Here is a 97,008-nt window from a genome sequence, read left to right on the forward strand (position 1 = left end):
CCCATGAAGAACATTGTGGCCGGACACATCGCGGCCAGCACCACCGAGTTCATCGAACTGGCCCTCGGTACCCCGCTGGATCTTTGGCTGGGTGTCGAGGGCGAGAGCGAGATGGAGCGGGCAGCCCGCATGGACGCGGCCCGCGACATCCTCGCGGACAACCCCGACTTCCCCGACCGCGTCAGCCGCGTCGCCGCCGAGGCGATCGAGGCCCACGCGCCGGAACTGTTCAACGTCACCGCGCTGCCCGCCCGTCGGGCGGCTGGCCGTCGGCAGTTCCGGGGCGGGGTTGCGGCATGAGCGACCGGGTACTGCGGACGCAGTTGAGCTTGCGTTGCTGCGGGACGACGGTGCCGGAACGGACCGCCGGGCCCTGCTGGCAGTTGTACGTGGTCATCACGGGGCTGGTGAGCGAGTGGCCCGTGTTCACCTGGCCCACGTCGCACCAGGTGCCGAGCCGCGAGGAACGTGGGGCGGCGCTCGCCTCGCTCGGGTTCACGCTCGCGCACGGTGCCGAGTGGGAGTGGAGCGAGGACACCGGTCCCGGCTACCACCCGCACCCGGCGCGCGTCGTTCTCATGGCCGCCGCCAAGGTGCAGCGCGCGCCGGGAGGTGCGGCATGACGACCACGGCGCAGAACATGGATCGGCCGGCGGTTCCGCCGCTGACCCGCCCGGAACTCGGGCTCGCTGGACTCGGTGCGCTCGCCGCGGCCGGGGTCGGCGCGCTGGGCCTGATCTCCTCGTTCGACGCGGTGTCCGATGCTGCCGCACGGTGGGGGTTCGGTGAGCCGTGGATGGTCCCGGTCGGCATGGACGTGTCGATCCCGGTGTTCTCGGTGGCGAACCTGCTGCTGATCCGGATGGACATGGCTTTGGCGTGGGTGCGGTTCGTCCCCTGGGTTCTCACGTTGGTGACCTGCGGGTTGAATGTCTCGGCCGGTCACGATCTGTGGGCGAAGGTCGCGCACGGGACGATGCCGCTGCTGTGGGTGGTGTTTTCCGAGATCGGCGCCCACATCTACGCGTCCCGGATCGGTGCGGTCACCGGCCGTCGCATGGACAAGATCCGTGCCTCACGGTGGCTGTTGGCTTTTCCCTCCACGTTCGCGCTCTGGCGTCGGATGACGCTGTGGGAGATCACCTCCTACGCCGACGCACTGACCCGTGAGCGGGAACGCCTGCTGGCCCGTGCCGAGTTGCGCGAGCGGCACGGGCGCCGCTGGCGCTCGAAGACACCACGCGCCCAACGCGTTCTGCTCAGGCTCGGGGAGGCCAACCCCGCAGGCGAGCAGAACCCGCCCACCGAACCGCCCAGCGAGCCGCCCGTGAAGCCGGACCCCCAGCCCGGACCGGAGCAGGCCGCCAAGCCGAAGCCGCCCGCGAAGCCGTCCGCCCGCCGTAGCGCGAAGCCGAAGACGAAGCGGACCCCAGAAGAGATTCTGGCCGAGGCGCGGGACATCACCACGGCATGGCCGGACGCGGCACTGACCGCCGACGGCATCCGCACCGCGGTTCACGTCTCGCAGGCCACCGCCCGCGCTCTGCGCGACACGCTCAAGGCCGAACGCCAGGCCGCTGCATCCCCTGTCCTGCACAGCGTCGACCCCGGCGCCGAGCAGGACGACACCGAGACGGACGCGGAGCACGCTGGGGCGGTGGCGGCATGAGCGCGCTCTTAGCCGCACTGGCCACGGCCGGGCCGTTGACGGCCGGTTGGGCCGCCCATACATGGTGGCTGCGTGGTCGTCTGCACCGCGCCCGGCGTGACCCGCTTACCGGGCTGTGGACGCGCGACGGGTTCACCCGCCGCGCGTCCAAGCTCCTGAGCGATCCTCGGGCGGTGGTGGTCCTCGCGGACGTCGACCACTTCAAGCAGATCAACGACAACTACGGCCACGCAGCGGGGGATGCCCTGCTGCGGGCGACCGCGGACCGCCTTGCCCACTACGTCGGCCGGGCCGGTGTCGCCGGACGACTCGGGGGCGATGAGTTCGCCGCCGTCATCATCGACGACCACGGCACCGTCTCAGACCTGCTCGCCGTCCTCCACGGCGTACTCGCCCGCCCCGCAGACGGTTTGGATCCGACGGTGCACACCACGGTGTCGCTCGGCTGGGTCCGCACCGCCGACCACCCAGGCGAGGACCTCTCCGGTCTGCTGCGACGGGCGGATGAGGCGATGTACGCGGCCAAGCAAGCCAGGGCCGGGGTACGTCGGGCAGGACTCGGCAAGCTCCTCGCCACGTGGTCCGGCCGACGTGCCGGCCGACGGGGCACCGCACTCGCCGGACCACGGGACGCAGCCTGATGTCCCCCGCGTTCGGCAAGTGCTACGACCCAACCGGGGCGATGTACGGGATACCGACGTTCCCGTGGAAGTACGCCCCGGACGGCTACGCCACCCGCCGCCAACTCCGCGCCCGCGGACTGCGCCCCGGTGGCCAGCAGGTCGCCGCGCAGGTGATGCGCCGCTCCCGCAGCCGTAAAGCCGGTGTGTTGGTCGCCTACCTCTACCGCCTCGACCTGGCCAAGCCCGTACGTCCCATGACACCAAGCCGTGCGGCAGCACTCGCGAAAGCGATGCTCGCTCGCCGCACCTGCCCGCAGTGCCAGGTGGATGCCGGGTACTGCATCCCGACCTCGCTCGGCATGTGCCCCGCCTGCGCCTACCCCGAAGAACAGCGTGCCGCCTGAACTGGGTCTTGCTGGATTACGAGAGGAGGCCGGCGGCCCAGTCCCACACACCCCAATGGTTCAGGACGCGTACAAGCAATGCCAAGCCAAAAGCGGTCTGCAGTACTGACTTCGCCAGATGCGACCACGAGCAGAAGAGCCGCGGGAAGCGGCGTTGGCTTCGTGGAATCGGCTCCTCACATCTGAGACACGTGCGGTCTTTGGCCTTCGCAGCGTCTAGCGCCGTCAACTCCCCACCCATGGCGCGACCTTAGCCGAGCAAGGCCGGTCGCACACTGCCAGCCCATCGCGGCACGCGTGACTCGCACCGTGCAAGTTCGCTCAAGCGGAGTCCGGACGGTCAGCCGTCCAAAGCGCCATACGGGCCCCTTCCAACCCCAGTTGTCCGGGAAGGACAGTCAGTGAATCACGACGACGAAAGCGAACTCTTCAACCGACTCGAAGCCGACATGGCCACCACCCCCGCACCCGACTCGGTCGGGGAAGTGGTCGACCTCGACAAGGCACGGTCGGCCCGTGCCGAGTCGGCCGACCCCACCGCCGACCGGTCGGCCGACCCGGTTCACTCCCGGTCGGGTGCCGAGTCTGATGATCGGTCGGGCGACCCGACTGAGCCCGTGATGGTCGATGGTCCGGCGGAAGTCGGGCCCGGGTTCCTGGGCCGACTCATGGGCGCCAAGCGCCGGGCCATCGTCCCGTTGTGGCTGCGCTCCGGTAAGGAGTTCAAGACCGCCGCCCGCTGGGCCACGGGCCACTACGGGCACCTGGCCGGGTACCACGGGCTGCGGTCCCCGTACTACGCGGCACGGCTCGCGTTCCAGGCGCCGCGGGGTGCGGCGAAGTTCGTGGGCGGGACGATGCGGTGGGTGGCCGACCGGGAGGGCGAGCCGGTCCGACTCGCCTCTGTCCGCCGGGAGGATGCGGCCGAGTACCTGAAGCTCTCCCGCCAGCGCGATGGGCGGGTCCGACTGCGGACCCTGGTCACCGTGCTCGGCATGTTCGTCGGGCTCGGTGCCGCGCTCGCCATTTACGTCCTCGCCCCCGGCTGGCTCCAGGCCCTCTCGGTCGGGGCGGTGCTGCTCGCCCTGGGATCGGCCGGCACTCAGGCCGACGCCCCGGTCATCACTCGCGCAGTCGAGATGACGAAGGCGCCCAAGCTCACGTCCGACATCGTTCTCCGTGCCCTGGGCGCGCTCGGCATCACGGCGATCAACCAGGTGCAGAGCAAGGGGAGGGACGGGTTCACGTTCACTGCCCCGATCACCCGCGACGGCCCCGGCTGGCGTGCGGAGGGCGACCTCCCCTACGGCGTCACCGTCACCGACGTGATCGAGCGCCGCGACAAGCTCGCATCCGGTCTGCGGCGCCCGCTCGGCTGCGTCTGGCCCGAGGCCGTCCCCGACGAGCACACCGGCCGCCTGGTGCTGTGGGTCGGGGATCAGGACATGTCGACCGCCATGAAGCCCGCGTGGCCGCTGATCAAGGGCGGGTCCGTGGACCTGTTCAAGCCGGTCTCGTTCGGCACTGACCAGCGCGGGCGCTGGGTCGACATCACCCTGATGTACATCGCAGGCGTCATCGGCGCCATCCCGCGGATGGGCAAGACGTTCCTGCTCCGTCTGCTCCTGCTCATCGCCGCACTCGACACCCGTGCGGAGGTCCACACCTACGACCTCAAGGGAACCGGTGACCTCGACCCCGTCGGGGAACGGGTCTCGCACCGGCACCGGGCCGGGGACGATGACGAAGACATCGAGTACGCGCTCGCTGACCTGCGGGAACTGCGCACCGAGCTGCGGCGCCGGGCCAAGATGATCCGGTCCCTGCCGCGGGACATCTGCCCCGAGTCCAAGGTCACGTCCGAGCTGGCGAACAAGCCCAAGCTCGGACTGCACCCGATCGTCATCGGGGTGGACGAGTGCCAGGTCTGGTTCGAGCACCCCAAGCACGGCGGGGAGTTCGAAGAGATCTGCACCGACCTGGTCAAGCGCGGCCCCGCCACCGGCATCGTCCTCCTGCTGGCCACCCAGCGCCCGGACGCGAAGGCCCTGCCCACCGGCATCTCGGCGAACGCGTCGGCCCGGTGGTGCCTGAAGGTCATGGGCCAGCTGGAGAACGACATGGTCCTCGGAACGTCCAGCTACAAGCGAGGTATCCGGGCCACGATGTTCTCGTGGAAGGACAAGGGCATCCACTACTTCGTCGGTGAAGGCGCCGACGCAAGGATCGTCTCGTCCGTCTACGTCGATGCCCCCACCGCCGAGGTGATCGGACTGCGCGCCCGCCGCCTGCGGGAAGCCGCCGGAACCCTCACCGGACACGCCGCCGGGGAGTCGTTCGAGGACCGGGAATCGAGCGGCTTCGACCTGCTCGCCGACATCCTCGCGGTCGTGCCGGCCGAAGAGCCCAAGCTGTGGTCCGAGGTCGTCGTGGCCCGTCTCGCCGAGCTGCGGCCGGACGTCTACGGCGGCTGGGAGCCCGAGCAACTGGCCGCCGCGCTGAAGCCGCACGGCGTCAACACCGGACAGGTATGGGGCAAGACCGAGTCCGGGAAGGGCGCCAACCGGCGCGGTATCGAGCGCTCCCGCATCCTCGCCGCGATTGCGGAGCGTGACGGAAACCGGGACGCGGGCTGACGGATTCCGCCGCTAGACCTAGCGTCACACCCCGCTAGGTCTAGCGGCACCGCTAGCGGCCAAAACCCGCATCGATCAGGCGGCTAGTCACTAGCGCCCCACCTGCGAAAACCCTTGAAACAGGCCCAGGAGGCCCTTCATGACCCCTGCCCTGCTCGCTAGCGCACTCCTCCTACTCATCACTCTAAGTTACGCATCTCTATGTGCGGCTTCGCCATTCGGGAACTGCCGCAAGTGCCGCGGCTTCGGCCACGCCATCACGACCGACCGCAAGGGCCGGGCCAAGCGCGGCAAGGACTGCCGCCGCTGCAAGGCCACCGGCAAGCGCATCCGGATCGGCCGCCACCTCTACAACGTCGCCGCCCGCCTCCACCGCGACGGCACCCGCTAACCCACCCGAAGGGAAACCGCTGTGGTTGTCACCGTCTCGCTGGTCCTGCTGTTCGGACTGGTCCTGTTCTTCCTGCTCCGCTCCAACACCCTCGGCTGGGGCTCCGCGTTCATCGCCGTGATGTTCGGGTTCTTCCTCGCCTCCACCGGAGCCTCCGGACCCATCAACGAACTCACCACCGCCGTCATCGACGCCATCCCGGACCTGTAGGAGGCACCGCCATGAACGAACCCCTCGTCGCCCGTCACTGGGTCGCGCTCGCGGCCCCGAAGATTGCACCGGCTGTTGCCACGTCCACCGTGCTCATCCTGGGCCGGATCTGGAACGCCAACGGCGCCGAACACAGTGTCGGCAACGCCGCTCTGATGGTCGTCCTTGCCGCCGGTGCAGCAACGGCCGGCGCTTTCGCCGCGGCCGGTCGCGGTGGCGGTGACGGGGTGATCGCCGGGACCGCATTCGCCACCTCCGGCGGCCTCGCGCTCGCCGGGGTCGCCGGATACACCGACGGCCTCCCGCTCCCGCTGCTGCTGTGGGTCGTTGCCACCACGGTCGCGTACGGGATCGCCGCCCGCTACTGGCGCACCGACCGCCGCGACACCGTGGCGTACGAGCGGCAGACCACCGTCCGGCGCGAGGACCACGCCCACGTCGAGCGGGTGGAGTTGCTGCGCAGCCACACACAGATCGAGGTGGCCCGAGAATCCATGGCCTACGCCGACGCACTCGCTCAGGCACTCACCGTCCGTGCCGCCCTGCCCGGCTTCGACCCCGCCGCCCTCACCCGCGCCGGACTCCCCGAGCTCCCGACCACCAACCCATAGCTACGCCAAGGGCGGCCCCCTCTCACGCCAATGAACCGGGGCCGCCCTTGTCCAGCCAGTCACAACAGAACTGGAGACACCCAGCATGACCCAACCCACCCCTATCCGGCGAGCCGCCGACCACCAGCCGCGAGGAATGAGCACCCACCTTCGAACTGCGTTGGTACTGGCCACTGCGGGCGTGCCCGTCCTGCCCCTGAGTGCGGGGAAGAAGCCGTTCGGGAACTGCCGCACCTGCTCCGGCAACGCCTGCGGCGACCGTCCCCACATGAAGAACGCGGGCCCCTGCCAGTGCCCCGGTGTGTGCCACGGCTGGGCCGCCGCCACCACCGACCCTGCTGTACTCCACTCCCCCGCGTGGACCGGGCCGTGGCGTGAGGCTCAGGCGGTCGCCTATCACCCGGGAGGGGCGGGGCTGACCGTCGTGGATCTCGATAACGCCGACGCCGTTGCCTGGGCCCGTGCCACCCTGCCCGCCACCCGGACCGTCCCCACGACGCGCGGCGAGCACTGGATCTACCTGGGGGCGATGCGGTCGGCCAACTCCGTCCGCCCCGGCGTGGACATCAAGTCGCTCATGTCCTACGCCCGTTGGCTTGGTCCCGGTACCGGTTCAATGGTGGTTCTACCGTCTGCCGGGCGGGCCCTGGTCGTGAAGGAAGAAACCACCGCCGCGCGAGCGAGGGTGGTCTCTTCGTCTCCCCGCCAAGCCGAGTGGGACCGCAGCGTCGCCACCGGATGCCGACACACCGAACGCTACGTACGCACGGGCCTGGAACGCGGCCTCGCCCTCGTGCGATCCCGCACCGAGTCCGGCGCCGGATCGCAGGCGTACGGGGTGGCCCAGTTCCTGGCCACGCAGCACGCGTCATGCCCTGGACCCTGCGGCCTGGACACCATCGGTCAGCAGATCATCGACGCAGCCGTCTCCGTAGGCGTCCCCGAGCCGTACGCCGCGCGGGCCGTCGCGAACGGCCTGTACGGACCCCAGACCATGAGGCGAGCCTCATGACCGCGCTGGAAGAGCTGCCCGCGCCTTCCAACCCGATGGCCGTTGCCCGACGGGTCATCCCGGACTGGCAGTCCCCAAACGGGCGGCTGCTGTGCCGACGGTGGCGCGGTTCGTGGATGCGGTGGACCGGAACCTGCTGGCGTGAGCTGGACGAACAGCAGATGCGGGCCTCGCTCTACAAGCGCCTGGAGTACGCCGCCTACAGCGTTCCGGGCAAGGACGGCCAGCCCGAGATCCGTGACTGGGCCCCCACGAAGCAGAAGATCAGCAACCTGCTCGATGCTTTGGGGGCGATCACGCTCCTGCCTTCCGCCGCGGATGCCCCGTCGTGGATCGAGCAGGACACGGCGGGCAAGGACAGCAGCCCGATCGTGGCCTGTGAGAACGGCCTGCTTCGCATCCGGGACCGGACGCTGCTGCCGCACACGCCCGGCTTCTTCAACCTCGTCTCCGTCCCGTTCCATTACGACCCGTCCGCGACCGCCCCGACATGGGAACGCTTCCTGCGGCAGATCTGGCCCAACGACGGACCGGCTCTTGACGCGCTGCAGGAATGGTTCGGATACGTCCTCTCCGGCCGCACCGACCAACAGAAGATCCTGCTCATCAAGGGGCCGTCCCGCTCGGGCAAGGGCACTATCGCCCGAGTTCTCAAGGAACTGGTCGGACGCGAGAATCTCGCCGGTCCCACCCTCGCCGGTCTCGGCAGCAACTTCGGACTGTCCACACTGCTCGGCAAGCCGCTCGCCGTCATTTCCGACGCGCGCCTGTCCGGCAAGGACGGCGGGCAGGTCGTCGAACGGCTGCTGACCATCTCCGGTGAGGACACCATCGACATTGACCGCAAGTTCCGCGATCCGTGGACCGGCAAGCTCCCCACTCGGTTGATGATCCTCACCAACGAGCTACCGAACTTCGGAGACTCTTCCGGGGTCATTGCCCGCCGATTCATCGTGCTCAACATGACGGTGTCGTGGCTCGGTAAGGAAGACACCGCCCTCACTGACAAGTTGGCTGCCGAGATGCCCGGCATCCTCAACTGGGCCCTGGAGGGACTGGCCCGTCTCCAGCGCGCCGGGCGGATCACGGACCCGCCCTCATCGCAGGAAGCGGTCATCACCATGCAGGACACCGCATCGCCCACGAGTGCGTTCATTCGCGAGCGCTGCACCGTCGGCGCCGACTGCGACGTGCCCGTGGACACCCTCTGGGCGGTCTGGCGCGAGTGGGCCGAGGACAACGGCGTACGAGCGGTAGGGACGAAGCAGATGTTCGGGCGAAACCTGCTCTCAGTCGTCCCTCAACTGCACCGGGCTCGCCCCCGCGACGCGTACGGCCGGCAGGTGCCCACGTACACCGGCATCACCCTCACGCCGTCCGATCCGCGATAGCCCGTGTCGCGACTCAAGCGACTCAAGCCGTCCCGGAACGGCCCCTGAGTCGCTTGAGCCGCGACACACAGCAATGCGGACTCAACACACACCAGCGCGCATGACCGCACCGAGGAGTGCCATGGCCCGCCCCACCATGCTCAAGCTTCCCGAAGTCCTGAACGAGATCAGCATGAGCCGCGCCGCCTTCTACCGGATGCGCGCCCGCGGCCTCGCCCCGAAGCTCATCAAGCTCCCCAACGGCCAGCTCCGCGTTCGTCGAGCGGACCTGGACGACTGGCTGAGCGACTGCGAAAAGGCCGCAGCCTAACCCACCCCGTACACCGAGGGGCCCACCGTTCGCGGTGGGCCCCTCTCCTCATGGAGACCCATGCTCACGTACGACGTAGACATCTGGTCCATCCGCACCCGCAAGAATCGCCCCAAACCCTTCGAGCTGCGGTGGCGTGTCGGCGCCCGCCCTCATTCCAGAAGCTTCAAGCTCAAGGCGCAGGCAGACGGGCGCCGTTCGCAGCTCATGACAGCGCTCCGGGAACGCGAGCAGTTCGACGAGGAAACCGGCCTGCCCGCGAGCGAGCTGGCGGCGCTCAACTCCCCCACCTGGTACGAGCACGCCAAGGCGTACGTGCTCATGAAGTGGCCCAAGGCTGCCGCCAAGCACCGGGCCAGCATCGCGGAAGCGCTCGCCACGCTCACCCCCGCGTTCGTCTCCACCTCGCGCGGCGCCCCGGACGCCAAGGTGATGCGGCACGCCCTCTACGCCTACGCATTCCGTGCGGTCCGCCGCAACGACGGAACTTTCGTCAGCCGGGATGAGGTGGAGAATCCGCCGACCGATGTGGCGGCGGCTCTGGAATGGATCTCCAAGCACTCGTTGAAGGTGACGGAAGCTGCGAAGCCGGAACGGCTGCGGGTCGCCTTGGACGTCCTGGCTGTGAAGCTTGACGGCAAGCCTGCCGCGGACAACACCGCGCATCGCAAGCGGATGGTGCTCAGCAACGCCATGCGCTACGCCGTGGAGCGCGACGTGCTGACGTCGAATCCGCTCGGACGGGTCGACTGGACAGCGCCGGACAAGGAGGACGAGATCGAATTCCGCTACGTCCCCAATCCGAAGCAGGCGGCGGCGCTCATCACTGCAGTCCGTGAGCAGGGAGCCCGGGGCGAGCACCTGGCAGCATTCTTCGGCTGCCTGTACTACGCGGCCATGCGTCCTTCCGAAATTGCCGATCTACGGGCCACTGACTGCCGACTGCCCCGGGCCGGGTGGGGCGAACTCACGCTGGGAGGCAGCCGCCCGGAAGTGGGGTCCGGGTGGACCGACGACGGCTCTTCCTTCGAGCAGCGCGGACTCAAGCGCAGAGCACGCCGCGCTACTCGCCCAGTGCCGATCCCACCTGTGCTCGTGGCGATGCTGCGCGAGCACATCGAGCAGTACGGAGCGGGGCCGGACGGCCACATCTTCCGTGCGGCGCGCGGTGGTCGGGTCCGTTCCACCGAGTACTGCGAACTTTGGGAGGCTGCGCGGATCGCGGCTCTGTCCCCGTCCGAAGCAGCGTCACCGCTCGCGGCCGTTCCGTACTCGCTCCGACATGCCGGCGTATCGCTCTGGATCAATGCCGGGGTCGACCCGGTGGAAGTCGCACGACGGGCCGGACACAGCATCGCGGTGCTCTTCCGGTTCTACGCAAAGATCCTGCGGGGCCAGCAGGACCGGGCCAACCAGCTCATCGACAAGGGACTGAGCAGCGACGCCGAGGGGTGATTGGCTCTGTTCATAGGACCGGTTCCGGCTCGGCTTCGGCGATGAGTTGGGCCAGTCCGTCGTCACTCACGCACAGCACCGATCTCACGAACCGCCACCAGCAGCCGGTAACTCACCTTTACATCCGGCGAGTCTGGCTCACCGTGAAAGCAGAGACGACGGCCGACCCACGTATCAAGGACTGGGATCGGCTCGTTGCTCGCCTGGCGCATCCATGCACCCTCGTACCAGGCGATCGCACGACGGTTACAGGGCACGCATAGCACGCCACGGACACAGGCCCTGCAGTAGTTCGCTGGCCGGTGTCCCGCGGTGCAGTCGTGAGCATGGTCAAGTTCCCAGCCTTCCGGCCCCGGATCGACTGTCCCACACAAGCAGCGACCGCCCTGCAGCGCGAGGATCGCGTCCCGGGCGAACTGCGATATGCCCCGGCCATAATGCACATGGCACAGGCCGCGCGAGTAGGTGGTGCCCACGCAGGCTCCGTACCGGCATACCGGCCCCCACTCCGCCTGAGACTTCCAGCCCCGAATGGGGGTGAGCTCTTTACCGTCGTTCTTCTGCTGATAGTGGGTGGAGCAGTACCCATCCGAGGAATGCGGCCGGTCACACTGCGGATCGTCGAACCGGCACCCGGTGTACTGGCCTGCCTTCGCCTTCGCCTTGATCGGTTTCAACGCGCGCCCAGTGCGCGCCTGCTCATAGTGGGTCTTGCAAAGCAGCACGCCATCCCTCCGTGCGCTACCTGGCCGCCCGCACTCTGGAAACCAGCACCCCGCTACGACCTTGCCTGCCATCAGCACCCCTCCAGGTTCGCAGTCTGGCTTGCCCGGGAACCTACTCCCCACCTCTGACAGCGATGGCCCACTTAGAAAGCACAGAAGTGAAGCCAGAGCCCGTCCTCGTGAACAAGGCCAGGGTGATCCTGGCCCACACATGGCCCATACGGGCTGATCAATCGTGGGATTCAGGCGCTCGGGATGAGACAGGGTGAAACGCAGAAGGGGTGTCTCTCACTGAGAGACACCCCTTCTGACCAGCACCTACGCTGACCTGGGCGGTGGGTGTGGGATTTGAACCCACGGTGACATCGCTGCCACGACGGTTTTCAAGACCGTTCCCTTAGGCCGCTCGGGCAACCCACCCCGCGCCCCCGGCCCATGGACCGAGGTTGACGCGAGGACAGCCTAGCCGGTCAGCTGTCGCCCTTGCGCTCCCCCAGGGTGACTTCGGCCGTTGCCGTCTTGCCGTCGCGCTTGTAGGTCAGTGTCACCCGGTCGCCGGGCTTGTGGGTCCAGATCTCTCCGATCAGGGTCGGGCCGCTGTCGATCACGGTGTCGTCGAACTTCGTGATGACATCGCCCGCCTTGAGGCCGGCCCGGTCGGCGGGGCCGTCCTTCGCCACGGCTGCCGTACCGCCCGTGCCCTGGTCGGGAATGGCGGCACCGCCGGTCCTCTCGTCCATCGTGACCGTGGCGCCGATCACCGGGTAGACCGGCTGACCGGTCTTGATCAGCTGCTGGGCGACGTTCGCCGCCTGGTTGATCGGGATTGCGAAGCCGAGGCCGATGGAGCCCGCCTGCGTCTGACCGACACTGCTGCCGGTCGACTGGATGGCCGAGTTGATGCCGATGACCGCGCCGCGCGCATCGAGCAGCGGGCCGCCGGAGTTGCCCGGGTTGATCGAGGCGTCGGTCTGCAGGGCGCTCATGTACGAGTTGCTGCCACCGGAACCGTCGCCGGAGGCGACCGGGCGGTTCTTGGCGCTGATGATGCCCGTGGTCACCGTGTTGGACAGACCGAACGGGGCGCCGATCGCGATCGTCGAATCACCGACCGCGACCTGGTCCGAGTTGCCGAGGGCCAGCGGGGCGAGCCCCGACGGCGGGTTCTTCAGCTTCAGCACGGCGACGTCGTAGCCCTGCGCCCGGCCGACCACCTCGGCGTCGTACTTCTTGCCGTTGGAGAACGTCGCCGTGAGCTGGCCGCTGTTCGCAGCGGAGGCCACCACGTGGTTGTTCGTGAGGATGTGGCCTTCCTTGTCGTACACGAAGCCGGTGCCCGTGCCGCCCTCGCCGTCACCGCCCTGCGCATCGATGGTGACCACGCTCGGCAGCGCCTTGGCGGCCACGCCCGCGACCGTGCCGGATTCGCGCTTGAGGTCCCGCGGGTTGGCCGACGCCGCGACCGTGGTCGAGCCGTTGGAGCTGTCGTTCCGGTCGGCCGCCCAGTAGCCGAGGGCGCCGCCGATACCGCCCGCGATCAGCGCCGCCGCCGCCACCGCGGCCACCAGGCCGCCCATGCCCCGCTTGAGCGGGCCTTCGGGGGAGGCGAGCTGGGCCGGGGCACCCCAGACCGGACCGGCACCGCCGCCGTCCGCGCCGTGGTGCGCGTACGCGGGGACGGCGGGAGGGGGCGGGGGCCAGTTGGCTTCGGCGGCCGACTGGAGCCCCGGGGGAGGCGTACCCGGCACGGAAGCCATGGGGGCGGTCGCGGTGGCCGGTTCCACCGTCGGAGGGTACGGCTGCTGCGCCTGGGGCGACTGCTGCGCGGCTGCCGCGTCCGGCGTCTGCGGGTACGCCGGGGCGTCGGGCGTGCTCTCAGGTGACCCCTGAGGAGCATCGGCCGGCACTGGAGGTGCGGACGGAACGGACGGAACGGCCTCGGCCGCAGTGCCCTCGTTGCCCTCGTTCTCTGTGCTCACAGCTCTTTAACTCCTCGGTTTCACATCATTTTCGGCAAGAGATCCGCTGTGTACGTGTCCCGGGACAGCTTTTCCCAAGGCACGTCAGGCCACTGTAAGCAGGACCTGTGCATCCGCACACCAATCTTTACATCCGGCAAAACGGTCTCCCGCTACGAGGTACCCACAGCCGCGTCGCAAGGTGCGGACACCCGTGGCGCGAGCTGTACGCAGCAGTCGCTTCTCGGTGACACGATGACGCAGTGACCCACGCACGGCAGCAATCCACGCACCATTCCATCCAGGTCATTGCCCACCGAGGCGCGTCCGACGACGCCCCCGAGCACACCCTGGCCGCATACCGGAAGGCGATCGAGGACGGCGCCGACGCGCTGGAGTGCGATGTACGGCTCACCGCCGACGGCCACCTCGTCTGCGTACACGACCGCCGGGTGAATCGCACCTCCAACGGCCGGGGCGCCGTCTCCGCGCTGGAGCTCTCCGAGCTCGCCGCCCTCGACTTCGGCTCCTGGAAGGACCGCGAGGAGTCGGAGTCCCCGGACTGGGATCCGGTACCGGGGGAGCTCACCTCCGTTCTGACTCTGGAGCGACTGCTCGAACTGGTCGCCGAGACACGGGCAGCCGGGCGCCCGCTCCAGCTGGCCATCGAGACCAAGCACCCCACCCGCTGGGCCGGCCAGGTCGAGGAGCGGCTGCTGCATCTGCTGAAGCGCTTCGAGCTCGACGTCCCGCCGGCCGAAGGCCCTTCGCCGGTACGGATCATGAGCTTCTCGGCACGCTCCCTGCACCGCATCCAGGCCGCGTCCCCCACCCTGCCCACCGTCTATCTGATGCAGTTCGTCTCGCCGCGCCTGCGTGACGGGCGACTGCCGGCCGGGGCGCGGATCGCCGGCCCGGGGATGCGGATCGTACGCAGTCACCCCGGCTACATCGAGCGGCTGCACCGTGCGGGCCATCGCGCGCACGTCTGGACGGTCAACGAACCCGAGGACATCGAGCTCTGCATCGATCTCGGCGTCGAGGCAATCATCACGAACCGCCCGAAACAGGTTCTGTCACAACTGGGACGCTCTTAACATCAGTTACACGGAGTACACCGGCGCATTCGAACCGTATTCGATCGTTACGAGTGCGTCACTGGCAGGCGATTGGCCGGTTTCCGGTCCAGCCCAGGAGGGCATCCACTCCGTGGCGTGGGGCAAAGGAGGTCTCGGGGGTGGCGTTGGTGGTGGCACAGGAAGTGCCCACGTCGTCGAGCATGGCCGTACCCCATGGCCCTGCGGGCGTGGGTCGGGCACGGCACCGGATGCGCGAGCAATTGCGCAGCTACGGGATGCCGGATTCGGTCGTCGACGATGCTGTATTGATCCTTTCCGAACTACTCAGCAATGCCTGTCGGCACGGCAGGCCGCTGGGGCGACACACAGATGTGGGTGACGGCGACATCCGTGCCGCATGGCGCGTGGACAGAACAGGCGGCCTGACCGTCGAAGTCACGGACGGAGGCGGTCCGACCCGACCGATTCCGGCCACACCGTCGGTGACGGCGCGCGGCGGCCGCGGGCTCAACATCATCAGCGCGCTCGCCGAGGAGTGGGGCGTACGCGACAGTTCGTCCGGCGAGGTCACCGTCTGGGTCCTCGTCAGCGAGGGGCACGGACGGGTGTCCGGAGTACGGGGTGTGTCGGGGCTCGACGGGCCGGGCTTCGCGGACGCCTTCGACGACATGAGCTGACGTTCCCGCACGGGTACGGATGTCTGCGGTGACGGCGGCGATACGAGCGCCCCTACCGGCACACGTGTCGATGGACAGGCGTACGCGCGGGCATTCCGCAATCCCGTCTCGCCGGGCGCGCAGGCGGATGTGTCCCGGACGCGACACGGGCAGCTAGGCTCGCGGCCCAGACCGCACTGTCGCAATCGGGAGAAAGCCCACCATGGCCAAGAAGCGCCCTCAGACCAAGGCCGGGAAGCAGCAACTCAAGGACGGCGAGATCCCTGTGGTCGGGGCTCGCGAGCCCTGCCCGTGCGGTTCGGGCCGCCGCTACAAGGCGTGTCACGGCCGCGCCGCCGCCCAGGCGGTGACCGAACTCGTCCACCGCCCCTTCGAGGGCCTGGCCGGCGAGTGCGACTGGGTCGCCCTGCGAGAGCTGGTACCCGCGGCAACGGTCGAGCTGACGCTGAAGGGCGGGCTGCCCGAAGGTGTGCCCTCCGTGACTCTCGCGACGGTCCTGCCCATGGCGTGGCCGGCGCTCCGCCGCGACGACGGCTCGGTGCTGCTCGCCCTGCAGAACGACACCCCGTCCGGTGACCTCAGCCGTGACCTCGCGGACACGCTGCAGCGGGCGCTGGCCGCCGAGCCCGGTTCGCCCGTGGCCGCCCGGCGCGCACCGGCCGACGGTCCGCGGCTGCAGGACGTACTCGACCCCGATGCGGCGTTCGAGCCCGTTGTCCACTCCGGCTTCGAGTTCTGGGTTCCGGACGCGGAGAACGCCACGCCCGAGGTGTCCGCGTCCCTGGAGCGCGCGAACGAGGCGGCGATCCCGACGGCCCTGCTCTCCGGAGTGGACGCCGCGTACTGGTGCGAGACCCCGGAGAAGAACCACCTGCGCTGGGTCATGCCGCACCCCGAGGAGCAGCTCCTCGACGCGCTCGCCCGGCTGCACGCCGCAGGCACCTCCTCGCTGGGCGAGGGGACGCGGCTGGTCGGCTCCTTCCGGGCGCACGGGCTGATGGTCCCGGTCTGGGATCTGCCGAGCGCGATGGGGGCCGCGGAGTGCGAGAAGCCCGCGGCCGAGCTCGCGGAGCGGCTGACGGCGGCGCTCGCCTCGGACGCACCGCTCACCGCCGAGGAGCGGCGGGCCCGTGGCGGGCTCACCAACCGCCAAGTGACGCTCAGCTGACAGTGACAACCCCCGGGTCCGTTCGGTGATGCATGTCACAACTCGCCGTACTCACAGGTAAATCGCTGTCCTAATACGCGAGATCGAATTTGCGAACGGCAGATCTCTTGTTACCGTTCTAGAAGCCCGGTCGCTGGTGCATCCCCCGTCGCCAGCGACCGGGCATCCTCATTTCCGGGCACGGCGCACAGCGCGCGACGCGGCGCACGAGCCCGCGCACGATCCCCTCACCGATGCAACCCGGCCCTCGCCTTCACGTCGGACCCCGGCAGCCCAGCACCTGTGCACCGGCGGCAACCCGGCGCGACAGAGCCCGGATTGACGACGGGCCGCCATCGACAGCGGAGCCTCCTCCACCGACGCGCCATCGGCCCCGCCGGAGCGACCGGCCTCGAACAGAAGCCGGAACTCCCTTATGAATACCCCTTCACAGAACCATTCGAATAAATCTTCGAAGAATGCTTCGAGAAGGCCCCGGAAGATCCATCAGAAATCCCTGCACCGAAGTGCTTTGCAGCGGCAGACTTTGCATTGACCGGCATGAGATCGGGGCTGATGGAGTAGCCGGGAGAAGACGGGAGACGGCGGGCGCGGAACCGGAGCCGTGAACGCTGTCACACCCGCGATACCGATCACGCGACCTCACCTGTCGGCATCCGTCGATGCCTGTCGGCTTCGCCCGAATTCCTGACGGTCCGTCGGAGATATCAGCGGAATATGAACATCCCGGTACAGAACGCCCATTTACACCGGGAACTCAGGTCGACTCACGTCCGAACGAGTGAGCCGACCACGGATTCCGCCCCCACAGGGGCGCGGCGCACCCGCCAACCGCCCGCCGACCACTCGTCAGTAGGCGAGCCGGCTTCCGCCGTCCGGTGCGCTGTTGCTCGCCTCGACCAGTGCATCGAGCACCGCCCCCACATCCGGCAGCCACGGCGCGGCGGATCCGGGGACAGGCTCCCCCCTGTCCGGGCGCGGCCGGGAGATCGGGGAAGGAGCCCGTTCCCAGCGCACCTGCCCTGCCCCCACCTCGGACGGCGGAAGGACGAGATAGCCGCCCTCGCCGTGGAAACGCAGCGAGCTGGGCACCCGGTCCTTGGCGTGCAGCAGCTCGCCGAGCCGTTCGAGGGTGTACGGAGCGACCAGCAGCGACCACCGGGTCGGCGTCGCCACCACGGGGCCGAGCCGCGCACCCATCCGGTCCAGCTCGGCCAGCGCCCGGGCGGCCGCCACGGCCGGCAGGCTCAGCGCGCACGGAGCGCGTCCGCCGGTGGCCAGCACGATCGGGGCGGTGGGCCGGTTGGCCCACCACCAGCGCACCATGCGCTCGTCGGTGGTCGCTGCGAGGAGACCGGGATCGAAGGGGTGTGCGCCGGGTACGGCGCACTCGGGATCGGGACAGGCACAGCCACGACCACGGTCACCGCGACCACCGGCCGCCTCGAGTCCCACTCCGGGGAGCACGGGCCACTGCCATGCGGTGGCACAGGTCAGGACCGCGTCCAGTTGGGCGGGCCTCACCCTGCGCCGGAGCCGGAGCCTGCGTCGCCTTCCGAGGATCTCGCGCATGAGCGCTCGTTCCTTTCCGTTGAACGCCGAGGGTCCACATCACACCACGCGCACATCACAGCACGCGTTCATCACTTCACTGTGCGTACATGCTCTTCAAATCTGCGGTACGGGTGGGTCGTCGGTACCGAGCATGCGCTGAGCCGGGTCGAGCAGGGCGAGACGGGTCCGGACACAAGCCATGGCGAGGAGCAGCGCACGTATCGCGCCTGCCGTCCCAAGGTGCAAACCCCGCCACTCGGGGGTGGGGGGCGTGGCCGTCACAGATGAGGACGTCCGGGCCCGCTGCCAGGTTCCGGGGCGATCAGAACTGCCCCTGGTCGTCATCGATTACGTACCCAGCATGCCCGAAATGACGCTCCCTCTGGGACTTCACCCCGAGAACACCCCCTGTCGAGCACACCCAGTCGACCGCAAATAGCCGCCATAGGGTGCATTTTTTGGCCAACTTATGAGTCACTTGGACACCATAAATCCCGCAGGGACAATGCTGGACATGGCCTTACTTGTGCGTGTACATGTGGATGCAACGTGTACACGTGGATGCACTGATAGCGGCGCAGAATGACATGGGGGTTTGCGATGCTATTCGACGAAACGCACCGGTTGGAAAGCCGACTGCCATGAGCGCCCCGCACCTGCCGAAAGTGGCTGGAATCGATCCCATGGTTCCTGTTTCAGCGCACACTGCCGGTTCTCTGTCCGAAGTACCGGCCGCCCCCGGAGCGTTCATCCAGGACCGGCTGGCCGGCTGGGTCTCCGACCTCACCACGCTGCACGAACTCACCGAGCGACTGGCCAGAACCAGCACGCTCGACGACGCGCTGCACGAACTGCTGGACGCCGGAGCCGCCCTGGTCGGTGCCCGCCGCGGTCTGGTCGTCTTCGAACCGTCCGACCACCGCGGCCCCGTAAGCACCATCGGCCTCGGACTCGCCCATGCCGAGCTCGGGCACATCGAGACAGTGCCACGCAGCGCCACCTCCTACGGCCGGATCCTGGAAGGGCTCCCGGACGCCGAAGGAGCACAGACCACCCCCGATCTGCTCGGCGACACCAGCCTGGATCCCCGCCGCCGCGAGGTCGCCGCCCGGCTCGGATACGCCGCCAGCTACGCCCTGCCGCTCACCGCCGAGGCGACCGGCAGACTCGGCGCCGCCGTCTGGCTGTACGACGAACCCGCCGAACCACTGGAACGCCAGCGCCATCTCATCGGCCTCTACGCCGGATACGCCGGCGAGCATCTGGCCAGGCTGCTGGAGCTGGAGCGGGCCAGGGCAGATGTCGCCACCGTCACGGAGGAGCTGCTGCCCAGCCGACTGCCCCGGGTCACCGGCGTACAGCTGGCCGCACGCCATCGCACGGCACCGCAGGGCGGCGGCGACTGGTACGACGCGCTGGCCCTGCCGGAAGGTGCGCTCGGTCTCGCCGTGGGCTCGGTGAGCGGCTCCGGCCCGAGCGCCCTGGCCGCCATGGGCAGGCTGCGTGCCGGTCTGCGGGCGTACGCGGTGATGGAGGGCGAGGATCCGGTCGCCGTGCTCTCGGATCTGGAACTGCTGCTGCGGCTGACCGAACCCGCCCGTTCCGCAACCGCCCTGTTCGCCTACTGCGAACCCGCCCGCCGCAAGATCCTGCTGGCCGGCGCAGGCCACACCCCGCCGCTCGTGATCGGCGACCGGCGCACCGAGTTCATCGAGACCTCGGTCTCCGCACCGCTGGGCATGCTCGCCTGCTGGGAGGCGCCCAGCGTGGAGATCACTCCCGCGCCCGGCGAGACCGTGCTCCTCTACACCGACGGGCTGCTGCGCCGCACCGGCGACTCGATGGACCGGGCGTTCGCACGGCTCCACACGGCGGCGGCGTGCGTACCGAAGGCGCTGCGTGACGACGCCGGGTCCGTTGCCGACCATGTGCTGCGGACCGTGCTGCCGAACGGGCTCGACCAGGGCAACAGCACGGAGGACGTGGTCATTCTGGCCGCGCGCTTCGACTGAGCCGGCCGGCCCGCCCCGACTGCGCTGTGCAACCCGCCGCGGCCAGGCCGCGTAACAGGTCTTCCGGCCCTGTGCCCCCTTCCGTACGCCCGTACGATGGACGGGGTCCAGTGTCGTATCAAGGAGAGACAAATCGTGGCTGAGGAGCTCACCCCGGAGAACCCGGAGACCGAAGAAGAAGAGACGGTCAAGCAGCGGAAGAACGGCCTGTACCCGGGCGTCTCCGATGAACTCGCCGCGAACATGAAGTCCGGTTGGGCCGATACCGAGCTGCACGGCCTCGAACCCATCGCTCAGGCCGAGCACACCGCCGCCCGCCGCGCCGCGCTCTCCGCGCGCTTCCCCGGTGAGCGTCTGGTCATCCCCGCGGGCAAGCTGAAGACCCGCTCCAATGACACCGAGTACGCCTTCCGCGCCTCCACCGAGTACGCGTACCTCACCGGCGACCAGACCCAGGACGGCGTCCTCGTGCTGGAGCCGACCCAGGACGGGCACGAGGCGACCATCCACCTGCTGCCGCGCTCCAACCGCGAGAACGGCGAGTTCTGGCTCGACGGCCAGGGCGAACTGTGGGTCGGCCGCCGCCACTCCCTCGCCGAGGCCGAGCAGCTGCTGGGCATCCCGGCGAAGGATGTGCGCGAGCTCCCGGCCACGCTGGTCGAGGCCACCGGCCCGGTCCGTAACGTCCGCGGCCACGACGCCGGCATCGAGGCCGCGCTGACCGACAAGGTCACCGCGGAGCGCGACGAGGAACTGCGCGTCTTCCTCTCCGAGGCCCGACTGGTCAAGGACGCCTTCGAGGTCGCGGAACTGCAGAAGGCCTGCGACGCCACCGCACGCGGCTTCGAGGACGTCGTCAAGGTTCTCGACAAGGCCGAGGCGACGAGCGAGCGCTACATCGAGGGCACCTTCTTCCTGCGCGCCCGCATCGAGGGCAACGACATCGGCTACGGCTCGATCTGCGCGGCCGGCCCGCACGCCACCACCCTGCACTGGGTGCGCAACGACGGCGCGGTGCGCTCCGGCGAGCTGCTGCTGCTCGACGCCGGTGTGGAGACCGATGACCTCTACACCGCCGACGTGACGCGCACCCTTCCGATCAATGGCACGTTCACGCCGTTGCAGCGGAAGATCTATGACGCCGTGTACGAAGCCCAGGAAGCGGGCATCGCAGCCGTCAAGCCCGGTGCCGACTACCGCGACTTCCACGACGCCGCGCAGCGCGTGCTCGCCGAGAAGCTCGTCGAGTGGGGCCTGCTGGGCGACCTGTCCGTGGACAAGGTCCTGGAGCTGGGCCTCCAGCGCCGCTGGACGCTGCACGGCACCGGCCACATGCTCGGCATGGACGTCCACGACTGCGCCGCCGCGCGCACCGAGACGTACGTCAACGGAACGCTTGAGCCCGGCGTATGTCTCACGGTCGAGCCCGGTCTGTACTTCCAGACCGACGACCTGACCGTCCCCGAGGAGTACCGGGGCATCGGCGTCCGGATCGAGGACGACATCCTCGTCACCGAGGACGGCAACCGGAACCTCTCCGACAAGCTGCCGCGCCGGGCCGACGAGGTCGAGGCGTGGATGGCTCAGCTCAAGGGCTGATCCGGAACGTCCGGCAGGTCCGGCGACGGACCTCCGCGCTTCGAAGGGCGCCCCGCTCAGGACACCATGAGCAGGGCGCCCTTCCGCCATTTCAGGACCTTGTCGAAAGTCACCACGGCGCCACGGCCGGGACGGTTGCCGAAGTGGACGTGATCGGCAAGCTGCTCGATCAGACAGAGACCCCGGCCGTCCTCCGCACTGAGCGACGGGTACAGCTGGGGATCGTGCTGCTGCGCGGAAGTGCGCAGCGCGCGCCGGGCGGGGAAACCGGGCCCCGAATCGGTGACTTCGATACGGCACTTCTCGCCGTCCAGATAGGCGGTGACCCGGTACTGCCCACAGGCCGTCCCTGCGGGCTCGTCCCATACGTCCCACAGATCCCGGCCGACGCTCTGTTCTCCCTGGACCCTGTGGTCACCGCCGTGCTCAACAGCGTTGGCACAGGCCTCGCTGAGCGCGACCGAAAGGTCGAAGGAGATCTCCGGATCCACGCCCGCGGTCTCCATCGCGCCCAGCAGGAAACGACGGGCGAGCGGAACGCTCGCAGCCTCGCGCCGCAAATGGAGGGACCACCAGATGCTCATGCTCCAGCCTCCTGGCTGCGGCTCGACATACCGATACGTATTGCCGCGCAGGACCGTTCGTAAGCACAGACCGGATGTGAGACCGCTCATTCGGCGGATACCAGCACTCCGTACACCCGTGTATGCCAGACCCGGCCGATGGCCCCGACCGGTGTCCAAACCGGTCGCAGCGGCCACGGCCCGCATCCAGTCGGACGGAAGGTGACCTTCCGGACCTGCCGTACGGAGGCCCGAAGCACGGTGCGATGATGACCCCGCCATGTCTATGCCTGTCGCGCGCGCCGGAGCCGGTCTGCGGCTCCTGAGGGCCGCGGTGTTCACCGCGGTCTGTGTCGCGCTGTCCGCGGCAGGTCACTCCCTGGCTTCCTGCGCAGCCGTCCCCTGGTGGACCCTGCTCGCCGGATTCCTGGGGATCTTCGCGGTGACGGCACCGCTCGCCGGACGCGAGCGCTCACTGCCGTCCATCGCCGCCGTGCTGGCCGGCGGACAGATCGCCCTTCACACCCTCTTCGGCGTCGGTGCGCACACCACCTCGACGAACACCGCGGCGGGCGACGACTCACTGATCCGGTTCGCGGCAAGTCTCGTGTGCGGCATGGGACCCGCGCAGTTGAACGCCGCCGAAGCGCACCGCATCGTCACCGCCGCGGGCATCGACCCGGCGTCGGTGACGGCCGGCGGACACCAGCAGATGCCCTCCGCAACCGGCTCGGACCCGACCGCCCTTGCCGGCATGCTGCCCAGCCTGCCCATGCTGCTCGGCCACCTGCTGGCCGCCGTTGCCACCGGCTGGCTGCTGCGACGCGGCGAGATCGCCCTGTTCCGGCTGGCCCGGCTCTCCGCGCACAGCGCCCAGCAGATCGCGGCCGGAGCCCGGTTGCGTGCTCTGCGCGCCGCGCTCGCGCTCGTGAACGCCCTGCGCGCCGGACTTCCCGGAGGCCCGGCAACCGGGCCGCGCACCCCCCGTACCGCAGTCGACGCCCCGGCCCCGGCCACCGGGGGCCCCTTGCAGCACATGGTGATCAGGCGCGGGCCGCCACCCGTATACGCACTCGCAGCCTGACGCGACACCCTCCACTCGATGCACACACGACTCGACTCACGCACCCACCCGGTGCCATGCGAGTAGGCGTACGCACGCCGCACGTGAGGTAGAGGTGTCGCGATGCCGTCGCGCACCCGCGCGCCGGACCGCCTTTCCTTCGTGCTTCTGTGGAGAGATACCTGTCATGAACGTTTCCCGCATCGCCCTCGCCGGCGGCATCGCCGCGTCCACCGTGCTGATCCTCGCCGGTACGGCCTCCGCGCACGTCAGCGTGCAACCCCAGGGCGAGGCCGCCAAGGGCGGTTACGCCACCGTCAACTTCAAGGTCCCCAACGAGCGCGACGACGCCTCGACGACCAAGGTCGAGGTCAACTTCCCGACCGACCACCCGCTGGCCTCCGTCATGCCGCAGGCCGTGCCCGGCTGGGACATCGAGGTCACCAAGAGCAAGCTGGCCAAGCCGCTCGAGATGCACGGCCAGAAGATCAACGAGGCCGTCTCCAAGGTCACCTGGACGGCCAAGGGCGACAAGGACGAGCGCGGCATCCGCCCGGGCGACTTCCAGCAGTTCCCGCTCTCCATCGGCCAGCTTCCCGAGGACGCCGACCAGCTGGTGTTCAAGGCCATCCAGACGTACGACAACAAGGAAGTCGTCCGCTGGATCGAGGAGCAGAAGGACGGCGCCGCCGAGCCCGAGAGCCCGGCACCGGTCCTCAAGCTGACCGCGGCGACCGCCGATGAGCACAGCGCGGCCGCCGGCGCCACCGCGAAGGCAGCGGACAAGCAGACGACGGCCGCGTCGGACGAGTCCTCCAGTGACACCACGGCCCGCGTCCTCGGCATCGTCGGCATCGTCATCGGCGCCGCGGGGGTGACCTTCGGCATCCTCGCCGGCCGCCGCCGCACCGCCTGACCCACAGCCCCATCAGTCCCACCGACCCACCAGGAATCAGTGCTCCATGCGTAAGAAAACGGTGCTGGCCGCGGCGTTCGTCGCCGCGGCCGCACTCACCGTGTCCGCCTGCGGCAGCAGCGACGACGGCGCGAAGAAGCCCGTCGCCGATGTGTCCGTCCAGGCCAAGACCAAGGCCGCGACGGTACTCGACCAGCCGTTCACCAAGCCCGACCTCGTCCTCACCGACACCCACGGCAAGAAGTACGACCTCCGTGAGCAGACCAAGGGCAAGCCGACGCTGATCTACTTCGGCTACACCAACTGCCCCGACGTCTGCCCGCTCATCATGAGCAACATCGCCATCGCCAAGAAGTCCCTCCCCAAGGCCGACCAGGACAAGCTCCAGGTCGTCTTCGTGACCACCGACCCCGAGCGGGACACCCCGGCCTCACTGGGCAGCTGGCTCAAGGCCCAGGACGCCTCCTTCATCGGCCTCACCGGCGACTTCCCGACCATCCAGGCGGGCGCGCGCCAGACCGGCATCGGGATCGACGCCCCGAAGAAGGAGAAGGACGGCACGATCACCTCGATGCACGGCTCCCAGGTCATCGCGTTCTCCCCGAAGACCGACAAGGGGTACCTCATATACAGCGAGGACACCTCGCCCGACGACTACACCAAGGACCTCCCCAAGATCATCAAGGGGGAGACTCCGTGAACCGCCGCACCACTTTCGCCGGCGTCATCGCCCTCACCGCCGGGCTGACACTGGCGGGGTGCTCGTCCTCGGACAGCAAGCCCGAGCTGAAGGTGACCGGCGCGTTCATGCCTCAGCCCGTCAGCGACATGGCGGCCGGTTTCCTCGTCGTCAAGAACAGCGGCAGCACGTCCGACCGGCTCACCTCGGTCACCAGCCCGCTCTCGGACGACGTCACGATCCACGAGACGAAGAACCAGACGATGCGCATGGTGACGTCCTTCGAGGTGCCCGCGGGCGGCGAGCTGGATCTGGAACGCGGCGGGAACCACATCATGTTCATGAAGCTCAAGCAGCAGCCCAAGCAGGGCGAGAAGGTGTCCGTGGAGCTGCACTTCGAGAAGGCCGACCCGATAAAGGTCGACCTTCCCGTGAAGGAGACCACCCACAACCCGAAGAAGTAGTGAGGGACTGACTCGCCATGACAGCCACCGCCCCGCACTTCGGACCGTCCCCGTCCACTCACGCGCCACGCCGCCCACTCGCCGCGGCCGCACTCCTCGCCGCCCTTGTCGGCATGGTGTTCGGCCTGCTGCTGGGCGGCGCGGGCCCCGCGTCCGCGCATGCCGCGCTCACCGGGAGCGATCCGCAGGACGGGGCGGTGGTCGACACCGCTCCCAAGGAAGTCACTCTCACCTTCTCCGAGCAGGTCGCCATGGGCGACGACTCCATCAGGGTCCTGGACCCGGGCGGCAAGCGCGCCGACACCGGCATCGCACCGCGTGATCTGCAGAGCGGCTCCACCGTGAAGTACGGCGTCTCACTGCACACCGGGCTGCCCGACGGTACGTACACCGTCGCCTGGCAAGCCGTCTCCGCGGACAGCCACCCCGTCTCGGGCGCCTTCACCTTCTCCGTCGGAGCCCCCTCCAAGACCATCGTCGCCCTCCCGACGGACGAGGCCGGGGGCGGCCTCGTCGGCACCCTCTACGGCATCGCGCGCTACGCCGCATACGCCGGTTTCATCCTGCTGGCCGGCGGCGCCGCCTTCGTATTGGCCTGCTGGCAGCGCGGGGCGGGTGCGCGCCCCCTGCAACGCCTGGTCGTACGCGGCTGGATGACCCTCACCGCGGCCACCCTGGCCATGTTGCTCCTGCGCAACCCGTACACCGGCTCCGGGAAGCTCGCGGACGCCTTCGACCTCGACGGTCTGAAGGCCGTGCTCGACACCAAGCCCGGGGCGGCACTCGTATCCCGGCTGCTGCTGCTCGGCGCCTCCGCACTCTTCGTCGCCGTGCTGTTCGGGGCGTATGCGAAGCGCGAGGACGAACGCGAGAAGAAGGACCTCACCTTCGGTCTGGCCATCGGCGGCACCGTGATCGCCGCCGGGATCTCCGGGACCTGGGCACTCGCCGAACACGCCTCGACCGGGATCCAGCCGGGCATCGCCATGCCGGTCGACGTGCTGCATCTGCTGGCCGTCGCGGCCTGGCTGGGCGGGCTGGCGGCCCTGCTGGTCGCCCTGTACCGGACACCGGACATCGAAGCCGCGGCCGTGCGGCGCTTCTCCCGCATCGCGTTCGGCAGCGTGCTCGTACTCACCGCAACCGGGATCTACCAGTCCTGGCGCCAGGTCGGCACCTGGTCCGCGCTCACCGGCACCGGGTACGGGCAGCTGCTGCTCGTGAAGGTGGGGCTCGTTGGCGTCCTGGTCGGGATCGCCTGGATCTCGCGTCGCTGGACCGCACGGCTGATCACGAGCGGAACCGGCGGGGAGGGAGCGGAGCTCCGGGCCGACGCCAGGGACAAAGTCGAATTCGAGGAGTCCCCGGCCCCGGGTGCATCGGACGCCGTGGCCGAGGACCCCGCGCGGGCGGCCCAGCTCGCCCGGCAGAGGGCCGCCGTGGCCACCGCCGAGAAGAAGCGGATCCGCGATGCCGACCCCGACCGGTCCGGCCTCCGCCGTTCGGTGCTGGCGGAAGTAGGGGTCGCCGTGGCGCTGTTGGCCGTGACGACCGTACTGACCTCGACCGAGCCGGGACGTACCGAGGAAGAGGCGGCCCGCGCCTCGACGGCGGCAGCCGCCCCCGCGACCGAAGGCCCGGTCAATCTGACGCTGCCCTTCGACACAGGCGGCAAGAACGGCAAGGGAACGGTGCGGATGGATATCGACCCCGCCCGTACCGGTGCCAATGAACTCCACATCTGGATCAACAGCATCGACGGCAAGGCCATGGACGTCCCCGAGCTGAAGCTCGCCTTCACTCTGGGGTCCAAGGACATCGGCCCGCTCCCCGTCGTCCCTGTCCGGCTCACCGAGGGCCACTGGACCGCGAGCAACGTCCAGATCCCGATGGCGGGCGACTGGAAGGTCGCGGTGACCGTGCGTACGTCGGACATCGATCAGACGACCATCGACAAGAACGTGAAGATCGGCTGAGCAGGATCGTGAGCGGAAACAGCAACAGGAAGACCTCCGCAGGCAGCGGGGACGACAAAGCCCGTGGCCGCGGCGCCATCTCTCGGAGGCGGCTGCTCGGCAGTGCGGGCGCGGCCGGCGCGACCGGGCTGGTACTGGGTGCGGCGGGCGGCGCGACCGGCTATGCAGCGACCCGGACCGACGAGCCGACCGCTCTGACCGCGGTCGGCTCCACCCAGGTGATGTTTCACGGGAAACATCAACCGGGGATCACCACTCCGCTTCAGGCCCGCGGCCATCTCGTCGCCTTCGATCTGGCGCCCGGTGCGGGACGGAAGGAAGCGGCTGCCCTGATGCGTCGATGGTCGGCCGTGGCCCGGCGCCTGATGGCCGGCGAAGCCGCCGACAGCGGCGCGGCGGACGGCGCCGCCCATGACACCGGGATCGCGCTGGACGCCGGACCGTCCTCGCTGACCGTCACCTTCGGCTTCGGCCGCACCTTCTTCGAGCGCACCGGCCTGGTCAGCCACCGCCCACCGGGACTCGACCCGCTGCCGCCGTTCTCCTCCGACCACATCGACGCCAAGCGCTCCAACGGTGACCTCTGGGTACAGATCGGCGCCGACGACGCTCTCGTCGCCTTCCACGCGCTGCGTGCCGTGCAGAAGGAGGCCGCCCCGGCCGCCAGGGTCCGCTGGCAGATGAACGGCTTCAACCGATCCCCCGGCGCCACCGCGCAGCCGATGACCGCCCGCAATCTGATGGGCCAGATAGACGGCACCGGTAACCCGAAGCCCGCCGAGAGCGACTTCGACCGGCGCATCTTCGTACCGGCCGGGACCGATACGAAGTTCGACTGGCTGGCAGGCGGCTCGTATGCGGTCGTTCGGCGGATCAGGATGCTGCTCGACGACTGGGAGAAGCTCCCGGTGGAACGGCAGGAGCAGGTCATAGGGCGCCGCAAGAGGGACGGCGCTCCGCTGAGCGGTGGCGCCGAGACCACCGCGATGGACCTCGACAAGGCTGGCCCCGACGGCAAACTCCTGATCCCGGACAACGCCCACGCCCGGATTTCCTCCCCCGAGAAGAACAGCGGCGCGGCCATGCTGCGGCGCCCCTTCTCGTACCACGACGGCATCTCGGCGGACGGCACTCCGGACGCCGGGCTGCTGTTCATCTGCTGGCAGGCGGATCCGCTGCGGGGGTTCGTTCCGGTGCAGCGCAAGCTGGACCGCGGCGATGCCCTGTCGCCGTTCATCCGGCACGAGGCCAGCGGCCTGTTCGCGGTGCCGGGCGGTGCGGCGAACGGCGAATACGTGGGTCAGCGGCTACTGGAGTCCTGAGAGACCGGAGCACATTAGGGTGACGGTATGTCCGCCACGCGCTACGCATATCTCGGCCCTGAAGGCACCTTCACCGAGGTCGCCCTCCGTACGCTCCCGGAAGCCGCCACCCGCGAACTCGTCCCGATGGTCTCCGTACCGGTGGCTCTGGACGCGGTACGCAGTGGGACCGCCGCGGCAGCGCTCGTACCGATCGAGAACTCCGTCGAGGGCGGCATCACCGCGACGCTCGACGAGCTGACCACCGGCGAACCGCTGATGATCTACCGCGAGGTACTGCTCTCCATCACCTTCGCGCTGCTGGTGCGGCCGGGCACCAAGCTGTCCGACATCAAATCGGTCACCGCGCACCCGGCCGCGCAGCCGCAGGTGCGCAACTGGATGGCCGCCCATCTCCCGGACGCCGTATGGGAGTCGGCGGCCTCCAACGCCGACGGTGCCCGGCTGGTGCAGGAGGGACGGTACGACGCCGCCTTCGCCGGTGAGTTCGCGGCGGCGACCTACGGTCTCGAACCGCTGGTGACCGATATTCATGACGCGGTGAACGCGCAGACCCGCTTCGTCCTGGTGGGCCGCCCGGCACGGCCGGCGGCGCCGACGGGTGCGGACAAGACATCGGTGGTCATCTGGCTGGGCGAGGACCACCCCGGTGCGCTGCTCGAACTGCTCCAGGAGTTCGCGGTGCGCGGGGTGAACCTGATGCTGATCCAGTCGCGGCCGACCGGAGCCGGCATCGGGAACTACTGCTTCGCGGTGGACGCCGAGGGGCACATCGCGGACCGCCGGGTCGGCGAGGCCTTGATGGGGCTGAAGCGGATCTGCCCGAAGGTACGGTTCCTCGGCTCGTACCCGCGGGCCGGGGTGGCGTTGCAGGATGTACGACCACTGCGGGCGGGGACGTCGGACGCCGAGTTCACGGAGGCCTCCGACTGGCTGGCCCGCAATCTGGACGGCCGGGGCTGACGGCGGTCCGGGACTGTCGGCTGGTGCGCCCCGGGGCTGGTGCGCCCCGAGCCGCCGGTGCTATCTACCGCTTTTCATCATCCACAGAGTTATCCACAGGGGTGGTTCTCGACCTGGGGACAAGTCGACACTCCAATGCGACATGGTCGACATATCGCTCCAGTCGACCCAGACGCATCCACAAGTCGGTAGGTCGCCCAGGTTGCCCCGTGTCACCCGAATTCCATTGATCAACTCTTTTGGGCGGCGAATTCCCACCCGAACGAGCGTCTGAAGTGGGTTTGAACGGGGAATCCGTGAGCCCCCAAGCGGCTTTCGGAATGATCTTTTCCGATGTCCACAGATCTTCCTCACAGCCTGTGGATAACTTTGGGGAGCGTCAACACCTGTGGACAAGTGATGCCCAACTCCCCTTCCAGGCAAGGCGGATGCGTCAAGATGGCCGATACCTTCTGCCCCATTTAGGCGAATAAACTCTTTTCATTGACGATCGAGATCAACTCGGCCACGTAATACCCTCCAGCATTACCAATTCAGGCAATTCGGGCAAAGTGACACGCTTGGCAATATCGGTTCGAGCTGGAGAAGCGCACACCGGTAGCCTGGAGGGGTGATTGACCTTCGCCTGCTCCGTGAGGACCCCGACCGTGTTCGCGCCTCCCAGCGCGCCCGTGGAGAGGACGTCGCGCTCGTCGACGCCCTTCTCTCCGCCGACGAGCGGCGCAGGTCGTCCGGCGTCCGCTTCGACGAACTCCGCTCCGAGCAGAAATCGCTCGGCAAACTCATCCCCAAGGCTTCGCCCGAGGAGCGTGCCGAGCTCCTCAAGAAGGCCGAGCAGCTGAAGGCCGACGTCAAGGCGGCCGACGCGGCACAGGACGAGGCCGACGCCCAGGCCAAGAGCCTGATGCTTCGGCTCGGCAACATCGTCCACGAGGACGTGCCGGTCGGTGGCGAGGAGGACTTCGTCGTCCTGGAGACACACGGCACGATCCGTGACTTCGGGGCCGAGGGCTTCGAGCCCAAGGACCACCTGGAGCTCGGCGAGAAGCTCGGCGCCATCGACATGGAGCGTGGCGCCAAGGTCTCCGGTTCGCGCTTCTACTACCTGACGGGTGTCGGCGCGCTGCTGGAGCTCGCCCTCGTCAACGCGGCAATCGCGCAGGCCACCGAGGCCGGCTTCGTCCCGATGCTGACGCCCGCGCTGGTCCGCCCGCGCGCCATGGAGGGCACCGGCTTCCTCGGCCAGGCCGCGGAGAACGTGTACCACCTGGAGAAGGACGACTTCTACCTGGTCGGCACCTCCGAGGTCCCGCTCGCCGCATACCACATGGACGAGATCATCGAGGCCGACAAGCTGCCGCTGCGGTACGCGGGCTTCTCACCGTGCTTCCGCCGCGAGGCCGGTACATACGGCAAGGACACCCGGGGCATCTTCCGTGTCCACCAGTTCGACAAGGTCGAGATGTTCTCGTACGTCGACCCGGCGGACGCCGAGGCCGAGCACCGCAGGCTCCTGGACTGGGAGAAGCAGTGGCTCACCGCTCTCGAGCTGCCGTTCCAGGTGATCGATGTCGCCACCGGCGATCTGGGGGCCTCGGCCTCCCGCAAGTTCGACTGCGAGGCGTGGATCCCGACGCAGGGCAAGTACCGCGAGCTGACGTCCGCTTCGAACTGCGACGGTTTCCAGGCGCGCCGTCTGTCCGTCCGGATGCGCGACGGTAAGAAGGTCCAGCCGCTGGCGACGCTGAACGGCACGCTGTGCGCCGTACCGCGCACGATCGTGGCGATCCTGGAGAACCACCAGCTGGCCGACGGCTCCGTACGGGTGCCCGAGGTGCTCCGGCCGTACCTGGGCGGGCGCGAGGTTCTGGAGCCGGTCGCCAAGTGACCTTTCCGTACAAGCTCGTCGCGACCGATCTCGACGGCACTCTGCTGCGTAACGACGACACGGTCTCCGAGCGCACCCGTGAGGCATTGGCCGCGGTCACCGCGGCCGGTGCCGCGCACATCATCGTCACCGGTCGCGCTGTCCCGTGGACCCGGCACATCCTGGACGACCTGGGTTACGAGGGGCTCGCGGTCTGCGGCCAGGGCGCGCAGGTCTACCACGCGGGTGAGCGCAAGCTGCTGACCTCGCTGACGCTGGACCGGCAGCTCGCCGGTCTCGCGCTGTCCAAGGTCGAGGCCGAGGTCGGCCCGCTGGCGCTGGCGGCGAGCCGCGACGGGCTCGACGGCGAAGTGCTGGTCGGCCCCGGCTACCGCGTACAGGAAGGGCCGCTTCCGGCTGTCTTCGCGGAGGACCCGGCCGAGTTGTGGTCGGCGCCTCTGAACAAGGTCTACATCCAGCATCCCGATCTCGACGACGACGCACTGGCGAAGGCCGCGCGATCGGCCGTCGGCAACCTGGTCGACGTGGTCATGGCCGGTCCTGGTGTCGTGGAGATCCTGCCGCTGGGGCTGAGCAAGGCGACCGGACTCTCGCTGGCCGCGCGCCGGCTGGGTCTGAAGGCCGCTGACACTCTGGCCTTCGGTGACATGCCGAACGACATCCCGATGTTCGCCTGGGCACAGCGGGGTGTGGCGATGGCCAATGCGCATGAGGATCTGAAGGCCGTGGCCCAGGAGATCACCGCGTCCAACGAGGACGACGGCATCGCTGTGGTGCTGGAGCGGCTGCTCTAGTCGTACGGGCGGAGGTACGGGCGCGGGCAGTTGGAACGGCTGCTCCACTCGTACTGGTACCCCACACTGCTGTTGCGGAGGATGCGCGGATCGAACGCGCGCGGGGTTCACGGCCCCGACGACGGCTTAGCAAGCCGCTGCCTTTCCACTCGGCCAATCCTCCGGGAGGGCGGCCGCACGATGCGCAGAAACCGCCCCGGGCATCCTCTGCTCCGATCGGCACGGCGGAGTCGTGGGTGACTACTCCGGTGCCGGCTCGGGCCCGCCCTGCTGGGAACTCGACGGACTCGGACTCTCGGTCATCGTCGCGCTCCTCTCCCGGCCTGTGGCGTGCATGTCGGCGTGCGGCTGTTGCTGTCGGGGCGTGCTGCGCCGGTTCCGGCGTGTGCTGCACCAACTACTGTGACCGGAACGACCTTTCGGTGCCACCCGTTTTCCGGGCAGTACCGAAAGGCCGTGAACGGCCTTCGGATCAGCGCTGCTTGTTGCGGCGGCCCAGATCCTTCAGGTGGCGGGCGAGATCATCCATCCTTCCGTCGATACGGACGATGTCCTCGGACAGGTGGCCCAGCCGCACGCTCATGGCACCGACTACCTGATGTGTGATGTCCACCCTCCGGTCGAGGCTGTCGAGCCGGTGCGACATCCGGTTGAGGACGGGCCCGAGCTCCTGAAGCGCGCTGCCCACTCCTGCGAGGCAGCTCTCGACCCGGGTGACGCGGTGTTCGAGCGCGGCGTAGCCCGCGCGCAGGTCCTGCTCGGCGTCGAGCAGATACGTACGGACGCATCGGGCGATGTCGCTGTCGCGAAGAAGCATCGCGACGTTGAGCACGGTCCTGCGGGTGTAGAGGGTGAGCTGAGTGACGGCCTGTGGATAACTTTCGACCTCCTCACTGCTCCATAGGGACAACATGTCCCTATGGAATTCCCGCAGCTCAGAGCCGCGAAGCAGCCTGAGTCCGTTCTCTGTGACCTCGGCTCGATGCCGCTGGGTGACCTTCTTGATGACTTCTGTGGATACTTCGAAGTAACGAGCCACATCCTCTGTGCGAAGGTGAATTCCGTCCGGCAGCATGACAAGGCTCTTGACCTTGTCGAGGACGTCGACGCGCCCCATCTGCTCGACGCGCAGCGCACGCGATTCGAGCAGGGCGACTTCCATGGGCATGGACATGCCTTCCGATCGTGAAACCGACGATGGACAGCCCCGTCCGGGCTTGAAAGGCGGAGGACGCTCACGGTTGCCACTCACTCGGTGACCGACCCGGCGGGTACTCCCTCACCGGCATCGGCAATCCCTGATTTCACGAAAGCTACGACGCCACAGATTCCAGTCGCCTCCACGCACCCTGCACAACGAACCGATAACCGTACAGTTACGCGTACTACTGTCCGAAATGCGTCAACCCCCGCCCAGGAGGCGAGGGTTGACGACGATCGAAGTGATCAGAAACGGAGCACGGCAGAAGTATCCGGGGGAACCCCCGATCACTCCTCGCCGGCCAGCTTCAGTGTGCGCAGCTTCTGACCTGCGTACCAGGTCGCCACCACCGTGACCACCACCAGCAGGACCGTCGCGACCGGCAGTCCGACATCGGAGGTGATCGCGCCGGCCCCGCCGACCTTCTCGGCAACCGCGAGGGACCACTGCTGAACGCTGAGCGTGCGTGCCCCCGGCACCAGAGTGCCGAACAGGGCCTCCCACACCAGCGCATAGACGAGGCCGAAGACGACCGCGTGCCGGCTGACGGTGCCCAGCAGCAGGAACAGCGAGCTGTACGCGATCGAGGCGACCAGCGCCGCGATGGTGTAAGCCACCGCGATCTGCTGGCCGTTTCCGTTGAGGATCAGCCCCGCGATCAGCGTGGGCAGTGCGGAGAAGACCATCGTGACGGCGATGGCCACGATCAGCTTGGTGAAGATGATCGTCGGCCGCTTCACCGGCTTGGCCAGCAGATAGACGATCGATCCGTCGTCGATCTCCGGACCGATGGCGCCGGTTCCGGCGATCACGCCGATCAGCGGCACCATCGTGGCGATGGCGAAGCCGCCCAGCACATCCGAGGCGACCTGGTCATCGGCTCCGGCGAACGCCCGTACCGCCACGGCGATGATCACCAGCAGCGCCGGCAGGACGAAGAGGATGGCGGCCCGGCGCCGGCCGAGCAGGGCCCGGTAGGTGAGCCGGGCGACTGTGGGGTCGTACATGACGCTTCACAGCTCCTTTCAGGCCACTACTCAGGCCGCTACGAGATAGGAAAAGACCGATTCGAGGGACTCATCGGACGGCGAAACGGTCAGAAGGCGGATTCCGTGGTCACGTGCGACCTTCGGCAGCAACTCGGTGAAGCGTCCGAAGTCGACCGCCTGGATACGCAGGGCCTGTTCGCCCAGGTCCACCTCGATACCGGCCGTCGACGGGTCGGCGATGAGCGCGGCTGCAAGGGCGCGGTCGTCGCTGGAACGTACGAGATAGCGGTGCGGTCGGTCCGTCATCAGCCGGCGGATCTTCCGGAAGTCACCGGATGCCGCGTGCCGTCCCGCCACGATCACCTCGATGTGCGAGGCGAGTTGTTCGACCTCTTCCAGGATGTGGGAGGAGAAGAGCACGGTACGGCCCTCCGCCCCCATCCGCCGCAGCAGCGCCATCAGCTGCATCCGCTGGCGCGGGTCCATCCCGTTGAACGGCTCGTCGAGCAGCAGCACCGGCGGTTCGTGGACCAGGGCGGACGCCATCTTCACGCGCTGGCGCATGCCCTTGCTGTACGTCGAGATCTTGCGGTCCTGCGCGTACTCCATCTCGACCGTGGCCAGCGCCTTCTGCGCCGCCGCATCGCCGAGTCCCTGCAGTTCCGCATTGGCGACGACGAATTCGCGGCCGGTCAGGAAGTCGTACATCCCTTCCCGTTCCGGCACGATCCCGATCTCCTTGTACACCGCTTCATTGCGCCAGATCGGCCGGCCGTCGAGCGTGACCGTGCCGGTCGACGGGGCGAGGAAACCGGCCATCATATTGATCAGCGTGGACTTTCCCGCGCCGTTGGGGCCGAGCAGCCCGGTGACGCCCGGGCCCACCGTCACGCTCACGTCGTTGACGGCGACCACATTGCCGAACCAGCGCGAGGTGTGGTCGATCTCGATGGTGGTCACAGCCCGACCCTCCGGTAGCGGCGCATCAGTACGGCGTACGAGCCGGCGACGAGCGCGAGAACAACGAACAGATAGACCACGCCGGCCCCAGCCCCCGGGCCTTCCGCTCCGGGGAAGGCCGAATTGGCCCCGAGGAACGCGGTCTGTACACCACCGATCAGCGTGATGGGGGAGAAGAGCCCCAGCCACTCGATGGCCCCCGCTGAACCCGTCTGCCAGGCAATGGCCTGGACTGTGGAGACCGCGCCGTAGGAGATGGTCAGTACGGCGATCACCGCGGCGACACCGAAACCGCGGCGCGGTGTCAGCGCGGCCATCACCAGGCCCAGTCCGGCGAAGAGCACAGACAGCAGCGCCACCGAAACCAGCCCCTGTGCGAAGCCCTTGGTCTGCTCGGCGAAGTCGAACTTCCCCAGCAGTGCGCCCACATAGAGGATGACGAGCGGCGCCCCGGTGAGAATGAAGAGCGCGGACGCCATGGCCGTCAGCTTCGCGACGACATAGTCGACCCGCTCGATCGGCCGCGAGAAGTACAGCGGCACGCTCTTGAAGCGAAGGTCACGGGAGACGGACTGCGGGGCCTGCGCGGCGAGGAAGAGTCCGATGACGGCCTGCAGATAGATCGCGAACGCCGTGTACTTGATCGGCAGAGCCGTGGCCCCCGGGACGGCGATGGCGACCGCGACGATGATCGCCGCGACCATGCACATCACACCGAACAGCAGCATCGGCAGCACCTTGGACTTCGCGGAACGCCCCAGTCCGAAGGAACCCCGCAGGGACTGCGAGTAGAGCGAGCGCCGCGCATAGCTGCGGCCCAGCCGCGTGCCGTCGTAGGAGCGGTACCCGATGTTGTGGATCCGGGAGGTCTCGCTCCCGCTCACGGCTCCGGTCTCAGTGCTCATCACGACCGCTCCCCTTCTGCTGTACGGCCCCGACAACCGCGGACACGGTCTGCGTGACGGCTGCGGCGTGCGGTGCCTCTTCGGTACGGAAGACCTCGGCGATGTGGTGGCGCCGCTGCTCCATCCGTACGAGACCGAGCCCGAGCCCGGCGACACTGTCGCGCACGATGTCGTACGTCTCCTCGCCGGTCGCCTCGACCAGCAGGATGTGGCCCGCACCGGGCAGCCCCTGCCCATCGAGACCGTCGTGGCCCATGAGCTTGACGCCGGCCCGGGTGAGGACCTGACGCAGCGCATCGGTGCCGTCCGGGTGGGTGTCGCTGTCGGTGACCTCGACCGCGAGGGTCGTGGTGGTCTGCGTGAAGTCGCTGGTGGAGCTGGAGCGCAGAAGTGTGCCGCCATCGATGACGACGACATGGTCGCAGGTGCGTTCCAGCTCGCCCAGGAGGTGCGAGGTGACCAGGACCGAGATGCCGAAGTCCGTGTGTACGCGGCGGATCAGCCCGAGCATCTCGTCGCGGCCGACCGGGTCGAGGCCGTTCGTCGGCTCGTCGAGCAGGACCAGCTGCGGGTCGTGGACCAGTGCCTGGGCCAGTTTCACGCGCTGCTTCATGCCGGTCGAGTAGCCGCCGATGGGGCGGTAGCGCTCCTCGTACAGACCGACGTGGCGCAGTGTGTCGGCGGTGCGCTCGCGCGCTGCCGTCGGCGGCAGTCCGGACATCCGCGCCATGTGGACGACGAACTCGGTGGCCGAGACGTCCGGCGGCAGACAGTCGTGCTCCGGCATGTAGCCGACCCGTTCCCGGATGGCGGCGCCACTGGTGGCGACATCGAGTCCGAGCACCGCGGCCCGGCCTTCAGTGGCAGGAGACAGACCCAGCAGGATCTTGATCAATGTGGACTTGCCGGCTCCATTGGAACCCACCAGGCCGGTCACACCGGGTCCGATGTCCAGGGAGAGCCGGTCAAGCGCGGTCACCCGGGGGAACCGCTTGCTCAGGCTTTCGGTCGCGATCACAGTCACGCCTTCGAAGATAGTGGCGCGGACCACACCGGTCGTCAGCCCTGGCGGCTGGATCCGCATCAGACTCCAGGCGTACGGCCCCGTAGGGGGCCACCACGGGGGGGAGCCCGGAGGGCGGAGAAAGGGCCGACCCGGATTGTCCACAGGTCTCCGCACATCTCTTGACGTAGTCGCCGGACATTGTCACATTCATCGGTGTCACGTTACGGGCACGTACCGCACACGGCAGGGAACGGACGGTGGCATGGCCTCGGCAGTGAAGGACGAACCGGCCCCGGAGCTGCAGGGGTTCAGAGAAGTACAACGTCTCGCCTACGACTGCGCCGAGGCGGTCGCCGCACGGCTCACGCCGGGGGTGACCGAGCGCGAGGCCGCCCGCATGCAGCGCGACTGGCTGCGCGAGCGCGGGGTGCGGGACTGGTTCCACCTCCCCTTCGCCTGGTTCGGGGACCGCACGGCGTTCGCCGGCTTCAAAATACCCCTGCAGTTCTTCCCGACCAACCGGAAGCTGGAGCCGGGGATGCCGTTCATCCTCGACATGGCCCCGGTGTACAAGGGCTTCACAGCGGACATCGGCTACTCCGGCTGTCTCGGGCTCAGTCCCCTGCACGACAAGCTCCTGGCCGATCTGGAAGTCCACCGTGAGCTGATTCTGCGCGAGGTGCGCAAGCGGCGTTCGCTGCGCGAGATCTACGAGGACGTCGAACGCCTGATGATCAAGCAGGGCTACGTCAACAGACATCGCGCCTACCCCTTCGGCGTCATCGCCCACAAGATCGACCGCGTCGCCGAGCACCGCTGGTCCCCCAGTGTGTTCGGCTTCGGCACCCAGTCGCTCAAGGGTCTGATGAGCGACGCACTGCACAGACACCGGGACGGCTGGTCGCCGCTGTGGAGTCCATACCGCTTCTCCGACCATCCGCCGCAGCCCGGGCTGTGGGCGGTCGAACCCCACCTCGGATTCCGGGGTACGGGCGCCAAGTTCGAGGAGATCCTGGTGGTCACCGACTCCAAGGACCCCGAACAGAGCGCCTTCTGGCTGGACGACGATCTGCCGCATGTGCGGCGCTGGGCCGAGGAGAGGGTGGCGGCATGAGCCTGCCGGGAGCGCGCGAGCGCCGGGTGCGTACGGGCGGAATCGAGCTGTGTGTCGCCGAGTTGGGCGACGCGGGACGGCCGACGATCGTCCTCGTGCACGGCTACCCGGACAGCAAGGAAGTCTGGACGGATGTCGCCAGGCAACTGGCCGACCAGTGGCACGTCGTGCTGTACGACGTGCGCGGGCACGGCCGTTCCTCAGCGCCGGCACCCCTGCGCGGCGGCTTCACCCTGGAGAAGCTCACCGATGACTTCCTGGCCGTCGCCGACGCTGTGAGCCCGGACCGGCCGGTACATCTGGTCGGGCACGACTGGGGGTCCGTCCAGTCCTGGGAGTTCGTCACGGTCAAGCGGACCGAGGGCCGGATCGCCTCGTTCACCTCGATGTCCGGGCCTTCCCTGGACCATTTCGGGCACTGGATCAAGCAGCGGATGAACCGGCCCACCCCTCGCCGGGTCGGCCAGCTGCTCGGCCAAGGCGCCAAGTCCTGGTACGTCTACATGCTGCATACGCCGATCCTGCCCGAGCTCGCCTGGCGCGGCCCGCTCGGCAAGCAGTGGCCGTGGATTCTCCAGCGACTGGAGAAGGTGCCCGCGGGTGACTATCCGACACCCTCCCTGCCCGACGATGCGGCGCACGGCGCCTGGCTCTACCGCGACAACGTCCGGGCCCGGCTGCGCAGGCCCCGTACCGACGCCTATGCACATGTACCGGTCCAGCTGATCACGCCGACCGGCGACATCTTCCTTTCGGAGAAGCTGTACGACCAACTGGACCTTTGGGCCCCCCAGTTGGTACGCCGTTCCCTGCCGGGCAAGCACTGGGTGCCGCGCACCAGGCCGGACCGGCTCGCCTCCTGGATCAGTGAGTTCGTGGCAGCCAACGAGGCGGCGCGGGAGGACGGCCGGCCGGTGCAGAACACCGCGCCGACCGGGGAGTACGCGGACCGGTTCGGCGGACAGCTGGTCCTTGTGACGGGCGCGGCGGGCGGCATCGGGCGGGCCACCGCTTTCGCCTTCGCCGAGGCGGGCGCACGGGTGGTGGCCGTGGACCGGGACGCGGAGGGAGCGGCCAGGACGGCGGAGATGGCCCGGCTGATCGGCTCCCCGGCAGCCTGGGGCGAAGCGGTCGACGTCAGTGACGAACAGGCGATGGAGAAACTCGCCGAGAAGGTCGCCACCGAGTACGGCATCGTCGACGTCCTGGTCAACAACGCAGGGATCGGCCTGTCCGGCTCCTTCCTGGAGACCACGAGCGAGGACTGGAAGAATGTCCTCGACGTCAATCTGTGGGGTGTCATCCATGGCTGCCGGATCTTCGGCAAGCAGATGGCCGAACGCGGCCAGGGCGGCCATATCGTCAACACGGCTTCCGCCGCCGCCTATCAGCCTTCCCGGGCGCTGCCCGCTTACAGCACTTCCAAGGCGGCCGTGCTGATGCTCAGCGAGTGTCTGCGGGCCGAGCTCGCCGACCGGTCGATCGGGGTCAGCGCGATCTGTCCCGGCATCGTCAACACGAACATCACCGCTACGACGCACTTTGCGGGTGCCGACGCCGCGGAGGAGAAGCGTCTGCAGAAGCGGACCAGCCGGCTGTACGGACTGCGCAACTATCCGCCGGAGAAAGTCGCCGACGCGATCCTCAAGGCAGTGATGCGCAACCAGGCCGTCGTGCCGGTGACACCGGAGGCCCGCGGCGCCCGGTTCCTGTCCCGGTTCAGTCCCGGTGCGCTGCGCGGGATCGCCCGGCTGAAGCCGCCGCTGTGAGTGGCCCCGGGCAGTCGTCGGCGGTGGCCGGCCGGTCCGTCACCGAGTACCGGATCGAGGACCTGGCGCATGCGAGCGGTGCCACGGTCCGTACGATCCGTGCCTACCAGGACCGCGGCCTGCTGCCGACGCCCGAACGGCGCGGCCGGGCCAATGTGTACCGGGACACCCACCTCGCCCGCCTCCGGCAGATCGCCGATCTGCTGGATCGCGGGTACACCCTGGCCAGTATCAAGGAACTCCTGGAGGCGTGGGACACGGGCCGTGGCCTGGGCGGGGTGCTCGGGCTCGTCGCCGAGGTGCACGGCCCCTGGACGGACGAGCAGGCCGACCGGATCACCCGGTCCGAGCTGAACACCAGGTTCGGCGGCAGCCCGGACGACGAGGCGGTCGCCGAGGCGGTGGAGCTCGGCGTACTCGAACGCATCCCGGGACGGGACGACGAGTTCCTGGTTCCGAGCCCTCAAGAGCTGGCAGTGGCAGTCGAGTTGTATGCAGCCGGTGTACCGCTCAGCGCAATCTCGGGCCATCTCAGGACACTTCGCGGCCAGGTCGAGCACATCGCCTCGCGCTTCCTGGAGTTCACCACGGAGCACGTCTTCGCGCGCTATCTCGGTCATCGCCCGCCGACGGACTCGGACGCGGCAGAAGCGGCCGCCATGGTGCGCAGGCTGCGTCCACTCGCTCAGCAGACGGTGGATGCCGAACTGGCGCGTGCAATGAGGACGTTCGCCACCCGGCATCTGCGGCACCACCTCGGCTCCGACACCCCGCTCGCCTCGGAGGCCTCGACCCCCACGACGCGCCAGGTGGATCTGTCATCGGAGACGATCCGCTCCGTAGAACGACTGGTTGGTCCGGAGAACGTGTCCGCCTTCGTCGCGGCAGCGGCAGAACGCGAGGTGCAATCAAGGACATTGGATGCACTTGTCTCACCCACTGATGAAGTAACGCATATTACCCAAAGTGGTTGATTCTTCAGTGACTTGTCCACAGAATCGCCAATTGACCTGTGGATAAGCCACGTTGGTTGTGGATCAAACCTGTGGACGAAAATTGCTACAGCGAATAAAATTGCTGTAGTGAAGCGGGGTGAAATCCGGATGCGAGTGAACGACCGCCGCGGGCACTCTGACGGGATGGACGACAGACGCACCATCAAGGTGTCCAAATACCTTTCGAAACACCTGCGACACCAGCCGGAGCGGATCGGAATCACGCTCGACGCCAACGGATGGGTGACGATCGACGAACTGCTGCGCGCCACGGCCCGCAACAACTTCCCCATCAGCCGGGCCGAACTCGACCTTGTCGTCGCCACCAACGACAAGCAGCGCTTCGCCGTCGAGGACGGCCGCATTCGTGCGAGCCAGGGCCACACCGTCCCGGTCGATCTCGCTCTCCCGCCGGCCGAGCCGCCCGTGTACCTCTACCACGGCACGGTGGGCCGCGTGCTGGACGCGATCCGCAGCGAGGGTCTGCGCCCCATGGCCCGCACACACGTGCATCTCTCGCTCGACCGTGAGACGGCGACCAGGGTCGGCGCCCGGCGCGGCCGCCCCGTCGTCCTGTCGGTGGACGCGGCCGCGATGCACCGCGCGGGCCACACCTTCTATGTCAGCGCCAACGGAGTCTGGCTCACCGCTGCCGTACCGCCCGCATTCCTGCGTTTCCGCGACTGATCCCGGCGGCTGATCCCACGACCGGTCCCACCGAGGGGCGGTGTGCTTCCACGAAGACGCCCACCGGTTTTCGGACCCGTAAGGTCGTAGTCATGCGTCTGAGCACTGTGATTCTGCCCATCCACCGCTGGAGCGAGGGCCAAAAGGCCTGGCAGCACGCCGAAGAGCTGGGGTTCCACGCCGCCTACACCTACGATCATCTGGCCTGGCGGACCTTCCGCGACGGGCCGTGGTTCGGCGCGGTACCGACCCTCACCGCCGCGGCCGCCGCCACCCAGCGGCTGCGCCTGGGCACCCTCGTCACCTCTCCCAACTTCCGGCACCCCGTCACGCTCGCCAAGGACCTCATCACGCTGGACGACGTCTCCGACGGACGCGTCACCCTCGGCATCGGCGCGGGCGGCAACGGCTTCGATGCCACGACGCTGCGCCGGAGCGACGAGGAGCCGTGGACCCCGCGCGAACGGGCCGACCACTTCGATGAGTTCGTACCACTGCTCGACCAGCTGCTGCGCGAGCCCTCGGTGACATACGAAGGCCGGTTCTACGCGGCGAACGAGGCCCGGAACATCCCCGGCTGTGTGCAGCGGCCCCGGCTGCCGTTCGCAGTGGCCGCCACCGGGCCGCGCGGGATGAAGCTCGCCGCGCAGTACGGCCAGGCCTGGGTCACCACGGGCGACCCGAAGCTGTACGAAGCGGGGACCCCGGAGCAGTCCGTCGAGGCCATTCGCGGGCAGCTCACCAAGCTGGGCACGGCCTGCGAGTCCATCGGCCGGGATGTCGGCGAGCTGGACAAGATCCTTCTCACCGGTTTCACGCCGGACCGCCCGCTGCAGTCCTTCGACGCCTTCGTGGATTTCGCGGGCACCCACTTCGCACTGGGCTTCACGGAGATCGTCATTCACTCGCCGATCCCGGACTCCGACTTCGCGGCGGACGAGAAGGTCTTCGAGCGCATCGCCACCGAGGGCCTGGCCCAACTCGGCCGCTGACAGACCCCGCTCGGCTACTGACGGACCCGGCTCGACCGCCGACCTGACGGCCACGAGCGCCGGTCGGCCCGACAGTGTCGCTCGGGAACCACTGGCATATGCACAAGGCATGTTCTGCTGGCCAGGGGCGTGCATCCTCATATGTGCGCCCCTCTGCACGCCCGTGCGCCTTCGTACGCGAGAATGGGCGCGTGACCTCAGCTACCGACTCGCCTTCTCCTGCCGCTCCCCGGCTGATCGCCACCGACCTGGACGGCACTCTGCTGCGCGACGACAAGACCGTCTCGGACCGTACGCTCGCCGCGCTCGCCGCCGCCGAGGAGGCCGGTATCGAGGTCTTCTTCGTCACCGGACGCCCGGCCCGCTGGATGGATGTCGTCAGCGATCACGTCCACGGACACGGCCTGGCGATCTGCGCGAACGGCGCCGCGGTCGCGGATCTGCATGCGGACGGCAAGCTGGTCAAGGTCCGCCCGCTGGAGCGCGGCATCGCCCTCGACGTCGTGCACACACTGCGCGCCGCCGCCCCCGGCGCCTCCTTCGCCGTCGAACTGACCACCGGCATCCACTACGAACCGGCCTACCCGCCCTTCCACCTGGACCCGGGTGCCACCGTCGCCATCGCCGAAAAGCTGCTCCACGAGGAGACGCCCGGTACCGGCGCCCCCGTGCTGAAGCTCCTCGCCCACCACGCCGAACTGGCCCCGGACGACTTCCTCGCCCTGGCCCGTACGGCAGCCGGCCACCGGGCCTCCTTCACCCGGTCCAGCCCCACGGCCCTGCTGGAAGTCAGCGGCCCCGGAGTCTCCAAAGCCAGCACCCTGGCGCTCTGCTGCGCCGAGCGCGGCATCTCGCCCGCCGAGGTCGTCGCCTTCGGCGACATGCCCAACGACGTGGAGATGCTGAGCTGGGCAGGCACGTCGTACGCGATGGGCAACGCCCACCCCATGGCAATCGCCGCCGCCTCCGGCCGGACCGCCACCAACGGCGACGACGGCGTCGCGGTAGTCATCGAGCGGATCCTCGCCGAGCGCCGGACGCCCGGCGCGGCACGCTGAGGCCCGCGCCCGGCAGCGTCCCTGCCGGCCGGGCCTCTGAGTGCCCGACCGCCCTCAGATCGGCGCCTCCCACACCACCGTCGTGCCGCCCCCGTCCTCCCCGATGCCGGGCCCGAACCAGCTCGCACCGCCGAGGGATTCCGCCCGGCGCGCCAGATTCCGCAGCCCGCTGCGCCGACCGCCCTCCGGGATGCCCACCCCGTCGTCGGCGACCGACAGCCGCACCGCGTCCCTCCCGTCGGGCAGCGTGGCGGTCGCATCGACGACCACATCGATCAACGACGCCTCGGCATGCCGGAAGGCATTGGACAGCGCCTCCCGCAGCGCAGCGATCAGGTTCTTGCCGGTCAGCTCGCCGACCAGCGAGTCGACCGGGCCGAGGAAGCGGTGCGAGGGCTTGAAGCCCAGCGGGACCGCCGCCATGTTGATCTCGCGCAGGACGCGGGTGCGCAGCCCGGACGGCGCCTCGGCCGGCTCCTGCTGCAGTGCGAAGATCGCGGTACGGATCTCCTGGATGGTCACGTCCAGTTCGTCGACCGCCCGGCCGACACCCGACTGCACCTCGGGCACGACCGACCGGCGCTGGGCGCTCTCCAGCATCATCCCGGTGGCGAACAGCCGCTGGATGACCAAGTCGTGCAGATCGCGGGCGATCCGGTCGCGGTCCTCGTACACCGCGAGCCGCTCCCGGTCCCGCTGCGCCTCGGCCATCATCAGCGCGAGTGCGGCCTGCGAGGCGAACTGGGTGGCAAGGGTCCGTTCCGTCTCCGTGAACGGCCTCTCGCCGCGGGCTCGAGGGGTGGCGAGCGCGCCCAGCACCCGGCCACCGCTGTGCAGGGGCAGCAGCATGCTGGGGCCGAACTGGTGGGCCAGCGTGGTGACCATGCGGGGATCGGTGGCCGAGTCGTCCACGAAGACCGCCTCGCCGTCCAGCAGCTTCGTGACCACCGGGCTCTCCGGCCCGATGATCACCCCCAGCTGGCCAGAGGGGTCGTCCGCGGAGACGGCGACGATCTCCAGACCGCCCTCCTCGGCCGGCAGCAGCACGATCCCGGCGGCGGACGCGGCAAGATGGCGGGCCTGTTCGGCGACGACGGAGAGCGCGTCATCGGCGTCACCGCCGGACAGCAGGGCGGTGGTCACGGCCACCGAGCCGTCGATCCACCGTTCGCGCTGGCGTGCCGCCTCGTACAGCCGGGCGTTGCCGATGGCGATCCCGGCCTCCGTGGCGAGCACCCGCACCATGTGCAGGTCGTAGTCGTTGAACTCGCCCCCGTCGTCCTTCTCGGCCAGATAGAGATTTCCGAAGATCTCTCCCTGTACCCGGATCGGGACGCCGAGGAAGCTCCGCATCGGGGGATGGCCGGGCGGGAATCCGGCGAACCTCGGATCGGCCGTCAGATCGGCGAGCTTCACCGGTACCGGGTCGTGGATCAGTGCACCGAGCAGCCCCCGGTGCCCGTCGGGGCGGCGGCCGATCTCGTGCGCCACCTCGTCCGAAACTCCATACGTGACGAAATCTGAGAGCCCCGCACCCTCCTCGTCGACGACGCCGATGGCGGCGTAGCGGGATTGGGCGAGTTCCGCCGCCGTCTCACAGATCCGGTCGAGGGTGGAGTGCAGTTCGAGGCCCGTGCCGACCGAACGCATGGCTTCCAGCAGCTGCGGTACGCGGGCGGTGAGTTCGGTGGACAGGCCCTGCAGGCTGCGTGTCGCCTGTGTCGCGGCTTCGAGTGAGTCCTTCGGGTCCTGCTCTGGCATACCCCGAGACTAGTTAGTCCCTATTGGGGAGGAAAGTCGGCTATCGTGCCGCCCGGCTGATGCCCGTACGCCCACGGGGCCCTCGGGCACCCGCACGGTCTCCCGCTCGCGCTCCAACATCCGGCGCAGCGGCCCCTCCTCAGCGGCCAGACCGGCGTACGGTCCCCGCTGCACGACCCGGCCGGCGTCCAGCACCACCACCTCGTCGACTGCTTCGAGCCCTTGGAGGCGGTGGGTGATCAGCACCGTCGTACGCCCCCGGGTGGCGGCCAGCAGGTCCGTGGTCAGGGCGTCTGCGGTCGCCAGGTCGAGATGTTCCGCGGGCTCGTCCAGAACGAGTACGGGAAAGTCCGCGAGGATCGCCCGGGCCAGGGCGAGGCGCTGACGCTGGCCGCCGGAGAGGCGTGCGCCGTGTTCGCCGACAAGGGTGTCGAGCCCGTCGGGCAGCGCTTCGGCCCAGTCGAGCAGCCGTGCCCGGTCCAGAGCGGCCCGCAGTTCCTCGTCCGTCGCACCGGTACGGGCCAGCCGCAGGTTCTCCCGGATGGAACTGTCGAAGATATGGGCGTCCTGGGCGCACAGCCCGACGAACTGCCGGACCGTGTCCCCCTCCAGTGCGGAGGCATCGACACCGCCGATCCGGTACGTCCCTGCCCGTGCGTCCAGAAAGCGGAGCAGGACCTGCGCGAGGGTCGTCTTCCCGGAGCCGGAGGGACCGACGACGGCGATGCGCCGGCCGGCCGTCAGCCTCAGGTCGACGGAGTCCAGTGCGTCCCGCTCCGCCTGCGCGTACCGGGCCGACAGCCCCCGTACCTCCAGCGGGAAGGGCGATCCGGGTGTCTCGGCCGGGCTGCCGGGTTCGTGCACGGGCAGCGGGGCGTCCAGCACCTCGTACACCCGCTCCGCACTCCGCTTGACCCGCTGCCGGTACTGCACGGCGAGCGGCAGACCGGTCACGGCCTCGAAGGCGGCCAGCGGCGTGAGTACCACCACCGCGAGCTCCACGCCCGCGAGCCGCCCGTCGTGCACGGCAGGGAGGGCGACGAGTGCGGTGGCGACGACGGTGAGGCCGCCGATCAGAGCGATGAGGCCGCCGCCGAGCGCGGTGGCGGTGGCCGCGCGGGCGGCGATGCGGGTCAGGACGCTGTCGGCCTCCCGGGTCCGCTCCGAGCGGGCGGGCAGGGCGCCCGCAACGGTCAGTTCGGCGGTCCCGTCGAGCAGATCCGTGATCCGGGTGGCCAGATCGGCACGTGCGGGGGCCAGTTGGCGCTCTGCGTGGCGGGAGCAGGCGCCGCTGACCAGCGGCACTCCCGCTCCGGCCAGCAACAGCCCGGCGGCCAGCACGACGCCTGCCGCAGGCAGCAGCCAGCCGATGAATCCGGCGGTCGCCGCCCCCACGACGACGGCGGTCCCGACGGGCAGCAGCCAGCGCAGCCAGTAGTCCTGCAAGGCGTCGACGTCGGCGACGAGCCGGGAGAGCAGGTCCCCGCGCCGGGTGCGGCGCAGACCGGCCGGCGCGATGCGCTCCAGCCCTCGGTAGACCGCGACGCGCAGCTCGGCGAGCATCTTGAGCACGGCGTCGTGCGACACCAGACGCTCGGCGTAGCGGAAGACGGCCCGTCCGATGCCGAAGGCTCGGGTCGCGGTCACGGCGACCATCAGATAGAGCACCGGGGGCTGCTCGGAGGCGCGGGAGATCAGCCAGCCGGAGACGGCCATGAGCCCGACGGCCGAGCCCAGGGCGAGGCTTCCCAGCAGCAGCGCGAGTGCCAGCTGTCCGCGCTGTGCCCCTGCGGCCTCTCTGACCCGGGCCAGGACCTGACCCGAGCGCGCCGCGGTGTCCCGCAGCACCCCGGGCTCCGGCACGGCCTCACTCTCGCCGACGGGTGCGCTCGTCGGCCGTGGCACCGAGGCGAACGCCTCGGGCTTCTCCGGCCGAAGTGTCACGCCCGGTTCCAGCGTCACCACCCGGTCGGCCACCGAGAGCAGCGCCGGGCGGTGCACGACCAGCAGCACGGTCCGCCCCGCCGCCAGCCTCCGTACCGCCTCGACGATGCCCGCTTCCGTCTCGCCGTCCAGGCTCGCGGTCGGCTCGTCGAGCAGCAGTAGCGGCCGGTCGGCGAGGAAGGCCCGCGCGAGCGCGAGGCGCTGGCGCTGGCCTGCGGAGAGGCCCGCACCGTCCTCGCCGAGGAGCGTCTGCGCGCCGTCCGGCAGTTCCGCCACGAAGTCGTACGCCCCCGCGTCCCGCAGCGCCGCCCTCACGGCGCCGTCGTCCGCGTCCGGCCGGGCCAGCCGTACGTTCTCCGCGATCGTGCCTGCGAAGAGATACGGGCGCTGCGGCACCCAGGCGATCCGTTCCCGCCACTGCTCGGGTGCCAGCGTCGCCAGATCGACGCCGCCGATCCGTACCCGCCCCTCGTCGGGTGCCGTGAATCCCAGCACCACATCGAGCAAGGTGGACTTCCCGACGCCGCTCGGGCCGACCAGGGCAACGGTCTCCCCCTCGTCCACCACCAACGAGGCCCCGTCCAGCGAAGCTTCGGTACGGCCCTCATGCCGTACGGTCACCCCCTCAAGTTCCAGCCGCAGCGACTTCGGAGTGTCCTCCGTACCGCCCGGCCGGGGCTCGGTCTCCAGGACCGAGAAGATCTCCTCCGCGGCCGAGAGCCCCTCAGCGGCCGCGTGGTACTGCGCGCCGACCTGGCGGATCGGCAGATAGGCCTCGGGCGCCAGGATCAGCACCACCAGGCCGGTGTAGAGGTCGAGTTCGCCGTGCACGAGCCTCATGCCGATGGTGACGGCGACGAGGGCCACCGACAGGGTCGCCAACAGCTCCAGGGCGAAGGACGACAGGAACGCGATCCGCAGCGTCCTCAGCGTGGCCCGCCGGTACTGCGAGGTGATGGTGCGGATGGATTCGGCCTGGGCCTTGGCCCGGCCGAAGATCTTCAGCGTCGGCAGTCCGGCGACCACGTCGAGGAAGTGCCCGGAGAGCCGGGACAACAGCCGCCACTGGCGGTCCATCCGCGACTGGGTGGCCCAGCCGATCAGGATCATGAAGAGCGGGATGAGCGGCAGCGTGACCACGATGATCGCTGCCGAGACCCAGTCCTCGGTGACGATCCTGGCAAGGACCGCCACCGGGACAACCACCGCGAGTCCGAGCTGCGGCAGATAACGCGCGAAGTAGTCGTCGAGGGCGTCGACCCCACGGGTGGCGAGCGCCACCAGGGAGCCGGTGCGTTGCCCGCTCAGCCAGCCGGGCCCGAGCGCCGCGGCCCGCTCCAGCAGCCGGCCGCGGAGTTCGGACTTGACCGCCGCGCTGGCCCGGTACGCGGCCAGTTCGGTCAGCCACGAGACCAGCCCCCGGCCGAGCGCGACGACCGCGAGCATGATCAGCGGAGTCCCCAGCCCGGAGACGGCCAGTCCGTCCTCGAACCCGCCCACCACCACTTCGGCGATGAGCATGGCCTGGGCGATGACCAGCGCCGCCCCGACAACTCCGAGTGCCACCACGGCTGCCAGGAAGAGGCGGGTGGCGCGGGCGTAGCGGAGCAGGCGCGGGTCGATCGGTTTCACGTGAAACAGCCCCTAATGAGCTCGGTCGGCGGACCGGGGCCTGTCCGGCGGATCAGGGTCGGGCAGGCCCCAGGTGCGTTCAGTGCGCTTCGGCGATGTGCTGCGTACCGATGCGCTTACGGAACACCCAGTACGTCCAGCCCTGGTAGAGCAGGACGACCGGGGTGGCGATCCCCGCGCACCAGGTCATGATCTTCAGCGTGTACGGGGTGGACGAGGCGTTGGTGACCGTGAGGCTCCAGGCGTCGTTCAGCGAGGACGGCATGACGTTCGGGAAGAGCGTCAGGAAGAGCATCGCGACCGCGGCCACGATGGTCACGCCGGAGAGCGCGAACGACCAGCCCTCACGTCCCGCCGCGATCGCGCCGATCGCACCGGCCAGTGCCACCACGGTGATGATCATCGCCAGCAGGCTCCAGCCGTCGCCGTTGTCGATCTGGGTCCAGATCAGGAAGCCGAGTGCGAGCACCGCGGTGACCGGCCCGAGCTTCAGCGCCAGCTTGCGCGCCCTCTTCCGGATGTCCCCGACGGTCTTGAGCCCCGCGAACACGGCACCGTGGAAGGTGAAGAGGGTGAGCGTGACCAGTCCGCCGAGGATGGCGTACGGATTGAGCAGGTCCCAGAAGGTGCCCACGTACTCCATGTCGGCGTCGATCTTCACGCCGCGCACGATGTTCCCGAAGGCCACGCCCCAGAGCAGGGCCGGGATCAGTGAGGTCCAGAAGATCGCGTGTTCCCAGTTGGTCTGCCACTTCTCTTCGGGGCGCTTCGACCGGTACTCGAAGGCGACACCTCGCACGATCAGGCAGACCAGGATGATCAGCAGCGGCAGGTAGAAGCCGGAGAACAGGGTGGCGTACCACTCGGGGAAGGCGGCGAAGGTCGCACCGCCCGCGGTGAGCAGCCACACTTCGTTGCCGTCCCAGACGGGCCCGATCGTATTGATCAGAACCCGCCGCTCCTTGCGGTCGCGGGCCAGCAGCTTGGTGAGGACACCGATCCCGAAGTCGAATCCCTCCAGGAAGAAGTAGCCGGTCCAGAGGACGGCGATGAGTACGAACCAGACGTCGTGGAGTTCCATCTCTCAGCTCCTCTGCTCTCAGTAGGAGAAGGCCATCGGCCGGTCGGCGTCGTCATGGTCGTCGCCGCCGATCTTGGTGGGCGGGTTGAGGTCGGCCTCCGTGAGTTCCGGCGGTCCGGCCTTGATGTACTTCACGAGCAGCTTGACCTCGATCACCGCGAGCGCGGCGTAGAGCAGGGTGAAGCCGATCATCGAAGTGAGTACCTCGCCCTGCGAGGTGCCGGGGGAGACCGCGTCGCGGGTCTGGAGCACGCCGTAGACGACCCAGGGCTGGCGACCCATCTCGGTGAAGATCCAGCCCCAGGAGTTGGCGATCAGCGGGAAGAGCAACGTCCAGAGCGCGACGATCCAGTAGCACTTGGCGAGCTTCGGGCTGAGGGCCTTGTTCTTGAAGAGGACCAGATGGGGCACTTCGTCCTCACCGGTCCTCATCCCCGGCGGCAGCATGAACTTCCTTCGCGTCAGCCACAGTCCGAGGATGCCGAGGGCGAAGGACGCCATTCCGAAGCCGATCATCCAGCGGAAGCTCCAGAACGCGACCGGGATGTTGGGCCGGTAGTCGCCGGGTCCGAACTTCTCCTGCTCGGCCTTGTTGATGTCATTGATGCCGGGGACGTACGAAGTGAAGCTGTCGTCCGCGAGGAAGGACAGTACCCCCGGGATGGAGATCTCCACGGTGTTGTGGCCCTTGGCCACATCGCCGACCGCGAAGATCGAGAAGGGTGCCGAGTCCTGCCCCTCCCAGAGCGCCTCGGCGGCGGCCATCTTCATCGGCTGCTGCTTGAACATGACCTTGCCGAGCTGGTCACCGCTGATGGCGGTGAGAAGTCCGGCGATCACCACGGTGACCAGTCCGAGCCGCAGCGAGGTCCGCATCACCGGGATGTGCTTCTTGCGCGCCAGATGGAACGCGGCGATGCCGACCATGAACGCGCCCCCGACCAGGAAGGCGGCGGTGATGGTGTGGAAGAACTGGGCGAGCGCGGTGTTCTGGGTGAGCACATGCCAGAAGTCGGTGAGCTCGGCCCGGCCACGCTCCTTGTTGATCCGGTAACCGACCGGGTGCTGCATCCAGGAGTTGGCCGCCAGGATGAAGTACGCGGACAGGATGGTCCCGATGGAGACCATCCAGATGCAGGCGAGATGGATCTTCTTCGGCAGCTTGTCCCAGCCGAAGATCCACAGCCCGATGAACGTGGACTCGAAGAAGAAGGCGATCAGCGCCTCGAACGCGAGCGGGGCACCGAAGATGTCGCCGACGAACCGGGAGTAGTCGGACCAGTTCATACCGAACTGGAACTCCTGGACGATGCCGGTGACGACACCCATGGCGATGTTGATCAGGAAGAGTTTGCCCCAGAATTTCGTCGCTCTGAGGTACTTCTCGTTGTTCGTCCGCACCCAGGCGGTCTGCAGGCCGGCGGTGAGCGCGGCGAGAGAGATCGTCAGTGGGACGAACAGGAAGTGGTAGACGGTGGTGATACCGAACTGCCATCGCGCCAGGGTTTCCGGCGCCAGAGCTAGCTCCACGTCGTCTTCTCCTTAAGTCGCCGTAGTGACACCGGCAGTTTGCCCTTTTAATCCGACTAATCATGGGAGGAAACAGGACACGCTTGTGAACGCGTTCACATTCACAAGCAATTATGACGCACAGACTTTCGGGACGTTCGGGCGGGGTACCCCTCTTGGGACGTTCCGATCAATCCCCCCGAAGCAGACACACGGAAGCTCCGCGTTCCGGGCACCCCTCAGGCCTCGAACGCAAAGGCCCCGCACCTCGGCGAACGAGGTACGGGGCCCTGGGCCTTCCGGTGTGCGCAGGCGGCCTGCGCCGCTCTACAGCTCCTTGCGGTACGACTCCGTCACCTTCAGGAACAGATCGTTCGCCTCGTCCTCCCCGATCGAGACCCGCACACCCTCGCCCGCGAACGGCCTGACCACCACGCCGGCCCGCTCACACACCGCAGCGAAGTCGACGGTACGGTCCCCGAGCCGCAGCCAGACGAAGTTCGCCTGGGACTCCGGCACGGTCCACCCCTGATCCACCAGCGTCCGCTGCACCCGCTCGCGCTCGCACACCAAGGAGCCGACCCTCCCCAGAAGTTCGTCCTCGGCGCGCAGCGAGGCCACCGCCGCATCCTGCGCGAGTTGGCTGACCCCGAAGGGCACCGCCGTCTTGCGCAGCGCGGCCGCCACCGGCTCGTGAGCCACGGCGAAACCGACCCGCAGACCGGCCAGGCCGTAGGCCTTGGAGAACGTCCGCAGCACCGCCACATTGGGCCGGTCCCGGTAGATCTCGATGCCGTCCGGCACCTCGACGTCGCGGATGAACTCCCTGTACGCCTCGTCGAGCACCACCAGGACATCGCCCGGCACCCGGTCCAGGAACCGCTCCAGCTCAGCCCGGCGCACAACCGTGCCGGTCGGGTTGTTCGGGTTGCAGACGAAGATCATCCGGGTGCGGTCCGTGATCGCGTCCGCCATGGCGTCGAGGTCGTGCACCTCACCGCTGGTCAGCGGAACCTTCACCGAGGTCGCACCGCTGACCTGCGTGATGATCGGGTACGCCTCGAAGGAGCGCCAGGCGTAGATGACCTCGTCACCCGGGCCCGAGGTGGCCTGGAGCAGCTGCTGCGCCACACCGACCGAGCCGGTTCCGGTGGCGAGGTGCGAGACGGGTACACCGAAACGGTCGGCCAGCTCGTTCATCAGACCGGTGCAGGCCATGTCCGGATAGCGGTTGAAGTTCGCAGCCGCGGCCAGGGCGGACTCCATCACCCCGGGCAGCGGCGGATACGGGTTCTCGTTGGAGGACAGCTTGAACGCAACCGGTCCGCCGGCGGCAGCCGGCTTGCCCGGTACATAGGCGGGAACGCCGTCCAGCTCGGCGCGCAGCTTGGGGCTCGTCTCGCTCACCGCAGGTCCTCCTCGACCGTCTGTACACATCAATACTGCTCACCATATGAGGATTGGGCGCTGCTGCGAATGGCCGGAACATCCAATAGTCCGGAGCGACCGGGAATGGGGGGAGCGTTTCCCTCCCTGACGTGCGCCGGTGGCTCACTCCGTGGCGCGCGTCCCTCGAAGAGGTGAGATGAGACCTCTTCGAGACATCGACCTTTTAGTAGGCCCACCGGGTTCGATGCATGACATATTGCGGCTGTTCTCGCCAACGCCCTTGATTTACCAGGCATTTGGCGCTCACTGATCATGCAGAAACGTGCCTGCCAACAAGTGAATATGCGACCGGGCCAACCTCCCGTCCGCGCCCTACTATCGGCTCGCCATGACAGCAGCAGGGAAGCACCAGGTGAGCCGGGCGGAGACACCCCGGCGCGGCGGCCGGCAAGGACGAGCGGGAATCCGTGATGTGGCCGCCGCCGCCGGGGTCTCCATCACGACCGTCTCCGACGCGCTCAACGGCAAGGGCAGGCTCCCGGACGCCACCCGCCGCCATGTCCGCGAAGTCGCAGAGCGCCTGGGCTACCGCCCTTCCGCCGCGGCCCGAACCCTCCGTACCGGCAAGTCCGGCCTCATCGGCCTGACCGTGACGACCTACGGGGACGAACCTTTCACCTTCACCGAATTCGCCTACTTCGCCGAGATGGCCAGAGCTGCCACCTCCGCCGCGCTCGCCCGCGGCTACGCCCTCGTCATCCTGCCCGCCACCTCACGCCACGACGTCTGGTCGAACGTCGCTCTCGACGGCACCGTCGTGATCGACCCCTCCGACCAGGACCCGGTCGTCACGGAGCTCGTACGCCAGGGGCTGCCCGTCGTCTCGGACGGCCGGCCGGCCGGAACCCTCCCGGTCACCGCCTGGGTCGACAACGACCACCGGGCCGCCGTGCTCGACCTCCTCGACCATCTCGCCGCCGCCGGTGCCCGCCGCATCGGCCTGCTCACCGGCACCACCACCGACACGTACACCCGTCTCTCCACCACCGCGTACCTCCATTGGTGCGAGCGCGTGGGACAGGCCCCGGTGTATGAGTCCTACCCCGCCCACGACCCGTGCGCGGGTGCGGTCGCCGCCGACCGGCTGCTCGCCCGCCCGGACCGGCCCGACGCCGTCTACGGGCTCTTCGACCCCAATGGAACCGATCTGCTGGCGGCCGCCCGCCGGTACGGTCTGCGCGTCCCCGAGGACCTTCTGCTGGTCTGCTGCAGCGAGTCCACCGTGTACGCGACGACCGAGCCCCCCATCACCACGCTCTCGCTCAAGCCGCGCAGAATCGGCACGGCGGTCGTCCAGCTCCTGATCGACGCCATCGAAGGTGTGAAGCACGACGGACCGGTGGAGCAGGTCATACCGACGGAGCTCATCGTCCGGACGTCCTCGCAACGCCGTCCGCCCCGCACCACGGTCAGCGCACCGCGCTCTCCCGCCGGGGATTGATCAGGCGATTTCGGACCAAACGGTCGGTGAACCTGATGTGCGCCCGGATTCACCGCCCCTGGTGCGTCACACAGCACGATCCGCATTCCTATGATGGGCGCACGACACCGCGGACCGCCCCGACCAGCAGGGCCCGTCAGGTGTACGGCGGCGCGACGGTGGTGGAGGGGTCGATGACACAGGGGGCCGGTCAGGAACCCGTGGTGCGGACTGCGACGTTGCGTGACTTCCGCGTACCGCCCTATGCGCAGACTCCGGTGCCACCTTCACCGCCGCACCCGGGCAATGCCGTTCCGGGAGACGAGCTGCCGGAGGGGTACACACCCACCGCGCGCGACCTTCCCGTGATCAACCGCGGCGACACGGTCCAGGTGCGGGCCGTCCCCGACCCGCGGCCCGTACCGGAGCCAGGCCTCGGGCCGCTGTACGTCGTCGGCGATGTCCACGGCTATCTGGACGAACTCCACGCCGCCCTAGCCGAACAGGGCCTCATCGACGCCGAGGGCAACTGGTCCGCGGGTAATACCCGGCTCTGGTTCCTCGGCGACTTCACCGACCGGGGCCCCGACGGCATCGGCGTCATCGACCTCGTGATGCGCCTCTCCGCCGAGGCCGCGGCCGCGGGCGGCTACTGCAAGGCCCTGATGGGCAATCACGAACTGCTGCTCATCGGCGCCAAGCGGTTCGGCGACACCCCGGTGAACTCCGGCGCGGGTACAGCCACCTTCCAGGCCGCCTGGCTGCTCAACGGCGGCCAGAAGAACGACATGGAGCGTCTTCAGGACGTCCACCTCCAGTGGATGTCACGGCTCGACGCGATCGTCGAGGAGGACGGGCATCTGCTGATGCACTCCGACACGACGGCGTACCTCGACTACGGCGCCACCATCGAGGACGTCAACGACACCGTGCACGCCATTCTCACGCGTAACGACGCCAATGAGTGCTGGGACCTCTTCCGGAAGCTCACCAAGCGGTTCGCCTTCCGCGACGAGGCAGGGTCGCAGGCCGTCCGGGAGCTGATGTCGGCCTACGGCGGTCAGCGCATCGTCCATGGTCACAGCCCCATTCCGTACCTTCTCGGCGAGGTCGGCTCGGAGGACGGCGAGGACGGCTCCGGCCCCGTGGTCGAAGGCCCGCACGTGTACGCGGACGGGCTCGCCATCGCCATGGACGGTGGAGTGACCATGGCCGGAAAGCTACTGGTCGTCCAACTGCCCCTGCATGACTGACGTTCTTCTGGGAAGACGCATCCACGACCTGACCACGAAGACCGCTGGGCCGATTTCCGGAAACCCCCTGTCACCCCGTGCCGTGGGCGCTCTACCATCGGCGTATCAGTAGCAGGCTCTCCTCCGTTTCCGCCCAACTGCCCGGTCCAAGCGGGTACTCAGGCCCTACGGAGCATCGGGGGATGCACATGAACAGCGCTCCGCACCTGCTGACCGAGGACCGCCCGGAGTACGAGCGAATCCTCGACGACGCACTGCGTCACGCCCATGAACGACCGGATCTGGCCGCGGTCGGCGAGCGGCTCAACGCCGTGCAGTTGCGCACCATGGCGCTGGACGCCACGGAGCTGATCACCGCGACGGCCGCCACCGAGTACGAGCACTATGTGAAGGCCCGCGAAGAGCTGCGCGGACCGGCCGAAGGAGCAGGCCAGGATTCGGCCCCCGGGTCCGGCACTGACGGCCCGAACCAGTCGGGCGCCGGCATAGGAGCCGTCGTCACGGTCCTGGCGCCCGTGCTGGCCGGCACGGCCGCGTTCATATTCCTGCTGTCCGGCTATCTGCTGAGGCTGCTCAAACCGCCGCCGTCCTTCGCCTCCACCATGGTCGCCGCAGGCTGGTTCTTCGCGGCGGTCACGGCCGCCGCCATCCTGGCCGCCGCCGTCGGACTGCTCATCACCGCGCTGCGCAACGGGTCGACGTCGCAGCCCGCCGAGGACGCCGAGAACGAGTTGCCGGAGGATGTGGCACGCGCCAGGGAGGCATGGCGCCACGCACTGCTGGAGCGCGGCATACTGCCGTTCCTGCGGGACGCGCTCGCCGACCCCGACGCCGGCCCCGCGTCGCGCACACCGCATCGTTCGGCGAACCGCATCCCGAAGATCGGCTACAGCCGGCCGGACTTCACCAGCCCGGACGACGGCCCGGCAGCGGGCCCCCGCCCGACATTCACCAGCCCGGACTTCACCAGCCCCGACTTCGGCGGCCCCGAGCACGAGCTGGACTGAGCGGGTCCGGGCACCGGGCCCGTACCGACGACGGGACGCCGTCCCAAGAAGCCCTGGCCTCTCGAGACGGTGTCCCCTTGTGCGCGTCCCGCTCAGTCCGCGATCGGCAGATAGACCCGGTTGCCGGCCGCCGCGAACTCCTTGGACTTCTCCGCCATGCCCGCGTCGATCTCCGCCTGGGAACCGCCGTGTTCACGACGGATGTCCTGGGAGATCTTCATCGAACAGAAGGGCGGATAGCACTGGCCCGCCTCCTCCAGTGGAGAGCCGTACGCGCGTGGCGGCGTTGAGCGCGCAACGTGACCAGCTTCTCGTGGTCCTGCGGCTCGGCCAGACTCCCGCTCAGGGCCGGAAGCGACAGCAACCGCACCGGGCCCTCCACCCGCCGCCTCCCCCTCCGGTGTGACGTCCTACGATGCGTCAGTCCTCCGGCGGATCCGGATCATCGTGCGGCAAGGGAAGTCCATGCGCCTGTCCAGCTACGTCAAGAAGGCCGCCATGGGCGCGACGGCGATACCCCTCCTCGCCGGGTGCACGGGGGAACAGGGTGCGGGCGGGGCCGTGGAGCGAGCCGCGGAGAGGCCTGCCTCCTGGACGGACCTGCCGGTGCGGACGGGCGCACGGGACGTCGTCCACACGGACACCGACCACCGGTCGTACGAGGTCAGGATCACGGTCAAGAGCCTGGTCCGGGGCTCGGAGGAGGACATGCGGGGGGCGCGCGCGGACAAAGAGCTGAAGGGCATGGTCCCCCACTACCTCAGCTTCGAGGTCACCAACACCGGTCGGGAGAGGATCCCCGCTGCCTACATGGTGGACAGCAACTTCGCCCTGAACGGCACCGACTGGGCGCGCGGGGAGGAAGTCTCCGTCAGCGGCGGCAGGCCAGGCGGGGTCGACCTGCCCTGCGCGGACACCGCGCCGAAGACGCTGGCGCCCGGCAACTCGTACAACACCTGCGTGACCTACGCGCTGCCCGAGGGCGTCGGCGTGCTGTCGCTGACGCACAACGCCGACGGCTACCTCGACGAGGGCGGCGCGGTCGCCACCTGGCCCGTCGAGGGCGGCCTCGAGGCGGCGTCCGCCGGGCTGGCGGAGCCGGGCGACATCGTCCGCGTCCGGTGGGACGCCCGCGAGGACGGCGTCCTCGAACTGCCCGCCACGCTGGTGTCCGTACGCCGGGGCAGTGCGGCCGACCTCGCGGGCCTGGACCTCGACCTCAACGAGAACGAGCGGCGCGGCGTCCCGTACTACGTGTCGGTCACCTACACCAACACCGGCCCGAAAGACCTCTACGCCGACCAGGCCGACCGCGTCCGCCTGCTCACCGAGGGCGGTCGGCAGATACGGGGGAAGACCCCCTTCGTCCTCGACACGAAGATCCCCGGCTGTCCGTCCGACTGGGTCGCCCGGACGATCCCGCCGGGCGACAGTGTGACGGAGTGCAGCATCCACCTGGTGACGGACGACGGCGACAAGCCGTTCGCGGTGGGTTTCGCGGAGGCGGGCCGGCCGGGACTGGTGGCCTGGCGGGCCCCCCTCCGCTGAGGCAGCCGGGTCAGTCGGCCGACCTGCCGCCCGTCTCCGCGAGCGGCAGGTACACACGGTTGCCTGCTGCCGCGAACTCCTTCGACTTCTCCAGCATCCCGGCCTCGATCTCTTCAGGCGTCGAGCTGGCTTCACCGCCGAACTGCTCTGTGATGCTTCTACTAATCTTCATCGAGCAGAACTTCGGACCGCACATCGAGCAGAAGTGCGCCGTCTTCGCTGGCTCGGCCGGCAGCGTCTCGTCGTGGAACTCCCGAGCCGTGACCGGGTCGAGGGCCAGATTGAACTGGTCCTCCCAGCGGAATTCGAAACGGGCGTCGGAGAGCGCGTCGTCCCAGTCCTGCGCACCTGGGTGCCCCTTGGCGAGGTCCGCCGCATGGGCCGCGATCTTGTACGTGATGACGCCGGTCTTCACATCGTCCCGGTTGGGCAGGCCGAGGTGCTCCTTGGGCGTGACGTAGCAGAGCATCGCCGTGCCCCACCAGGCGATCATCGCCGCACCGATGCCCGAGGTGATGTGGTCGTACGCCGGGGCGACATCGGTGGTCAACGGGCCGAGTGTGTAGAACGGCGCCTCGTCGCAGATCTCCTGCTGCAGGTCGATGTTCTCCTTGATCTTGTGCATCGGGACATGGCCCGGGCCCTCGATCATGGTCTGGACGCCGAACCGCTTGGCGATCGTGTTCAGCTCACCGAGCGTGCGCAGTTCGGCGAACTGGGCCTCGTCGTTGGCGTCGGCGATCGAGCCGGGACGCAGCCCGTCGCCCAGCGAGTACGTCACGTCGTACATGGCGAGGATCTCGCAGAGCTCCTCGAACTGCTCGTACAGGAAAGACTCCTTGTGGTGCGCGAGGCACCAAGCCGCCATGATCGAGCCGCCGCGGGAGACGATGCCGGTCTTGCGGCGGGCGGTCAGCGGGACGTACGGCAGGCGCACGCCGGCGTGGACCGTCATGTAGTCGACGCCCTGCTCGGCCTGCTCGATGACGGTGTCCTTGTAGATCTCCCAGGTCAGCTCCTCGGCCCGCCCGTCGACCTTTTCGAGGGCCTGGTAGAGGGGAACGGTGCCGATCGGCACGGGGGAGTTGCGCAGAACCCACTCACGGGTGGTGTGAATGTTGCGGCCGGTGGAAAGGTCCATGACCGTGTCGGCGCCCCAGCGCGTCGCCCATGTCATCTTCTCCACCTCCTCCTCGATGGAGGACGTCACCGCGGAGTTGCCGATGTTGGCATTGACCTTCACCAGGAACCGCTTGCCGATGATCATCGGCTCGATCTCGGGGTGGTTGACGTTGGCCGGCAGCACGGCCCGGCCCGCGGCGATCTCCTCGCGCACCACCTCGGGTTCGACGTTCTCCCGGATTGCCACGTACTCCATCTCGGAGGTGATTTCGCCCCGTCGGGCGTACGCGAGCTGGGTCACCGGCTGCCCGTCCCGGCTCCGGCGGGGCAGGCGCGGGCGGCCGGGGAAGACCGCGTCGAGGTTGCGCAGCCCTTCCCCAAACTGTCGGCTTCGCTCGAGCAGGGGAGACCCCATTCGCGGCGAGGTGTGCTTGAGCCCGTCGTCCTCGGGGCGGGCGGGGCGGCCCGGGTACTCCTCGGTGTCGCCGCGCGCGATGATCCAGCTCTCCCGCAACGGTGCGAGCCCTCGACGGACATCGGTCTCGGTGGTGGGATCGGTGTACGGGCCCGACGTGTCGTAAAGCGTCACGTCCTTGCCGTTGGTGAGATGCACCTGACGGACCGGCACCCGGAGGTCCGGGCGTGAGCCCTGGACGTATCCCTTGTGCCAGCCGATGGACTTCCCGGCCTCGTCGCTCTGGTTCGAGGCAGGCGTGCGTGCGTCCGATGTGGTCATGAGACCTACTCCCTACGCCGGCATTACCCGGTAACAGGTTCGGCGGTCGGCGCAGCCTCTCCCGTACGGATGTACGGATATCAGCGCCCTCTCAGCCCGGTGCTCCGAGCTCCCGCGTGTGCAAAGGTTCCTCCACGCTAGCGCCCTGTCCGGCGTAATGAACAGAGGGCCCTTCTCTTCTTGCGATGATCGGCCGGTGACGTCCCCCCATACCGACCCCGAACCGCAGGGCCATCAGCACGGCCACTCACACAGCCATGGCCCTGCCGAGCCCGTCTCCAAACACCTGCGCAAGGTCATCGCGGCCGTGCTGATCCCGTTCGCCACCGCGGTCGTCGTCGGCCTGGCGGTGCTCTGGCCGGGCGGCGCGCCCCCGCACGAGCGGACCGGTGTCGGCTTCGACCGGCAGACCCAGCAGGGGAAGGTGGTGAATATCGACAAGGTGGACTGCAAGGACGTGAACGCCGCCCAGACACCCATCAGCGGCGAGACCACCCTGCCGTCGGGTAGCGGGCCCGGGCTGTGCGAGAAGGCCACCGTCGAGGTGACGACCGGTCACGACAAAGGCCGGACCTTCGTCGAGATCGTCCAGCCGGACGCACCCCGTCAGTTGCACGAAGGGCAGGGCGTGGTCGTGGCGTACGCCCCCGACGCACCCCATGATCTGCAGTACTCGGTGACGGATGTGAACCGGAAGTTCCCGATGACGCTGCTGGCCGGGATCTTCGCCCTGGTTGTGATCGCGGTGGGCAGGATGCGTGGGGTGATGGCACTGGTCGCGCTCGCCGTGTCGTTCGCCGTGCTGACCCTGTTCATCCTCCCGGCCATCCTCCAAGGCTCGAATCCACTGCTCGTCGCGGTGGTCGGGGCCAGTGCGATCATGCTGATCGCGCTCTACATGTGCCACGGCCTGACTGCCCGCACATCGGTCGCGGTGATCGGCACACTGATCTCATTGCTGCTGATCGGGCTGCTCGGATCGCTCTTCATCGGCTGGGCGAGCCTGACCGGCAACACCGACGACAGCACCGGCCTCATCCACGGCCTGTACCCGCACATCGACATGAGCGGTCTGCTGCTGGCCGGTGTCATCATCGGCTCGCTCGGGGTGCTCGACGATGTGACGGTCACCCAGACATCGGCGGTCTGGGAGCTGCACCAGGCGAACCCGACGATGGGTACTCGGGGCCTCTACCGGGCAGGGATCAGGATCGGGCGTGATCACATCGCCTCGGTCGTCAACACGCTGGTGCTCGCCTACGCGGGCGCCGCACTGCCGCTGCTGCTGCTGTTCTCGATCGCCCAGAGCAGCGTGGGTACGGTGGCCAACAGCGAGTTGGTGGCGGAGGAGATCGTACGAACGCTGGTCGGTTCGATCGGGCTGGTCGCCTCGGTGCCGGTGACGACGGTGCTCGCGGCGCTGGTCGTCTCCGCGGACCGCACAGGAGTCGGCGCGGAAGCCGGAGCTTCGGCGCCCGTACGGACCGGGAAAGGCCATCGTCGTAGGACGAAGCCTTGAACGCCTCCTTACTGAGAGCGATTCACCCATTCGGCAGGTGCTGCGTTCGACCGGCGGGCCGGTCGGCGGCGCCGTCCTCCTCAGCCGGCGTTCTGTTCCTCGGCGAGGATCCGGCCCAGGGCCTCTTCCAGGTTGCCCTCGAAGTCACCCAGCGTGCACTCCTGCCCGAGCGGCACGAGTTTGTCCGTCCGGTCGAGAAAGGCCACAAGCGGTGCCGTACCGGCCCTGAAAAGGGCGCGATCCGTGCCCACCTGAAGTCGGATATGTACATCGGACAGCCCCTCGGGCTCCGTGGGCCCGATATGCACATCACCGTCGCCACTGGGACTGTTGAGGCCGTCGAGCAGCAGCTCACGGCCGAATGCCCAGGTGACGGGGGCGTCGCCGGGCAGATGGAAGGTCATCCGGATCGCATACGGATCGCACACTTCGTACCGGAGCTCCACCGGGATCCGGAAAGAGAGTTCCTCGGAGACGAGGAAGCTCATCATGACCTCAGCTTGAACCGACTCGCGCATCGTCCAACCCCGCAGTAGATGAATCTGGCCAGGAATGATCCCCCATGGCCCTATTGACGCCATCGTGGTGCACGCGATAGCAGATCACAAGGAGTGATTTTTCAGATACTGATAGAGAACACGAACGAGCGCAAGAGGATGGCCACTTCGCCACGTAGTTGTTCGACTGCGGGGAGCAACCGATCTTCCTGCTCCAGGGGTACCGAAATCGCCATCGCGGCGGCAGTGAATCCGGCTGTGATCGGGATGGCTGCGCAGACCGTCCCCAAGGCGTACTCCTGTCGCTCGATGACAGGTTCCATTCGTTCCAACGACCGCAATCGTTCAAGAAACGCCGGGCGATCCCTCACCGAGTAGCGGGTCAGCGGCCGCACAGGGTGACGGTCCAGATGGTCCTCGCGGGCCTTCTCGTCGAGCTGGCTCAGCAGACACTGACCGATCGCATGGGCGTGACCGGTCTCCCGGAAGGACACCCACTCGTCCACTGCGGGTGTGGCGGGGTTGTCGGCGACCGCGATGAGTTCGATCTCACCCTCGCGGTAGACGGCGCAGTACACCGGTGCGCCGATGGTGTCGCGCCAGCGGCTCAGCGACTCGGTCATTCTGCTGCGACGATTCTGCAGCGAACCCTCGTCGACCAGACGCTCGGCGGCGGTCCCGAAGAGGAACACGCCGTTCTCCCGGCGCAGATAGCCCTCATGGGTCAGGGTGCGCAGCAGATGGTAGGCAGTGGGAAGGGGAAGGCCCGCTTCCCTGGCCAACTGTTTCGCGGGTGCCCCGTCTCGATGGGCGCCCACAGCTTCCAGCAGCCTCAGCGCTCGCTGGACCGAACCGATCAGCGTCGGGACAGCAGTGCTCGATGCCGTGGTCAACGGTCACCCCCAGGCATGGTGACGGGCGGTCAGCCCACCTGTGGGGGCCGCCCCCACAGACCGCCGCATGACTGGGGCCCGGAGGCCGAACGCCGTACAAACCACTGGTCAGGGTGGTAACGGACAGTAAATTCCCAGGTGGTGGCAGCGGACTGCCACCATATCGGCCGCATCCGCAAGGGGTGTCGTTTCGTCTTGCACTTAGCTCAGCTGGGCTAATCCCCCGGCCGGCTTCCGATCGTCCTACCAGTCGCTGCGCGAGGAAGAGGACGACATGAACTTGCGTACGACGAAAACGAGTCCGCCGACCAGGATCACGAAGACCAGAACCTTGAAGAGCAGACCGATCACGAACCCGACCACGCTGGCGATCAGACCGCCGAACACGACGATCGCGATGACCGGCACCGCGATCCACTTCACCCACCAGGGCATCCCCGCGAATATCTCCCGCACGGCCATCGTCCTCGCCTCGTCTCTGTGAGTTCCTGTTTCGATACCTCGATGCTAGAGGCGCAAAGGGGGCCGGCGTGGGTTCCGCAGCCCTTGAAGTCCCCTGATCGACCCCTTAGGGATCCCTGAGACAGGAGCCCCGGTCCTCCGTAAGAGCGGCTCAGCTTTCCGGCGGGGAGAAGACCACCATGACCCGCAGGTCCTCGGTGATGTGGTGGAACTTGTGGGCAACACCGGCGGGTACATACACCACGCTTCCTCTGCCCACCTGCGTGGTTTCCATGCCGACCGTGATCGAGGCGCGGCCACTGACGATGAAGTAGACCTCGTCCTCCTTGTGCGGCTGCTGCGGGTCGAGTTCGCCGGCATCCAGTGCGTACAGGCCGACGGACATGTTCCGTTCCTTCACGAACTGCAGATATGCACCGTCGTTGGCAGCCCGTTCCGCTTCCAGTTCGTCCAGTCTGAATGCCTTCATGGCCCGTCCACCCCTTGCCTCTGTCCTGCCGGTGTCCGCCACCGATCATGTCTGCCACGATCAGACACATGAAGAATTTCGTAGTCAAGACGATCGCCAACGCAGGTGCGCTGGCCGTGGCCATCTGGCTGCTCCAGGACATCACGCTGAACGGCGGCAGCACCGGGCGCAAGGCGCTCACGCTGATCGTGGTCGCCCTGCTCTTCGGTCTGGTGAACTTTGTGGTCAAGCCGATCGTGAAGCTGCTCACCCTGCCGCTCTTCATCCTCACGCTGGGGCTTATCACCCTGGTCGTCAACGCGCTCATGCTGATGCTGACCTCGTGGCTGGCCGGTCAGTTCAATCTGAGCTTCCATGTCCACGGCTTCTGGACCGCCGTGCTCGGCGGCCTGATCATCTCGATCGTGTCGTGGGCGCTGAACGTAGTCCTGCCCGACGAGGACTGACCCGGCATCTACTGAAACAGTGCAGGTCGGACCGGTGGCACACCGGGAGAGAAGCAAGGAAACGGTATGAGCACCATGGGTGACGGAACCCGGGCGGTACGGGCCGGGCTGCCCGAACCGGAGCAGTTCGAGCCCACCCTGCCCGGACCGGTCTTCGCCGCACACTTCCATCTCTCCGGTGAACCGACCAGTCCGTACACCTACGGCCGGGACACCAATCCGACCTGGACGCATCTGGAACGCGCCATCGGCGAGCTGGAGGCGCCGGGGGAGCCGGTCGAGACCACGGTCTTCGCCTCCGGAATGGCGGCGATCTCGGCCGTGCTGCTGTCCCAGGCACGCACCGGCGATGTGGTCGTGCTGCCCGATGACGGATATCAGGCGCTGCCGCTGGTGCGTGAACAGCTGGAGGCGTACGGCGTCGAGGTCCGGACCGCGCCGACCGGCGGCGATGCCCAGCTGGCGGTCCTCGAAGGAGCCAAGCTGCTGTGGATCGAGACCCCGTCCAACCCTGGGCTCGATGTCTGCGACGTACGCCGGCTCGTCGAGGCCGCACACGCGGCCGGCACTCTGGTCGCTGTCGACAACACCCTCGCCACACCGCTCGGCCAGCGCCCGCTGGAACTGGGGGCCGACTTCTCTGTGGCCAGTGACACCAAGGGCATGACCGGGCACGGAGACATCCTGCTCGGCCATGTGACCTGCCGCGATCCCGAGCTGGCAGCGGGTGTACGGCGCTGGCGCAAGGTCGTCGGCGCGATTCCGGGACCGATGGAGGCCTGGCTAGCGCACCGTTCGCTGGCCACGCTGGAACTGCGGATCGACCGGCAGTGCGCCACCGCCCTGACGCTGGCCGAGGCGCTGGGCAAGCGCCAGGAGGTGACCGGGCTGCGGTACCCCGGCCTGCCCACCGACCCTTCGTATCCGAACGCCGTGCGTCAGATGAGGCGCTTCGGCTCCGTGGTTTCGTTCGTACTGCCCGACCGCGAGCGGGCCGAGCGCTTCCTGACCGAGCTGCGGCTGGTCGACGACGCGACGAGTTTCGGCAGCGTGCGCTCCACCGCCGAGCGGCGGGCACGCTGGGGCGGTGACGCCGTACCGGAGGGTTTCATCCGTTTCTCGGTCGGCGCCGAGAGCTCGGACGACCTGGTGGCCGACGTGGAGCGGGCACTGGACGCGGCGCTGGGCGAGAGCTGATCCAACCGGCGGTACGGCGGTCCGAGCCTCCCCCCTCGTGGCTCGGACCGCCCCGGTTCCGGACGTGAAGAACCGCCTGAACAAGGCTAATTGACTCTCCGTCAGTGTCCAATCACGATAGCGACAGCGACCTATCGACATATTTATAGTTGTACGGGTCCGAAGCGGCGCGAGGGTGGGAGGGGCAGGACATGGACCTGGCCCTGCTGCGCACATTCGTCACGGTGCACCGGGCCGGTTCCTTCACCAGGGCTGCTGCCCTGCTCGGCCTCTCCCAGCCCGCGGTCACCTCGCAGATCCGCACCTTGGAGCGGCAGCTGGGCCGCCCGCTCTTCCTGCGCAGGCCCCGCGGCGTGACCCCGACGACCATCGGCGACGAACTCGCGCACCGGGCGGCGCCCCATCTGGACGCCCTGATCGAGATCGCCGAGACCGAGCTCGACGAGGAGTCGGGCGTACGGACACTGCATCTGGCCGGGCCACCCGAGTTCACGTCGATGCGTGCCCTGCCGGCGCTCTCCCCACTCATCGCCCAGGGCCTGGCTCTGCGCAGTTCGTTCTTCACCAGCGCCGAGGAGACACTGGAGGGACTGGCCGCCGGACATCATGATCTGGCCATTGCGACGGCTCGTCCGCGCGGTGGGCTGCTCACCGCGACTCCACTCTGCGACGAAGAACATGTGCTGATCGCCGCGCCGCGCTGGGCCGGGCGCCTGGGGCCCGGGGCCTTGCGGCACAAGGGGCCCGTGGTGCTGGACCAGCTGCCGGTCGTGGAGGTGCACGAGAGCCTGCCGCTCGTCTCCCGCTACTGGGCCGCCGTCTTCGACAGCCGGCCCGCTGCTGCGGGAGCCGTCATCGCGCCGGATCTCCGGGCGGTCCTGGAGTGCACGGCAGCGGGCGCCGGACTCGCCGTACTGCCGCGCTATCTGTGCGAGGGGGCGCTGGAGCGGGGCGAGGTGGTGGCGCTTCTCGACCCTCCCGTTCCTCCGCTACGCACCTATTTCGTGGCCGTGCGGACCGGCACGCTCGCGCTGCCGCACATCGCGCGGGCGCACGAGTGGCTGTTGCGCGCTGCCGCCGACTGGTGAACGCAGGGCGGTCCGGCGCGGGTCAGGTGTTTCAGAACCGGTTCCGTGGGCCACTCTCTTGCCATGACCGAACGTCCTGTGGTCAAGCGCACCGCACGTGCCATCCTGCTCGACGGCAACGACCTCATCCTCATCAAGCGCACCAAGCCCGGGGTGGATCCGTACTGGCTCACGCCGGGTGGCGGGGTCGAACCCGAGGACGCAACCGTCGTAGACGCCCTGCACCGTGAGGTGGACGAGGAGCTCGGCGCCAAGATCACCGATGTGGTCCCCTGCTTCGTCGACACCGTGGAGCACATCGAGGGCGGCGGAGTGAAGGGCGTCAAAGTGCAGCACTTCTTCGTCTGCCGCCTGGAGTCGATGGACCTGTCCCGGCGCCACGGCCCCGAGATCGAGGATCCTTGCGGGGAGTACGACGTCGTACGGGTGCCGTTCAGCCGGATGGGGATCGCTGCCGTTCATCTCGTACCGCTGTCGCTGCGGCACTACCTGGACGGCAATATCGAGGGCGTACGGGCGATGCACGCGCCCGACCTGGGCTGACCGGCCGCCGCTTCCGGATCAGGGCTGACGGCTTCCGCTACCGGGTTCAGCCGGGGCCGGCGGTCGCCAGTTCCTCGACGCAGTCGTGCCGGATGCGCTCGGCCGACACGCCGATGCCCCTGAGCACATCCACGCTGCTGCGGATCATGCCGGGCGGGCCCGAGAGATAGGCGTCGTACTCGTGCCACGGGCCGCACTGGCGCACAGCCTCGGGCAACAGCCCCTTCAGACCCCCCTCGGCTCCCGGGCCGGTGGCGACCACCGGCCGCACCTCAAGCCAGGGATAGGTCTTCTGGAGCCGCATCATCGTGTCGATGTCGTACAGGTCGTGACCGCTGCGTGCCCCGTAGAAGACCTCCACGGGACGCCGGTCGCCATGCTCCGCAACGTCCTCGACGAGTGCCTTGATGGGCCCGATGCCCGTGCCACCGCCCAGACAGAGCAGACCGGTGTGGGTGGAGTGGTCGACCGTCATCGAGCCCGAGGGCGGGCCGAGGCGCAGGATGTCGCCGGGCCGGGCCCGGTGCACCAGGGCGTTGGAGACCCAGCCGGCCGGTACCGCCTTGATGTGGAAGGTGAGCAGACCGTCCGGGCGGGGCGCCGAGGCGAAGGAATAGTGCCGCCAGTTCCGGGGCCACCACGGGGTCTCCATCGCCGCGTACTGGCCTGCGAGGAAGGGGTAGGCCTGGTCGGGACGGACCGTGAGGATCGCTATGTCGCGGGTTCTGAGGTCGTGGGAGACGACCTCGGCATGCCACCGGGAGGGAGCCCGCTGCTCGTCCTCGGCGGCCGCATCGATCATGATCTGCGATATCGCGGTGTAGGCACGGACCCACGCCGCTTCGGTCCCCGCGTCCCAGGTGGTGGTCGCGTAGCGGCTCAGCGCGCCGAGGAGCGCCTCACCCACAGCGGGATAGTGCGCAGGCAGTGTGCCGTACTTGCGGTGCCCCCGGCCCAGTTCGCCGAGATACTCTGCCAGCGCATCGGGGTCGTCCAGCCGGTCCGCCGCGGTGAGGATCGCGCGGAGAAGACGGTCGCGCTGGACATCCATCGCGACCGGAAAAAGGTCGCGCAGATCGGGGTGCCGGATGAAGAGCAGGGCATAGAAGTACGAGGTTGCCTGATCCGCGACGGGCGAGATCTCGGTCAGGGTGCGGTGGATCAGGGTCGCGTCGGGAAATCTGTCCGTTCCGTCTTCGGTCCACCCGGTGGCCGGAGCATCCATACTGTGCCTCGCCTCGAACGTCTTCTGGTCACCTTACGCACCCGCACACGGCCCGCGGCTCTTGTCTGCGGGCGTAGTCGGGTCCTGCTTGCGGTCGCCGGCCGGCTCCTGCCCGCAGTCCCTCACCCCAGCATGCCTTGCCATGAACACAGACCGGACAAATAGCGGGAAGTCCGGGTATCCGAACCGGTTTTCCCGTTACGCTCCTTTGCCTCATGGCCGAGCCGCGAATCCACAACAGTCGCTCATAGCCGCCTCATCGCGGAACTTTGCACCGACCTGGCCGAGACGGCCGCAGAGGGATGCGCGCCAACTCACCTCACCGGCAAGGCCGCAGAAGTGTGGGCACTGTACGCCGAGGCGAGTACGCGCGGTTACTCCCGCTGCCAGACGCCTGATTACCCCATTCCCGGCACCGTGTTTCACGTGAAACCACTCAAACGCTCCGCTCGCCGCAGCCTTCTCGTCGCGCATGTCGCGGTATCCGTGAGCTGGCTGGGACTGACCGTCGGACTGCTGACGCTCGGAATCACGGCCTTCCTCACCGGCGACCCCACCACCGCGCAGGCCGCCACCCGCGCCATGAAGATCTTCGCAGACTGGCTGGTCGTCCCGGTCGCCCTGCTCTCCCTGCTCAGCGGCCTCGTCCTGGCTCTCGGTACACCCTGGGGACTGGCCAGGCATCGGTGGGTCTGGACAAAGTTCTGGCTCACCCTGATCACTGCGGCGCTGTCGATCTTCTCGTTGCGCCCCGGCATCAACGAGGCGGCGACACGTGGTGCTGTCGATATCGACCTGGTGGTCGCTCCGTCGGTGGCGACGGCAACGTATCTGTTCATCACCGCGGTATCAGTGCTGAAGCCCTGGGGATTGACCCGGCGTGGCCGACGGCTGCGCATCCTGGCCGGAGCCGGTAAAGGAGTGGACGAGCGATCACCGCGTCGGACAGCCTGAGCTTCATGCTCACCCCTCTGCCCCATCCGCTCGTCGAATTGCCTGTCCGGCGTCTCACCCTGGGTGACCTGGTCGCCTGCGCCGATCTCTGCGAGGACCGCGGATGGCCACGCGATGAGCACAGATGGGGTCTGCTCCTCGCCGCAGGAACCGGCTATGGCATGGACGATCCCCGGGGCAAAGGCCTGATGGCCGCTTGTGTAGTGACCTCCTACGGCCCACGACTGGCTGCCATCGGCATGCTGCTCGTCGCCGAGCGATGCGCGCGGCAGGGAGTCGCCCGCCACTTGATGCGCCATGTGATCGACGAGGCCGCAGGCACCCCCCTCAGCCTGTACGCGACATCCGCGGGACAACCGCTCTACGAACAGCTCGGCTTCGCGGTCGTGGGCCGCGTCGAGCGGGTCACCGGGTTTTTCCGGCCGACCGGCGACGGAGCGTCCACTGCGACCGTCCGCCCGGCCACGGCGGAGGACCTGCAAGCCATGGTCCGGCTGGACACGGACGTCTTCGGCTCCGACCGGACGCATGTCCTCGCCCGGCTGCCCGCGTATGCCGACCACATCCGGGTCGCGGAGAACGACGGAAAGTTCGTCGGTTACGCAGCGACCTGGCCGAGCGCTCATACGCATGTGGTCGGCCCGCTCATCGCGCCCGACACCGACACCGCTCAGGCACTCGTCGCGTCGCTCGCAGAGGCGACGGATCTGCCGTTGCGCGCGGACATCGACGCACGCCATGCGGAGCTGCTCGACTGGTTCAAGGAGTGCGGTCTGCAAAGAAGCTCCAAAACCACGGTGATGACTTATGGAACCTCGGACCTGCCGGGCGACTGGACCCGTCGCTACGCTCCGCTGACCGTAGCGACGGGCTGACCCACGCGGCTTTGAACTGACATCGAGCGTGGCCGGCGCGAGAGTCAGGCAAGAGCCTTCACGGCAGCGGTCGCGAAGCCGTGGTCCTGGTCGGGAGCACCTCCGCCGACGCCGACGGCGCCGATGAGCCGTCCGTCGCGGTGGACCGGGACACCACCGGCGATGAAGAGCAGCGGCCGGTCGAGGGCGGTCGGCAGAGTGTGGAAGAGCCCGCCCGGCTGGACCGCGTCGACGAGGTCGGCGGTGGGGGCGTTGAGCTGAAGGGCCGTGTATGCCTTGCGGGTGCTGGTCTCACCCGCGATGAGAACGGCCCGGTCGTCCCGCCGGAAGGCCAGCAGATGGCCGCCCGCGTCGAGGATCGTGACGGCAACGGCGACACCGGCGGCTTCGGCGGCACCGCGGGCCGCTTCGATGAGCGCTTCGGCGTCCGGGGTGGTCAGCGGGGCGACGGCGACAGTGGTGGTGCTCACGGGGGTGTCTCCTTGGTGCGATGTGGTGCTGCGTGTGAGGGGAGTGGTGTGAGGGGGGTCAGCGCTGGGGCGCGGGGGTAGCGAGCGGTTCAGGACTGTGCTGGGCGACGAGTCGGCCCCGGGGGACCTTGCTGCGGCGTTCCAGAGCGCTGGAAACGACCGCAAGGACCAGGGCGGAGGCGGCCAGAGCGGCGCCGACCCAGTTGGGTGCGGTGTAGCCGAGGCCGGCTGCGATGACGAGGCCACCGAGCCATGCCGACAGCGCGTTGCCGAGGTTGAAGGCACCGATGTTGACGGCGGAGGCGAGGGTCGGAGCACCGGCTGCCTGGTCGAGCACCCGCTTCTGCAGCGGCGGCACTGTGGCGAAGCCCAGGCCCCCGATCAGCACGATGGTGACGGCCGCTGCGATCTTGTTGTGGGCGGTCAGGGTGAACAGGGCCAGAACCACGGCGAGGGCACCGAGCGACACGTACAGCATCGGCATCAAATGGCGGTCGGCGAACTTGCCGCCGAGCAGATTGCCGCCCACCATGCCCAGACCGAAGAGGACCAGGAGCCAGGTGACGGAGGACGCGGAGTATCCGGCGATCTCGGTCATCATCGGGGTGATGTAGGTGATCGCGGCGAAGACTCCGCCGAAACCGAGCACGGTCATCGCCATGGCGAGCAGGACCTGCACGTTGCGGAACGCTGCCAGCTCGTGGCGGAGCCGTACGCCCTCGGGGCGGGGCTGTTCGGGGACGAGCCTGGCCACACCGAGAAGGCCGATGACACCGAGCGCGGCGACGACGAAGAATGTGGTCCGCCAGCCGACGCTCTGTCCGATGTAGGTGCCCAGCGGCACGCCGACGACATTGGCCACGGTGAGGCCTGTGAACATCATGGCGATCGCGCCGGCCTTCTTCTGCGGGGCAACCAGATCGGCCGCCACGACCGATCCGATGCCGAAGAAGGCACCGTGAGCGAGCGAGGCGATCACGCGGCCGGCGACCATCACGCCGAAGACCGGGGCGACGGCGGAGACCACGTTGCCCACGACGAACAGCCCCATCAGCAGCATGAGCATGCGCTTACGGCTGACGCGGGTGCCGAGGACCGTCATCAGCGGTGCGCCCAGGACGACACCGAGGGCATATCCCGTGACGAGGAATCCTGCGGTCGGGATCGAGACCTGGAAGTCCGCAGCAACCTCGGGGAGCAACCCCATGATCACGAACTCGGTGGTTCCGATACCGAAAGCCCCAATGGCGAGGGCGAGGAGCGCGAGCGGCATGGGTTTCACCTTCCCTGACGATTGCATCTGCGCCTTACGAGCGTCCACAATAATTGCAGACGCTGATTAATTGCAAGCGCGGGCTATTGCGAGCGTCGCCTATCCTGGACGCAAGCAGCTCCGAGACGGGGGAGAGACCCATGACAGCTACAGACCCCGCACTGACCGCCCTCTCCCAGGGCTGGTGCGCCCTCTCCTTGCTTCACGGGAAGATCGAGGCCCGTATCGAGCGGGCGCTGCAGGCCGGCCACGGTCTCAGCGTGCGGGAGTACTCCCTGCTCGACGTCCTGAGCAGGCAGCACAACGGCCCCGGCGGCCATCTCCAGATGAAGCAGGTCGCGGACGCCGTCGTGCTCAGCCAGAGCGCCACCACCCGCCTGGTCACCCGCCTCGAGGACCGCGGACTGCTGACCCGGTATCTCTGCGACACCGATCGCCGCGGCATCTACACCGATGTCACCGAGGCCGGCCTCACCCTGCTCGCCAAGGCCCGGCCGACCAATGACACCGCGCTGCGCGCCGCACTCGACGAAGCCGCCAAGAATCCCGAACTGACCCCACTCGTCAGGGCGGTCGAAGAGCTTAAGGCCCCCGCACAGGTCGCGTGAGCCACCGCGCAGCCGCTGAGAGTCCCCCGAGCAGGCCGGGTGATGCCTCGCGCCGTCCACGTGATCTGCGTACTCTGCCGATCATGAGCGATCTGGAAATACGCCCCGCGGCCCTCGCCGACATCCCCGCGATCGTGGCCATGCTCGCCGACGATCCGCTGGGTGCACAGCGTGAGTCGCCGGACGACCTCACCCCTTACCGCGCCGCCTTCCGGCGGCTGGCCGGCGACCCGAACCAGCACGTGGTCGTCGCCGTGCGCGAGGGCCGCGTCGTCGGAACCCTGCAGCTGACGGTGATCCCTGGACTCTCCCGGTGCGGCTCGACCCGCTCGGTCATCGAAGGCGTCCGTATCCACGCCGCCGAGCGCGGCAGCGGCCTCGGCACCCAGCTGATCGAATGGGCCGTGGACGAATCCCGGCGCCAGGGCTGCCAGTTGGTCCAGTTGACGTCCGATGCGACCCGGACCGATGCTCATCGTTTCTACGAGCGGCTGGGTTTCACCGCCAGCCACGTGGGCTTCAAGCTCGCGCTCTGACGCAGTCCGGAGTCCGAGGGCTTGTCTGTGCACCGCATCAGTGACCAACAGCGCAGGATCAGGCCCGGGCGGCGGCATCTCCTGGCCCCGTCCGTACGGACCGCGTCCCCGGTGTCCGTGGCCGATGCCTTCGTCGCTCTGCACGCCACCGGCGCCGCCACCGTCTTCCTTTCCGCGTGCGCCCGGATGTCCGAGGCACAGCGAGCCGATGGTGAGCCGGTCTGGCGGCCGCTGTCCGACATCGGCCGGGATGCCACCGCCGTGGTCGAGACGGAAGCATCCCGGCTGTCGCCATGGGTGGGCCAAGCACGGATCACTCCACGCTTTCGTACCCCATTGGAAAGGGAGTTGACGGCCTGAGCCGGCCACCCCCGCCCGTTTCACGTGAAACGTGGTGCTCAGGCCCCGAGGCCCCGCCACCCGCCCTCGTCCACACCGCCGGGAACGGCCGCTGTGACGTCGTACGGCTCCCGTGTGAAGACGAACGAACCCAGGTCGAGATGGTTCACGCTGCCGTCGCCGTTCCGGACGATACGCAGCGTCTCCCCCGCGTAATAGCCGTTGAGACCGACCCAGGTGCCGTCGGGCCGTGCGGTGAATCGGGCACCGCGGCCATTGCCACGCAGGGGCTCAAGGTCCAGCCCACCGTCCGAAGTCAGTCGCAGGATGTTCGTGTTTGTGCCCCAGTACCAGGTACCGGTCAGAGCGAGCAGCTCCGCGTCCGCCTCGGGCAGCGGTCGCCAAGGCTCCGGAATGCGGGGCTCGGCCTCGGCGACGATCTTTACGAGGTCGGCGGCAACACCGCCGACAATCAGCCCCGACGTTGTGTTGGTGAGAACGACGGCCGCCACATCGTCCTCGACACTGACCCACAGGGCGGCCAGGAAGCCGGGCAGCGAGCCTGTGTGCCCGAAGAGTGTGCGGCCGTTCCTCCGCCCGAGCTGAAGCCCCAGACCGTAATTGGACTCCCAGTCACCGGACTCGGTCGGCGCCGACGGTTCGCGCATCTGCTCCACGGAGGTGGCACAGAGCACCCGGTCGTCCCCTCCGGCGAGAAAGGCCGCGAAGCGGAGGAGGTCGCCGGAGGTGGACCAGAGCTGGCCGGCCGGGGCCATCAGTCCGAGATCCTCGGTCGGCTCGGGCAGCATGACATCCGCCCAGGGATGCACGGCCCAGCCACCTGCGTGCGGCGCCTGCGGCTGGGGGCTCGTGCGGTGCATGCCCAGCGGTTCCAGGACCTCGCGTCGAAGCACCTCGGCCCAGCTCGCCCCGCGCACCTTCTCCACCAGCGCGCCCAGCAGTGTGTAGCCCGGGTTCGAGTAGTGGTGACGGCGGCCTGGAGTGTGCATCCGCGTCTGCTCGCCGAGTACATCGGCAAGCTCGGGCCTCAGTGTGCCCGGAGTCCTCTCCCACCAGGGCGCAGGTGACTCGGCGCCCAGTCCCGCGCTGTGGCCCAGGAGTTGATGGACAGTGACTCCACCGACGCCCGTGCCGGGCAGATGCTTCTCCAGCGGGTCGTCCAGATCCAGAAGTCCCTCGTCGCGCAGCCGCAGAACCAGCACGGCCGTAAAGGTCTTGGTGATTGAGCCGATCCTGAACTGGGTGTCTGCGTCGGGGGCATGGCCGTCCACGCAGCTGCGGGAGCCGCTCCAGACGGTCTGCCCCTGCCTCTGTACTGCGGCGACGAGCGAGGGCGCCCGGCCTTCTGACTGTGCGGTGGCGATGCGGTGCAGCAGAGCGCGCTGCGTACCGGGGAGCAACTGTTCAGATGCGGAGGTCATGCTCAACAACTACCCGCCGGACCCGAGCTGTGGCGAGCGCATTTCACGGCACCTGGACCGCATCCCGCCATCGCCACCAGCGGCCGGTCAGCGCGTCCGGCTATAGGCTCTGACCAGGGCGCCGTTGTCGAAGACACGAACCGAGTCCAGGGCGAACACGGTGGGCGCGAAATCAGATCCGAACATCGGCATGCCCGATCCGTAGACCAGCGGATACGTCTTGATCACCAGCTCGTCGATCTCGTCGATCAGCTCTCCGGCAAGCTGGGAGCCACCGCAGAGCCAGATTCCGAGCTCGCTGTTCTCCGCCTTGAGTCCCCGGACCCTTGCGACCACTTCGTCGGAGATGAGCTCGACATTCGGGTCGGGCCGAAGCCACCTTGAACCGGCTGGTGGGGACGGTGGTCATGCGCGTGATTCCGCCGTCCTGAACCCGTCCCGCACCGGTCGTCCGAGACCGGGAAACTCCGCAGTACGGCTGACCTGCGGTTCTTCAGCCTGCCTCACGTCATGCCATGGTGGGTTCGTCTCATGGAGCGTGCCATTTCCCTGGGGACCTCGATGGCGGTCAGGGCCCCCAGCCGGATGCATGGGAACGTGCTCGGCCAGCAGTCTCACGGTGATGTCGTTAAACGACATCCCTATGGCATCGGCCGTGAGATCACGACACGGTGCATAAGACCCCGCAGGACCGTGTAGGGCCTCGCCGCCCGTGTCCTACTGCGGCGCTGTGACCCGCGTCTTCTTGCGGTGTCTCACGCCGTGTCCAGCCGCTCAGTCTCACGATCGTGTCCAAATCCTCGGAACGGCCGCGAGGTGCAAGCCGCTGTCCCGCACCTTCTGAGTTGGCAGTCGGCAGGGCTCCCAACCTGTGCGGTTGCCAGGTGGTTTGGAGACGGGATCGGATGTCATTCCCGGACGAGTTGGCTCGTGCGGAACCGTTCGTGCTGAGGTCCCGTCCGGCTCTGGATTCACTGCTCGCTGGCAGCCTCACCGGATGGCTGCTGCCGGCCTTCGGCCAGTAGGTCCTTGGCTGTGCCGTTCCCCAGGCAGCTGGCCGGACACCCTGCGCCAGCCCCGCCGAAGTAGTTGCTCTGCAGGAGATCCTGACGTCCTTGAGCCTGCCGCCAGGGTGGGCCCGACCTCGCGGGCGATGCTCGCAGAGTGGTAGGTCAGGTGACTTCCCAGGCCGCCTCGATCATCTGGAAGATCTCGTCCACCGCGGCCTGCGGATCGTCCGTCTCACGGGCCAGCGAATAGGCGTCGATCACGAACCTCGCGATCGTCCGGCAGGCCGTTGTGGTCTGTGACAGGCCGGGATCGGCAGCGATCGCCGTTGCCAGCGACTCTGCATGACGCAGCCGCATCGACTCCTCGTACTCCCGCAGGGCACGCGACTCGTCGATCATGCGGTAGATCGGGACGGTGCCGTCCGCCGTGCAGTGCCGGACCATCTCCTGGATCTCGCGGCGCAGTGCGGGGATGAGCGGTTCGTGCGGTGCGCGGTTGGCGACCACCTGCGTGAGGCGTTGCTCGAAGTTGTCGTCCTGCTCGAATACCAGGGCCTCTTTCGAGGCGAAGTGGGAGAAGAGCGTGGTGACGGCCACGTCGGCCTCGGCAGCCACATCGCGGATGCCCACCGCGTCGTACCCGCGATCCAGGAAGAGCCGCAGGGCGGTGTCGGCGATCTTCTGTCGGGTCGCGGCCTTCTTGCGCTCACGGCGTCCGGGCGGCTCGGTCATGTCGCTGACACTATCAAATCCAAAGGAGTAACTGTTTCTAAACAACAACCGTTAGTGTTACGGTCGCTTGCATGAAGAGAGTGAGCTTCGCCGAATTCGGCGGTCCCGACGTTCTCCACCTCGAAGGCGCCGAGGAGCCCCACGCGGGCCCCGGCCAGATACGCATCGCCGTGCGGGCGGCGGGCGTGAACCCCGTCGACTGGAGAGTCCGTGAAGGCCAGTTCCAGAAGGTCCGCCCGGTCGTCCTGCCCGCCGGAGTCGGGCAGGACGCCTCCGGGGTGGTGGACGAGGTCGGCGAGGGCGTCGAAGGAGTCGAGGTCGGCGACCACGTGTTCGGGCGAGGCTCGAGCACCTATGCCGAGTTCGCCGTGCTGTCGGCCTGGGCCCGAATGCCCGAGGGGCTGACCTTCGAAGAGGCGGCCGGATACCCCTCCGTGGTGGAGACCGCGCTGCGCATCATCCGCCAGGCCGGTGTGCAGCCCGGCCAGACGCTGCTGGTCAGCGGAGCGTCCGGCGGAGTCGGATCGGCGGTGCTGCAGATCGCCCGCGACCGCGGCATCACAGCGATCGGCACGGCCGGGGCCGCGAACCAGGACTACCTGCGCAGCCTGGGTGCCCTCGCCACGACGTACGGCGAGGGCTGGGTCGAGCGGGTGCGGCAGCTCGGCCATGTCGACGCAGCGCTCGATCTGGCCGGCTCCGGCGTGATCCGCGAACTCGTCGAACTGACCGGGAACCCGCAGAAGGTGATCTCCATCGCCGATCTCGGCGCGCCGGAACACGGTGTCCGATACTCCGGCGTGACCGGGAACGTACCGGAAGCCCTCGCCGAGGCCGTCGGCCTCATCGCGCGGGGAAAGCTCCACATCCCGGTCGAGAAGTCGTACCCGCTCGCCGAGGCCGCGGCCGCGCACATCGACAGCCGGGCCGGTCACACGCGCGGGCGCCGGGTCATCGTCGTCTGAGCCGTTTCCTGCCCGGTTGCACAGCCCGGCAAGCTGCCTTCCTTCCAGCGATCCTGCCCAGACCCACCCGGCAGGTGTGCGACACGCAAGGAGCCCCATGCACACCCCTGTCACGATCATCGGCGCCGGACTCGGCGGCCTCGTCCTGGCCCGCGTCCTGCACCTCCACGGCATCCCCGTCACGGTCTACGAGGCGGAGTCCTCCCCGACGGCGCGTTCGCAGGGCGGGATGCTCGACATCCACGACCGCAACGGCCAACTCGCCCTCAAGGCTGCCGGTCTGACGGACGAGTTCCGCAGCATCGTCCTGGAGGGCCGCCAAGCGATACGGCTCCTCGGCCGAGACGGGACCGTCCTGTTCGACAAGGCCGACGACGGCACGGGCGAAAGCCCCGAGGTACAGCGCGGCGAACTGCGACAGGTCCTGCTCGACGCACTCCCCGCCGGCACCGTCCGATGGGGCCACAAGGCCACCGGCGTCCGCACCCTCACCAAGGGCCGCCACGAGGTGACCTTCGCAGGTGGCACCGCCGTCGCCACGAGCCTGCTGGTCGGCGCGGACGGTGCATGGTCACGAGTGCGACCGCTGCTCTGCGACACCACGCCCGCATACGTCGGCCGGTCCTTCGTCGAGACCCACCTGTACGACGCCGACACCCGACACCCGGCCACCGCGAAAGCGGTCGGCGACGGAACGCTTGTCGCGCTCGACCCGGACGGGAACGGGAAGTGGTTCGTGGCGCACCGGGAGAAGGACGGGACCCTCCACACCTACATCACGCTGACCAAGCCACAAGACTGGTTCGCGACCATCGATTTCACCGATGCCGCCGCAGCCGCCGCGCGGCTCGCGGAGGAGTACGACGGCTGGGCACCGGAACTCACCGCCCTGATCACCGCCGGCGAGTCCGCGCCGGTCCTGCGCCCCCTGCACGCCCTGCCGGTCGGGCACCGCTGGGACCGGGTGCCGGGAGTGACTTTGCTCGGCGACGCCGCCCACCTCTCGACCCCCAACGGCGAGGGCGCCAACCTGGCCATGCAAGACGGCGCCGAACTCGGCAAGGCTCTCGCCGCACACCCCGATGACATCGAAACCGCCCTCACCGAGTACGAACGAGGGCTGTTCCCCCGCAGCGCCGCGGCCGCCGCCGCAGTCGCCCACAACCCCACGTCCCAGGAGGTGATCAAGTTCTTCACCGAACGAGAACCAGCGGGAATCTGACAGTGCCGCAGAGGTGAGCGACTGCAAGCCCTCCTGCTGAACGACTCGCTACGTATACGGAGTTTGCCCATGTTTGCTGTGCAATACCACCGCTACGGCGGTTCCGAGGTCCTCTGCGTGGAGGAGGTCGAAGAGCCGCACGCCGGGCCCGGTCAGGTCCGCATCGCGGTGCGTGCCACCGGCGTCACTCCTGCTGACTGGTACCTGCGTTCAGGGTTGCTGCGGGACATCGCCACCCTGGACTTCCCCCATATCCCCGGCATGGATGCCGCCGGAATAGTCGACGAGGTGGGAGAGGGGGTGACCGGCACCGCCGTGGGAGACGAGGTCTTCGGCCTCGTCCCCTTCGTAGATCAGGGAGGCGCTGCAGCCCAGTACGCCGTGCTGGAGGCATGGGCACCCAAGCCCCGGTCGTGGTCCTTCGAGGAAGCGGGCGGCGCCGCAGGCAACATCGACACGGCCACGCGGGTACTGGAGGCCCTGGAAGCCGCAGAGGGCATGACTTTGCTGATCGAGGGTGCCGCCGGAGGTGTCGGCACCCTCACCGCACAACTCGCCCAGGCCCGCGGCCTCACCGTGATCGGCACCGCGAGCGAAGGCAACCACGGCTTCCTCGACCAGCTCGGCGTCGTACCGGTCACCTACGGGGCGGGGCTGGCCGATCGCCTTGCCCCACTGGCTCCGCGCGGCGTCGACGTGGTTCTGGACGCGGCCGGTAAGGGCTCTCTGGCCGAACTGGTGGCCATCGCCGGCGATCCGCACCGCGTGGCAACCATCGCGGACTTCGACGCCGACCGACACGGAGTGCGGTTCTCCCGCTCCGAAGCAGGGGAGTCGCCGGGCTGGGCAGGGCTGCCACTGGCCGCCGCTCTCGCCGACCAAGACCGCCTCACCGTCCCGCTGCACGCCGTGTTCCCGCTGAAGGAGGCCGCCACGGCTCACGACGTCAGCGCCACCGGCCATGCGCGCGGCAAGATCGTCATCACCGTGCCCTGACAGCCGTGGGCCTGGTCGGGCTCGCCGCCTACCGCCCCTTTCCGTCAGCACCTGGAAGAGGAGCTCAGCGCCCCGGCGGTCAAGCGGCGGCGGGCCCGGTCGTCGCACTCGGCCAGCAGCAGTTCCGCGACGAAACCCCGGTACGACATCTGCTCACGCGACGCGGCCCCGGTGAGATCGGGAAACTGCCCTCGGACGGTGGGGAGCCGCAGCATCCGGCATGCCTGGTCAATGACGATAGTCGCGGCTTCCTCGGACGGCCCGGGTAGGTCCCGGCGGGGCGGGAGCACCGACTCGAACGGAACCCAGGACACCGCCCCCAGTACGGACTTCCTCAGCCCGCCGCCCTCACCGTCGGCCCATTCGACATCGACCAGACCCGGATCCATCGCCACCCCCGGCTCCGCGTACCTGCCGCAAACGACCGTGACAGGTACAGAGAGAACCGGGCCAGGCAAATGGGATCAAACCCCAAGTACGAGGCAAACGCCGCCGCTCAGCGCGCGACGCAATGAGAATCCGACAGCGCAAACGAGAAGCGGTGAGAATCCGACAACCTCAGTACGACAGGACAGGCATGATTCTCACCTCCATGTCCTATTGGACACGCGGTGGACATCCCGGATGAGAAAAGGACACGGCATCTGAGAACCTACACACCGCCTGCTCAGGTCTGTGCCATGTCCACGAAGCGCGAGTAGTGGCCCTGGAAGGCCACGGTGATCGTCGCCGTCGGGCCGTTACGGTGCTTGGCGACGATCAGGTCGGCCTCGCCGGCGCGGGGGGACTCCTTCTCGTACGCATCCTCGCGGTGCAGCAGGATCACCATGTCGGCGTCCTGTTCGATGGATCCGGATTCACGCAGGTCGGAGACCATCGGCTTCTTGTCCGTGCGCTGTTCGGGGCCACGGTTCAGCTGGGAGAGCGCGATGACCGGGAGCTGCAGCTCCTTCGCGAGCAGCTTGAGGTTTCGGGACATGTCCGAGACCTCCTGCTGGCGGCTCTCCGCACGCTTAGAGCCGCCGGACTGCATCAGCTGCAGATAGTCGATGACCACGAGCTTGAGGTCGTTGCGCTGCTTGAGCCGACGGCACTTCGCCCGGATCTCCATCATGGAGAGGTTCGGGGAGTCGTCGATGTAGAGCGGGGCTGCCGAGACATCCGGCATCCGGCGTGCCAGCCGCGTCCAGTCCTCGTCGGTCATGGTGCCGGAACGCATGTGGTGCAGCGCGACTCGCGCCTCGGCCGAGAGCAGTCGCATCGCGATCTCGTTGCGCCCCATTTCGAGGGAGAAGATCACGCTGGGCAGGTTGCTCTTGATCGAACAGGCCCGTGCGAAATCCAGTGCCAGAGTGGACTTACCCATGGCCGGACGGGCCGCGATGACGACCATCTGGCCCGGGTGCAGGCCGTTCGTCAGGGCGTCGAGGTCGGTGAAGCCGGTCGGCACCCCGGTCATCTCACCGCTGCGCGAACCGATCGCCTCGATCTCGTCGAGAGCGCCTTCCATGATGTCGCCGAGCGGCAGGTAGTCCTCGCTGGTGCGCTGCTCGGTGACGGCATAGATCTCGGCCTGCGCGGAATTCACGATGTCGTCGACATCGCCGTCGGCCGCGTATCCCATCTGCGTGATCTTCGTCCCGGCTTCGACGAGCCGCCTGAGGACCGCCCGTTCGTGGACGATCTCCGCATAGTACGAGGCATTGGCCGCGGTCGGCACGGACTGGACGAGGGTGTGCAGATACGGAGCTCCGCCCACCTTGGTGATCTCGCCACGCTTGACCAGTTCAGCCGCCACCGTGATCGGGTCGGCCGGCTCCCCCTTGGCATAGAGGTCGAGGATCGCCTGGTAGACCGTCTCGTGGGCGGGGCGGTAGAAGTCGTGTCCCTTGATGATCTCCACGACGTCGGCGATGGCGTCCTTGGACAGGAGCATGCCGCCGAGGACCGACTGCTCGGCATCGAGGTCCTGGGGCGGCACCCGCTCGAAACCGGGGGAACCGCCCTCCCATCCGCTGCTCTCCCTGCCGCGTTCGTGCTGCTCGCCGCGGTCCCGGCCTTCACCGCGGCGCTGGCGGGAAACAGGCAGACGGTCACTGGGACCGGTGTCGGCCCAGGGGTCGTCCAAAGGCTCGGGAATGCTCACCGGGCCACCTCCTCCCGTCCGCTCCGCGGACCTCGCCGTGCCACTCTTTCTTACGGCACAGCACCGACAAACAAGACGCCCGACTCCGGTTCCGGCACGTCGAGTTCTGCGGGGTTTCAGGGCCGGAACGGGGTGCGGGCGCCGGACCACGGTAGGCCGCTCAGCACCGTCAGCCAATCTGGTTATCCACAGGGCATGTGGACGACGGACCAGATGCTGTGGAGAACTCTGCGGAACCTGTGCACGGAGCGGGGGACAGTACTGTGGACAAACTCATAGCACCCGCACCATCAAAGCTCTGACCTGGAGTTTCTCCATCCACGGGCTGTGGGGGAGAAAAACTTTCCGAGTCAGCACAAGATCACGACAAACAGCGCACGAGAGAATGCCGGGTAGCAATAAACGTAAGGACTGCACAGGCATTGCATCCATTACCTGTGGAAGATTAGATTGGCCCCCGTGATCCAGGCCCCGGCACCGCTGCCGCCCAGTCGTCGACGGCACGACCGCGAGATCATCTCGCTGGCCGTCCCTGCCTTCGGCGCGCTCGTCGCCGAGCCGCTCTTCGTGATGGTCGACAGTGCCATCGTCGGCCATCTCGGCACACCGCAACTGGCCGGCCTGGCCGTCGCCGCAGCGCTGTTGACCACCGCCGTCAGCGTCTTCGTCTTTCTCGCGTACGCCACCACCGCGGCAGTGGCAAGACGGGTCGGAGCGGGCGATCTGACCTCCGCGATCCGGCAGGGCATGGACGGCATCTGGCTGGCCCTACTGCTCGGCGTCTTCGTCATCGCCATCACGCTCCCCACAGCGCCCTGGTTCGTGGACGTCTTCGGCGCCTCCGACACCGCAGCCCCCTACGCCACCACATATCTGAGGATCTCCAGCCTCGGCATCCCGGCCATGCTCGTGGTGATGGCCGCGACCGGCGTACTCCGTGGCCTGCAGGACACCCGAACCCCGCTCTATGTCGCCATCGGAGGCTTCGCGGCCAACGGAGCCCTCAATGCAGGACTCGTCTACGGCGCCGGGCTCGGCATCGCCGGATCGGCCTGGGGCACTGTGATCGCACAGATCGCCATGGCCGCCGCATATCTCATCGTGGTGGTACGGGGAGCGCGTCGGCACGGCGCCTCGCTGCGGCCCGACGCCGAAGGCATCAAGGCCAGCGCCCAGGCAGGCGTTCCGCTGCTGGTCCGTACGCTGTCGCTGCGTGCCGTACTGATGATCGCCACAGCCGTCGCCGCCCGCCTGGGCGACACCGAGATCGCCGCGCACCAGATCATCCTCTCCCTCTGGACCCTGATGGCGTTCGCCCTCGACGCCATCGCCATTGCAGGGCAGGCCATCATCGGCCGTTACCTGGGAGCCGATGACGCCAAGGGCGCACGCGAGGCATGCCGCCGCATGGTCCAGTGGGGCATCGCTTCCGGGGTGGTGTTCGGGGCACTGATCGTCCTTGCCCGGCCGTTGTTCGTGCCCCTGTTCACCGGCGACCAGTCCGTTCAGGACACGCTGTTCCCGGTGCTACTGGTGGTGGCGCTGTCCCAGCCGATCGCCGGCGTGGTCTTCGTCCTGGACGGAGTGCTGATGGGTGCCGGAGACGGGCGGTATTTGGCCTGGGCCATGCTCGTCACTCTGACCCTCTTTGCCCCGGTCGCCCTGCTGGTGCCGACGTTCAGCGGCGGCCTGACCGCGCTGTGGTGGGCTATGGCCCTGATGATGACCGTCCGCATGGTGACGCTCTGGCTGCGCACCCGATCGGGCAAGTGGATCGTCACCGGAGCCACCCGCTGAGCCACCGGCCGACGCCCCGTTTCACGTGAAACGGCAAAGGGCCGTACCCCGCGGGGTACGGCCCTTCACCTGCTCTGGTGAGCTGTGCCCTTAGGCAGCAACGACCTCGATGCCGAGCTTCGCAGCGACCTCGGGGTGCAGACGCACGGACACCTGGTGTCCGCCGAGCGTCTTGATCGGCGAGCCGAGCTCGACGCGACGCTTGTCGACATCGGGGCCACCGGCAGCCTTGATCGCCGAGGCGATGTCGGCCGGGGTCACGGAGCCGAAGAGACGGCCGGCGTCGCCGGAGCGAACGGCCAGACGGACCTTCACGGCCTCGAGCTTGGTCTTGATCTCGTTGGCCTGCTCGATCGTGGCGATCTCGTGGATCTTGCGGGCGCGGCGGATCTGCGCCACGTCCTTCTCGCCACCCTTGGTCCAGCGGATGGCAAAGCCACGCGGAACCAGGTAGTTACGGGCGTACCCGTCCTTGACGTCGACGACGTCGCCCGCAGCACCGAGGCCGGAGACCTCGTGGGTGAGGATGATCTTCATGATTCGGTCACCCTTCCCTTATCGCGCGGTGGACGTGTAGGGCAGCAGCGCCATCTCACGGCTGTTCTTGACTGCCGTGGCGACGTCACGCTGGTGCTGCGTGCAGTTGCCGGTCACGCGGCGGGCACGGATCTTGCCGCGGTCGGAAATGAACTTCCGCAGCATGTTCGTGTCCTTGTAGTCCACGTACTGGGTCTTGTCCTTGCAGAACGCGCAGACCTTCTTCTTAGGCTTGCGCACAGGCGGCTTCGCCATGGTGTTTCTCCTGTGTGATCAAGAAGTGGGAGTACGAGCTGCCCTAGAAGGGAGGCTCGTCCGAGTAGCCGCCGCCGGAGCCGCCGGAGCCGCCGGAGCTTCCGCCCCAACCGCCTCCGCCGCCCTGCTGACCCCCGCCCTGCTGGCCGCCGGCAGGCGCGCTCGTGGCCCACGGGTCGTCGGCGGGAGCGCCGCCGCCACCCTGCTGGCCACCGCCACCGGGACCGCCGCCCCAGTTGCCGCCGCCCTGCTGGCCGCCGCCGTATCCACCCTGGCCGCCCTGACCACCGCGACCGGTGGTCTTGGTGACCTTGGCCGTGGCGTTCTTGAGGCTGGGGCCGACTTCCTCGACGTCCAGCTCGTAGACCGTGCGCTTGACGCCCTCGCGGTCTTCGTACGACCGCTGCTTCAGCCGGCCCTGCACGACTACGCGCATGCCTCGCTGAAGCGACTCGGCGACGTTCTCCGCCGCCTGCCGCCAGACCGAGCAGGTGAGGAACAGGCCTTCGCCGTCCTTCCACTCATTGGTCTGCCGGTCGAAGATGCGGGGAGTGGACGCGACACGGAACTTCGCGACCGCCGCACCGGACGGGGTGAAGCGCAGCTCGGGGTCGTCGACGAGATTGCCGACGACCGTGATGACGGTCTCGCCTGCCATGGGTGAACCTCTCGGCGGGGATTGCTTCTGGCTGCTTGCTGCTACTCGAACCCGATGACCGCTGAGCTAGATGCTCAGTGGATCTCGGGACGGAGGACCTTGGTCCGGAGGACCGACTCGTTCAGGTTCATCTGGCGGTCGAGCTCCTTGACGACCGCAGGCTCGGCCTGCAGGTCGATGACCGAGTAGATGCCCTCGGGCTTCTTCTTGATCTCGTAAGCGAGACGACGACGGCCCCAGGTGTCGACCTTCTCAACCTTTCCGTTGCCCTCACGGACGACGGAGAGGAAGTTCTCGATCAGCGGGGAGACAGCGCGCTCCTCGAGATCGGGGTCGAGGATGACCATCACTTCGTAGTGACGCATGTGGAACCCACCTCCTTTGGACTCAGCGGCCACGGTCGTTCCGTGGCAGGAGGGTCGTGATGCGTAAGCAACAGTGTCTCCGAGTAAAACAGCCGCCACTGACAGCACCCTCTGTCGAGAGGAAGCCGACGTGCTGGCCTGGGCAGACACCGGTGCAGACGTTACAGACTACCCGCACACCGGCTTCCGGTTGAAATCCGGTGCTCAGGAGACGCAATCTGTACACATCGGGTGTGAGCGGCGCCACGATGCGCCGCCTTTCGGCCAGGAGGTACTCCATGGCACAGGCAATTCGACCCCGTCCTCCCGTCTCCCTTCTCGCCACGGACGGCAAGACCCATCCACTCCAGGAAACCCTGGTCGCGGTGACTCTGGTCCTCGGTGCGCTCGCCTTCGTGACGGCGATGTTCCACAGCCTGCATCTGATCAGTTCGTGGGCCGGACTCATCGGGATCCTCACGGCTGCGTACGGGCAGTACGTCTCGGTGACCACGCGCGAGAGGTTCCCGCTGATCATCGGCCTGGGCGCATCCGCCATCGGGTTCTTCCTCGGCATGGCCCACGGCGGCCTCTTCGGCGGCGTGGTGGGCTGATTCGAGACAGATGCAACCAGACACAGCCGGACGTACGGGCCCGGCGCGAGGACCCCGTTCAGGGGCTTGGCGCCGCTCCCCGTACAAGGACGGGGCCGTCCGGGTCCCGGCGGGACGGACGGGCAAGGGCCCATAGGGCCAGACGGCGCGCTCCCCGGTCGCAGTAGGCTTCGGCGCGAGAGCCGGAGCCCCTGACCGATGGGGACACACCTGCCGAGGAGCGCCCCGCATGAGCCTGACCCTGAGGACCATCAGCCGAGAGCAGCATCTGGCGTACATCCAGAATCTGCCTGCGGCGAGTCACTGCCAGGTCCCGGCGTGGGCTGATGTGAAGACCGAATGGCGCTCTGAGAATCTGGGATGGTTCGACAAGAGCGGCGAGTTGGTCGGTGCCGGTCTGGTGCTGTACCGCCAACTGCCCAAGATCAAGCGGTACCTCGCGTACCTTCCCGAGGGCCCGGTCATCAACTGGCACGCCCCCAACCTGGACGACTGGCTGCAGCCGATGCTGGCGCATCTCAAGCAGCAGGGCGCCTTCTCCGTGAAGATGGGCCCGCCGGTCGTCATCCGCCGCTGGGACGCGGCCGCCATCAAGTCCGGTATCCAGGACCCCGATGTGAAGCGCCTGCGCGATGTCGAAGCCACCCACATCGAGCCGCGCGCCTTCGAAGTCTCGGACCGGCTGCGGAAGATGGGCTGGCAGCAGGGCGAGGACGGCGGCGCCGGATTCGGTGACGTACAGCCGCGCTATGTCTTCCAGGTCCCGCTGGCCAACCGATCGCTCGAAGACGTCCTCAAGGGCTTCAACCAGCTGTGGCGACGCAACATCAAGAAGGCCGAGAAGGCCGGCGTCGAGGTCGTCCAGGGCAGTTACGAGGACCTCGCCGAATGGCAGCGGCTGTACGAGATCACCGCGGTCCGCGACCACTTCCGGCCGCGCCCGCTCTCTTATTTCCAGCGCATGTGGACGGTGCTCAATTCCGAGGATCCCAACCGCATGCGGCTCTATTTCGCCCGGCACAACGGCGTCAACCTGTCCGCGGCGACGATGCTCGTCGTCGGTGGCCACGTCTGGTACTCGTACGGTGCGTCCGACAACATCGGACGCGAGGTCCGGCCCTCGAACGCGATGCAGTGGCGCATGCTGCGCGACTCGTACGCGATGGGCGCGACCGTCTACGACCTGCGCGGTATCAGCGACTCGCTCGACGAGACGGACCACCTCTTCGGTCTGATCCAGTTCAAGGTCGGTACCGGCGGCGAAGCCGTCGAGTACATCGGCGAGTGGGACTTCCCGCTCAACAAGCTGCTGCACAAGGCGCTCGACATCTACATGTCGCGCCGCTGATACGCGTCGTCCCGCTGACGAAACCGGCTTCATTCGTTTCAATGGGGACTTCGACTCCGCACACCTCCCACACACCGCAGCCACCAGAAGGGTTCCGGACCGGCCATGGCGCTCTCCCTCTACGTCGACACCGCGCGCTGGCGGGCGCACCAGAAATCCGTCCTCGACCAGTTCCCCGGCCTCATCCCGGTCTGCAAGGGCAACGGATACGGCTTCGGTCACGAGCGGCTCGCCGACGAGGCCATCCGCTTCGGTTCCGACATGCTCGCCGTCGGCACCACCTATGAGGCGGCCCGCATAAAGGACTGGTTCAGCGGCGATCTACTGGTCCTCACCCCGTTCCGCCGGGGCGAGGAGCCGGTGCCGCTGCCCGACCGTGTCGTCCGGTCCGTCTCCTCCGTGGACGGCGTGCACGCCCTGGTGGGCGCACGGGTCGTCATCGAGTGCATGAGCTCGATGAAACGCCACGGCGTCAAGGAGCAGGAGCTCGGGCAGTTGCACGCCGCCATCGAGGACGTACGCCTCGAAGGCTTCGCCCTGCACCTGCCGCTGGACCGCACGGACGGCTCGGACGCGGTCGAGGAAGTCATCGGCTGGATGGACCGGCTGCGCGCGGCCCGGCTGCCGCTGCACACCATGTTCGTCAGCCATCTGCGCGCCGAGGAGCTGGGCCGGCTCCAGCAGCAGTTCCCGCAGACCCGTTTCCGCGCCCGTATCGGCACCCGGCTGTGGCTCGGCGACCATGAGGCGACGGAGTACCGGGGCGCCGTCCTGGACGTCACGCGCGTCGTCAAGGGCGACCGTTTCGGCTACCGCCAGCAGAAGGCCGCCTCGGACGGCTGGCTGGTGGTCGTCGCCGGCGGTACGTCGCACGGTGTGGGCCTGGAGGCCCCGAAGGCCCTGCACGGTGTGATGCCGCGCGCCAAGGGTGTCGCCCGCGCGGGCCTGGCCACCGTCAACCGCAACCTGTCGCCGTTCGTCTGGGCCGGCAAGCAGCGCTGGTTCGCCGAACCGCCGCACATGCAGGTGTCGATCCTGTTCGTCCCCTCGGACGCGCAGGAGCCGAAGGTCGGCGACGAGCTGGTGGCCCATCTGCGCCACACGACCACCCAGTTCGACCGCCTCGTCGACCGGTAGAAGGCGCCGAGACGCTCTTCAGGGGGCCTCGACCCCCTGAAGAGACCCGTCTCAGTCGGCGGCCGGTCCGTGCCCCGCTCCCCATTCCACCCGCGGCCCTTCGACGGCGGGAACGGCATGCCGCGGCGGATGCGCCGCCCGCCTCAGCACGAATGCGTCCTCGGCCCCGTCGAGCACCCCGCCGGACGGATCGTCCGACCCGTCGCGCCGCACGACGTCCCGCTCCGGCATGAGGATGTCCCGTACGACAACGGCGCAGAGGTACAGCGTGCCCAGCAGATGCAGGATGATCGCCAGCTGATACCCCTCCGTGGGCAGCCCCTGGTGCTTGTCCCCGCTCGTCGTGTACGCGAGGTACATCCAGATGCCCAGGAAGTACATGACCTCGCACGTCTGCCAGATCAGGAAGTCGCGCCAGCGCGGCCTGGCCAGGGCGGCCAGGGGGATCAGCCACAGCACGTACTGCGGCGAATAGACCTTGTTGACGAGGATGAACGCTGCGACGACGAGAAAGGCGAGCTGCGCGAAGCGCGGCCTGCGCGGTGCCGCCAGCGTCAGCACGGCGATGGCCGCGCACAGCAGGGCCATCAACAGCTCCGAGACGTGGTTGACGGTCGGGGTCTCGATGGTCATGCCGGTGCGCTGGGTGATGATCAGCCAGAAGGAGCCGAAGTCGATGCCCCGTTCCTTGCTGAAACCGTAGAACTTGCTCCATCCCTCGGGCGCGAAGATCATCACCGGCAGATTCACCACCAGCCAGGAAACCGCCGCCCCGAGCGCCGCCAGGCCGAACTCCCGCCATTTGCCCGCCCGCCAGCACAGCACGAAGGCAGGCCCCAGCAGGAGCACGGGATAGAGCTTGGCGGCCGTGGCAAGCCCGATGAGGACGCCGAACGCCAGCATCCGCCCCCGGGACCACATGAGCATCGCCGCAGCCGTCAGCGCGACCGCCAGCAGGTCCCAGTTGATCGTCGCGGTGAGCGCGAAGGCGGGCGCGAGAGCGACCAGCAGTCCGTCCCAGGGACGGCGCCGGTGCGTACGGGCGACGCAGACGGCGATGATCACGGCGCAGATCATCAGCATGCCGGCGTTGACCATCCAGTACATCTGCTCGCGGTGCTGAATGGATCCGCCCGGTGTCAGCCAGGACGCGATCTGCATGAACACGCCCGTCAGTACGGGGTACTCCAGGTACTGCATGTCGCCGGGCAGCCGGTCGAAGTACGGCACGAGCCCGTCGGAGAAGCCACGTCCGACATAGAGATGCGGAATGTCCGAGTAGCAGGCGTGCGTGTACTGCGAACCGGCACCCCTGAACCACGCCCAGTTGTAGCAGGGCAGCTTCTGCACCATGCCCAGCGCGAACATTCCGAGGGCCACCAGCGCGATGACGCCCACGGGCGTGAGTGCCGTGCTGCCGAGCCGTGTCCAGCGCCCCGACCGGCCGCCGATCAGCTCACTGCCCGCCTCGGCGATCTCGTCCTGGTGAGTGGGCCGTGCGACGGGCCGTTCCTGGTGCACACTCGTGTCTTCTGCGCTTGGCATGCCGCTCATCCTGCCGTACGGGACTGTGGAAACGACGAGGGCCGCCGCACCATGTGGTGCGGCGGCCCTTGACCAGGTCCGGTCGGCCGGATCGCCGGTCTATCCGGCCGGAGGGACGTTAACCGGCCGGGCCCCCGAACCATCCGCCGTCCCCGCCCCCGTTGCCATTGCCGTTGCCGTTGCCGTTGCCGTTGCCTCCACCCGGTAGCGAGGAGGTCGGCGACGGGCTGGTGCCGGGACCGCCTGCGGCTCCGCCATTCGTAGCACCGGTGTTGGTCCCGCCGTTGTTGTTCTGGCAGTTCCAGTCCCATGCACTACAGGTGTCGCTGGGGTCGGGCGTCGGCGGGGACGGGCTCGTCGAGGGCGACTCGGGCGTCGACGCGGACGGCGAGGGCGACTCCACCGTGGTGGGCGACGGCTTGGGGCTCTGCGCGCCGCCGCCGTAGACCTTCTCACCGATCGGCCCCGGCTTCGGGAATGTCACGACCGGCTTGCCCTGCATCGCCTGCGCCATGTAGTCGTGCCAGATCTGGGCCGGGAACGAGGCACCGTGGATCGTCTTCTCACCACCCGTGCCGTACATCTTCTCGAACTTGCGGTTCGTGTTCTTCTCGTCGTCGTCCAGCCGGTACATGCTGATGGCCGTGGACAGCTGCGGGGTGTAGCCGACGAACCAGGCCGACTTGTTGTCGTCCGTCGTACCGGTCTTGCCCGCCACGTCACGGCCGGGAAGCTGCGCGGGGGTACCGGTTCCCTTCTCGACGACGTTCTTCAGGACGTCGGTGACGTTGTCGGCGATCGCGGGCTCGAAGGCGCGCTCGCGGACGTCCTTGTGCTGGTAGATGGTTTCGCCCTCGTGCTTCACCTCGGTGACCGAGTAGGGCTCGCGCTGCTGTCCGCTGGCGGCGAAGGTCGCGTACGCACCGGCCATACGGATCGCACTGGGCGAGGACGTACCGATGGAGAACGACGGCACATGTGAATCCGCCATGCTCTCGTCGTCCTTGAGACCAGCGGCAATGGCGACGTCCTTCACCTTGTCGGTGCCGACGTCCATGCCGAGCTGGACGTACGGGGAGTTGGCGGACCACTGCATCGCCTCACGAAGGGTGATGTTGCCCCTCGACTCATGGCCGTCGTTGGCCTGCAGCCACTCCTTGCCGTTCTCGTCGGTCCAGATCCGGCCGTTGTATTCCTTGATCTTCAGCTTGTCGTCAGCGTTGTAGATGCTCAGCGGCGAGACCTGCTTGCGCTCCGACAAACCCTGGTCCGCGCTGAGCGAGGGGTCGCGCTTGCCGTACTCCATCGCTGCCGCCAGCACGAACGGCTTGAAGGTCGAACCGACCTGTGCACCCGTGGGGTTGGCGTTGTTGGTGTAGTGCTTGGTCGCGTCCTGACCGCCGTAGATCGCCACGATGGCACCGGTCTTGGGATCCACCGACCCGCCGCCGAACTGGACGTGAGTATCCGTCTCAGGACGCTTCTCCGGATCGATCTTCTTGTCGTAGACCTTCTGGACCGCGGCTTCGAGCTCTTTGACCTTCTTCTTGTTGAACGTGGTGCGGATCTCGTAGCCGCCCTGGGCCAGCTTGTTCGCCGTCATACCCTTGACGTTGTTCAAAGCGTACGACTTGGCGAGGTCGACCAGGTAGCCGGTCTGACCGCCCAGCTGGGCGTCCTTCTTCGGCGGATGGGGCTCCGGGAACTTGGTGTACTTGGCGCGCTCCGCCTGCGAAAGGCGCTTGTCCTTCACCTCTTCGTCGAGGATCCACTTCCAGCGCTTCTCGGCACGCGCCCTGTTCTTCTTCGCGGTGGCCTCCGCCGCATCGACCTCGGGGGCGCCCGCCGGGTCGTAGTAGCTCGCACCCTTGAGCAGCGTGGCCAGGAAGGCACACTGGCTCGCGTTCAGATCCTGAGCGTCCTTGCCGTAGTACGTACGCGCCGCCGCCTGGATCCCCGAGGCACCTCGCCCGTAGTACGAGATGTTGAGGTAGTCACGGATGATCTCCTTCTTGTCCTTCTCATTCGTGACCTTGAGCGTGATGAAGAGCTCCTCGAACTTCCGGCTCAGGGTCTGCTCCTGAGACAGATAGGAGTTCTTCACGTACTGCTGGGTGATCGTCGAACCACCCTGGGTCTCGCCACCGGTGGCCATGTTGTAGAAAGCACGGGCGATACCCATGGGGTCGATGCCCCTGTCGTGCTCGAAAGACTTGTTCTCGGCCGAGATGACGGCGTTCCGCATGGCGGCGGGGATCTGGTCATAACCGATGATCTGGCGGTTGACCTCACCGCCCGTGGCGACCATCTGCGAGCCGTCGTCCCAGAGATAGACGTTGTTCTGCGCTGTCGCGGTGTCCTTCACCTTGGGCGTGGACACCATCGAGTACGCGATACCGGCAACGCCCATGAGCAGGCCGAGAAAGCCGATACAGAGACTCGAGACCAGCTTCCACGACGGCACCCAGCGCCGCACGCCGTACTTCCCGGCGCGCGGATAGTCGATGAAGCGCTTCTTGACAGGACGCTGACCACCGCGGCCACGCCCCCTGCCCGGGCCCTCGTGTCCGCTGTCGCCACCACCACCGCGACGACGACCACCGCCACCGCCACGGCTCCCGCCGCCGCGCTGGGCGGCTCGTCTCGCCTCGGCGCGTCCGCCGTACGGGCTGTCCCCGCCATGCGAACCGGAAGGTGACTCGGAAGTTACTCCGCGTGACGGAGCGGCGCGGCGTCCTGAGGACTGCTGGGCGGCTCGTCTGGCCGCTGCGCGCCCACCACCTTGCGGTTGCGGCGTTTTGCGACGGTGCTCGCTCATGGAACGACTACTCCTCGGGCAGGCGAGAACGCCTGGAAGCGGCAGTTGAGATCCGGTCCCCCCGAATTACGGACCAGCCCTGCGGCAGGCTCATCCGCAGTGCATCCGATTGGTCCGCGAAGACTGACGCGCACAGGCGTCTCACGGTTCCCGGTGGTCTGCATGCCGCACAGACTACGCACGGTCAAAACCCTCTTAGGGCCGAACTTCACCCCAAACAACGCAAGTCGGTGCCTACGAATTCACGATGTGACGCCGTTCACGATGCCCCCTCTTGTCGCAGCGCGACGACCGATCTATCGTCATGATGTATCGAGCCGATACATCGGCTCGGTACATCAGCTCGGCACAGGGCTCCGCAGGAGCATTCGGAGAAGGAGGAGGCGAAATTGAGCAGACGCTCAGGCATCCTCGAATTCGCTGTTCTCGGTCTGCTCCGCGAATCCCCGATGCACGGGTACGAGCTGCGCAAACGTCTCAACACCTCGTTGGGGATCTTCCGCGCCTTCAGCTACGGCACCCTCTACCCCTGCCTCAAGACGCTGGTCGCCAACGGCTGGTTGATCGAGGAGCCGGGAAGCTCCCCGGCCGACCTTCCGCCTGCTGGCGGCCGTGCGGTCGCCCCCGCCTCCTCGCTGGCCGGGCGCCGCGCCAAGATCGTCTACCGGCTGACGGCAGAAGGTAAGGAGCACTTCGAGGAGTTGCTCTCCCACACCGGACCCGACTCCTGGGAGGACGAACACTTCGCAGCCCGTTTCGCCTTCTTCGGGCAGACGGAGCACGAGGTGCGGATGCGGGTCCTGGAAGGCCGGCGCAGCCGGCTGGAGGAGCGCCTGGAGAAGATGCGGTCCTCTCTGGCGCGCACCCGCGAGCGCCTCGACGACTACACACTTGAGCTGCAGCGACACGGCATGGAGTCCGTGGAGCGCGAAGTGCGCTGGCTGAACGAGCTCATCGAGAGCGAGCGGTCGGGACGGGATCAGCGACGGTCCTCGCCCGGGAGCGAAGCTCCGCAGAACACAGCAGGAGAGGCGGACGGCCTGCCCCGGCACCGGGGTGACACCCCGCCGGATCCGTCCGACGACACCTCAAAGTGAGGTCCCCGCAGATCCGCGGGGCTTCATCGGGAACATCCATTACACACAGGGAGCAACCGGAATGGGTTCGGTTCGCGTAGCCATCGTCGGCGTGGGCAACTGCGCCGCCTCGCTGGTCCAGGGCGTCGAGTACTACAAGGACGCCGATCCGGCCGGCAAGGTGCCCGGTCTGATGCACGTCCAGTTCGGCGACTACCACGTGCGGGACGTCGAGTTCGTCGCCGCCTTCGACGTCGACGCGAAGAAGGTCGGCCTCGACCTCGCGGACGCCATCGGTGCCAGCGAGAACAACACCATCAAGCTCTGCGACGTGCCGAACGCCGGCGTCACCGTCCAGCGCGGCCACACCCACGACGGCCTGGGCAAGTACTACCGCCAGACCATCGAGGAGTCGGCCGAGGCCCCGGTCGACATCGTCCAGGTCCTCAAGGACCGTAAGGTCGACGTCCTCGTCTGCTACCTGCCGGTCGGTTCCGAGGTCGCTGCGAAGTTCTACGCGCAGTGCGCCATCGACGCCAAGGTCGCGTTCGTCAATGCTCTCCCGGTCTTCATCGCCGGCACCAAGGAGTGGGCGGACAAGTTCACCGAGGCCGGTGTCCCGATCGTCGGCGACGACATCAAGTCGCAGGTCGGCGCCACCATCACGCACCGCGTGATGGCGAAGCTCTTCGAGGACCGGGGCGTCATCCTGGACCGCACGATGCAGCTGAACGTCGGCGGCAACATGGACTTCAAGAACATGCTCGAGCGTGAGCGCCTGGAGTCCAAGAAGATCTCCAAGACGCAGGCCGTCACCTCTCAGATCCGCGACCGCGAACTCGGCGCGGACAACGTCCACATCGGTCCGTCGGACTACGTGGCCTGGCTGGACGACCGCAAGTGGGCGTACGTGCGCCTCGAGGGCCGCGCCTTCGGTGACGTTCCGCTGAACCTGGAGTACAAGCTCGAGGTCTGGGACTCCCCGAACTCCGCCGGTGTCATCATCGACGCCGTCCGCGCCGCGAAGATCGCCAAGGACCGCGGCATCGGTGGCCCGATCCTCTCCGCGTCCTCGTACTTCATGAAGTCCCCGCCGGTCCAGTACTTCGACGACGAGGCCCGCGAGAACGTCGAGAAGTTCATCAGGGGCGAGGTCGCCAACTGACGCGACCGGACACGGTGCGTCGGCGCGGCTCGGTGATGAGCGGCAACGCTCCTTCCCTTCCGCACCGTTGAGGGTCCCCGGGTAATCCGCCCGGGGACCCTCAACGTATGTGACCCTTGAGCACATGCCTGTCGTAGGTGATCTGCGCGTACTTCTGCGCCTTCGGAACTTCCGTCGTCTGCTCGCCGTACGACTTCTCTCCCAGTCGGCCGACGGCGTCTACCAGGTGGCGCTGGCGGCTCATGTCGTCTTCTCCCCGGAGAAACAGGCGTCGGCGGGAGCCATCGCCTCCGCAATGGCCGTGCTGCTGCTGCCGTACTCGCTCATCGGCCCCTTTGCCGGCGTCCTGCTGGACCGCTGGCCGCGTCGTCAGGTCTTTCTGTACGGCAACCTGCTGCGCGCCGCACTCGCCTGCTGCACCGCACTCCTGATCCTCGGCTCCGCACCCGACTGGCTCTTCTACGCCTCGGCGCTGTGTGTCACCGCGGTCAACCGTTTTGTGCTGGCCGGGCTCTCGGCCGCGCTGCCGCGTGTCGTCGACAGGGACCGGCTGGTGGTGGCGAACTCGCTCTCACCGACCGCGGGCACCCTCGCCGCCACGGCCGGCGGTGGCCTCGCCTTCATCGTGCGCCTGCTACTCGCCGACTCCGATGCGGCGGTGGTACTACTGGGCGCGGCTCTCTACCTCGCTTCGGCGCTGGCATCCCTGAGCCTTGCCACCGGGCTCCTCGGACCGGATCAGGACGGGGCCTGCATCCGGCTGAGGGAGGCTCTGGCCATCACCGCACGGGGGCTCGCCGACGGACTGCGCCATCTCGCGGGACGGAAACAAGCGACCCGGGCGCTGGCCGCCATGACCGTGCTCCGCTTCTGCTACGGGGCACTGACCGTGATGGTGCTGATGTTGTGCCGGTACGCCTGGTCCGACAGCGAATCTGAAGGCCTGGCCCTCCTCGGACTGGCTGTGGCGATCTCCGGTGCGGGGTTCTTCGCAGCAGCCGTGGTGACACCTTGGGCGGTGGGGCGGCTCGGCCGATTCCGCTGGATGGCGGTGTGCGCGGCGGCGGCCGCCGTCCTCGAACCCGCACTGGGGCTGTGGTTCATTCCCGTACCGATACTCGTCGCGGCATTCATCCTCGGACTCGTCACCCAGGGGTCGAAGATCGCGACGGACACGGTGGTGCAGACCTCGGTGGACGATGCCTTCCGCGGCCGGGTCTTCTCCCTCTACGACGTGCTTTTCAACGTGGCATTCGTGGGCGCTGCCGCAGCCTCCGCCCTGATGCTGCCCCCTGACGGTCAGTCGTTCGTGGTGGTGATCGGGGTAGGCGTGCTCTATACGGTCATCGCCGTACTGCTGTTCCGGTGGGGCCGCGCCGGCAGGCCGCTCTAGCGTGCGCGATACGTCGAGGGGGGGGGGGTTGTGTGGGAAAGGGGCACCCCAAAGAGCGGGGGGGGGGGGGGGGGGGGGGGGGGGGGGGGGGGGGGGGGGGGGGAGGGAAGGGGGGGGGGGGGGGGGGGGGGGGGGGGGGGGGGGGGGGGGGTGGTGGGGGGGGG

The 97,008-nt window shown here is 68.2% G+C and carries 88 protein-coding genes, 2 tRNA genes and 3 pseudogenes; 57 read left to right on the plus strand and 36 right to left on the minus strand.

Annotation, left to right across the window (positions count from 1 at the left end; translation table 11 throughout):
* The 13 genes from ACZ7IB_RS08705 to ACZ7IB_RS08765 all read left to right on the plus strand — a co-directional run.
* On the plus strand, nucleotides 1-300 hold a 300-nt coding region (locus ACZ7IB_RS08705), incomplete at its 5' end, for a hypothetical protein (protein WP_470910489.1).
* Nucleotides 297-623, plus strand: coding sequence for a DUF6303 family protein (locus ACZ7IB_RS08710; RefSeq protein ID WP_470910490.1), 327 nt, complete (start codon nucleotides 297-299; stop codon nucleotides 621-623). The genes ACZ7IB_RS08705 and ACZ7IB_RS08710, both read left to right, overlap by 4 nt.
* On the plus strand, nucleotides 620-1,669 hold the full coding sequence (locus tag ACZ7IB_RS08715; RefSeq protein ID WP_470910492.1) for a DUF2637 domain-containing protein: 1,050 nt from the start codon (nucleotides 620-622) through the stop codon (nucleotides 1,667-1,669). Before ACZ7IB_RS08710 ends, ACZ7IB_RS08715 begins: the two co-directional genes overlap by 4 nt.
* Entirely contained in the window at nucleotides 1,666-2,310 is a 645-nt protein-coding gene (locus tag ACZ7IB_RS08720; protein WP_470910493.1) for a GGDEF domain-containing protein, read from the plus strand. The genes ACZ7IB_RS08715 and ACZ7IB_RS08720 overlap by 4 nt, the downstream gene beginning before the upstream one ends.
* Nucleotides 2,310-2,696 (plus strand): RRQRL motif-containing zinc-binding protein, encoded by a 387-nt coding sequence (locus ACZ7IB_RS08725; RefSeq protein WP_470910496.1) that lies wholly within the window; start codon nucleotides 2,310-2,312, stop codon nucleotides 2,694-2,696. Before ACZ7IB_RS08720 ends, ACZ7IB_RS08725 begins: the two co-directional genes overlap by 1 nt.
* Nucleotides 2,697-3,097: 401 nt before the next feature.
* Complete coding sequence (locus ACZ7IB_RS08730) at nucleotides 3,098-5,332, plus strand: cell division protein FtsK (protein WP_470910498.1); 2,235 nt, start codon at nucleotides 3,098-3,100, stop codon at nucleotides 5,330-5,332.
* Between the two features lie 139 nt (nucleotides 5,333-5,471).
* A complete protein-coding gene (locus ACZ7IB_RS08735; RefSeq protein ID WP_470910500.1) occupies nucleotides 5,472-5,723 on the plus strand; it encodes a hypothetical protein in 252 nt (83 codons plus the stop codon).
* A gap of 21 nt (nucleotides 5,724-5,744) precedes the next feature.
* Nucleotides 5,745-5,933: a hypothetical protein gene (locus ACZ7IB_RS08740; RefSeq protein WP_443037649.1), complete on the plus strand. Its 189-nt coding sequence runs from the start codon at nucleotides 5,745-5,747 to the stop codon at nucleotides 5,931-5,933.
* A gap of 11 nt (nucleotides 5,934-5,944) precedes the next feature.
* The gene (locus ACZ7IB_RS08745; protein ID WP_470910503.1) at nucleotides 5,945-6,544 is read left to right on the plus strand and encodes a hypothetical protein; all 600 of its coding nucleotides are present in this window, start codon (nucleotides 5,945-5,947) and stop codon (nucleotides 6,542-6,544) included.
* Between the two features lie 136 nt (nucleotides 6,545-6,680).
* Entirely contained in the window at nucleotides 6,681-7,556 is an 876-nt protein-coding gene (locus ACZ7IB_RS08750) for a bifunctional DNA primase/polymerase (protein WP_470911151.1), read from the plus strand.
* Nucleotides 7,553-8,947, plus strand: coding sequence for a DNA primase family protein (locus ACZ7IB_RS08755; RefSeq protein ID WP_470910507.1), 1,395 nt, complete (start codon nucleotides 7,553-7,555; stop codon nucleotides 8,945-8,947). Before ACZ7IB_RS08750 ends, ACZ7IB_RS08755 begins: the two co-directional genes overlap by 4 nt.
* A 121-nt stretch (nucleotides 8,948-9,068) precedes the next feature.
* The gene (locus ACZ7IB_RS08760) at nucleotides 9,069-9,257 is read left to right on the plus strand and encodes a helix-turn-helix transcriptional regulator (RefSeq protein WP_470911153.1); all 189 of its coding nucleotides are present in this window, start codon (nucleotides 9,069-9,071) and stop codon (nucleotides 9,255-9,257) included.
* Between the two features lie 60 nt (nucleotides 9,258-9,317).
* Nucleotides 9,318-10,712 (plus strand): tyrosine-type recombinase/integrase, encoded by a 1,395-nt coding sequence (locus ACZ7IB_RS08765; protein WP_470910511.1) that lies wholly within the window; start codon nucleotides 9,318-9,320, stop codon nucleotides 10,710-10,712.
* A 62-nt stretch (nucleotides 10,713-10,774) separates the two neighbouring features.
* Here the strand turns inward: ACZ7IB_RS08765 and ACZ7IB_RS08770 are convergent, their stop codons facing one another.
* From ACZ7IB_RS08770 to ACZ7IB_RS08780, 3 genes are all read right to left on the minus strand, one after another.
* On the minus strand, nucleotides 10,775-11,437 hold the full coding sequence (locus ACZ7IB_RS08770) for an endonuclease domain-containing protein (protein WP_470910513.1): 663 nt from the start codon (nucleotides 11,435-11,437) through the stop codon (nucleotides 10,775-10,777).
* A 333-nt stretch (nucleotides 11,438-11,770) separates the two neighbouring features.
* A tRNA-Ser gene (locus ACZ7IB_RS08775) sits at nucleotides 11,771-11,857 on the minus strand.
* Nucleotides 11,858-11,907: 50 nt separating this feature from the next.
* Entirely contained in the window at nucleotides 11,908-13,416 is a 1,509-nt protein-coding gene (locus tag ACZ7IB_RS08780; RefSeq protein ID WP_470910516.1) for a S1C family serine protease, read from the minus strand.
* Nucleotides 13,417-13,658: 242 nt separating this feature from the next.
* Between ACZ7IB_RS08780 and ACZ7IB_RS08785 the strand changes: the two genes are divergently transcribed.
* The 3 genes from ACZ7IB_RS08785 to ACZ7IB_RS08795 all read left to right on the plus strand — a co-directional run bounded on the left by ACZ7IB_RS08785 (nucleotide 13,659) and on the right by ACZ7IB_RS08795 (nucleotide 16,319).
* Entirely contained in the window at nucleotides 13,659-14,492 is an 834-nt protein-coding gene (locus ACZ7IB_RS08785) for a glycerophosphodiester phosphodiesterase (RefSeq protein ID WP_470910520.1), read from the plus strand.
* A gap of 53 nt (nucleotides 14,493-14,545) precedes the next feature.
* Nucleotides 14,546-15,151, plus strand: coding sequence for an ATP-binding protein (locus tag ACZ7IB_RS08790; RefSeq protein ID WP_470910523.1), 606 nt, complete (start codon nucleotides 14,546-14,548; stop codon nucleotides 15,149-15,151).
* 202 nt (nucleotides 15,152-15,353) lie between these two features.
* Nucleotides 15,354-16,319, plus strand: coding sequence for a DUF5926 family protein (locus tag ACZ7IB_RS08795; RefSeq protein WP_470910526.1), 966 nt, complete (start codon nucleotides 15,354-15,356; stop codon nucleotides 16,317-16,319).
* A gap of 849 nt (nucleotides 16,320-17,168) precedes the next feature.
* On the opposite strand, the gene ACZ7IB_RS08800 is transcribed toward ACZ7IB_RS08795, so the two are convergent.
* Nucleotides 17,169-17,891, minus strand: coding sequence for a bifunctional DNA primase/polymerase (locus tag ACZ7IB_RS08800; RefSeq protein WP_470910529.1), 723 nt, complete (start codon nucleotides 17,889-17,891; stop codon nucleotides 17,169-17,171).
* A gap of 665 nt (nucleotides 17,892-18,556) precedes the next feature.
* Here ACZ7IB_RS08800 and ACZ7IB_RS08805 point away from each other — a divergent pair.
* Both ACZ7IB_RS08805 and ACZ7IB_RS08810 read left to right on the plus strand, forming a co-directional pair.
* Nucleotides 18,557-19,885 (plus strand): PP2C family protein-serine/threonine phosphatase, encoded by a 1,329-nt coding sequence (locus ACZ7IB_RS08805; RefSeq protein WP_470910531.1) that lies wholly within the window; start codon nucleotides 18,557-18,559, stop codon nucleotides 19,883-19,885.
* Between the two features lie 135 nt (nucleotides 19,886-20,020).
* Nucleotides 20,021-21,484 (plus strand): aminopeptidase P family protein, encoded by a 1,464-nt coding sequence (locus ACZ7IB_RS08810; protein WP_470910533.1) that lies wholly within the window; start codon nucleotides 20,021-20,023, stop codon nucleotides 21,482-21,484.
* Nucleotides 21,485-21,540: 56 nt separating this feature from the next.
* Here ACZ7IB_RS08810 and ACZ7IB_RS08815 read toward each other — a convergent pair whose 3' ends face one another.
* Nucleotides 21,541-22,068: an ATP-binding protein gene (locus ACZ7IB_RS08815; RefSeq protein WP_470910535.1), complete on the minus strand. Its 528-nt coding sequence runs from the start codon at nucleotides 22,066-22,068 to the stop codon at nucleotides 21,541-21,543.
* 259 nt (nucleotides 22,069-22,327) lie between these two features.
* Here ACZ7IB_RS08815 and ACZ7IB_RS08820 point away from each other — a divergent pair, with 259 nt between their 5' ends.
* The 9 genes from ACZ7IB_RS08820 to ACZ7IB_RS08860 all read left to right on the plus strand — a co-directional run bounded on the left by ACZ7IB_RS08820 (nucleotide 22,328) and on the right by ACZ7IB_RS08860 (nucleotide 32,112).
* Nucleotides 22,328-23,131, plus strand: a complete 804-nt coding sequence (locus tag ACZ7IB_RS08820; RefSeq protein ID WP_470910538.1) for a hypothetical protein — start codon at nucleotides 22,328-22,330, stop codon at nucleotides 23,129-23,131.
* 166 nt (nucleotides 23,132-23,297) lie between these two features.
* Nucleotides 23,298-24,026, plus strand: coding sequence for a YcnI family copper-binding membrane protein (locus ACZ7IB_RS08825; RefSeq protein ID WP_470910541.1), 729 nt, complete (start codon nucleotides 23,298-23,300; stop codon nucleotides 24,024-24,026).
* Nucleotides 24,027-24,072: 46 nt separating this feature from the next.
* On the plus strand, nucleotides 24,073-24,726 hold the full coding sequence (locus ACZ7IB_RS08830) for an SCO family protein (protein ID WP_470910543.1): 654 nt from the start codon (nucleotides 24,073-24,075) through the stop codon (nucleotides 24,724-24,726).
* The gene (locus tag ACZ7IB_RS08835) at nucleotides 24,723-25,169 is read left to right on the plus strand and encodes a copper chaperone PCu(A)C (RefSeq protein WP_470910545.1); all 447 of its coding nucleotides are present in this window, start codon (nucleotides 24,723-24,725) and stop codon (nucleotides 25,167-25,169) included. Before ACZ7IB_RS08830 ends, ACZ7IB_RS08835 begins: the two co-directional genes overlap by 4 nt.
* A gap of 17 nt (nucleotides 25,170-25,186) precedes the next feature.
* Nucleotides 25,187-27,145, plus strand: a complete 1,959-nt coding sequence (locus tag ACZ7IB_RS08840; protein ID WP_470910547.1) for a copper resistance CopC/CopD family protein — start codon at nucleotides 25,187-25,189, stop codon at nucleotides 27,143-27,145.
* An 8-nt stretch (nucleotides 27,146-27,153) separates the two neighbouring features.
* On the plus strand, nucleotides 27,154-28,467 hold the full coding sequence (efeB, locus tag ACZ7IB_RS08845; protein ID WP_470910549.1) for an iron uptake transporter deferrochelatase/peroxidase subunit: 1,314 nt from the start codon (nucleotides 27,154-27,156) through the stop codon (nucleotides 28,465-28,467).
* A 27-nt stretch (nucleotides 28,468-28,494) separates the two neighbouring features.
* Nucleotides 28,495-29,430 (plus strand): prephenate dehydratase, encoded by a 936-nt coding sequence (gene pheA, locus ACZ7IB_RS08850; protein ID WP_470910551.1) that lies wholly within the window; start codon nucleotides 28,495-28,497, stop codon nucleotides 29,428-29,430.
* Nucleotides 29,431-30,040: 610 nt separating this feature from the next.
* Entirely contained in the window at nucleotides 30,041-31,318 is a 1,278-nt protein-coding gene (serS, locus tag ACZ7IB_RS08855; protein WP_470910553.1) for a serine--tRNA ligase, read from the plus strand.
* Nucleotides 31,315-32,112: an HAD family hydrolase gene (locus ACZ7IB_RS08860; protein ID WP_351255658.1), complete on the plus strand. Its 798-nt coding sequence runs from the start codon at nucleotides 31,315-31,317 to the stop codon at nucleotides 32,110-32,112. The genes serS and ACZ7IB_RS08860 overlap by 4 nt, the downstream gene beginning before the upstream one ends.
* 75 nt (nucleotides 32,113-32,187) lie before the next feature.
* Here ACZ7IB_RS08860 and ACZ7IB_RS08865 read toward each other — a convergent pair.
* The 6 genes from ACZ7IB_RS08865 to ACZ7IB_RS08890 all read right to left on the minus strand — a co-directional run bounded on the left by ACZ7IB_RS08865 (nucleotide 32,188) and on the right by ACZ7IB_RS08890 (nucleotide 37,146).
* A tRNA-Ser gene (locus ACZ7IB_RS08865) sits at nucleotides 32,188-32,275 on the minus strand.
* 309 nt (nucleotides 32,276-32,584) lie between these two features.
* The gene (locus ACZ7IB_RS08870; RefSeq protein WP_470911155.1) at nucleotides 32,585-33,280 is read right to left on the minus strand and encodes a hypothetical protein; all 696 of its coding nucleotides are present in this window, start codon (nucleotides 33,278-33,280) and stop codon (nucleotides 32,585-32,587) included.
* A gap of 320 nt (nucleotides 33,281-33,600) precedes the next feature.
* Nucleotides 33,601-34,320 carry an ABC transporter permease gene (locus ACZ7IB_RS08875; protein ID WP_470910555.1) on the minus strand — a complete coding sequence of 240 codons (720 nt, stop codon included), beginning with the start codon at nucleotides 34,318-34,320 and terminating at the stop codon, nucleotides 33,601-33,603.
* A gap of 30 nt (nucleotides 34,321-34,350) precedes the next feature.
* Complete coding sequence (locus ACZ7IB_RS08880) at nucleotides 34,351-35,262, minus strand: ABC transporter ATP-binding protein (RefSeq protein ID WP_470910557.1); 912 nt, start codon at nucleotides 35,260-35,262, stop codon at nucleotides 34,351-34,353.
* Entirely contained in the window at nucleotides 35,259-36,167 is a 909-nt protein-coding gene (locus ACZ7IB_RS08885) for an ABC transporter permease (protein WP_470910560.1), read from the minus strand. The genes ACZ7IB_RS08880 and ACZ7IB_RS08885 overlap by 4 nt, the downstream gene beginning before the upstream one ends.
* Nucleotides 36,157-37,146: an ABC transporter ATP-binding protein gene (locus ACZ7IB_RS08890; protein WP_470911157.1), complete on the minus strand. Its 990-nt coding sequence runs from the start codon at nucleotides 37,144-37,146 to the stop codon at nucleotides 36,157-36,159. Before ACZ7IB_RS08890 ends, ACZ7IB_RS08885 begins: the two co-directional genes overlap by 11 nt.
* Before the next feature lie 289 nt (nucleotides 37,147-37,435).
* Between ACZ7IB_RS08890 and ACZ7IB_RS08895 the strand changes: the two genes are divergently transcribed.
* The 6 genes from ACZ7IB_RS08895 to ACZ7IB_RS08920 all read left to right on the plus strand — a co-directional run bounded on the left by ACZ7IB_RS08895 (nucleotide 37,436) and on the right by ACZ7IB_RS08920 (nucleotide 43,788).
* Entirely contained in the window at nucleotides 37,436-38,287 is an 852-nt protein-coding gene (locus ACZ7IB_RS08895) for a M24 family metallopeptidase (RefSeq protein ID WP_470910563.1), read from the plus strand.
* The gene (locus tag ACZ7IB_RS08900; RefSeq protein ID WP_470910565.1) at nucleotides 38,284-40,056 is read left to right on the plus strand and encodes an SDR family oxidoreductase; all 1,773 of its coding nucleotides are present in this window, start codon (nucleotides 38,284-38,286) and stop codon (nucleotides 40,054-40,056) included. Before ACZ7IB_RS08895 ends, ACZ7IB_RS08900 begins: the two co-directional genes overlap by 4 nt.
* A complete protein-coding gene (locus ACZ7IB_RS08905; RefSeq protein WP_470910568.1) occupies nucleotides 40,053-41,030 on the plus strand; it encodes a MerR family transcriptional regulator in 978 nt (325 codons plus the stop codon). Before ACZ7IB_RS08900 ends, ACZ7IB_RS08905 begins: the two co-directional genes overlap by 4 nt.
* Before the next feature lie 165 nt (nucleotides 41,031-41,195).
* Nucleotides 41,196-41,738 (plus strand): RNA 2'-phosphotransferase, encoded by a 543-nt coding sequence (locus ACZ7IB_RS08910; protein ID WP_470910570.1) that lies wholly within the window; start codon nucleotides 41,196-41,198, stop codon nucleotides 41,736-41,738.
* A gap of 92 nt (nucleotides 41,739-41,830) precedes the next feature.
* Entirely contained in the window at nucleotides 41,831-42,730 is a 900-nt protein-coding gene (locus ACZ7IB_RS08915) for an LLM class flavin-dependent oxidoreductase (protein WP_470910574.1), read from the plus strand.
* Nucleotides 42,731-42,921: 191 nt separating this feature from the next.
* On the plus strand, nucleotides 42,922-43,788 hold the full coding sequence (locus ACZ7IB_RS08920; protein ID WP_470910576.1) for a Cof-type HAD-IIB family hydrolase: 867 nt from the start codon (nucleotides 42,922-42,924) through the stop codon (nucleotides 43,786-43,788).
* Between the two features lie 54 nt (nucleotides 43,789-43,842).
* Here the strand turns inward: ACZ7IB_RS08920 and ACZ7IB_RS08925 are convergent, their stop codons facing one another.
* The 5 genes from ACZ7IB_RS08925 to hisC form a co-directional block, all read right to left on the minus strand.
* On the minus strand, nucleotides 43,843-45,549 hold the full coding sequence (locus tag ACZ7IB_RS08925) for a GAF domain-containing sensor histidine kinase (protein WP_470910578.1): 1,707 nt from the start codon (nucleotides 45,547-45,549) through the stop codon (nucleotides 43,843-43,845).
* A gap of 9 nt (nucleotides 45,550-45,558) precedes the next feature.
* Complete coding sequence (gene cydD / locus ACZ7IB_RS08930) at nucleotides 45,559-49,125, minus strand: thiol reductant ABC exporter subunit CydD (RefSeq protein ID WP_470910581.1); 3,567 nt, start codon at nucleotides 49,123-49,125, stop codon at nucleotides 45,559-45,561.
* 79 nt (nucleotides 49,126-49,204) lie between these two features.
* Complete coding sequence (gene cydB, locus ACZ7IB_RS08935; RefSeq protein ID WP_470910583.1) at nucleotides 49,205-50,206, minus strand: cytochrome d ubiquinol oxidase subunit II; 1,002 nt, start codon at nucleotides 50,204-50,206, stop codon at nucleotides 49,205-49,207.
* 18 nt (nucleotides 50,207-50,224) lie between these two features.
* Entirely contained in the window at nucleotides 50,225-51,736 is a 1,512-nt protein-coding gene (locus ACZ7IB_RS08940) for a cytochrome ubiquinol oxidase subunit I (RefSeq protein ID WP_470910585.1), read from the minus strand.
* A 306-nt stretch (nucleotides 51,737-52,042) separates the two neighbouring features.
* Nucleotides 52,043-53,122, minus strand: a complete 1,080-nt coding sequence (gene hisC, locus ACZ7IB_RS08945) for a histidinol-phosphate transaminase (protein WP_382899540.1) — start codon at nucleotides 53,120-53,122, stop codon at nucleotides 52,043-52,045.
* A 370-nt stretch (nucleotides 53,123-53,492) separates the two neighbouring features.
* Here hisC and ACZ7IB_RS08950 point away from each other — a divergent pair, with 370 nt between their 5' ends.
* The 3 genes from ACZ7IB_RS08950 to ACZ7IB_RS08960 all read left to right on the plus strand — a co-directional run bounded on the left by ACZ7IB_RS08950 (nucleotide 53,493) and on the right by ACZ7IB_RS08960 (nucleotide 56,844).
* Entirely contained in the window at nucleotides 53,493-54,605 is a 1,113-nt protein-coding gene (locus tag ACZ7IB_RS08950) for a LacI family DNA-binding transcriptional regulator (RefSeq protein WP_093895110.1), read from the plus strand.
* Nucleotides 54,606-54,778: 173 nt separating this feature from the next.
* A complete protein-coding gene (locus tag ACZ7IB_RS08955) occupies nucleotides 54,779-55,837 on the plus strand; it encodes a metallophosphoesterase (RefSeq protein WP_470910588.1) in 1,059 nt (352 codons plus the stop codon).
* 182 nt (nucleotides 55,838-56,019) lie between these two features.
* A complete protein-coding gene (locus ACZ7IB_RS08960; RefSeq protein WP_470910590.1) occupies nucleotides 56,020-56,844 on the plus strand; it encodes a hypothetical protein in 825 nt (274 codons plus the stop codon).
* A gap of 92 nt (nucleotides 56,845-56,936) precedes the next feature.
* Here ACZ7IB_RS08960 and ACZ7IB_RS08965 read toward each other — a convergent pair whose 3' ends face one another.
* Nucleotides 56,937-57,065 (minus strand): hypothetical protein, encoded by a 129-nt coding sequence (locus ACZ7IB_RS08965; protein WP_266359755.1) that lies wholly within the window; start codon nucleotides 57,063-57,065, stop codon nucleotides 56,937-56,939.
* Nucleotides 57,066-57,309: 244 nt separating this feature from the next.
* On the opposite strand from ACZ7IB_RS08965, the gene ACZ7IB_RS08970 reads away from it, so the two are divergent.
* Entirely contained in the window at nucleotides 57,310-58,392 is a 1,083-nt protein-coding gene (locus ACZ7IB_RS08970) for a hypothetical protein (RefSeq protein WP_470910593.1), read from the plus strand.
* Nucleotides 58,393-58,402: 10 nt separating this feature from the next.
* Here the strand turns inward: ACZ7IB_RS08970 and thiC are convergent, their stop codons facing one another.
* The gene (thiC, locus tag ACZ7IB_RS08975) at nucleotides 58,403-60,250 is read right to left on the minus strand and encodes a phosphomethylpyrimidine synthase ThiC (RefSeq protein WP_470910595.1); all 1,848 of its coding nucleotides are present in this window, start codon (nucleotides 60,248-60,250) and stop codon (nucleotides 58,403-58,405) included.
* A gap of 196 nt (nucleotides 60,251-60,446) precedes the next feature.
* Between thiC and ACZ7IB_RS08980 the strand changes: the two genes are divergently transcribed.
* A complete protein-coding gene (locus tag ACZ7IB_RS08980) occupies nucleotides 60,447-61,769 on the plus strand; it encodes a YibE/F family protein (RefSeq protein WP_470910597.1) in 1,323 nt (440 codons plus the stop codon).
* 80 nt (nucleotides 61,770-61,849) lie between these two features.
* Here ACZ7IB_RS08980 and ACZ7IB_RS08985 read toward each other — a convergent pair whose 3' ends face one another.
* The 4 genes from ACZ7IB_RS08985 to ACZ7IB_RS09000 all read right to left on the minus strand — a co-directional run bounded on the left by ACZ7IB_RS08985 (nucleotide 61,850) and on the right by ACZ7IB_RS09000 (nucleotide 64,090).
* Nucleotides 61,850-62,287, minus strand: a complete 438-nt coding sequence (locus ACZ7IB_RS08985; protein ID WP_093895105.1) for an SsgA family sporulation/cell division regulator — start codon at nucleotides 62,285-62,287, stop codon at nucleotides 61,850-61,852.
* A gap of 101 nt (nucleotides 62,288-62,388) precedes the next feature.
* Complete coding sequence (locus ACZ7IB_RS08990; protein WP_470910599.1) at nucleotides 62,389-63,159, minus strand: IclR family transcriptional regulator; 771 nt, start codon at nucleotides 63,157-63,159, stop codon at nucleotides 62,389-62,391.
* Between the two features lie 243 nt (nucleotides 63,160-63,402).
* Nucleotides 63,403-63,615, minus strand: coding sequence for a DUF5326 family protein (locus tag ACZ7IB_RS08995; RefSeq protein ID WP_093895169.1), 213 nt, complete (start codon nucleotides 63,613-63,615; stop codon nucleotides 63,403-63,405).
* Nucleotides 63,616-63,772: 157 nt separating this feature from the next.
* Nucleotides 63,773-64,090 (minus strand): cupin domain-containing protein, encoded by a 318-nt coding sequence (locus ACZ7IB_RS09000; RefSeq protein WP_114245560.1) that lies wholly within the window; start codon nucleotides 64,088-64,090, stop codon nucleotides 63,773-63,775.
* A gap of 68 nt (nucleotides 64,091-64,158) precedes the next feature.
* Between ACZ7IB_RS09000 and ACZ7IB_RS09005 the strand changes: the two genes are divergently transcribed.
* From ACZ7IB_RS09005 to ACZ7IB_RS09020, 4 genes are all read left to right on the plus strand, one after another.
* Entirely contained in the window at nucleotides 64,159-64,536 is a 378-nt protein-coding gene (locus tag ACZ7IB_RS09005) for a phage holin family protein (protein ID WP_327274108.1), read from the plus strand.
* 66 nt (nucleotides 64,537-64,602) lie between these two features.
* On the plus strand, nucleotides 64,603-65,733 hold the full coding sequence (locus tag ACZ7IB_RS09010; RefSeq protein WP_470910602.1) for a cystathionine gamma-lyase: 1,131 nt from the start codon (nucleotides 64,603-64,605) through the stop codon (nucleotides 65,731-65,733).
* Between the two features lie 191 nt (nucleotides 65,734-65,924).
* Nucleotides 65,925-66,821, plus strand: coding sequence for a LysR family transcriptional regulator (locus ACZ7IB_RS09015; RefSeq protein WP_470910605.1), 897 nt, complete (start codon nucleotides 65,925-65,927; stop codon nucleotides 66,819-66,821).
* A 63-nt stretch (nucleotides 66,822-66,884) separates the two neighbouring features.
* The gene (locus ACZ7IB_RS09020) at nucleotides 66,885-67,364 is read left to right on the plus strand and encodes an NUDIX domain-containing protein (protein ID WP_266359763.1); all 480 of its coding nucleotides are present in this window, start codon (nucleotides 66,885-66,887) and stop codon (nucleotides 67,362-67,364) included.
* Nucleotides 67,365-67,410: 46 nt separating this feature from the next.
* Here ACZ7IB_RS09020 and ACZ7IB_RS09025 read toward each other — a convergent pair whose 3' ends face one another.
* A complete protein-coding gene (locus ACZ7IB_RS09025; RefSeq protein WP_470910609.1) occupies nucleotides 67,411-68,589 on the minus strand; it encodes a globin domain-containing protein in 1,179 nt (392 codons plus the stop codon).
* Nucleotides 68,590-69,015: 426 nt separating this feature from the next.
* On the opposite strand from ACZ7IB_RS09025, the gene ACZ7IB_RS09030 reads away from it, so the two are divergent.
* The gene (locus tag ACZ7IB_RS09030) at nucleotides 69,016-69,543 is read left to right on the plus strand and encodes a DUF2269 domain-containing protein (protein WP_470910611.1); all 528 of its coding nucleotides are present in this window, start codon (nucleotides 69,016-69,018) and stop codon (nucleotides 69,541-69,543) included.
* A 5-nt stretch (nucleotides 69,544-69,548) separates the two neighbouring features.
* Entirely contained in the window at nucleotides 69,549-70,418 is an 870-nt protein-coding gene (locus tag ACZ7IB_RS09035; protein ID WP_470910614.1) for a GNAT family N-acetyltransferase, read from the plus strand.
* Between the two features lie 44 nt (nucleotides 70,419-70,462).
* Here ACZ7IB_RS09035 and ACZ7IB_RS09040 read toward each other — a convergent pair whose 3' ends face one another.
* Both ACZ7IB_RS09040 and ACZ7IB_RS09045 read right to left on the minus strand, forming a co-directional pair.
* Nucleotides 70,463-70,888 carry a GlcG/HbpS family heme-binding protein gene (locus ACZ7IB_RS09040; RefSeq protein ID WP_470910616.1) on the minus strand — a complete coding sequence of 142 codons (426 nt, stop codon included), beginning with the start codon at nucleotides 70,886-70,888 and terminating at the stop codon, nucleotides 70,463-70,465.
* A gap of 58 nt (nucleotides 70,889-70,946) precedes the next feature.
* The gene (locus ACZ7IB_RS09045) at nucleotides 70,947-72,161 is read right to left on the minus strand and encodes an MFS transporter (protein WP_470910618.1); all 1,215 of its coding nucleotides are present in this window, start codon (nucleotides 72,159-72,161) and stop codon (nucleotides 70,947-70,949) included.
* A 140-nt stretch (nucleotides 72,162-72,301) separates the two neighbouring features.
* On the opposite strand from ACZ7IB_RS09045, the gene ACZ7IB_RS09050 reads away from it, so the two are divergent.
* The 3 genes and pseudogenes from ACZ7IB_RS09050 to ACZ7IB_RS09060 all read left to right on the plus strand — a co-directional run.
* On the plus strand, nucleotides 72,302-72,769 hold the full coding sequence (locus ACZ7IB_RS09050; protein ID WP_470910620.1) for a MarR family winged helix-turn-helix transcriptional regulator: 468 nt from the start codon (nucleotides 72,302-72,304) through the stop codon (nucleotides 72,767-72,769).
* A gap of 83 nt (nucleotides 72,770-72,852) precedes the next feature.
* Entirely contained in the window at nucleotides 72,853-73,305 is a 453-nt protein-coding gene (locus ACZ7IB_RS09055; RefSeq protein WP_470910622.1) for a GNAT family N-acetyltransferase, read from the plus strand.
* Nucleotides 73,306-73,500: 195 nt separating this feature from the next.
* Nucleotides 73,501-73,665, plus strand: a pseudogene (locus ACZ7IB_RS09060) (winged helix DNA-binding domain-containing protein); the annotation flags it as partial.
* Between the two features lie 38 nt (nucleotides 73,666-73,703).
* Here the strand turns inward: ACZ7IB_RS09060 and ACZ7IB_RS09065 are convergent.
* From ACZ7IB_RS09065 to ACZ7IB_RS09075, 3 genes and pseudogenes are all read right to left on the minus strand, one after another.
* A complete protein-coding gene (locus ACZ7IB_RS09065) occupies nucleotides 73,704-75,086 on the minus strand; it encodes a serine hydrolase domain-containing protein (protein WP_470910625.1) in 1,383 nt (460 codons plus the stop codon).
* An 87-nt stretch (nucleotides 75,087-75,173) separates the two neighbouring features.
* Nucleotides 75,174-75,455: pseudogene (locus tag ACZ7IB_RS09070) on the minus strand (dihydrofolate reductase family protein); the annotation flags it as partial.
* A gap of 803 nt (nucleotides 75,456-76,258) precedes the next feature.
* The gene (locus ACZ7IB_RS09075; protein WP_470910627.1) at nucleotides 76,259-76,828 is read right to left on the minus strand and encodes a TetR/AcrR family transcriptional regulator; all 570 of its coding nucleotides are present in this window, start codon (nucleotides 76,826-76,828) and stop codon (nucleotides 76,259-76,261) included.
* A 71-nt stretch (nucleotides 76,829-76,899) separates the two neighbouring features.
* On the opposite strand from ACZ7IB_RS09075, the gene ACZ7IB_RS09080 reads away from it, so the two are divergent.
* From ACZ7IB_RS09080 to ACZ7IB_RS09090, 3 genes are all read left to right on the plus strand, one after another.
* The gene (locus ACZ7IB_RS09080; protein ID WP_470910630.1) at nucleotides 76,900-77,793 is read left to right on the plus strand and encodes an NADP-dependent oxidoreductase; all 894 of its coding nucleotides are present in this window, start codon (nucleotides 76,900-76,902) and stop codon (nucleotides 77,791-77,793) included.
* A 97-nt stretch (nucleotides 77,794-77,890) separates the two neighbouring features.
* A complete protein-coding gene (locus tag ACZ7IB_RS09085) occupies nucleotides 77,891-79,015 on the plus strand; it encodes an FAD-dependent oxidoreductase (protein WP_470910633.1) in 1,125 nt (374 codons plus the stop codon).
* Between the two features lie 69 nt (nucleotides 79,016-79,084).
* The gene (locus ACZ7IB_RS09090) at nucleotides 79,085-80,011 is read left to right on the plus strand and encodes an NADP-dependent oxidoreductase (protein WP_470910635.1); all 927 of its coding nucleotides are present in this window, start codon (nucleotides 79,085-79,087) and stop codon (nucleotides 80,009-80,011) included.
* An 83-nt stretch (nucleotides 80,012-80,094) separates the two neighbouring features.
* Here ACZ7IB_RS09090 and ACZ7IB_RS09095 read toward each other — a convergent pair.
* Both ACZ7IB_RS09095 and dnaB read right to left on the minus strand, forming a co-directional pair.
* Nucleotides 80,095-80,301 (minus strand): annotated as a pseudogene (locus ACZ7IB_RS09095) (IS21-like element helper ATPase IstB); the annotation flags it as partial.
* Between the two features lie 377 nt (nucleotides 80,302-80,678).
* The gene (dnaB, locus tag ACZ7IB_RS09100; RefSeq protein WP_383071095.1) at nucleotides 80,679-82,157 is read right to left on the minus strand and encodes a replicative DNA helicase; all 1,479 of its coding nucleotides are present in this window, start codon (nucleotides 82,155-82,157) and stop codon (nucleotides 80,679-80,681) included.
* A 459-nt stretch (nucleotides 82,158-82,616) separates the two neighbouring features.
* On the opposite strand from dnaB, the gene ACZ7IB_RS09105 reads away from it, so the two are divergent.
* Nucleotides 82,617-83,954 (plus strand): MATE family efflux transporter, encoded by a 1,338-nt coding sequence (locus ACZ7IB_RS09105; protein ID WP_470910637.1) that lies wholly within the window; start codon nucleotides 82,617-82,619, stop codon nucleotides 83,952-83,954.
* A gap of 90 nt (nucleotides 83,955-84,044) precedes the next feature.
* Here ACZ7IB_RS09105 and rplI read toward each other — a convergent pair whose 3' ends face one another.
* The 4 genes from rplI to rpsF all read right to left on the minus strand — a co-directional run bounded on the left by rplI (nucleotide 84,045) and on the right by rpsF (nucleotide 85,769).
* Complete coding sequence (gene rplI, locus ACZ7IB_RS09110; RefSeq protein WP_093895069.1) at nucleotides 84,045-84,491, minus strand: 50S ribosomal protein L9; 447 nt, start codon at nucleotides 84,489-84,491, stop codon at nucleotides 84,045-84,047.
* A gap of 18 nt (nucleotides 84,492-84,509) precedes the next feature.
* Nucleotides 84,510-84,746, minus strand: a complete 237-nt coding sequence (gene rpsR, locus ACZ7IB_RS09115) for a 30S ribosomal protein S18 (RefSeq protein WP_003967857.1) — start codon at nucleotides 84,744-84,746, stop codon at nucleotides 84,510-84,512.
* A gap of 43 nt (nucleotides 84,747-84,789) precedes the next feature.
* The gene (locus ACZ7IB_RS09120; RefSeq protein ID WP_189276614.1) at nucleotides 84,790-85,404 is read right to left on the minus strand and encodes a single-stranded DNA-binding protein; all 615 of its coding nucleotides are present in this window, start codon (nucleotides 85,402-85,404) and stop codon (nucleotides 84,790-84,792) included.
* 74 nt (nucleotides 85,405-85,478) lie between these two features.
* On the minus strand, nucleotides 85,479-85,769 hold the full coding sequence (gene rpsF / locus ACZ7IB_RS09125; RefSeq protein WP_015609864.1) for a 30S ribosomal protein S6: 291 nt from the start codon (nucleotides 85,767-85,769) through the stop codon (nucleotides 85,479-85,481).
* A 278-nt stretch (nucleotides 85,770-86,047) separates the two neighbouring features.
* Here rpsF and ACZ7IB_RS09130 point away from each other — a divergent pair, with 278 nt between their 5' ends.
* From ACZ7IB_RS09130 to ACZ7IB_RS09140, 3 genes are all read left to right on the plus strand, one after another.
* Nucleotides 86,048-86,362 carry a hypothetical protein gene (locus ACZ7IB_RS09130; RefSeq protein WP_470910640.1) on the plus strand — a complete coding sequence of 105 codons (315 nt, stop codon included), beginning with the start codon at nucleotides 86,048-86,050 and terminating at the stop codon, nucleotides 86,360-86,362.
* Nucleotides 86,363-86,591: 229 nt separating this feature from the next.
* Nucleotides 86,592-87,710, plus strand: a complete 1,119-nt coding sequence (locus ACZ7IB_RS09135; protein WP_114245533.1) for a lipid II:glycine glycyltransferase FemX — start codon at nucleotides 86,592-86,594, stop codon at nucleotides 87,708-87,710.
* Nucleotides 87,711-87,815: 105 nt separating this feature from the next.
* Nucleotides 87,816-88,847 (plus strand): alanine racemase, encoded by a 1,032-nt coding sequence (locus ACZ7IB_RS09140; protein ID WP_470910642.1) that lies wholly within the window; start codon nucleotides 87,816-87,818, stop codon nucleotides 88,845-88,847.
* A gap of 51 nt (nucleotides 88,848-88,898) precedes the next feature.
* Here ACZ7IB_RS09140 and ACZ7IB_RS09145 read toward each other — a convergent pair whose 3' ends face one another.
* Together ACZ7IB_RS09145 and ACZ7IB_RS09150 are read right to left on the minus strand one after the other, a co-directional pair.
* The gene (locus ACZ7IB_RS09145; RefSeq protein WP_470910644.1) at nucleotides 88,899-90,392 is read right to left on the minus strand and encodes a glycosyltransferase family 87 protein; all 1,494 of its coding nucleotides are present in this window, start codon (nucleotides 90,390-90,392) and stop codon (nucleotides 88,899-88,901) included.
* A gap of 118 nt (nucleotides 90,393-90,510) precedes the next feature.
* Nucleotides 90,511-93,210, minus strand: coding sequence for a transglycosylase domain-containing protein (locus ACZ7IB_RS09150; RefSeq protein ID WP_470910646.1), 2,700 nt, complete (start codon nucleotides 93,208-93,210; stop codon nucleotides 90,511-90,513).
* Nucleotides 93,211-93,599: 389 nt separating this feature from the next.
* Between ACZ7IB_RS09150 and ACZ7IB_RS09155 the strand changes: the two genes are divergently transcribed.
* The 3 genes from ACZ7IB_RS09155 (at nucleotide 93,600) to ACZ7IB_RS09165 (ending at nucleotide 96,844) form a co-directional block, all read left to right on the plus strand.
* A complete protein-coding gene (locus ACZ7IB_RS09155; protein ID WP_470910649.1) occupies nucleotides 93,600-94,307 on the plus strand; it encodes a PadR family transcriptional regulator in 708 nt (235 codons plus the stop codon).
* A gap of 61 nt (nucleotides 94,308-94,368) precedes the next feature.
* Nucleotides 94,369-95,451 (plus strand): inositol-3-phosphate synthase, encoded by a 1,083-nt coding sequence (locus ACZ7IB_RS09160; RefSeq protein WP_351207251.1) that lies wholly within the window; start codon nucleotides 94,369-94,371, stop codon nucleotides 95,449-95,451.
* A gap of 124 nt (nucleotides 95,452-95,575) precedes the next feature.
* The gene (locus ACZ7IB_RS09165) at nucleotides 95,576-96,844 is read left to right on the plus strand and encodes an MFS transporter (protein ID WP_470910652.1); all 1,269 of its coding nucleotides are present in this window, start codon (nucleotides 95,576-95,578) and stop codon (nucleotides 96,842-96,844) included.
* Nucleotides 96,845-97,008: the final 164 nt, after the last annotated feature.

The organism is Streptomyces sp. NPDC037301, from assembly GCF_055602785.1.

Bases quoted from the DNA above. Each gene is read 5' to 3' on its own strand.
- ACZ7IB_RS09065 (WP_470910625.1), bottom strand. From the start codon at position 75,086: ATGACCTCCGCATCTGAACAGTTGCTCCCCGGTACGCAGCGCGCTCTG.
- ACZ7IB_RS08950 (WP_093895110.1), top strand. From the start codon at position 53,493: ATGACAGCAGCAGGGAAGCACCAGGTGAGCCGGGCGGAGACACCCCGG.
- ACZ7IB_RS09045 (WP_470910618.1), bottom strand. From the start codon at position 72,161: ATGCCGCTCGCGCTCCTCGCCCTCGCCATTGGGGCTTTCGGTATCGGA.
- ACZ7IB_RS08755 (WP_470910507.1), top strand. From the start codon at position 7,553: ATGACCGCGCTGGAAGAGCTGCCCGCGCCTTCCAACCCGATGGCCGTT.
- ACZ7IB_RS08830 (WP_470910543.1), top strand. From the start codon at position 24,073: ATGCGTAAGAAAACGGTGCTGGCCGCGGCGTTCGTCGCCGCGGCCGCA.
- rpsF (WP_015609864.1), bottom strand. From the start codon at position 85,769: ATGCGTCACTACGAAGTGATGGTCATCCTCGACCCCGATCTCGAGGAG.
- ACZ7IB_RS09080 (WP_470910630.1), top strand. From the start codon at position 76,900: ATGAAGAGAGTGAGCTTCGCCGAATTCGGCGGTCCCGACGTTCTCCAC.
- ACZ7IB_RS08750 (WP_470911151.1), top strand. From the start codon at position 6,681: ATGAGCACCCACCTTCGAACTGCGTTGGTACTGGCCACTGCGGGCGTG.
- ACZ7IB_RS08895 (WP_470910563.1), top strand. From the start codon at position 37,436: ATGGCCTCGGCAGTGAAGGACGAACCGGCCCCGGAGCTGCAGGGGTTC.
- ACZ7IB_RS09025 (WP_470910609.1), bottom strand. From the start codon at position 68,589: ATGGATGCTCCGGCCACCGGGTGGACCGAAGACGGAACGGACAGATTT.
- ACZ7IB_RS08925 (WP_470910578.1), bottom strand. From the start codon at position 45,549: ATGCCAGAGCAGGACCCGAAGGACTCACTCGAAGCCGCGACACAGGCG.
- ACZ7IB_RS08820 (WP_470910538.1), top strand. From the start codon at position 22,328: ATGTCTATGCCTGTCGCGCGCGCCGGAGCCGGTCTGCGGCTCCTGAGG.
- ACZ7IB_RS08720 (WP_470910493.1), top strand. From the start codon at position 1,666: ATGAGCGCGCTCTTAGCCGCACTGGCCACGGCCGGGCCGTTGACGGCC.
- ACZ7IB_RS08870 (WP_470911155.1), bottom strand. From the start codon at position 33,280: ATGCCCATGGAAGTCGCCCTGCTCGAATCGCGTGCGCTGCGCGTCGAG.
- ACZ7IB_RS08970 (WP_470910593.1), top strand. From the start codon at position 57,310: ATGCGCCTGTCCAGCTACGTCAAGAAGGCCGCCATGGGCGCGACGGCG.
- ACZ7IB_RS09135 (WP_114245533.1), top strand. From the start codon at position 86,592: ATGAGCCTGACCCTGAGGACCATCAGCCGAGAGCAGCATCTGGCGTAC.
- ACZ7IB_RS08710 (WP_470910490.1), top strand. From the start codon at position 297: ATGAGCGACCGGGTACTGCGGACGCAGTTGAGCTTGCGTTGCTGCGGG.
- ACZ7IB_RS08745 (WP_470910503.1), top strand. From the start codon at position 5,945: ATGAACGAACCCCTCGTCGCCCGTCACTGGGTCGCGCTCGCGGCCCCG.
- rplI (WP_093895069.1), bottom strand. From the start codon at position 84,491: ATGAAGATCATCCTCACCCACGAGGTCTCCGGCCTCGGTGCTGCGGGC.
- ACZ7IB_RS08765 (WP_470910511.1), top strand. From the start codon at position 9,318: ATGCTCACGTACGACGTAGACATCTGGTCCATCCGCACCCGCAAGAAT.
- cydB (WP_470910583.1), bottom strand. From the start codon at position 50,206: ATGGAACTCCACGACGTCTGGTTCGTACTCATCGCCGTCCTCTGGACC.
- pheA (WP_470910551.1), top strand. From the start codon at position 28,495: ATGTCCGCCACGCGCTACGCATATCTCGGCCCTGAAGGCACCTTCACC.
- ACZ7IB_RS08825 (WP_470910541.1), top strand. From the start codon at position 23,298: ATGAACGTTTCCCGCATCGCCCTCGCCGGCGGCATCGCCGCGTCCACC.
- ACZ7IB_RS09035 (WP_470910614.1), top strand. From the start codon at position 69,549: ATGCTCACCCCTCTGCCCCATCCGCTCGTCGAATTGCCTGTCCGGCGT.
- ACZ7IB_RS08715 (WP_470910492.1), top strand. From the start codon at position 620: ATGACGACCACGGCGCAGAACATGGATCGGCCGGCGGTTCCGCCGCTG.
- ACZ7IB_RS08955 (WP_470910588.1), top strand. From the start codon at position 54,779: ATGACACAGGGGGCCGGTCAGGAACCCGTGGTGCGGACTGCGACGTTG.
- ACZ7IB_RS08805 (WP_470910531.1), top strand. From the start codon at position 18,557: ATGGTTCCTGTTTCAGCGCACACTGCCGGTTCTCTGTCCGAAGTACCG.
- ACZ7IB_RS09145 (WP_470910644.1), bottom strand. From the start codon at position 90,392: ATGCCAAGCGCAGAAGACACGAGTGTGCACCAGGAACGGCCCGTCGCA.
- ACZ7IB_RS09160 (WP_351207251.1), top strand. From the start codon at position 94,369: ATGGGTTCGGTTCGCGTAGCCATCGTCGGCGTGGGCAACTGCGCCGCC.
- ACZ7IB_RS09005 (WP_327274108.1), top strand. From the start codon at position 64,159: ATGAAGAATTTCGTAGTCAAGACGATCGCCAACGCAGGTGCGCTGGCC.
- ACZ7IB_RS09150 (WP_470910646.1), bottom strand. From the start codon at position 93,210: ATGAGCGAGCACCGTCGCAAAACGCCGCAACCGCAAGGTGGTGGGCGC.
- ACZ7IB_RS09140 (WP_470910642.1), top strand. From the start codon at position 87,816: ATGGCGCTCTCCCTCTACGTCGACACCGCGCGCTGGCGGGCGCACCAG.
- ACZ7IB_RS09055 (WP_470910622.1), top strand. From the start codon at position 72,853: ATGAGCGATCTGGAAATACGCCCCGCGGCCCTCGCCGACATCCCCGCG.
- ACZ7IB_RS08735 (WP_470910500.1), top strand. From the start codon at position 5,472: ATGACCCCTGCCCTGCTCGCTAGCGCACTCCTCCTACTCATCACTCTA.
- ACZ7IB_RS08760 (WP_470911153.1), top strand. From the start codon at position 9,069: ATGGCCCGCCCCACCATGCTCAAGCTTCCCGAAGTCCTGAACGAGATC.
- ACZ7IB_RS08800 (WP_470910529.1), bottom strand. From the start codon at position 17,891: ATGCGCGAGATCCTCGGAAGGCGACGCAGGCTCCGGCTCCGGCGCAGG.
- ACZ7IB_RS08885 (WP_470910560.1), bottom strand. From the start codon at position 36,167: ATGAGCACTGAGACCGGAGCCGTGAGCGGGAGCGAGACCTCCCGGATC.
- ACZ7IB_RS08815 (WP_470910535.1), bottom strand. From the start codon at position 22,068: ATGAGCATCTGGTGGTCCCTCCATTTGCGGCGCGAGGCTGCGAGCGTT.
- ACZ7IB_RS09050 (WP_470910620.1), top strand. From the start codon at position 72,302: ATGACAGCTACAGACCCCGCACTGACCGCCCTCTCCCAGGGCTGGTGC.
- thiC (WP_470910595.1), bottom strand. From the start codon at position 60,250: ATGACCACATCGGACGCACGCACGCCTGCCTCGAACCAGAGCGACGAG.
- ACZ7IB_RS08840 (WP_470910547.1), top strand. From the start codon at position 25,187: ATGACAGCCACCGCCCCGCACTTCGGACCGTCCCCGTCCACTCACGCG.
- ACZ7IB_RS09085 (WP_470910633.1), top strand. From the start codon at position 77,891: ATGCACACCCCTGTCACGATCATCGGCGCCGGACTCGGCGGCCTCGTC.
- ACZ7IB_RS08910 (WP_470910570.1), top strand. From the start codon at position 41,196: ATGGACGACAGACGCACCATCAAGGTGTCCAAATACCTTTCGAAACAC.
- ACZ7IB_RS09010 (WP_470910602.1), top strand. From the start codon at position 64,603: ATGAGCACCATGGGTGACGGAACCCGGGCGGTACGGGCCGGGCTGCCC.
- rpsR (WP_003967857.1), bottom strand. From the start codon at position 84,746: ATGGCGAAGCCGCCTGTGCGCAAGCCTAAGAAGAAGGTCTGCGCGTTC.
- ACZ7IB_RS08965 (WP_266359755.1), bottom strand. From the start codon at position 57,065: ATGAAGATCTCCCAGGACATCCGTCGTGAACACGGCGGTTCCCAGGCG.
- ACZ7IB_RS08960 (WP_470910590.1), top strand. From the start codon at position 56,020: ATGCACATGAACAGCGCTCCGCACCTGCTGACCGAGGACCGCCCGGAG.
- ACZ7IB_RS08915 (WP_470910574.1), top strand. From the start codon at position 41,831: ATGCGTCTGAGCACTGTGATTCTGCCCATCCACCGCTGGAGCGAGGGC.
- ACZ7IB_RS09020 (WP_266359763.1), top strand. From the start codon at position 66,885: ATGACCGAACGTCCTGTGGTCAAGCGCACCGCACGTGCCATCCTGCTC.
- ACZ7IB_RS08725 (WP_470910496.1), top strand. From the start codon at position 2,310: ATGTCCCCCGCGTTCGGCAAGTGCTACGACCCAACCGGGGCGATGTAC.
- ACZ7IB_RS09015 (WP_470910605.1), top strand. From the start codon at position 65,925: ATGGACCTGGCCCTGCTGCGCACATTCGTCACGGTGCACCGGGCCGGT.
- ACZ7IB_RS09090 (WP_470910635.1), top strand. From the start codon at position 79,085: ATGTTTGCTGTGCAATACCACCGCTACGGCGGTTCCGAGGTCCTCTGC.
- ACZ7IB_RS09120 (WP_189276614.1), bottom strand. From the start codon at position 85,404: ATGGCAGGCGAGACCGTCATCACGGTCGTCGGCAATCTCGTCGACGAC.
- ACZ7IB_RS09130 (WP_470910640.1), top strand. From the start codon at position 86,048: ATGGCACAGGCAATTCGACCCCGTCCTCCCGTCTCCCTTCTCGCCACG.
- ACZ7IB_RS08900 (WP_470910565.1), top strand. From the start codon at position 38,284: ATGAGCCTGCCGGGAGCGCGCGAGCGCCGGGTGCGTACGGGCGGAATC.
- ACZ7IB_RS09000 (WP_114245560.1), bottom strand. From the start codon at position 64,090: ATGAAGGCATTCAGACTGGACGAACTGGAAGCGGAACGGGCTGCCAAC.
- ACZ7IB_RS08875 (WP_470910555.1), bottom strand. From the start codon at position 34,320: ATGTACGACCCCACAGTCGCCCGGCTCACCTACCGGGCCCTGCTCGGC.
- ACZ7IB_RS08795 (WP_470910526.1), top strand. From the start codon at position 15,354: ATGGCCAAGAAGCGCCCTCAGACCAAGGCCGGGAAGCAGCAACTCAAG.
- ACZ7IB_RS09075 (WP_470910627.1), bottom strand. From the start codon at position 76,828: ATGACCGAGCCGCCCGGACGCCGTGAGCGCAAGAAGGCCGCGACCCGA.
- ACZ7IB_RS08985 (WP_093895105.1), bottom strand. From the start codon at position 62,287: ATGCGCGAGTCGGTTCAAGCTGAGGTCATGATGAGCTTCCTCGTCTCC.
- ACZ7IB_RS09165 (WP_470910652.1), top strand. From the start codon at position 95,576: ATGCCTGTCGTAGGTGATCTGCGCGTACTTCTGCGCCTTCGGAACTTC.